The following is a 112,327-nucleotide window of genomic DNA, read 5'->3' as shown; positions in this document are numbered from 1 at the left end:
TGCCGCCGCAGCAGTCCGAGACCATGGTCGAGGCGCTGCGCGCGCGCAAGCTGCCGGTCGCCTACCTCACCCTGGAAGGCGAAGGCCATGGCTTCCGCAAGCCTGACAGCGTGGTGCGCACGCTGGAGGCGGAGCTTTACTTCTATTTGCGCGTCTTCGGCATTCCGGTCCCGGCCGGGCTGCCGGCGCTCGAGATCGAGAACCTGCCGGCGGCATGAACCTGAAGGACCTGGACAGCGGTGAAGCGGCGATCCTCGCGCTGCTGGCGCTTGGCGGCGAGCCGATGGGCCGCCAGCGCATCCTCGAACACCTGATGGCCGCCGGCCTGGCGCTGCCGCCCGAGCAATGGGCGGCCGAGCTGGCCCGCCTGCGCGACGCGGGGTTCATTGCGGACGCGGGCGAGCGCGGCGTGACGATTGCCCCGCAGGCGGTGTGGCCCGCACTCCGGCATGCGCTGGACGGGGAGCTGTTCGCCGCCCTGCGCGCCGCCTACGAACGCGTCACCCCGCTGCGCCGCGACTGGCAGGGCACGCCCGTCCTGCGCAGCTACCGCCAGGGCCTGGCCCTGCTGCGAATGGCGCTGCTGGCCGGCGAGAGCGGCACGGCGGTCACGCCGCTGCTGGCGGCCTGCCTGCGCTGCCACGAAGCGTCCTACCTGCATCCGCTGGTCGAAGTGTGCGCACGCCCGTTCGATCCGGCCCTCATCGAGCGCATCGATCCCGCGCTGCGCGACGGCGTGCTGGCCGTGCTGGTGCAGCATGCGCAGCGCGAACCGGGCATCGCGCCGGCGATCCGCAGCGCCGCCGAAGCCCACGCGGCCCAGGGCGACCCCTCGATCGCGCTGCGCACCGCGCTGGCCGAACACCTTGTCTTGTGCGGACGGCTCGACAGCGCGCAGGCGCTGTTGGTCGAAGTCGATGACGCGGCCGGCCTGTTCCTGCGCAGCGTCATTGCCCTGCTGCGCGACGATCCGGAGACGGGACTGCCGGGCGTCGAACAGGCCTTGAAACAGCTGCGCCGCGAAACCGGCAAGCGCAAGGCGATCTTCGAGGGCATCGGCGCCCACCTCTACCTGGCGGCCCTCCTGCGCAGCAACCAGCCCGCCCACCTGAAGCTGTCCGACGCCTGGCTCGACATCGCCACGCGCGCGGTACAGCGCCCGGAGACGGCGGTGGTCTTCCAGCTCAGCATGCTGCAGGAAATCCGGCGCGGTACCGTCGATGCCGAAGTGCTGGCATCGCGCAGCTGGGAGATGGCGCTCGAGCCTTTCACTTTCCGCGCGCTGATGCACCACTGGCTCGGCCTGCCGCAGCTGGCGGGCAAGCGCAAGGACATCGAAGAAATGCTGGCGCAGTCCGAGCGCGCCGGCTTCGATCTTCTCTCCGCGCAGCTGGCCGGGCTGCTGGGCCAGCTGGGCGGGTCCGGCAGCATCGGCCATGAACAGCGCGCGGGCGAACTGCGCCGTACCCGCCGCTTCACCGACATGACCCACTGGTTCGAGCGCGAGGAGCCATGGGAGCGCCAGCTCAACGCCCTCATCAACCTGCAGCCCGCGCTCAATGCCGAGACCGTGCGCGAGTCACGCCTGGTGTGGATGATCCGCTACGACGAGCACATGGGTGTGCAGGAACTGGAGCCGCGCGAACAGAAACGCGACGCGCAGGGCGGCTGGAGCCGCGGCCGCGCCCTCGGCCTGAAGCGCCTGGCCGAAGAAGCGCAGCAACTCGAATTCCTCACCGCGCAGGACGTGCAGGTGGTGTCGGCCATCGCCGGCCGCCGCTACTACGGCAGCACCAGCATCCGCTTCGAATTCGAGCTGGACAAGGCCCTGGGTGCCCTGGTCGGCCATCCGCTGCTGTTCTGGATGGATGCGCCGGGCACGCGCGTGGAACTGCTGCCGGGCGAGCCGGAACTGCTGGTGAAGGCGCGCGGCGCCAAGGTCCTGATTTCCCTGCACCCCACGCCGGGCGAGCAGGACGGCGACGTCATCGTCACGCGCGAGACCCCGACCCGGCTGCGCCTGGTGCGCATCTCGGAAGAGCACCGCCGCATCGCCGCCATCGTCGGCGAGGGCCTGGAAGTGCCGCTGGAAGCCGAGCGCCGCGTGCTGCGCGCGATCAGCGCCATCTCCTCGATCGTCACCGTGCAGTCGGACATCGGCGCCAGCCCGGGCGACATCGAGCAGGTGGCGGCCGACCCGCGCCTGCACCTGCACCTGCGCCCCTACCAGCAGGGCTTGCGCATGCAGATCCTGGTGCGCCCCTTGCCGGACGCCGGCGCCTACTATTCTCCCGGGGAAGGCGCGGAAAGCGTCATCGCCGACGTCAACGGCGTACGCCTCGAGGCCAGGCGCAACCTGAACGCCGAGCGCGACGCCGAGCGCGAACTGGTCGGCGCCTGCCACGCGCTCGAGCACGGAGAACTCGACCACGGCGAATGGCTCCTCGGCCAGCCCCTGCTGTGCCTGGAACTGGTGGACGAATTGCGCAACCTCGACCCGGCAAAATGCGTCGTGGCGTGGCCCGAAGGCGAAAATTTCCGCGTCGCGAAACGCGCGAACGCGAAATCGGTGCGCATCCAGATCCGCCGCGACCGCGACTGGTTCGCCGCCAGCGGCGATGTGGTGATCGACGAACAACGCGTCATGAGCCTGCAGTCCCTGCTGGAGCGCGTGCGCGAACAGAAGAGCCGCTTCGTGGCGCTGGGCGACAACGAATACCTGGCCCTGAGCGACGAGCTGCACCGCCGCCTGATGGAACTCGCCGACTACGGCACCCTGCACGGCGACGAGCTGCGCATGCATCCGCTGGCGAGTTTTTCCCTGGCCGAGCTGGCGCGCGAGGCCGGCGGCGTGGCAGCCGACGCTGCCTGGCGGGAGCATTTGCAGCGCATTGCAGATACCGAAGCGTTTACGCCACAACTGCCGTCCACCCTGCAGGCCGAGTTGCGCGACTACCAGCGCGAAGGTTTCGAGTGGCTGGGACGCCTGGCCCACTGGGGCGTCGGCGCCTGCCTGGCCGACGACATGGGCCTCGGAAAAACGCTGCAGGCGCTGGCCCTGCTGCTGGCGCGCGCGCCAAGCGGCCCGGCGCTGGTGGTGGCGCCGACCTCCGTCTGCCTGAACTGGATCGCCGAAGCGCAGCGCTTTGCGCCGACGCTGAATATGAAGCTGTTCGGGCCAGGCGACCGCGCCGCGACGGTGAACGACGCGGGGCCTTTCGACGTCGTGGTGGTCAGTTACGGCCTGCTGCAGCTGGAAGCGCCGCTCTTTGCCGAGCGCACGTGGCACAGCATCGTGCTGGACGAAGCGCAAGCCATCAAGAACATGCACACCAAGCGCTCGCAGGCCGTGATGGCGCTGCAGGGCGACTTCCGGATGGCCGCCACCGGCACCCCGCTCGAGAACCACCTGGGCGAATTGTGGAACCTGTTCAGGTTCATCAACCCCGGCCTGCTGGGCAGTGCCGAGCAGTTCCAGCTGCGCTTTGCCGGGCCAATTGAAAAAGCACAGGACAAACGGGCCGAAGCGGGTGCCAGGCACCGCCTGCGCCGCCTGACGCAGCCCTTCATCCTGCGCCGCACCAAGGCGCAAGTGCTCACCGAGCTGCCGCCGCGCACCGAGATCGTGATCCCGGTCGAGCTGACCCAGGACGAGAGCGCGCTGTACGAATCGCTGCGCCGCCAGGCGCTGGACAAGCTGGCCGCGCTGGAAGCGCCGGAGAGCCAGAAGTCGATCGAGATCCTGGCCGAGATGATGCGGCTGCGCCGCGCCGTCTGCAACCCCGAACTGGTGGCGCCGGGCGCCGGCCTGGTGAGCAGCAAGCTGGTCGCCTTTGCCCGCCTGGTCGACGGCCTGCTGGAGAACCGCCACAAGGTGCTGGTGTTCAGCCAGTTCGTCGACCATTTGACCCTGATCCGCAAATACCTGGACGGCAAGCACATCCCCTACCAGTACCTCGACGGCGCCACCCCCATGCAGGAACGCAAGCGCCGCGTGGATGCCTTCCAGGCCGGGGAGGGGGAGCTGTTCCTCATCAGCCTGAAGGCGGGCGGGGTCGGCATCAACCTGACCGCGGCCGACTACGTGATCCACATGGACCCGTGGTGGAACCCGGCGGTGGAAGACCAGGCCTCGGACCGCGCGCACCGCATGGGGCAGCAGCGGCCGGTGACGATCTACCGGCTGGTGGCGCGCGGTACCATCGAGGAAGGCATCGTCGAGCTGCACCACCGCAAGCGCGACCTGGCCGACAGCCTGCTGGAGGGGACCGAGACGGCGGCGCGCATGTCGCCGGGCGAGATGCTGGCCATGCTGAAGCAGGGCCTCAGCCTTGCGTAGGCCGTAAGCTCCGCCAACCGCGCATTCGACAATCGGTTGCGTTGCCACACTGCTCACACTGTTCGGACGCCTACTGGCGCAACGCGGCATTCCATGTGATCATGCCGCTTTTACGGAAGAGTAAAGCCATGGAACTGGACAAAGCGGCAACTGCCTCGCAAGCGCATGTCCTCGGCGTCAAATCCTGGCTGGCCTATGGCGGCGTGCTGGCCCTGGCCGTGGCGCTGTTCTTCGTCGCGCTGCCGCTGGCCTTCCTGTGGAACGATATCGCCGCCGCCGTCGTGCTGGTGCTGTCGGCGCTGCTGCTTGCCTACCGCTTCCTGATGGTGCGCAGCGTGCAGCTGTACTACGATGACGTGGGCGTGTGGGTGGTATCCGGCGTCCTGCCGTGGAAACGGGACGTGCGCGGCATACAATGGCGCGACATCGGCGAGGCCACCTACGTCAACGGTTTCGTCAGCTGGGCGACCCGTTCCACCACGGTATTCATCGGCCACCGTTTTACGCGCGGGAGCGGGATCGTCCTGCACCACATCGCCGGAGGACGCCGGGCCGTCGAGACCATCAACGCCACCCACCGGGACATGGTGCGCTCGGGCGCCATCGAATAAGCCTGCTGTGTCGGAATGTTTCAGCCGCCCGCAAGCGTCCTGAATGGTGCTACTCTTCTCGGGCTCCGCCCAGCGCTTGCCGCGCGGAGGAAGCCGACCTTTAATCCATAGGGTTCGAACAGGATGATGAAAACGAAAATCGCGCTAGCTGTCCTGCTGGCGAGTTTCGCGCTGGCGCCAGCCAGCGCCAAGACCACCAAGCCCGCCAAGGGCAAGGCGAAAGCCGCCAAGGTGGTCAAATCGAAGGCAAACGACAAACGCAAGCCGACGGCGCCGGTCAAGAAGGCCGCGGTTGCCACCGCCGCTGCCGCCACTGCCGTCGCCGCCGCACCAACGGCAAGCGCTTCCGCCAGGCGCCTGGACCGCCGCTTCGATTCCATGAGCATGCAGTACCTGACGGCCCTGTGGCGCATCGACCCGGAAGGCGGCATCTACGTCGGCAAGTTCGACCAGGCCGCAAATCTCACCATTCCCGACGCCGCCACCCGCGCGAAAAAGCTCGCCTTCGCCAACGAATGGCTGGACAAGTTGGGCAAGCTCGATACCAGGCAGCTGTCGTCGCGCCAGCGCACCGACCTGGCCCTGCTGGTGAACAAGCTGGAGAAGGACCGCTGGAACCTGACCACCTGGCGCGAGCATGAGTGGAACCCGGCGCTGTACAACGTCGCCCAGCCACTCGACCTGATCCTGAACACCGGCTACGCCTCCAAGCCGCAGCGCCTGCGCACCATCCTCAGGCGCCTGGCCGAGGTGCCCGCCTTCTACGAGGCGGCGCAGGCGTCGATCGCCAACCCCACCCGCGAGCATACCCAGCTCGCCATCGGGCAGGCGCCGGGCACCATCGCCGTGCTGGCCGACCTGGGCAAGGCGGCGCAGGAATCGACCCTGACCGTGCAGGAAAAGGCGATCTTCGCGCAGCGCATCGCCAACGCCGGCACCGCGGTGCTGGGCTATGTGGACTTCCTGACGGCGCTGGACAGGAACATGACGAATGGTACGGTCAAGCCACGGCCCTTCCGCGCCGGGAAGGACCTGTACGAGCAGAAGTTCGCGCTCGAGATCCAGTCCTCGAGCAGCGCCGAGCAGACCTTCCGCAAGGCCCTGGCCACGCGCGAAGAGCTGCTCGCCCGCATGGACACGATCTCGGACGAGCTGTGGCCGCGCTACATGGAAGGCAGGGCCAAGCCGCGCGACCGCTTCAAGAAGATCGGCATGATGATCGACAAGCTGTCCGAGCGCCACGTCTCGCGCGAGGACTTCCTGCCCGAGATCCGGCGCCAGATCCCGGCACTGCACAAGTTCGTCACCGAGCGCAACCTGCTCACGCTCGACGCCGACAAGCCGCTGGAGGTGCGCGAGACGCCGATGTACCAGCGCGGCGTGGCCGGCGCCAGCATCGATGCCCCGGGCCCCTACCGCCCGAAGGACAAGACCTATTACAACGTCACGCCGCTGGACAACCTCACACCGGAACAGGCCGAGAGCAGCCTGCGCGAGTACAACGAGTGGATCCTGCAGATCCTGAACATCCATGAGGCGATTCCCGGGCACTACGCCCAGCTGGTGTATGCGAACCGCTCGCCTTCCCTCATAAAATCCTTGTTCGGGAACGGCGCCATGGTCGAGGGCTGGGCCGTGTACGGCGAGCGCATGATGCTGGAGAACGGCTACGGCGACAACGCGCCCGAGATGTGGCTGATGTACTCCAAGTGGAACCTGCGCAGCGTCACCAACACGATCCTCGACTACGGCGTGCACGTGCTGGGCATGGGGCAGCCGGAAGCGATCGACCTGCTGGTGCGCCAGGCCTTCCAGACCCGCCAGGAAGCCGACGAAAAGTGGCGCCGGGTGACGCTCACCTCGGTGCAGCTGACCAGCTACTTCAGCGGCTACGAGCAGATCATGGCCCTGCGCGAGCGCCGCAAGCAGCAGCTGGGCGAACGCTTCGACCTGAAGGAATTCCACGACCAGTTCCTCAGCTACGGCAATGCGCCGGTGAAGATGATCTCGGAGCTGATGCAATAGCAATGTTTTGATTTTGCACAGGAATGCGCCTGTGCAAAAGCGCACAAGCAGCGTGCTCGCGCGCTAGCTTGTGCGCAATATCTCCAAGGCTAGAATGGATATGCAGCTCCCATAACCATTGGCACCAATGCGCCATCAGCCGGAGACATCCATGACTTCCCTTCCCGCACCGGCGTCCTGACGGACGCAGCCCGCCAGTCTTTCCTCTTGTTTCACGGGTTTCACCGAACTCCGCTTGCGGAACCGGCATGGTGTCGTCACGTCCATCCGAAGGCGGCAACGTAGCACTGACAACGAACAGAACGGAGACTTTCACATGGCATGCATTCTCGAACGGGCCGCGCTGGCCGCCTGCCTGGCGCTGGCCGTCGCGGCGCCGGCGTCCGCGCAACTCCAGGCCGGACCCGGCACCTGGAGCGCGAACCAGACCTGGGCCACCGACACCACCAATGGCGGCGCCCTCACCGGCTACTACTACTGGCCTTCCACCGCGCCGGCGTTGGGCGGCAAGCGCGCCCTCGTGCTGGTGCTGCACGGCTGCGCCCAGACCGCGGCGAACGACGTCATCTCGAGCACCAGCGACGCCGGCTACAACTGGAAGGCGGCAGCCGACCAGTACGGCGCCGTGATCCTGGCGCCGAATGCCACCGGCAACCTGTACGGGGCCCACTGCTGGGACTGGGCCGCCACCAACCGCAGCCGCAGCTACGGCCACAACGCGGTGCTGCTCGACCTGATCAACCGTTTTGTGAGCAACCCGCAGTATGCAATCGACCCGAAGCAGATCTATGTCGCCGGCCTGTCTTCGGGCGGCGCCAAGACCATGGTGCTGGGCTGCGTGGCGCCCGACATCTTCGCCGGCATCGGCATCAATGCCGGCCCGGCGCCGACCGTGTCGACCTCGCAGATCTCGATGGTCCCCTCGGGCACCACGTCTTCCAGCGTGGCCAGCAGCTGCACGTCATGGGCCGGCAGCAACGCCAGCCACTTCTCGACGCAGGTGGCGGGCGTCATCTGGGGCACCAACGACTACACCGTGGCGCAGGCCTACGGCCCCCTGAATGCCGCGGCCATGCGCCAGGTCTATGGCGGCACCTACACGAAGGCTGCGACGGTTGCGGTGCCGACCGGCGGCAACAACGTTCCCTACCTTGATGCCAACGGCAAGCTGCGCACTTCGGAGATCACGGTTACCGGCATGGGCCACGCCTGGCCGGCCGGCACCGGCGGCCAGAACAGCAACTACGTCGACGCCACCAAGGTGAACTACCCGGCGTTCGTGATGGATTTCTGGTTCAGGAACAACCTGCGGGTGGCGCGCGCCGCGCCGCCGTCGATGAGCTCCTGCAGCGCAAGCGTGTCGGGCTCCACGATCACCGTGAACGGCGCGGCGACCGACACCGCGGGGGCGATCGGCAGCTACCGCGTGGTGCTGGACGGCCCGAGCCCGGTGGACGACAGCGCGGCCGGCAGCGGCGCCAGCTTCAGCAAGGCGTATGCGGCGCGCGCCGACGGTTATTATTCGGGCACGGTCACGGCGACCAACAGCACGACCGGCCTGACCTCGACCGCCTGCACCATTTCGCAGTTCCTGGTCGGGACGGCGCCGGCCCTGCAGGCGCCAAGCGGTCTGGCGGTCGGTGCGCGCACCGCGAACAGCATTGCGCTGTCGTGGAACGCGTCGAACGGCGCCACCGGCTACAACCTGTACCGCAACGGCGCCAGGGTGAACGGCACGCCGCTCGCCAGCACGAACTACACCGATGGCGGCCTGGCGGCTGCGACCAGCTACACCTACCAGGTGTCGGCCGTGAATAACAGCGTGGAAAGCGCGAAGTCCACCGGCGTCACCGCCAGCACGACCTCGGGCTTCGTGTGCACGACGACCACGGCCAGCAACTACGCCCACGTGACGGCGGGGCGAGCGTACAACAGCGGCGGCTATGCGCTGGCCAACGGGTCGAACCAGAACATGGGGCTGAACAACACGTTCTACACCACGACACTGGCGCAGACCTCGGCGGGCTACTACATTATCGGCAACTGTCCATGAGCGGCCCGGCAGGATGAGCGGAACCGGGGCCCGGCCCCGGTTTTGTCATGGATCGGTGTCAGGCAACAGCTTGCTTGAGCGGAAATAAGCCGTCCCGGGGCGTGATTCGTAGCATGGGGTGTTCCCTTTTTTCACCATAAGGATGCCCTGAATGAAATCGACTTCGCCATTACTGCTGCTCGCTTCCCTGACCGCGTCATTGTCACTCGGCGGTTGCGCCACGACACCCAGCATCGGCGCTTCCGGCGCCAAGACGGTCGCCACCGGCTCGGCCGGCGGCGCCGCGTCGATCGGCGCCAACGAGCAGCTCGAACGTTGCGATAAAAGCCTGGGCACGCTGGCCATCGTCGAGGAAGCGAACCAGCCATGGCTGAACCAGTTCACCGCCGAGTACCGCATGCAGAGCACGGTGCCGCTGCTGCGCATGATCATCCAGCAGTCGAACTGCTTCGTCATCGTCGAGCGCGGCCAGGCCTTGCGCAGCATGCAGGGCGAGCGCGCGCTGATGGAATCGGGAGAACTGCGCAGGACCAGCAATGTCGGCAAGGGCATGATGGCCGCCGCCGACTACACCATGACGCCCTCGATCACCTTCAGCCAGAAGGGTACCGGCGGGCTCAACGGATTGGTGGGCGGCAGGGTCGGCGTGGTCGCCTCGCTGATCGGCGGCTCGATGAAGTCCAACGAGGCCTCGACCATGCTGCTGCTGGCCGATAACCGCTCGGGCGTGCAACTGGCGGCGGCCGAGGGCAGCGCGCAGAACTGGGACTTCGGCATCCTGGCCGGCTTTTTCCGCGGCGGCCTCGCAGGCGCACACGGCTTCAGCAACTCGCCACAGGGCAAGGTGCTGGCGGCATCCTTCATGGATTCGTACAACCAGATGGTAAAGGCGGTGCGTACCTACAAGGCGCAGTCGGTGGAGGGCGGACTGGGCAACAGCGGCGTGCTCAGGTCCAACTGAGCACGGTCTGCTTAGGCGTGCTCCTCGGGGGCACGCGTGACGCGCGCGAAAATCGGCGCGATGATCAAGCCCAGCTCGTAGAGCAGGCACATCGGGATGGCCAGTGCCAGCTGGCTGACCACGTCCGGCGGCGTGACGATGGCGGCGATCACGAAGGCGCCGACGATCACGTAGGAGCGGATCGCCTTGAGCTTTTCGAGGCTGACGATGCCCATGCGCACCAGGATTACGACCACCACCGGCACCTCGAAGGTGACGCCGAAGGCCAGGCACATCGACATGACGAAATCGAGGTAGTTCTCGATGTCCGGCGTGACGGCGATCGACGCCGGCGCGAACTCGCCGATGAACTGGAACACGCGCCCGAACACGAGAAAATAGCAGAACGCGACGCCGCCGACGAACAGCAGCGAGGACGACACCACCAGCGGCAGCACCAGCCGCTTCTCGTGCGCGTACAGGCCGGGCGCCACGAAGGCCCATAGCTGGTAGAACACCCAGGGCAGTGCCAGGATGAAAGCCAGCAGCAGCGTGACCTTCATCGGCACCAGGAAAGGCGAGATGACGCCGGTAGCAATCATCTTCGAGCCGGCCGGCAGCGAGGCGATCATCGGCGCAGCCAGCAGATCGTAGATCTGCGCGGGCCCGGGCCAGATGAACAGGGCCGCGCAGGCGATGGCGATCCCGATCGACGCCTTGACCAGGCGGTCACGCAGCTCGACGAGGTGGGAAATGAAGGTTTCTTCGCCTGCGGCTTCTTCGGTCATCTAGAAAAAGGTAGTCTTGGATTTGCTGGAGCCCGGCCGGAACTTGCGCACGCGCGCAGCGCCGGACAGCACATGGGTCTTGCCGCCGTTGCGGTGCTTGTACCAGGCCGGCACGCTTGATGTGCGCACCAGCTTCTTGCGGCGGAAGTCGCGCGCCTTGCGCTCGATATCGCTGGTGCTGACGAACGACGGGGACGACGCTGCCGGGGAAGAAGACGCCGCGTCGCGCCCGTCCCACAGCGCTTCGACTTCGTCGACGTGACTGGCCACGGACTGCTCGACCTCGTCCTTGAACGATTGCGCGCTCTCGTGCACTTCCTTGTGCAGGTTGCGCAGCTCGTCGAGCTCGATCTCGCGGCTGACCTCGGACTTGACGTCGTGCAGGTAGCGCTGGGCGCGGCCGTACAGCGTGCCCGCCATGCGCGCCACTTTCGGCAGCTTTTCGGGGCCGATCACAACCAGCGCGACAACGCCGATGACCGCGAGTTTGGTCAGTCCGAGATCGATCATGCCCGGATATTAATGACGGGTCTTTTCGCGGGTTTCCACGTCGATGGTCGACTTGTCGGCGACCTGCTGTGGCTGCTGCGGCTGGCCGGTCGACGCGGTAGCGTTCGGATTCGCCTTGTCATCCTCGCCCTTCACGCCGTCCTTGAAGCCCTTGACGGCCTTGCCGAGGTCGGAACCCATATTGCTGATCTTCTTGGTGCCGAACACCAGCATCACGACCACCAGGACAATGACCCAGTGCCAAATACTCATCGAACCCATGCTTTTCTCCTTGCAAGGCGCACGCGCCTGTAAATCGGGAAATCTTCTATTTCAGTATACGCCATGCGGGCTTGCTTGCTTTACTTATTGCCCGGCTTCCTGGCTATTCGCAGCCTGGCCCCGGCTCAGGTGCCCAGGCCGCGCCACGGGCGCTTGCCGCCATACATGTGCAGGTGCAGGTGGTACACCTCCTGCCCGCCATCCGGCCCGCTGTTGATCAAGGTCTTGAAGCCGCCGCTGCGTCCGCCGTTGCCGTCGTCCTTGACAGCAACACCGTGTTCCTCCGCAAGCTTCGGCGCCAGCGCCAGCATCTTGCCCAGCACGGCGGCATGCTCCATGCCGCAGTCCGAGAGCGTGTCCACGTGCTGCTTCGGGATCACCAGCAAATGCACCGGAGCGGCCGGATTGATGTCCTTGAACGCCAGCACGTCGTCGTCTTCATACACGACGCTGGCCGGGATTTGCTTGGCAACGATCTTGCAGAAAATGCAGTTGTCCATCTTGTCTCCAGATTTATTACAGCGTTTCCTGCAGTTTTACCTGGCCAGGAAACCCGTGCATCCTACCGGTCCCGCATGACAGCGGCATGACGACAGCGGCGCGGTGGATGTCCGATTATGACACCGGATGCCGGGAAGGCAAGTGCAAGTGGGTACTTACTGATCTATTATTGCCCGGTACGCGACGCTTTTTCGTCGATTCCCGACACGCCTTCGCGCCGTGCCAGCTCGTCGATCACCTGCTGCGGCGTCAAACCGAACTGCGACAGCAGCACCATCGTGTGGAACCACAGGTCGGCCGTCTCGTACAGTACCTTGGACGCGTCGCCGGAAACGCGTGCGTCCTTGGCGGCCATGACGGTTTCGGTGGCTTCCTCGCCGATCTTCTTGAGGATGGCGTCGTCGCCCTTGCTGAACAGCTTCGCGACGTAGGAGGTTGCGGGGTCGCCGCCGTGTTCCGGCTTGCGCGACTCGATCACGGCCGCGACGCGGGCCAGGATTTCGCTCATGAAGGTTTCTTCTTGGTGTAGATGGTGTCGGGGTCCTGCAGCACGGGGTCCACCGCCTGCCAGTCCTCGCCGTCGAATTGTTGGAAGAAGCAGGAATGGCGTCCGGTGTGGCAGGCGATCCCGCCGGCCTGCTCGATCTTCAGGAGCACCACGTCTTCGTCGCAGTCGAGGCGGATCTCGACTACCTTCTGCGTGTGGCCTGACTCCTCTCCCTTGTGCCAAAGCTTCTTGCGCGAACGGCTCCAGTAGACGGCTTCGCCCAGCTCCACCGTCTTCGCAAGCGCATCCCGGTTCATCCAGGCGAACATCAGGATGTCGCCGGTTGCGGCTTCCTGGGCGATCACCGGCACCAGGCCGTTCTCGTCCCAGCGGACCTTGTTGAGCCACTTGTTCGGCATAGTTTTTTCTCGTTCAATCCAGGCGCATCGGGATGCCACGATCAAGCATGAAGCGCTTGGCCTCGCCGACCGTATGCTGCCCGTAGTGGAAGATGCTGGCGGCCAGCACCGCATCGGCGTGGCCCTCCAGGATGCCGTCGGCCAGGTCCTGCAGCCCGCCGACGCCGCCCGAGGCGATCACGGAAATGCCGACCGCGTCGGACACGGCGCGGGTCAGGCCCAGGTCGAAGCCGGACTTGGTGCCGTCACGGTCCATGGAAGTGAGCAGCAACTCACCTGCGCCGAGCGACTCCATCTTGCGCGCCCAGTCGACCGCATCCAGCCCGGTCGGGTTGCGCCCGCCGTGGGTGAAGACTTCCCATTTGCCGGGTGCGACCTGCTTGGCGTCGATCGCCACCACGATGCACTGCGAACCGTGCTTCTGCGAGGCGTCGAACACCAGCTGCGGGTTGGTGACGGCCGAGGTGTTCATCGACACCTTGTCGGCGCCGGCATTGAGCAGGCGCCGCACGTCCTCGACCTTGCGCACACCGCCGCCGACGGCGAGCGGGATGAACACGGTCGAGGCCACCGCTTCGATGATCGGCAGGATCAGGTCGCGGCCGTCGCTCGAGGCGGTGATGTCGAGGAAGGTGATTTCGTCCGCGCCTTGTCCGTCATAGCGGCGCGCGATCTCGACCGGATCGCCGGCATCGCGCAGCTCGGTGAAGTTGACGCCCTTGACCACACGGCCGCCGGTAACGTCGAGGCAGGGGATGATGCGTTTTGCGAGCATAAAAATTCAGCGGTAGCCAAGACCTTCGTTAGCCTGGAAACCGTCGTTCCCGCGCAGGCGGGAACCCAATTCCTGTGTTCAGTGTGAACGCATGCAACGTGACGTGCATGCAAGATTGGATCCCCGCCTACGCGGGGATGACGGCTCGGAGGATGGTGGTCCTGAAAGCCTTACGCCTGCGCTCCTTCCGTCAGCTCATCGGCCCGCTCCTGGGCCGACGTCAGGTCGAGCGTGCCTTCGTAGATCGAACGCCCGCAGATCACGCCTTCGATGCCCTCGTCCTGCACCGCGCACAGCGCTTCGACGTCGGCCAGGTTGTGCACGCCGCCGGAAGCGATGATCGGGATTTTCACGGCTTGCGCCAGCTTGACGGTCGCTTCGATGTTCACGCCGCCCATCATGCCGTCGCGGCCGATGTCGGTGTAGACGATCGATTCGACGCCATACCCCTCGAACTTCTTGGCCAGGTCAATGACTTCGTGGCCGGACATCTTGCTCCAGCCGTCGGTGGCGACCTTGCCGTCCTTGGCATCCAGGCCGACGATGATCGAACCCGGGAAGGCGCCGCAGGCGTCGTGCAGGAAGCCCGGGTTCTTCACCGCGGCGGTGCCGACGATGATGTAGGTGATGCCGTCGTCGAGGTAGCGCTCGATGGTGTCGAGGTCGCGGATGCCGCCGCCCAGCTGGACCGGGATCTCGTCGATCCCGTTCTCTTCGGCGTACTCCTGCACGGTCTGCAGGATCGACTTGATCGCCGTCTCGTTCTTCGGCTTGCCTGCGAAGGCGCCGTTCAGGTCCACCAGGTGCAGGCGGCGTGCGCCTTTCTTCAGCCAGTGCAGCGCCATTTCGGCGGGGTCTTCGGAAAACACGGTGGCGAGGTCCATATCGCCCTGTTTCAGGCGGACGCAGTGACCGTCTTTGAGGTCGATGGCGGGGATCAGCAGCATGGTCGTTGTCGGTTGGTTGACGATGGAAGCGAACGAAGGTTCAAGGATTCCAGTGGATGAAATTGCGGTACAGGCGCAAGCCGGCGGCAGCGCTCTTCTCGGGGTGGAACTGGGTGGCGACGAGGTTGTCGCGCGCGACGGCACAGGTGTACATGCCGCCATAGTCTGCTTCGCCGATCGTGTCGGCTGCCTGCTCGGGCACGGCGTAGTAGCTGTGCACGAAATAAAAATAGCTGCCGTCCTCGACGCCTTCCCACAGCGGGTGGACGCGGGTCTGGCGCACCCGGTTCCAGCCCATCTGCGGGACCTTGAAGCGCGAGCCGTCCGCCTGGCGCTTGCCGTCGAGCTGGAAGCGCACCACCCTGCCCGGCAACAGGCCCAGGCCCGGCGTGCCCTCGTTTTCCTCGCTCTCGTCGAACAGCATCTGCTCGCCCACGCACACGCCCATCACCGGGCGGTTCTTCACGGCGCGCAGCAGCGCTTCCTCGGCACCGGATTCGCGCAGGCTGCGCATGCAGTCCCGCATCGCGCCCTGGCCCGGCAGCACGACGCGGTCGGCCGCATCGATGTCCTGCGGCTTGTTCGAGACCAGGATATCGGCTTCGGGCGCGGCCGCGCGCAGCGCCTGCGCCACCGAGCGCAGGTTACCGAGGCCGTCGACCACTACAATCTTGTTCGTCATGGTGGATCGCTCAGTTGCCCGATTAAAGGCTGCCCTTGGTCGAAGGAATGATGCCGGCGGCACGCTCGTCCAACGCCGTGGCCATGCGCAGCGCACGTCCAAAGGCCTTGAACACGGTCTCGCACTGGTGGTGTGCGTTCACGCCACGCAGGTTGTCGATGTGCAGGGTCACGCCGGCGTGGTTGACGAAGCCGCGGAAGAATTCGCCCGTCAGGTCCACGTCGAAGGTGCCGATCATGGCGCGCGTCCATGGGATATGCATTTCCAGGCCCGGACGGCCGGAAAAATCGATGACCACGCGCGACAGCGCTTCGTCCAGCGGCACGTAGGAATGGCCGTAGCGCACCATGCCCTTCTTGTCGCCCACGGCCTTGGCCACCGCCATGCCGAGGGTGATGCCGGTGTCCTCGACGGTGTGGTGGGCATCGATGTGCAGGTCGCCAACGGCGTCGACTTCGAGGTCGATCATGCCATGGCGCGCGATCTGGTCGAGCATGTGGTCGAGGAAAGGGACGCCGGTGTTCAGTTTCTGGCGACCGGTGCCGTCGAGGTTGATCGCGACGCGGATCTGCGTCTCGTTGGTGTTGCGCGTGATTTCGGCGGTGCGGGTCATTGCTAGGTGCTCGTCGTTGCGGGTCTTCCGAAGGAAGAGCTGCTTTTTATAGGGACGCTTTCAGGGCATTCAGGAATGCGGTGTTTTCTTCAGGGGTGCTGACCGTCACGCGGATGCAGTTGGCCAGCATCTTGTCCATTTTACCCAAATTCTTAATCAGCACCTTTCCGCTGCGAAGTTGCGCGCAGGTCTTGTCCGCATCCGGCACGCGCATCGAGATGAAATTCGCGGCCGATGGAAACACTTCGACTCCCGGCAGCGCCGCCAGTTCGGCGGCCAGGCGCGTGCGCTCGGCGTTCAGCAACTCGGCCTGGCGGTCGAGCACGTCGAGGTGGTCGAGCGCGAACTCGGCGGCCACCTGGGTCAGCACGTTGACATTGTAGGGCGGGCGCACCTTCTCGAACTGCTCCAGCAGCTTGGCATCGCCCGACAGGTAGCCGAGGCGGATGCCGGCCAGGCCGAGCTTGGACAGGGTGCGCATCACGACCAGGTTCGGGAATTCCGGCAGGCGCCCCATGAAGCTCTTCCTGGCGAACGGCTGGTAGGCTTCGTCCACCACCGCGATGCCGGTCTCGCCCAGCGCGCGGATGATCGCCGCCATGTCGTCGGCGTCGAACAGGTTGCCGGTCGGGTTGTTCGGATAGGCCAGGAACAGCAGCGCCGGCCGGTGTTCTTCAATTGCCGCCAGCATCGCGTCGAGGTCGAGCGAGAAGTCGCTTTTCACGGGCACGCCGACGAAGTCGGCGCCGGCGAACTGGGCCGAGCGCGAGAACATCACGAAGGCCGGGGTCGGCGCCATGATTACGGCGCGCCGCGCGTCCGGCCCCCGGTCCTGGCGGGCCACGGCGGTGGCCATGATCGAGATGAGCTCGTCCGAACCGTTGCCGAGCAGGACATCGTAGCCCGGCGGGACGCCGAGTCCGGCGCAGATCTTGGCCTTGAGCGTGGCATAGGTCGCCACCGGATAGCGGTTCAGCGCGGCGTCGGCCAGGCGCTGGCCGAGTTCCGTGCGCAGCGCGTCCGGCAATTCATACGGGTTTTCCATCGCGTCGAGCTTGATGTAGCCGCTCGCGTCCGGCACGTGGTAGCTGGCGATGTTGCGGACATCCTCGCGGATGGTGTTCTCGATCAGCTTGTCGATCGCAGTCATGCTCGATGTCATGCGGTTTCCTCTTTCAGGGGCGCACTCTTCGCGGCGCTTTTGCGTGTTTTCTTGATCTTGCCGGCGACCGGCACCTCGGGCGCGGCCAGGCGCTCCCGGATGATGTCGCAGTAGGCGGGATTCAGTTCGAAGCCGGTGAAGCGGCGCCCGGTCTGGCGCGCCGCGATGGCGGTGGTGCCGCTGCCCATGAAGGGGTCGAGCACGATGCCGCCCGCCGGGCACGAGGCTTTCACCATGCGCTCGATGATCTCGAGCGGCTTCTGGGTCGGATGGTCGGCGCGTTCCGGATGCTCGCGGTGCAGGCGCGACACGCTCCACACGTCCTTCGGGTTGTAGCCCACTTCGAGCCACTTGGCGCCAATGAAAATCGCGCGCGAGCGCGCCTTTTTCGTCTCGGCGTCGTAGGGAATGCGCACGGCGTCGAGGTCGAAATAATAATCCTTGCGCTTGACGAAAAAACCGATCGTGTCGTGCACCGAAGAGAAGCTGCGCACGCTGCCGCCCATCGAGGGCACGCGGCGGTCCCAGATGATCTCGTTCATCATCGTCATGCGTTTTTTCAGCATGACGAAGATCTCCGGCGCGAAGCGCCACGTGAGAAAGATGTACAGGCTGCCGTTGGGTTTCAGTTTGGGCAGCGCCGCGTCGATCCACTGCTCAGTCCAGGCAAGATAGGCCTCGACGCTCTGCTGGTCGGAGGCGTTGCCGTAGTCCTTGCCCAGGTTGTAGGGCGGGTCGGTCAGGATCAGGTCGATGGAAGCGTCCGGGATGCGCGCCATTCCCGGCAGCGCATCCTCGCAGAAGACCTGGTCGACCCAATCGGTCATGATTTGATGCGCAGTTCTGCGCTGCGGGCGTGCGCCTGCAAGCCTTCGCCGTAGGCCAGCTCGGCTGCGACCTTGCCGAGCGTTTGCGCGCCCGCTTCGCTCACGTGGATGACCGACGAACGCTTCTGAAAATCGTAGACGCCCAGCGGCGAGGAGAAGCGCGCCGTGCGCGAGGTCGGCAGCACGTGGTTCGGGCCGCAGCAGTAGTCGCCCAGCGACTCCGACGAGAAGCGGCCGAGGAACATCGCGCCCGCGTGACGGATCTGATCGGCCCATTTCAACGGGTCGTCGGCCGAGATCTCGAGGTGCTCGGCGGCGATGGCGTTGGCGATTGCGCACGCCTCTTCCATGTCGCGCACCTTTACCAACGCCCCACGGTCGCTCAGGGAGGTCGTGATCGTCTCATGGCGCGGCATGGTCGGCAGCAGCTTGTGGATGCTCGCCTCGACGCGCGCGATGTAGTCCGCGTCCGGGCACAGCAGGATCGCCTGCGCCAGCTCGTCGTGCTCGGCCTGCGAGAACAGGTCCATCGCCACCCAGTCCGGGTCGGTGGTGCCGTCGCACAGCACCAGGATCTCGGACGGGCCGGCGATCATGTCGATGCCGACCGTGCCGAACACGCGGCGCTTGGCGGCGGCCACGTAGGCATTACCGGGGCCGACGATCTTGTCCACGGCGGGAATCGTCCCGGTGCCGTAGGCCAGCGCGCCGACGGCCTGGGCGCCGCCGATGGTGATCACGCGGGTGACGCCGGCAATCGCGGCGGCGGCCAGCACCATCTGGTTTTTCACGCCGTCCGGGGTGGGCACGACCATCACGATTTCCTGCACGCCCGCCACCTGGGCCGGAATCGCATTCATCAAGACCGAGGACGGGTACGCCGCCTTGCCGCCAGGGACATAGATGCCGACCCGGTCCAGCGGCGTCACGCGCTGGCCCAGCACGGTGCCGTCAGGCTCGGTGAAGGTAAAACCGTTCAGCTCCCCCTTCTGGCGTTCGTGGAAGACACGGATGCGTTCGGCTGCGGTACGCAATGCCGCGCGTTGCGCTTCCGGCAACGAGGCCAGGGCCGCATCCAGTTCGGCCTGCTTGACGTCGAAGGCCGCCATCGAGGACGCGCCGCCGTGCGGGATGCGGTCGAATTTGTTCGTGTATTCGAGCACGGCAGCGTCACCGCGATGCTTCACGTCCGCCAGGATCTTCGCGACTGCCGATTCGATGGCGTCATCGGTCTCGGCCTCGAAGGCCAGCAGCGCGTCGAGGGTCTGCTTGAAATCGGGTGCGGTGGAATCGAGCTTGCGGATCTGTACTGCCATCGGGTTTACCTTCGTTCAGCCTTGTTGTGACGATGCCCGCTGGAAGGCATCGAGGATCGGTTGCAGGCGCTCGCGCTTGAGCTTGAGCGCAGCCTGGTTGACCACCAGGCGCGAGGAGATGTCCATGATCTTCTCGACTTCGACCAGGTTGTTGGCGCGCAGGGTGCCGCCGGTCGAGACGACGTCGACGATCGCGTCGGACAGGCCGACCAACGGCGCCAGCTCCATCGAGCCGTACAGCTTGATCAGGTCGACGTGCACGCCCTTGCTCGCGAAATGCTCGCGTGCGGTGTTGACGAACTTGGTCGCCACGCGCAGGCGCGCACCCTGGCGCACCGCGGTCTCGTAGTCGAATCCGGCGTTCACCGCCACCGACATGCGGCAGCAGGCGATGCGCAGGTCGATCGGCTGGTACAGGCCTTCGCCGCCATGCTCGAGCAGCACGTCCTTGCCGGCCACGCCGAAGTCGGCCGCGCCGTGCTGGACATAGGTCGGCACGTCGCTGGCACGCACGATCAGCACGCGCACGCCGGGGTCGTTGGTCGGCAGGATCAGCTTGCGCGAGGTTTCCGGATTTTCAAGGACGGTGATGCCTGCCGCTTCGAGCAGCGGCAGGGTGTCTTCGAAGATGCGGCCCTTGGAGAGGGCCAGGATCAGGCCCGGCTCGGGAGATTTGCTTGTAATGGTCATTCCTTGATGCGCACGATGTCGGCGCCGACGGCCGAGAGTTTGACTTCCATGCGGTCATAGCCGCGGTCGAGGTGGTAGATGCGGTCCACGATGGTGGTGCCCTGCGCCGCCATGCCCGCGATCACCAGAGAAGCCGAGGCGCGCAGGTCGGTCGCCATCACCGGCGCCCCCACCAGGCGGTCGACGCCCTTGATGAAGGCGGTGTTGCCCTCGGTGGAGATCTGGGCGCCGAGGCGGTTCATCTCCTGCACGTGCATGAAGCGGTTCTCGAAAATGGTCTCGGTGACGCGGCTGGGGCCGTCGGCCAGGATGTTCACGGCCATGAACTGGGCCTGCATGTCGGTCGGGAAGCCCGGGTATTCGGTGGTGCGGAACGAGACCGGGTGCGGGCGTTTGTCCATGCGGGCGCGGATGGTGTCGCTGCCGACGTCCAGCTGCAGGCCGATCTCGCGCAGCTTGTCGAGCGCCACGTCGAAGATGTCGGTGCGGGTGTTGCGCAGCATGATGTCGCCGCCGGTGGCCGCCACCGCGCACAGGAAGGTCGCCGCTTCGATGCGGTCCGAGATCACGGCGTGCTGCGCGCCGTGCAGGCTTTCCACGCCCTGGATCACCAGGCGGTCGGTGCCGATGCCCTCGATCTTCGCGCCCATCGCCACCAGCAGGTTGGCCAGGTCCGTCACTTCCGGCTCGCGCGCGGCGTTTTCCAGCACCGTTTCGCCGTCGGCCAGCGTGGCGGCCATCAGGAGGTTCTCGGTGCCGGTGACGGTGATCATGTCGGTGTGGATGCGCGCTCCCTTGAGCTTTCCTGCCGTTCTGGCATGGATGTAGCCGCCCTCGATCGTGATCTCGGCGCCCATCTGGCGCAGGCCCTTGATGTGCTGGTCCACGGGGCGCGAGCCGATCGCGCAGCCGCCCGGCAGCGAGACCTTGGCCTGGCCGAAGCGCGCCAGCAGCGGACCGAGCACCAGGATCGAGGCGCGCATGGTCTTCACCAACTCATACGGCGCTTCCAGCGAGGTGATGTTCGCGCCATTCAGGGTGACGCGCTCGTCGTCCTGGGTCACCTGCAGGCCGGTCTGGGCCAGCAGCTTGAGGATGGTGCGTACGTCGTGCAGGCGCGGCACGTTCGACAGTTCGAGGTCGCCCGCGGTGAGCAGGCCCGCGCACAGGATGGGCAGCGCGGCGTTCTTGGCGCCCGAGATGGAGATGTCGCCGTTCAGGCGCTTGCCACCGACGATCTGGAGCTTGTCCATGTTTAGCCTTGGTACTCTTCAGGGGTGAGGGTTTTCATCGACAGCGCATGGATCTCTTCGCGCATGCGATCGCCGAGCGCGGCGTACACCAGCTGGTGGCGCTGGATCGGGCGCTTGCCGGCAAAGGCCGGCGACACGATGACGGCCGTGAAATGCTGGCCGTCGCCTTCCACCTGGAGGTGGGTGCATTCGAGGCCGGCGCTGATGTAGCTGTGAATCAGTTCTGGTGTGGTCGCCACGGTAACTCCAAAGAATTCTAAATGTGCTCGGTTTCGATGAATGACGCGCTTAGTGGCGCAATTTATAGCCACGTTTGAGCAGGTTGATCGCAATGGCCGCCAGCACCACGAAGAACACCGACACGATGGCCAGGCTGGTCCAGGGCGAGACGTCGGACTTGCCGAAGAATCCATAGCGGAACCCGTCAATCATATAAAAGAACGGGTTGAAATGCGAGACTGCGAGCCAGAACGGCGGCAGTTTTTGGATGGAATAGAACACACCGGCCAGGAAGGTGGCGGGCATGATCAGGAAGTTCTGGAACGCGGCCAGCTGGTCGAACTTCTCGGCCCAGATGCCGGCGATGACGCCCATGGTGCCGAGGATGGCTGCGCCCAGGAAGGCGAACACCACGATCCACAGCGGCGCGACAAAGCTCAGGTGGGCGAACCACGCGGTAATCACGAACACGCCGAAGCCGACCACGACGCCGCGCAGCACGGCAGCGCCCACGTAGGCCGACAGGATCTCGGCGTGCGACAGCGGCGGCAGCAGGATGAACACCAGGTTGCCGGTGATCTTCGACTGGATCAGCGACGAGGACGAGTTGGCGAACGCATTCTGCAGCACGCTCATCATCACCAGGCCCGGGATCAGGAAGGCGGTGTAGCTGACGCCGTCGAGCATCTCGACGCGGCCGTCCAGTACGTGGCCGAAGATCAGCAAATACAGCATCGCCGTCACGACCGGGGCGGCGATGGTCTGGGTCGCCACCTTCCAGAAGCGCAGCGACTCCTTGTAAAACAGGGTGCGGAAGCCGACTGAAAACAGACTCATTGCGGGCCTCCCGGTTGCTTGTCGCCGACGATCTGGAGGAAGATGTCCTCCAGGTCGGCCTGCTCCAGTTGCATCTCGTCGATCACGGCGCCGTTCGCGCGCAGGCTGGCCAGGATCGGCTCGACTTCGTTGACATCGTTGACGCGCAAGGTGTAGCGGTTGCCGTTGGTGTGCTCGTCGTGCGAGACCAGGTGGCGCAGGCCGTTCGGCAAGTCGCCGCTTTTCAAGTGCACCACCAGTTGCGAGCCCGACACGCGGCGCAGCAGTGCCGACATGGTGTCGAGCGCCACCACTTCGCCCAGTTTCAGCATGGCCACGCGCTGGCACATGGCCTGCGCTTCTTCAAGGTAGTGGGTGGTCAGGACCACGGTGTGGCCTTCGCGGTTCAGGCGCGAGATGAACTTCCACAGGGTCTGGCGCAGTTCGACGTCGACGCCGGCGGTCGGTTCGTCCAGCACGATGACCGGCGGCTTGTGCACCAGCGCCTGGGCCACCAGCACGCGGCGCTTCATGCCGCCCGACAGGGCGCGCATGTTCACGTCGGCCTTGTTGGTGAGGTCCAGGTTGTGCATCACCTCGTCGATCCAGGCATCGTTGTTCTTGATGCCGAAGTAGCCCGACTGCAGGCGCAGCGTCTCGCGCACCGTGAAGAAGGGGTCGAACACGAGTTCCTGCGGCACCACTCCCAAACGCTTGCGCGCTTCGCGGAAGTCGGTCACGACGTCGTGGCCGTGGATCTTGACGCTGCCGACGTCCGGGCGGATCAAGCCTGCCACGGTGGAGATCAAGGTGGTCTTGCCGGCGCCGTTGGGGCCGAGGAGGCCGAAGAACTCGCCTTCCTCGATGGTCATCGAAACGCCCTTCAGGGCCTTGAAACCCTTGTAGCTTTTCTCGACGCTGTTAATCTGGATCGCTGTCATTCTTGTTGGGAGGGGCGGCGCGAACGCGCCTGGACCGTGCGGGGAAACGACCCATTATAGGGGAAATCGCAAATACAAGAGGCCGGCGGGGATTTTTGCTGCGGGAAGGTTTTGTAGGGGTGATCTGGTGCAGTGGACCAGATCACGCGTATACCGACCGCGCGTTCAGCCAGCAGAAGATCACCCGTGTCACCTATTCGAATGCGACTCGAACGCGCGGACGGCGAAGCCGTCCACCCTACGAGGAGCGATTACGACTGCGGCAGCAGCTGATCGACGCCGTACAGCGCCGCCAGCATTTGCAGGTTTTCCGGAACGTTGATGAAGGTGAGGCGCTGCCCGGCCTTCAGGGCGCGGCGCTGCCAGGCCAGCAGCACGGCCACGCCGGACGAATCGGCAGCGCTCACGCCGCCGAGGTCGAATATGGTTTCGCCGGCCGCGATCGCGGCGCAGCCCTGCTCCAGCGCGCCACGGGCGCTCTCGAAGGTCAGGGCATCGAGCGAGAGCATCGGATTGGCTTCGGCCATTACTTCGGCGCCTTCAGCGGCTTGCCGGCCAGCTGCTGGTTACGGTCGGCCAGGCGCTTGATCAGGCCATCGATGCCGTTCTTGTTGATTTCGCTGGCGAAGGTGCTCTTGTAGGTCTCGACCAGCCACGCGCCCAGCACGTTGATGTCGTAGATCTTCCAGCCCTGCGGGCCGTTGGCCAGGCGGTAGTTCAGGGTGATCGGCTCGCCGCGGGCGACGTTGACCTGCGAACGCACCTCGACGTCGCTGGCGCCGGCTTCGGCGCGGAACGGCTTGAACTCGACGGTCTCGTTCTTGATGGTCGACAGCGCGCCCGAGTAGGTGTAGACCAGCAGGGTCGTGAATTCCTTGGTCAGCGCCTGCTGCTGTTCCGGCGTGGCCTGGCGCCAGAAGCGGCCGGCTGCCTGCTGGGTCATCTTTTGGGTATCGACGTGCGGCAGGATCTTGGAGTTGACCAGGTCGATGATCTTGTTGCGGTTGCCGGCCTGGATGTCCTTGTCGGCCTTGACGGTGTTGATGACGTCGGCGCTGATGCGCTTGACCAGCACGTCCGGCGCTTCGGCGGCGATGGCGCTGGTTGCGATGGCGACGGTGGCGGTAGCGGCAGCGATCAGTTGGATGAATGGTTTCATGTGTCGGTTTCCTTGTTGTCGGGCGCCTGCCGTGCGATGCGCCGGCGGGCGATACCCGGTTAACTCGTCTTATTGCTTCTCGGATGACACCGGTTGTGTAACGGTTTGTGACGGCTGGTCGACCGCCTTGCCTGCCGGGTCGGCGCCCGGCTCGGCATTGCTCGTCGCTGCATCGGCAGCATCATCATCCTCGTCCGCATCATTCTGGCGCGGCACGTTGCCGTCGTAGACCTGGCTCAGGCGGCGCTGCATGTAGCCGTCGCGGATGAATTCATAGCGGTCCAGCGCGGCCTCTTCCAGCAGGTTGCCGGCATCGAGCAGGGTGGCGCGCTTGTCGACGACGCGCACCGCGGCGCCGATGTTGCGCCAGTTGGTCGGCTGCTTGTACTTCCAGATGTCGCCGCCGAAATCGGCCGGCAGCGCGGCGGTGTCACGCACCGTAGATGGGCCCAATACCGGCAACATCAAGAAGGGACCGCTCGGCACGCCCCAGACGCCCAGGGTCTGGCCGAAATCCTCGTTGTGTTTCGGGATGCCGGCTTCCGAGGCGATGTCGAGCAGGCCGAAGATGCCGAAGGTCGAGTTCACGGCCACGCGGGTGACGTCCCCCATGCCGGCCTCACCCTTGCCTTGCAGCAGATTGTTGACGGCGCTCCAGGCGTCGGACAGGTTGCCGAAGAAGTTATTCACACCGGTCTGCACGAAGCCCGGCGTCACGTTCTTGTAGGCGGTGGCGGTCGGCTTCAGGACGGTGCGGTCGACCGCATCGTTGAAGCGGAAGACGGCGCGGTTATAGCCTTCGAGCGGGTCCTGCGGATTCGTCGTGGCGCAACCGGTCAGCAGCAGGGCGACGGCGATTGCCGCAAGCCCATGGATGCGGCCGGTGGTATGGCGTGATGCGTGTTTCATTCACTACCTTCCTTTCCTTCAGCGGCCTTGCTATAGATGAATTGGTTGATCAGGTCTTCGAGCACCGTGGCCGACTGGGTACGGTTGATGCGGTCGCCGTCGGCCAGGTTCTGGGTGTCGCCACCCGGTTCGATGCCGATGTACTGCTCGCCGAGCAGGCCGGCGGTCAGGATCTTCAGCGAACTGTCTTTCGGAAACTGGTAGTTCTCGTTCAGGTCCAGGCGCACCTGCGCCTGGAAGGTCTGGTCGTCGAAGCTGATCGCGCCGACACGGCCGACGACGACGCCGGCGCTCTTCACCGGCGCCTGGGGCTTGAGTCCGCCGATATTGTCGAACTTGCCGGTGACGGTATAGGTCTTGGTGAACGACAGCGTGCTCATGTTCCCTGCCTGCAGGGCGAGGAACAACAGCGCTGCAGCGCCCAGCAGGACAAACAGGCCGACCCAGACATCGATGATTTTACGGTGCATAGTATTTCCCAGTATTCAGGCCGTCTGTGCGCGGCCAAACGAAACATTGATTGTGCTAATTACTAATGGATGACGTCATTCCTGCGTGAACATCAGGGCGGTCATGACGAAGTCCAGCCCCAGAACCAGCAGGGAGGCGATGACGACGGTGCGCGTGGTGGCGCGCGCGACGTCCGCCGGGGTCGGCTTGACGTGATAGCCCTGGAACAGGGCGGTAAAGGTCACGGCAACACCGAAGACGAAACTCTTGATGACGCTGCTGACGATGTCGCGCTGGACATCGACGCCGGCCTGCATCTGCGACCAGAACGCGCCTTCGTCGAGGCCGAGCAGCTTGACGCCGACCAGGTAGCTGCCCATGATCCCGACCGCCGAGAACACCGCCGCCAGGATCGGCATCGCGATGACGCCGCCCCAGAAGCGCGGCGCCAGCACGCGCTGCACCGGGTTCACTGCCATCATTTCCATTGCGGTCAGCTGCTCGCCGGCCTTCATCAGGCCGATCTCGGCCGTCAGCGAGGTGCCGGCACGGCCCGCAAACAGCAGCGCCGTCACGACCGGCCCGAGCTCGCGCACCAGCGACAGCGCAGTCAGGGGTCCGAGCTTTTCCTCGGCGCCGAACTGGATCAGGTTGACGTAGAACTGCAGGCCCAGCACCAGGCCCACGAACAGGCCAGAGACGATCGTGATCACCAACGAATAGTTGCCGATGAAGTGGATCTGCTCGGTGATCAGGGTTGGCCGGCGAAATGCGCCCGGGGAAAAACGCAACAGGTTGAAGAAGGCGCGGGTCGCAAAACCCAGGCTCTCGACGCCCTCGCGCGTGAAACGGCCCAATGCTGCGAGAAAGCCCATCATCGCTTGGCTCCCAGGCCCAGGTCGTCGGTCAGGGACTTGCCGGGGTAATGGAAGGGCACCGGGCCGTCCGGTTCGGCATTGACGAACTGCTTGACATACGGGTCCTGGGACACGCTCAGCTCGGCCGGCGTGCCTTCGGCAACGATCTTTCCAGCCGACATGAAATAAACGTAATCGGCGATGGCGAAGGTTTCCTTCACGTCGTGCGAAACCAGGATCGAGGTCGAACCGAGCGTATCGTTCAGATTACGGATCAGGTTGGCGGTCACGCCCATCGAGATCGGGTCCAGCCCGGCGAAGGGCTCGTCGTACATGATCAATTCGGGATCAAGGGCAATCGCGCGCGCGACCGCGACGCGGCGCGCCATGCCGCCGGAAATCTCGCCCGGCTTCAGGCGGTGGGCATTGCGCAGGCCGACGGCGTTGAGCTTCATGAGCACCAGGTCACGGATCAGCTCTTCCGGCAGGTCGGTATGCTCGCGCAGCGGAAACGCGACGTTGTCGAAGATCGACAGGTCGGTGAACAGGGCGCCGAACTGGAACAGCATGCCCATGCGGCGGCGCAGGCGGTACAGGCCCTTGGTATTGAGCTTGTGCACGGCCTCGCCGCCGACGCGGACCTCGCCGCGCTGCGGGCGGATCTGGCCACCGATGAGGCGCAAGACCGTGGTCTTGCCGCAGCCCGAACCGCCCATGACGGCCACAAGCTTGCCCCGCGGGAAGTCCATGCGGAGGTTCGACAGGATGGAACGCTCTCCGTACGCAAAGTGCAGATCGCGGATTTCGACTAGGTTCGACACAGCGTGTTTGGTATTTGGGTAATCCGTTATTGTAGTGCAGAAAGCTTAAGCCTCGCTTGAGGCGCCCCATTTTGGCCGCCCGCTTCGACGCACGCATACAACAAAACTAACCGAAAAGTCAGCTATTTACGCGTGTAAGCTATTGTTTTTTCAGAGATATGTATATCTTGCAATATTAACATTTATTGAATTTGATCAACAAATGCTCTTGAGCAATTCTCCGGCGGGGGGCAGTTGCACTGTGGCAAAGCACGCCGAATGATGCGCTGCAATAAGGTTTAGCGTAAGGACAATCGTCAGGAAATGGTGGTGCACGCACGCACATAGCTGGGGTGCGCATGCAGGAAATTGACCATTTGTTGGTTCGTCCCCACAACTTGCAGGTGACAAAAACAAAAGGCGGCCGGAGCCGCCTTGGTGCTTGCCGCCGAACGCAACAAGCGATGAGGAAAAGATCAGCAGACCTAGCGCGGGAGCACGGAACTGCCCATCAGGAATTCGTCCACCGCCCGCGCGCACTGACGGCCTTCGCGGATTGCCCACACGACCAGCGACTGGCCGCGGCGCATGTCGCCGGCTGTAAACACCTTCGGCTTCGAGGTCTGGTAGGAACGCTCGCCATCGGTCGTGGCGCGCGCATTGCCGCGCGCATCCTTCTGCACGCCAAAGGCGTCGAGCACGTTCTGCACCGGGGAGACGAATCCCATGGCCAGGAAGACCAGGTCGGCCTTCATTTCGAATTCCGAGTCCGGCACCTCGACCATCTTGCCGTCCTTCCATTCGACGCGGCAGGCGACCAGCTTCTCCACCTTGCCGCCCTTGCCTTCCAGGCGCTTGGTGGCCACCGCCCAGTCACGCTGGCAGCCTTCCTCGTGCGAGGACGAGGTGCGCAGGCGGGTCGGCCAGTACGGCCAGACCAGCGGCTTGTTTTCCTGTTCCGGCGGCTGCGGCAGCAGCTCGAACTGGGTGACGGACAGGGCGCCGTGGCGGTTCGACGTGCCGACGCAGTCCGAACCGGTGTCGCCGCCGCCGATGACCACCACGTGCTTGCCGGTGGCCTTGATCTGGTCCTTCAGCTTGTCGCCCGCATTGACCCGGTTCTGCTGCGGCAGGAAATCCATCGCGAAGTGCACGCCCTTCAGTTCACGCCCCGGTACCGGCAGGTCGCGCGGCTGCTCGGCGCCGCCGGCCAGGACCACTGCGTCGAATTCCTTTTCCAGGTCTTCCGGGAAGATGGTGTCGCGCGCCATGTTGCTCACGGTGGCCGGGAAATCCTTGCCGACCAGGACGCTGGTGCGGAAGGTCACGCCCTCCGCCTGCATCTGCTCGACCCTGCGGTCGATCAGGCCCTTTTCCATCTTGAAGTCGGGGATCCCGTAGCGCAGCAGGCCGCCGATGCGGTCGCTCTTCTCGAACACGGTCACATCATGGCCGACGCGCGCCAGTTGCTGGGCGGCGGCCAGGCCGGCCGGGCCGGAGCCGATCACGGCGACCTTCTTGCCGGTCTTGACGCTTGCCGGCTGCGGCACGATCCAGCCGTGCTCCCAGCCGGTATCAGCAATCTTGCGCTCGATCGACTTGATGCCGACCGGCTCGTCGTTGATGCCGAGCGTGCAGGCCGATTCGCACGGCGCCGGGCAGATGCGGCCGGTGAACTCGGGGAAGTTGTTGGTCGAATGGAGGTTGTCGACGGCCGCACGGTAATTGCCGTGGTAGACCAGGTCGTTCCAGTCCGGGATCATGTTGTTGACCGGGCAGCCCGTGTTGCAGAAAGGGATGCCGCAATCCATGCAGCGCGCGCCCTGCACCTTGGCCTGGCCATCGGTCAGGGTCAGCACGAATTCCTTGTAGTTCTTGACGCGATCGGCGGGTTCCAGGTGGCCCTCTTCCTGCCGTTCGAATTCCATGAAGCCGGTAATTTTGCCCACGTTGTTTTCCTTGTCAGTTGGCGGCGGCGGTTCGGCACTGCCGTCGTTCCCACACCACCGTCGTTCCTACTACCACCGTCATTCCCGCGCAGGCGGGAATCCAAGTTTGCTCGCGTATCGTCTGCTCACGCAGAACTTGGGTTCCCGCCTTCGCGGGAACGACGTTGTTTGAGTATCTCGATTAAGCAGCCATCTCGATCTTGTCGTTCGCCTCTTCCATGCTCGAGTTGTGCATCTCCTCGAGCGCCCGCTTGTAGTCGGTCGGGAAGACCTTGATGAACTTGGTGCGGCTGCTGGCCCAGTCATCCAACAAGTTGCGCGCCCGGGTCGAACCCGTGTGCTTGAAGTGGCGCTCGATCAGGCGGCGCAGGATGACCTCGTCCGATTCGCGCTCGCCGTTGCGGGTCTGGCTGTGCCAGCCGGCCTGGCCATCCTGACCCTGCTGCTTCGTCGTGAGCACCGGCTCCAGGTTCACCATCGCGGTATTGCACTTGCCTTCGAACTCGCCCTTCGGGTCGTACACGTAGGCGACGCCGCCCGACATGCCCGCCGCGAAGTTGCGGCCGGTCTCGCCCAGCACCACGACCGTACCGCCGGTCATGTATTCGCAACCGTGGTCGCCGCAGCCCTCGACCACCGCCACGGCGCCCGAGTTACGCACCGCGAAGCGTTCGCCGGCCACACCGTTGAAGAAAGCTTCACCGGAAATCGCGCCGTACAGCACCGTGTTGCCGACGATGATGTTGTCCACCGCCCAGCCGCGGAACTCGGTGTTCGGGCGCACGATGATGCGCCCGCCCGACAGGCCCTTGCCCACGTAGTCGTTGCCCTCGCCCACCAGGTCGATCGTGATGCCGGCCGCCAGGAAGGCCGCGGCCGACTGGCCGGCGGTGCCCTGCAGCTGGATGTGGATCGTGTCGTCCGGCAGGCCGGCGTGGCCATAGCGCTTGGCCACTTCGCCCGACAGCATGGTGCCCACGGTGCGGTTCAGGTTCTTCACCGGCGAGATGAACGACACGCGCTCGCCCTTCTCCAGCGCGGCCTTGGCCTGCGCGATCAGCTTGTGGTCCAGGGCGCGGTCCAGGCCATGGTCCTGGCCGTCGGTGTGGAACAGCGCGCGCGGCGCGTCGGTCTTCGGCTGGTAGAAGATCCGCGAGAAGTCCAGGCCCTGCGCCTTCCAGTGCTGGACCGCCTTGGCCTTGTCGAGCAGGTCGGTGCGGCCGATCAGTTCGTCGTAGCTGCGGATGCCCAGCTGCGCCATGATCTGGCGCGCTTCTTCGGCCACGAAGAAGAAGTAGTTCACCACGTGCTCTGGTTTACCCTGGAACTTGGCGCGCAGGACCGGATCCTGGGTCGCGACACCGACCGGGCAGGTATTCAGGTGGCACTTGCGCATCATGATGCAGCCTTCGACCACCAGCGGTGCGGTCGCAAAACCGATTTCGTCGGCGCCCAGCATCGCAGCGACGACCACGTCGCGGCCGGTGCGCATCTGGCCATCGGCCTGCACGCGGATGCGGCTGCGCAGGCCGTTGAGCACCAGCGTCTGCTGGGTTTCGGCCAGGCCCAGCTCCCACGGGGTGCCGGCGTGCTTGACCGAGGACAGCGGCGAGGCGCCCGTGCCGCCGTCGTGGCCGGCGACCACCACGTGGTCGGCCTTGGCTTTCGAGACGCCCGCGGCGACGGTGCCGATGCCGACTTCCGACACCAGCTTGACGGAGATCGAGGCGTTCGGGTTGACGTTCTTCAGGTCGTGGATCAGCTGCGCCAGGTCTTCGATCGAATAGATGTCGTGGTGCGGCGGCGGCGAGATCAGGCCCACGCCCGGCACCGACACGCGCAAGCTGGCGATGTACTCGGACACCTTGTGACCCGGCAGCTGGCCGCCTTCGCCGGGTTTTGCTCCTTGCGCCATCTTGATCTGGATCTGGTCGGCCGATGCGAGGTACTCGGCGGAGACGCCGAAGCGGCCCGACGCCACCTGCTTGATCTTCGAGCGCAGCGAGTCGCCCTCTTCCAGCGGAATGTCGGCCACCACCCGGTCCGAGCCCAGGATCGAGGCAAGCGTCTCGCCCTTGGCGATCTTGATGCCCTTGAATTCGCCCATGTAGCGGCGCGGGTCTTCGCCGCCTTCGCCGGTGTTCGATTTGCCGCCGATGCGGTTCATGGCAATGGCCAGCGTGGCATGCGCCTCGGTCGAGATCGAGCCGAGCGACATCGCGCCGGTGGCGAAGCGCTTGACGATCTCCTTGGCCGGCTCGACTTCTTCCAGCGGGATGGCTTTCGACGGATCGATCTTGAACTCGAACAGGCCGCGCAGGGTCAGGTGACGGCGGCTCTGGTCGTTGATGATCTGCGCGTACTCTTTATACGTGCTGTAGTTGTTGGCGCGGGTCGAGTGCTGCAGCTTGGCGATCGCGTCCGGGGTCCACAGGTGGTCTTCGCCGCGCACGCGGAAGGCGTACTCGCCGCCGGTGTCGAGCGCATTGGCCAGGACCGGGTCGTTGCCGAAGGCCAGCGCGTGCAGGCGCAGCGCCTCTTCCGCCACTTCGAACAGGCCGATGCCCTCCACGGTCGAGGAGGTGCCGCGGAAGTACTTGTCGACCAGCGACTTGTTCAGGCCCACGGCCTCGAAGATCTGCGCGCCGCAGTAGGACATGTAGGTGGAGATGCCCATCTTCGACATCACCTTCATCAGCCCTTTGCCGACCGCCTTGGTGTAGTTATAGATCGCCTTGTCGGCGTCCATCTCGTGCGGCAGGTTGTGCGCCAGATCCGCCAGGGTTTCGAGCGCCAGATACGGGTGCACGGCTTCGGCGCCGTAGCCGGCCAGCAGGGCGAAGTGGTGGGTCTCGCGGGCCGAGCCGGTTTCCACCACCAGGCCGGTCGAGGCGCGCAGGCCACGGCCGACCAGGTGCTGGTGAATGGTCGAGGTTGCGAGCAGCGCTGGGATCGCGACCTGGTCGGCGGACATGTTGCGGTCCGAGACGATCAGGATGTTGTGGCCCGATTTCACGGCGTCGACCGCTTCGGCGCACAGCGAGGCCAGGCTCGCTTCGATGCCTTCCTTGCCCCAGGCGACTGGATAGCAGATGTTCAGCTCGTACGACTTGAACTTGCCGCCGGTGTGCTGGCTGATGGCGCGCAGGCGCGCCATGTCGTCGAAGCCGAGGATCGGCTGCGACACTTCCAGGCGCATCGGCGGGTTGACGTTGTTCGTGTCCAGCAGGTTCGGCTTGGGACCGATGAAGGACACCAGCGACATCACCATGCTCTCGCGGATCGGGTCGATCGGCGGGTTGGTGACCTGCGCAAACAATTGTTTAAAGTAGTTATACAAAGGTTTGAGCTTGTTCGACATCACCGCCAGGGGCGAGTCGTTACCCATCGAGCCGGTGGCTTCCTCGGCCAGCACCGCCATCGGCGCCATCAGGAACTTCAGGTCTTCCTGGGTGTAGCCGAAGGCCTGCTGGCGGTCCAGCAGCGGGACCGGCGCTTTTTCACCCTGCGCACCCTGCGCGCGATGCTGGGCAAGCTGGCTTTCCGACAGCTTGATTTCGCCCAGCTTGATGCGCACCGACTTGATCCACGCTTTATAGGGCTTGGCGTTCGAATAGGTGTCCTTCAGCTCCTTGTCGTCGATGATGCGGCCCGCTTCCAGGTCGATCAGGAACATCTTGCCCGGCTGGAGGCGCCACTTCTTGACGATGCGCGACTCGGGAATTGGCAGCACGCCGGATTCGGACGCCATTACCACCAGGTCGTCCTCGGTGATCACGTAGCGCGCCGGACGCAGGCCGTTGCGGTCCAGGGTGCCGCCGATGTGGCGGCCGTCGGTAAAGGCCATCGCGGCCGGACCGTCCCACGGTTCCATCATCGCGGCGTGGTATTCGTAGAAGGCGCGGCGGTTGTCGTCCATCGACGTGTGGTTTTCCCAGGCTTCCGGGATCATCATCATCATCGCCTGGGCCACCGGGTAGCCGGCCATCACCAGGAGTTCGAGCGCGTTGTCGAAGCAGGCGGTGTCGGACTGGCCTTCGTAAATCAGGGGGAACAGCTTGCCCAGGTCTTCGCCCAGCACGGCCGACTTGAGCATGCCTTCGCGCGCACGGGTCCAGTTGAAGTTGCCCTTGACGGTGTTGATCTCGCCGTTGTGTGCAATCAGGCGGTAAGGGTGGGCCAGCGGCCACTCGGGGAAGGTGTTGGTGGAGAAGCGCTGGTGCACCAGGCTGAGCGCCGAGATGCAGCGCGGGTCCTGCAGGTCCTTGTAGTAGACGCCGACCTGGTCGGCCAGCAGCAGGCCTTTATAGACGATGGTGCGGGCCGACATCGAGGGCACGAAGAATTCCTTGCCGTGCAGGAGTTTCAAGGCCTGGATCGCGTGGCCCGACGACTTGCGGATGACGTACAGTTTGCGCTCGAGCGCGTCGGTGACCATGATGTCCGGGCCGCGGCCGATGAAGATCTGGCGAATGACCGGTTCCTTCGCTTTCACGAAGGGCGACATCGGCATGGTCTCGTCGACCGGCACGTTGCGCCAGCCGAGCACGACCTGGCCTTCGATGCGCACGGCGCGCTCGATCTCCTGCTCGCAGGCGATGCGCGAAGCGTGTTCCTTCGGCAGGAACACCATGCCGACGCCGTACTCTCCGGGCGGCGGCAGCTCGACGCCCTGCTTGGCCATCTCGTCGCGGAAGTACTGGTCGGGAATCTGGATCAGGATCCCGGCACCGTCGCCCATCAAGGGATCGGCGCCGACGGCGCCCCGGTGGTCGAGGTTCTTCAGGATTTGCAGGCCTTGCTCGATGATCGAGTGGCTTTTATTGCCCTTGATATGGGCGATGAAACCGACGCCGCAGGCATCGTGCTCATTGGCGGGATCGTACAAACCTTGGGCAATCATGAGGCATTCTCCACAACTTTTTCGGGGGTTGAAAACGAGAATAGTGCAATGCAGCAGAAGCCGCAACCACAATAATTAGGGTCAGAGTCAAATTGTTTGATAATTTTACGGACGCCTGATTAATTAGGGACAGAGTGATTCGAGGGCGTCAAAAGCCTGTGAACTCAGCGATAAACCATTGATTTTCATAGCTATACACTGCACCGCGACATGGTGCGCGGTGCAACCGGCAGGAATAATCAAGCGTGGAAAACGCGCTGACGCAGGCAATGGATAAAAAAACGGCACGAATAATCGTGCCGTTGATTGTCACCCCTGTGGAAGCGGTGGAATCGGCGCCCTGAAAGGGCGCCCGCGCTTGGCCGGCAGGATCTGCCGCTTCGTTTTACGCTCCAGCTCGGCCTTGAATGCATCCGAGCCCAGGGGCTGGTTCTTCAATACCGAGGCGGTGACGAAATCGACTTCGTCCTGGGAAATACCTTGCATGACCAGTTCGGTATAGGCCGCTTCGCGCTGGAACGGCGTATTGCCCAGCCCCCAATACAAGAGGTGGTCGGTGACGAGGTTGTCGCCCCGCACGCCGGCATGGTGGGCATAGCTCGACCAGGGATAATCCAGCGGGGTTGCCGCCAAGCCGGCCCGTACCGGATTGAGCTCGATATAGCGGCTGCAGGCCAGGAAGTAGCGCTCGGTATCGACGAGCGAGGTCCGGAACCGCCCTTCGAACAGGCCGCCGCTGCGTTCGTATTTGTGATTGAACCAGGGGACGTAGAAGCGGCCCACCTTCTGCATCATCAGCGCCAGTCCGGTGGCGTCGGAAGGCGTCGCCAGCACGTGCAGGTGGTTGGGCATGAGCACATAGGCGTGAATTGCCACCTCGTAGAAGCGCGCCGCTTCCTTCAGCCAGGCCAGGAAACGCTGGTAGTCGACTTCTCCATGAAAAATCGGCTGGCGGTTGTTGCCGCGCTGGATGATGTGGTGCGGCTGGTTCGGGATGATGAGTCGGGGAAGGCGTGCCATGGCGTGCTCAAAGGTGAGGCACGCATTCTAACCGAGAAAATTTACTGTGTCCCTAATTAATATCAAGAGACGAAGAAAATGGCTCGACCCTGTCCCCAATTAACATGCACGGGGTCATCCAGGCCTACCTGCCCTGAGTAATTGACCAATAATTCGACACTGACCCCAGTTATTAAGATCCTGCGGTGACGGGTACAGGGGGAGAACACTCAGGCCAGGGTGAAGCCGGCGGACAAGCTGTAACCCTCGCCGTAGGCGCTGCGCAGCGGCAGGTCCTGGCCGAGGCCCGAGCGGGCTTTCTTGCGCAGGCGGTAGACCAGCATGTCGACCCGACGGCTCGCATCCGGATCTTCGCCGCCCATGCCGGCCACGATCACGTGGCGCGGGACCGGGCGGGTATTGATGGTCAGGAGGTGCAGGAAGTTGCACTCCTTCTCGGTAAGATCGATTACCTTGCCCGCCAGTTCGAGCTGGCGCGCGCTCACGCGCAAGGTCCACTTGCTCGGCGCCGGCGCCGGGTCGGCCGGCCGCACGCGGCGGTCCAGGGCTTCGATATGCGCCGCCAGTTCGGGGAACTTGATCGGCTTGGTGAGATAGTGGTCCGCCCCCAGGCGCAGGCCGAGGATGCGGTGATCGAAAGCGACCCGGCCCGTCAGCACCAGCAGGCCGATTTCCGGGTACAGCTGGCGCATGCGCGGAATGACATTGAAACCGTCCTCGTCCGGCAAGCCAAGATCGAGCACGACGACCGCGGCCGGGGTGCGCGTCAGCGCGGCCCACATCTCGCTTGCGGTCTTGGCGATCGTGACCTCGTGGTCGAGCTCCCTGAGGAATTCGGCCATGTCGTCTGCGTATTCGCCATTGTCTTCAACAATCAGTATCTGCGTCATGGGTGAGCCATGTTAATGATCGTTCCGATTATCACTGCTGACACCCGATGAGGCAAGTCGTTGTTGTCCGCCGCCATCCAGTGCCGGCAGCCATAGCCGGAATTCGGCGCCGCCGTCTTGTGCGCCCAGGCGCAGCATGCCGCCGTGAACGTCGACGATCGAGCGCGCCATGTAAAGACCGAGGCCGCTGCCCGGCAGGCCCTCGGCATTGCGGCCCCGGTAGCCCTTGTCGAAGATGCGCTCCGCATCCTCCGGCGGCACCCCGCCGCCCGCGTCGCGCACCGTGAACTCCACGCCGCTGCCGCTGCGGCGCGCGCCCAGCGCGACCCTGGTGCCGCTCGGCGAGAACAGCAACGCGTTATCCACCAGTACCTTCAGCGCCAGCCGCAAGCCCTCCGGCTCGCCGCGCAGCGTCTGCGGCAGCTCGGTCGCCTCGACCGTGGCTTCGCGCCCCGCGTCGCGCACCTGCTTCGCGCCCGCATCGAGCAGCTCGGCCGGGGCGATCGTGTTCGGCTGGCGCGCCTTGCCGATGGCGGCCATGCGGTCCGGCGACAGGTATTCGTCGAGCATGGCGATGAGCCGGTCCACCGCGACCGCGATCTTGCGGTAGCGCTGGCGGGTCGGTTCGTCGGCGCCGTGCGAGGCGGCCGTCGATTCGAGCCGCTGGATCGCGCCGTCGATGGTTGCCAGCGGCGTGCGGAATTCGTGATTGAGCATGCTGGCAAAGCGGCGCTGGTCGGCCAGGAGGGCGCGCTGCGGCGTTAGGTCGCGCAGCAGTCCCACCAGCGAGGCCGACCCGTCGGCATTGCGCACCACGGTCGAGATCACCTGCAGGGCGATCGGGTGGCCGTCGGCATTGTGCACATCGACCTCGCATACGCTGCGCGCGCCCGGCGTGCCGGCGGCGCTGTCGGCGCAAGCCGCAGCCAGGACCATGCCGAGCGGTGCGAGCTCGGCGTGCGTTGCGTCCGTGCCGGAGCCCGCGATCGCCTGCTGCAATGCGCCGGCCGGTTGTCCGAGCAGCGCCGAGAACGCGGGACTGACGTAACGCAGCGTGCGCGCGGGCAGGTCGATGCTGAAGGCCGTGTCGCCGGCAAGTTCGGCGATGGTCCGGAACTGGTGTCCGATGCCATGCATGTCGGCGCCGATGCCTTGCGGGCCGTCCGGTGCGGAGGTGGAAGCAGCCGTGCTACGGGTCATCAGACACTCTCTGTTATCGTTGGGACAATGAACGTTGTCAGGCAGTATATCGTTGCTTCCGCTGGTTTGTATAGCCGAGTGTTCCATCAGCCGCCCGGGCGATGCCCCATGCATGACGCCTGGCGGACATTTAATGCGCCACACGGGGCGGAGTTGGTGGATAATTCGCGTCTATGAACGATACTACCTCCCTCCCCCAACTCCCGGACCGGCTGTCGATCGACCCGAGCAGCCCTTTTCATAACCGCGACGTCTTCCAGCGCGAGATCGGCATTCGCTTCAACGACAAGGACCGCCACGACGTGGAAGAGTATTGCATCAGCGAAGGCTGGATCAAGGTCGCTGCCGGCCGTACGCTTGACCGCAAGGGCAAGCCGATGCTGATCAAGCTGAAAGGCAAGGTCGAGGCGTTTTACAAGTAAGCCCGCGCTGCGCTCACGCATCCGAAACGCAGGAAGGCTGCCGGTTCACGCCGGCAGCCTTTTTTCATGCGGGTTATGGGGCACAACGTGGTACCCGCACCGGCAGTCCGCTAGCCTGGGCTTGCGGGATCGTCGCGCCGCGCTGTTTCGGCACGTTCGCCCGGGGTGAGGATGACCGCTTCTTCCTCGTCCACCAGCAGCAGCCGCGGTGGCTGCGGCAGGTCCAGACGCGCGGCCAGCTCCTCTTCGGCCTCGTTCAGTTCACGACACACGAGGATCAGGCGCCGCCGCACCTCTGGCGTCAGCGTCTCGAAGCGCGGCATGCGGCGGCGCCGCGTCAACAGCTTGTCCAGGATTCCCATCCTCACCACCCCGCACGGTGGAACGGCAGCAGCACGAAGGCCAGCGCCTGGAGCAGCAACGACAGCAGGATCAGCCGCAAGGCCCAGGTACGGCGGCGCGCACTCATCGCATTGCCCTTCAAATACTGTTCATATGCGACCGCGTAGCTGGCAGCGAGGACGGCACGGACATGCTGCTCTTCCTCCGCTTCGGTGCGACCCTCGACATCGTCGAGCAGGTCGACGAGGCGGGGCGGCTCATGGTAGACGAACAGCCATTCCGCCATCAGCACCTGCCAGGCCGAGGCAAACAGCGCGATCGCTGCCGCCGCGCCGAGCAGGAAGATCAGCAGTGTAGGCATCTGGCGCCAGCGGTTCGGATCGACCTCGATCGATAGGCTGCTGAACGCGAACACCGCGAAGGAAATGGCGGCAACCGGGGTGCTGAGGCTGCCGCGTATCCCTTCGCGGCGGGAACGCTCGTTGAGGAACAGGGCCTGGATATGCTCCAGATGCAGTTGCGTGATGCGGCGCATGCCGGCCCCTACCCCTCAAGGAATCCGTCGCACGTGGCGGAAGCGCATGTAGCGCTTCAGGAGATCATTGATCAGCTGCTCGCGCGTGTAGCCGGTCACGTCGTGCGCCTGGTCGCCTTCGGAGCTGGTGGCCATGGCGCGGTAGTGCCGGCTTCCCGGTTCCGGCCCCTCCTTCTCGGCCCAGGCAAAGCTGGGTGAGCGGAAACTGCGCGCGCGGATCGTGTAGCGGAACACGCCGCGGTCGCCGTGCGGCACGTCCAGGTCGAGCCGGTCCGCCGTGGTCGTCAATGCCGGTTCGAAGCCGCTCTCGCGCATCTGCGCCGCGACCGCGTCGAGTGCGGGGCGCGCGGTACCCTCGAGGAAGGCTGCAATCTGCTGCCTGTCGTAGAAGTTGGTGATGCTGGCCAGGCGCTGCTGCCAGCTCAGGCCGGTGGCGCCCGATGGCGTGTCGGCGGCGATGGACAGGTCCATGGACGAGTCCTGCTTTTCCGTCTGCAGGGCGCGTAGCAGGCCGTAGCAGATGAACAGCATGATCACCGCGAACGGCAGCGCGCTGGCGAGCGCGGCGGTCTGGAGCGCCTGCAGGCCCCCGGCCAGCAGCAGCACGGCGGCCACGACGCCGGCGCAGACCGCCCAGAAGATGCGCTGCCAGATCGGCGGATGCGGCGCGGCGCCGGACGTGATCATGTCGATCACCAGCGCGCCGGAATCGGCCGAGGTCACGAAGAAGGTAATGACCAGCAGCGTCGCGATCCCGGATGCGATCACCGAGAAAGGCAGTTGCGCCAGCACTTCGAACAGCGCCACCGGCAGATTGTCGGCAACCGTCTGCACGATCGGTGCCGTACCGCTCAGGTCGAGCGCAATCGCCGTATTGCCGAACACGGTCATCCACAGGAAGGTAAACAGCACCGGCACCAGCAGCACCCCGGTAATGAACTCGCGGATCGTGCGCCCGCGCGAAATGCGCGCAATGAACATGCCCACGAACGGCGACCAGGAAATCCACCAGCCCCAGTAGAACAGGGTCCAGTCGCCGAGCCAGGCATTCGGTTCGTAGGCATACATCCGGAAGGTGCGCTGCACCACCGCGCCCAGGTAGGTGCCGATGTTCTGGACGAAGGCCTGCAGCAGGAACACCGTCGATCCTGCCGCCAGCATGAAGATGAGCAGTGCGATCGCCAGGATGATGTTGAGCTCGGACAGGCGCTTCACGCCCTTGTCGAGCCCCATGAAGACCGACAGCGTCGCCATGCCGGTGATGACCGCGATCAGCATGATCTGGACCGTCGGGCTGACCGGCAGGCCGAACAGGTAGGAGAAGCCGGCATTCACCTGCAGCACGCCGAAGCCCAGCGAGGTCGCGACGCCGAACATCGTGCCCAGCACCGCGAAGATATCGATGGCATGGCCGATCGGACCATGAATGCGCTTGCCGATCAGCGGAAACAGGCTCGAGCGCAGCGTGAGCGGCAGGCCGCGCCGGAAGGCGAAATAGGCCAGCGCCAGCCCGATGACGATGTAGATCGCCCACGCATGCACGCCCCAGTGGAAGAAGGTCAGCACCATGGCTTCGCGCGCCGAGTCGATCGTACTGCCCTCGCCCACCGGCGGCCGCGCGTAATGCTGGACCGGCTCGGCCACGCCGAAGAACAGCAGGCCGATGCCCATCCCGGCACTGAACAGCATGGCGAACCAGGAAATGTAGCTGTATTCGGGCTCGCTCTCGTCGGGGCCGAGCTTGACGTCGCCATAACGGCTCATCATCAGGAACAGCACGAAGATCAGGAAGAGCGCGACGGAGAGGATATAGAACCAGCCGAAATCGCGCACGATGCCGGCCTGGAGCATATCGAAGAGGTTGCCGGCACGCTGCGGGAACACGGCGCCGAACAGGGCAAAGGCGAGGATCAGTCCGGCCGAGACGAAGAACACGGGGGGATTGACCTGCATCCTCGGGCGCGGGCCGGGGCTGGCGGCTTCCTTCAGTACAGGATCAGTCATCGTTCAGCGTTCCTCCACGATTCCGGCAAACCAGGATGAGTGAGGCGGCTGCGCTGTCCATTCCTGCGTTTCCGGGCCAAGTCTAGCATGCGGGAACGCGGCGTCCGGTTGCGGAACACGATTGGATGGGGTGTCATCGAAAGGCCGCCCCTGCGGGCGGAACAGGAGGGATACAGGGAGGCGCGCCGGCGATCCGATGCGGCCTCCCGTGCATCGGATCGCCGGCGCTTGCATCAGGCCGCGCCGTCGTCCAGCGGCGCGAAGATCGCCTGCAGGTCTTCCTGCGTCAGCGCCATCTTCTGCGATTCGCCTTCGGACAGGATCGACTGCGCCAGTTCCGACTTCTTCTGCTGCAGCAGCTGGATCTTTTCTTCCAGCGTGCCCTTGGCGATCAGCTTATAGACGAACACCGGCTTGTCCTGCCCGATGCGCCAGGCGCGGTCGGTGGCCTGGTTCTCGGCCGCCGGGTTCCACCACGGGTCGTAGTGGATCACGGTGTCGGCCGCGGTGAGGTTCAGGCCGACGCCGCCGGCCTTCAGGCTGATCAGGAAGATCGGCACCGCGCCCTGCTGGAAGGCAGCCACCTGTGCCGAGCGGTCGCGCGTCTCGCCGGTGAGCATCGCATAGTGGATGCCGCGTGCGGCGAGTTCTTCCTCGATCAGGAACAGCATGCTGGTGAACTGCGAGAACACCAGGATCTTGCGCCCTTCCTGCAACAGGTCTTCGACCATCTGCATCAGGTCCATCAGCTTGGCCGACACCGCCGCCGAGTTCTTCTTGCCCGGCATCGCCTTGACCAGGCGCGGATCGCAGCAGACCTGGCGCAGCTTGAGCAGCGCTTCCAGGATGACGATCTGGCTGCGCGCCACGCCCTTGCGGTCGATCTCTTCGCGCACCTTCTTGTCCATCGCCAGGCGCACGGTTTCGTACAGGTCGCGCTGCGGGCCGGCCAGTTCGATGCGGCGCACCATCTCGGTCTTCTCCGGCAGTTCCTTGGCCACGTGGTCCTTGGTCCGGCGCAGCAGGAAAGGCTTGATGCGGCGGCTGAGCAAGGCGCGGCGCACCGAGTCGTCCTGGCGTTCGATCGGGTGGCGGAACTGGTTGTTGAAGGTTTTTTCGTCGCCCAGCAGGCCCGGCAGCAGGAAGTGGAACTGCGACCACAATTCGCCCAGGTGGTTCTCGAGCGGCGTGCCGGACAGGCACAGGCGGTGGTTCGCACTGAGCGAGCCGGCCGTCTGCGCCGCCTTGGAGCGGGTGTTCTTGATGTAGTGCGATTCGTCCAGGATCACCAGGTGATAGTGGTGCTCGCGCAGCCTTTCCTCATCGCGCGGCAGCAGCGCATAGGTGGTCAGCACCACGTCGGCCTCGTCGATCTGGTCGAACAGGTCCATGCGCTCCTTGCCCTGCAGGAGCAGCACCTTCAGGCTCGGCGCGAAGCGCGCGGCTTCGTCGAACCAGTTGGTCATCAGGCTGGTCGGCGCGATCACGAGGGCCGGGCTGGTCAGGCGCCCGGCTTCCTTCTCGATGAGGATGTGCGCGATCGTCTGCACGGTCTTGCCGAGGCCCATGTCGTCGGCCAGGATGCCGCCCAGGTCGTACTCGCGCAGGAACTGCATCCACGACAGGCCGTCGAGCTGGTAGTCACGCAGTGTTGCTTGAAGTCCTGCTGGCGGCACGGCTTTCTTGACCGAGCCGAACTGGCTCAGCTTGCGGCCGGTCTCGCGCAGGCGCTCGCCGCCGGTCCAGCGCAACTCGACGCCGCGTGCAAGTTCTTCCAGGCGCGCCGCATCGAGCGTGGACAGGCGCAGGCGCCCCTTGATCTTGTCGTTGAAGTACAGCTCGCCCAGGGTGGCGAGGATCGGCTTCAGGCGCCCCCACGGCAGCGCCACGCGCACGCCGTCCGGCAGCGTGGCCAGCATCTGGTCGGCTTCGGCGTGCGCCGCCAGCACGGCCGGGTCGAAGTCGGCGGGCGCGCTGCGGATCAGCTGCACCAGCACCGGCAGCAGCGGCACGCGCTTGCGCGCGACCACGATGCCCAGTTCGAGTTCGAACCAGGCGTTGCCCGCCTCGATCGGCTCGTCGATGTCGGCGTACCAGTCTTCGACCGCCACCGTGTCGTAGCGGTACTTGGCCGATTTCTGCAGGTGCCAGCCGGCGTCGGACAAGGCATCGAGGTCGCCTTCTGCAAAGCGCAGCCAGTGCGCCTGGCTGTCCAGCACCAGGGCGCCGGCCATGGCGTTGAACGGGGCGGTGGCCGGCTTGCGGAAGCCGATCTCGTTCAGTTTATTGAGCGCCGCCGCTTCGGCCTTCGGGTCGCGTTCGATGATCTCGGTGACGTCGCCAATCTGGCGCACCACGCGCTGGGCCGGGTCGAACGAGACGCGCTGGCCGTCGTAGTCGTAGGCCAGCACCGCGAAGTCGTGCCAGCGCGGGGCGCCGCCGTCGGCCAGCTGCACCGAATCGAGCAGCAGGTGCGGGATCGGCTTGACATCGTTCCGCAGGCGCTGGGTGAGCGGCTGCGGCAGCGGCATCAATTGCTGCAGGCCGTGCGCGAGCAGCAGCTGCGAGACGCGCTTCTTGTCGGTGCCGGAGAGCGCCGGGGCCTGCGCCACCAGCGCCTGCAGTTCGGCCAGCGAGATGTCGATGCCGCCGCGATTGAGTTCCAGCGGGCCGATCGACAGGTTGTCGATGTACCACGGCGGGTCGGTCGGCAGCATGTAGTCGATCAGGTCGGCCCCGCTGTGGGTGGCGCCCTTGGCCGGCTCCACCGACCATCCGAGCTTGGCGACGCGGCCTTCGTCGCGCCAGGCCAGGCTGGCCAGGCGCGTGGGCCCCGCCTGCAGCGGGTAGACCAGGCCATTGGCCATGTCGGACCACGAGTTCGCCCACAGCAGCTTGCCCTGTTCGAGCAGCATCTGCAGCAGGATGGCGCCGACCTTGCCTTTCGGTTCGGTGGCGCTGGTGCCCTGGGCCGAGCCGCTGCGCATCGCGATGAAGAAGCGCACCAGGTCGACGTCGTCGCCTTCGAGGTAGGCGGGCGGCGCCGACAGCAGCGAGAACACTTCGCTCACCGGGCTCGCCGCGGCGACGTCGCCGTTCGGGCGCAGGCGCGCCTTGCACAGACAGATGGCGACGTGGCGGCCACCGCTGGTCGGCGCCATCACGTAGACGAACTTGTACTGCACGGCCTTCGGATCGGCGACCTCGTCGGTCAGCTTGGGCTGCGGATGCGCTGCCGCTTCGACCCGTTGCAGCCAGCTCACCACCGGCGCGGGCAGGGCGGGAGCGCGTGCGGGAGCGCGGGCGACTGCGGGTACAACTGCGGGTGCGTCGCTGGCGTTCTCGCGATGATCATCGACTGTGTGCATGGGTCTCGTGTGTCTGTATTAAAAACGACAATAACGAACATTATCCTTCATACGGACGCTTCCGTTTTGTTCGGAATCGCACGTAGCGGACAAAACTTGTCCGCTGCATCTGCGTGCACTCCGTTCGTGCAGGCGTTCTTCGCGCGAAGCCGACTGTTCTCGCATGTTCAAGTGGCGCTGTCAAGACTGGCGTATCCGTCCCGTTTGCGTATCATTGTCCGCTTGACCTTTTAGATACATGTGTGTCTCACAGCACGCACCACACCGGACCACATCGCGCCCCATGCTGCCATCCATCGAACAACGCCTCGCCCTCGAACTCTCCGCCAAGCCGGCCCAGGTAAGCGCCGCCGTCGCCCTGCTCGATGAAGGCGCCACCGTCCCGTTCATCGCGCGCTACCGCAAGGAAGCCACAGGCGGGCTCGACGACATTCAACTGCGCCTGCTGGAAGAGCGCCTGCGCTACCTGCGCGAACTGGAAGAGCGCCGCGCCGCGATCGTCGCCTCGGTCACGGAGCAGAACAAGATGACGCCCGAACTGCTCGACGCGATCATGCACGCCGAGGACAAGACCCGCCTGGAAGACCTGTACCTGCCCTACAAGCAGAAGCGCCGCACCAAGGCGCAGATCGCGATCGAAGCGGGCCTGGCGCCGCTGGCCGATGCGCTGCTGGGCGACCCGACCCTGCAGCCCGACGCGGCGGCAGCCGGCTACCTGCGCGAAGCCTTCACCAATGCGGACGGCGGCGCCAACCCGGGCGTGCCGGACGCGAAGGCCGCGCTGGACGGCGCGCGCCAGATCCTGATGGAGCGTTTTGCGGAAGACGCGACCCTGCTGCAGTCGCTGCGCGAGTACGTGCAGGAGCATGGCGTGGTGGAGTCGAAAGTCGTCGCCGGCAAGGAAGAAGAAGGAGAGAAGTTCGCCGACTACTTCGACTACTCCGAAACCTTGGCCACCGTGCCTTCGCACCGCGCGCTGGCCCTCATGCGCGGCCGCCGCGAGGGCGTGCTGGACGTGACCCTGCGCCTCGATTCGGAAGCCGAAAAACCGAAGTGGGACGCGCCGCACAATCCGTGCGAGAGCCGCATCTGCGCCCACTTCGGCATCAAGTCGCTCGGCCGCCCGGCCGACAAGTGGCTGCTCGACACCGCACGCTGGACCTGGCGCGTCAAGAGCTTCATGTACATCGAGACCGAGCTGATGGGCGCGCTGCGCGAGAAGGCCGAACTCGATGCCATCAACGTCTTCGCGCGCAACCTGAAGTCGCTGCTGCTGGCGGCGCCGGCCGGCCCGCGCGCGACCATGGGCCTGGACCCGGGCCTGCGCACCGGCGTCAAAGTGGCGGTGGTCGACGCCACCGGCAAGGTGGTCGATACCGCCACCGTGTACCCGCACCAGCCGCGCAACGACTGGGACGGCGCCCTGCACGTGCTGGGCCAGCTGGCGGCGAAGCACAACGTGTCCCTGGTCTCGATCGGCAACGGCACCGCCTCGCGCGAAACCGACAAATTGGCCCAGGACCTGATCAAGCAGAATCCGGAGCTCAAGCTGCAGAAGATCGTCGTCTCGGAAGCCGGCGCCTCGGTGTATTCGGCCTCGGAATTCGCCTCGCGCGAGCTGCCGGAACTCGACGTGTCGCTGCGCGGCGCGGTGTCGATCGCGCGCCGCCTGCAGGACCCGCTGGCCGAACTCGTCAAAATCGATCCGAAGTCGATCGGCGTCGGCCAGTACCAGCACGACGTGTCGCAGACCCAGCTCGCGCGCTCGCTCGACGCGGTGGTGGAGGACTGCGTGAACGCGGTGGGCGTCGACGTTAACACGGCCTCGGCGCCGCTGCTGGCGCGGGTGTCGGGTTTGTCCTCCAGCGTGGCGCAGAGCATCGTCACCTACCGCGACATGAAGGGCGCGTTCACCTCGCGCGCGGCGCTCAAAGCCGTACCGCGCCTGGGCGACAAGACCTTCGAGCAGGCGGCCGGTTTTCTGCGTGTGATGAACGGCGAGAACCCGCTGGACGCGTCGGCCGTGCACCCGGAATCCTACCCGGTCGTCCAGAAGATCCTGGCGGACATCAAGCGCGACATGAAGGCGGTGATCGGCGACAGCTCCCTGATCAAGTCGCTCGACCCGAAGAAGTACGCCGACGACAAATTCGGCGTACCGACCGTGACCGACATCCTGAAGGAACTGGAAAAGCCGGGCCGCGACCCGCGTCCGGAATTCACCACCGCCACCTTCAAGGAAGGCGTGGAAGCCATCTCGGACCTGCGCCCGGACATGATCCTGGAGGGCGTGGTGACCAACGTCGCGGCCTTCGGGGCATTCGTGGACGTCGGCGTGCACCAGGATGGGCTGGTGCACATCTCGGCGCTGTCGAACACGTTCGTGAAGGACCCGCACACCGTGGTCAAGGCCGGGCAGGTGGTAAAAGTAAAAGTGCTGGAAGTGGACGTCAAGCGCAAGCGCATCGCCCTGACCATGCGCCTGTCGGACAGCGCGCCGCAACCGGGTGCGCAGCCGCAGCAACGCGGCGACCGCGACGACCGCAAGCGCGTGGCCCAGCACCAGCAGCGCCAGGAGCGCTCGGGTTCAGCCAGCGGCGCGGCGACCGGCGGCGCGATGGCGGCGGCCTTCGCCAAACTGCGCAAGTAACAGGCAAGGCGGCGACGCGGTGGCGGACGGGAGGGCGTGTCGGAACTTCTTACACGTCTTCCCGGCAGGCCTCGACCCAAGCGCGTAACTTGTTGTTTTGATTGAGCGCATACAGGCTGGCACAAGTATTGCTAACTGGAAAATCGTCCATTCATCACAACAGGGGTGCCAGATGAAATTCGCCAAGCCGTTGAAGGTCCTGCTCGCCGTTTCCGCATTCGCCCTGCAGGGCGCCGCCCTTGCCGCCCCGATCCTCGACCAGCACAGTCCGAATCCCAGCCGGGGCGGTGGCTTTTGCCACCTGAACGGCTGCGCACAAAGCTTCCAGCAAAACGCCGGAACGATCGCCGGCGCCGGAATCTACATCCATCCGGATTACCATGCGCCTGCCGGCGACGTCACGCTCAGCATCTATGACGCCCTGACCAACGGCAATCTCATCGCATCGGGCATGGTCACTGCGGTGGCCAGCGAGTCGGGATGGATCGATGCATTCTGGTCCCCTGTCACGATCGCTGCCGGCAGCCAGTATTATCTGCAGCTAAGCTCCACCTCACGAGACCTGGTTGCGGCCTATAGCGACGGGGACTACGTCAACGGCATCGCATGGTTCCAGACGGACCCGTATCCAACCTACGACCTGGCGTTCCGGACCTATGCCGGCGCCGTCGTACCCGAGCCCGCCCCGCTCGCCCTGCTGGGCCTGGGCATCCTCGGCGTCGCCGCCAGCCGTCGCGCTGGCAGGAGGCCGCTTACCCGTTGTGCTTGATGAGCAGGCCGACCAGGTAGAGCGCCAGGCAGCCGAAACCGACCAGGAGCATGCGTGCCTGCGGCATGGCCGGAAGGCCGGTCTTCTTGATGTGCAGGGCGTCGCGCACCAGCAGTGCCGCGTAGATCAGCGCCGCGATGCCGGAGATGACGTCGCCGATGCTGCCGCGCGTGGCGCCGCCGACGAGGTTGATCAGGCCGGGCACCCCGAGCAGGGCGGCGATGACGAGGTTGGCGGTGGGCGAAGGAACGCGGCCGGTTGGCTTTTGCATGGCGTGGTCTGCATGAAAAATGGAATTCGCGCGATCATATCAGCCCCGGCCTGATCCGGCATCCCGCGCCAGACCGGCACATTCGATCAGCGCCCCCGCTCAAGCATCATTGGGCAGGGGGATCACGCCGATCTTTGCCAGGAAGCACAGCACGAACAGTCCCAGGCAAACCTGGCCAAGCATGACGATGCCGCGCGAGGCGAGGACGGCGCGCTTGCCCTGGTAAGCCCGCACGGCGCAGTACAGCATGAACAGGCCCATGCTTAGCTTGGCCACGTTGAACAGCCTCTCTGCCAGCGTCGAACCCGCCAGGCCCAGCGTCAGGCCGTACACGGCCGGGATCCCGAACAGGGCGGCCAAGGCCCACATCATGGGAGAAGACATGGTGGCAAAGCCCTGGTAAGTCTTCGCTTCTGAACGCGTCACGTCTACACTCCACGGGATTGATAAGCGAACAATGATATAGACATCCTGCGTAAGAAAAACTGATCAATTCTCACATTGGATAAAAATCGTTAACTTAACCCTTTCGCCGGCCGCCGTTGGATACCATGCCCGCCCCGCCGAATTCTTATAAAATGGCGGCATCTCACCCATTCTCACCGAAGGCAAACACATGAGCGACGTACAAACCTGGATCAAAGACACCGTGACCAACACCCCGGTGGTGCTGTTCATGAAGGGAACCGCCCAGTTCCCGCAATGCGGCTTCTCGGGCCGCGCCATCCAGATCCTGAAAGCCTGCGGCGTCGATAACATCGCCACCGTCAACGTGCTGGAAGATGCGGAAGTGCGCCAGGGCATCAAGGACTACTCGAACTGGCCGACCATCCCGCAGCTCTACGTGCGCGGCGAATTCATCGGCGGCACCGACATCATGAACGAGATGTACGATTCGGGCGAACTGCAGGCCCTGCTGAAGAACGGCTGATCGCATGAGCGGTCGCCCGCGTCGCATCATCGTCGCCATCACCGGCGCGACCGGCGCGGTCTATGGCGTGCAGCTGCTGCGGCGGCTGCACGCGACTCCCGGCGTCGAAAGCCACCTGGTCATTTCCGACGCCGCCTCCCTCACCCTGCACCAGGAACTCGGCCTGCAGCGGCGTGACGCCGAAGCCCTGGCCCACGTCGTCCACCGCAACCGCGACATCGGCGCCTCGATCGCCAGCGGTTCGTTCCAGACCGACGGCATGGTGATCGCTCCCTGTTCCATGAAAACGCTGGCGGCCGTGGCCCATGGCCTGTCGGACAATCTCGTCACGCGCGCTGCCGACGTGATGCTGAAGGAACGCCGGCGCCTGGTGCTGATGGTGCGCGAGACGCCCTTCAACCTGGCGCACCTGCGCAACATGACGGCCGTGACGGAAATGGGCGGCATCGTGTTCCCGCCCCTGCCGAGCTTTTACCACCGCCCGGCGACGATCGAAGAGATGGTCGAACACACGGTCGACCGGGCGATCGACCTGCTTGGGCTCGACAATGCCCATGCCCCGCGCTGGGGCGGCATGAAAGGTACATCGGACGCCTGACCGGCAGGCGCCGGGGGCAGTCAGCGCTTGTCGGCGTCGAATCCCGAATCGTCGGCCTTCTTCGCGTCGCGCGCTTCCTCGAGCATCCGCCGCCGGGCATTGCGTTGTCGCAGTAACTCGGCATGGCGCGCCGCCGTCATCGGCGGTGCGGTCATCAGTTCCTTGAGCTGGGCGGTGTTGGCGTAGTTGTTTCGCATACGGCAGCTGCTCCTTGACGTGACCGATAGCGGCGGATCCGTCCGCCACTGGACAGATTATGTACCAGGTCCGTCCGTTTGTGCGGTCCTGCAGCCACGAAATGCAGTTGCGAAACTATTTTTGCTCGGGCTTCTGGTGGTTCATGCGCACCAGCATGCGGATGAACTCGCGCGCGAGCTGGCGATGGTGTTCGTCGAGGCGCTGCAAATCTGCGATCAGCTTGACGTCGGCGGACTCGAAACGTGCGGCATTGCCATTGCCCTCGCTGCCATCGGCGGCATGTTCGGTGCCGCCAAAACGGAGCCAGTCGGCCGGTACGCCCAGCCACTGGGCAATCATGCGCAGTTTTTCCTGGGTCGGGATGGCTTCGCCCACCAGCCACTTGCGTGCGGCGTGGACAGTGATCGGGCGGCCTTCGAAACGGATGTTGAATTCCCTGGCAAGGCGGGTCGGGCTATCCGGGGAGTAGTGGGCGTTCTTCAGCGCCTGCTGCAGGCGCTCACTGAAGCTCTCCCGTTCATTGGTTGAATTCATTGTGATACTTACAATTGCGTATGCGGACAGCGGCTTCCTACTGATGAGAAGCCTCGCGGATAATCATACCCTTAAAAATTCACAAAGATGTGATTATTTAATAGAATTGACGCGATAAAAAATAGCAAAACCCTTCTTTTACCTCGCCAAAGCAAGAAAAAAGATATCCTACAGGAAATTTTGTCCGCTTGTCGCACAATTCACGGTAAATTATCCTGGCTGGGTAAAGCAGGAATGACCGCAATTGTTACAAAATCTGGAACCGAATGATGCCGTCGGCACCTAGCGTCCGCAGCAGCAGCCCGTTATGCCAGAGTTGATGGAGGTGGGCCAGCGCCTCGCCCAGTGCAAAGCTGAGCTGGTGGGCATCGAGCTGGCGGCGGAACATCACCGGCACGATGTCCACGGCCGATTTCGGCTCGCGGCAGGCGCTCAAGACCTCGGCCAGCCGCGCGGCATGGTGATCATGCAGTTGCTGGATGCGGGTATGCAAGCCTCGGAAGGGTTTTCCATGCGAAGGCAGGACCAGGGTGTCTTCCGGCAAATCTGTGAACTTCTTGAGCGAGTCCAGATACAACTGGAGCGGATTGCCTTCCGGCTCGACCGCGAAGACCGATACGTTCGTCGAAATGCGCGGCAACACCATGTCGCCGGAAATCAGGATATTCAGTTCTTCCGAATACAGGGAAGCGTGTTCCGGCGAATGGCCGAAGCCGGTAATGACGCGCCAATGCGCCGCGCCGATCCGGACCCGGTCGCCGTCCTGCAGGCGGGTATACGCTTCGGGCACCGCCGGCACCAGGGAAGGATAGTAATTCTTGCGGCTGCGCATCTGCTCGAGCATTGCCGCATCCACCAGCCCGTGGCGCTCGAAGTGCGGGATGGCCGACGGCCCGTCCACGCCGGGTAGCGCGGCGGCCATCATGCGGGCGAACGCGAATTCGCCGGCAGTGGTCCAGAACGGCGCGTGCGCTGTGCCGACAACACGCTTGCCCAGCCATCCGGACAGACCGACGTGGTCGGGATGGCAGTGCGTGGCAAACACGCGCAGCAGCGGCGCGCCCTGCAGCCCCTCCGTGAGCACCGTTTCCCATGCCGCCCGGGTGGCGTCGGTGCCGGCACCCGAGTCGACCACGCTCCAGCCCCCTTGCCCGTCCTGCTCGTCCTGCAACAGCCACAGGTTGATGTGGTCGAGCGCGAACGGCAGCGGCATGCGGATCCAGGCCAGCCCCGGCGCTACCGCTTGCAGCGTGCCGGGTGCGGGGATCGTGTCGCCAAAGGGATAGGCCAGCTGGGCTTCGAGCGGGTTCATGGAAAAAATCTTTCGTGATCGTGGAAGGCGGGCGCGCTACAATGCGTTTAACGTTAACGTAAACGGAAATTCGCCGACATACGATTGTAAGCGATTCCGTGTCTTGCCTCCCCGAGCACCCATGGCCCCGACCTACACCATCGCCGAACTGGCCCGCGAATTCGACATCACCGCCCGCGCCATCCGTTTCTATGAGGACCAGGGACTACTGAGTCCCAAGCGCGAAGGCGTCGGTGGGCGCAACCGTGTCTACACCCCGCGCGACCGTACCCGCCTGAAACTCACCCTGCGCGGCAAGCGCCTCGGCCTGACGCTGTCGGAAATCAAGAGCATTGTCGACATGTACGAGTCGCCACGCGACACGGTCGCCCAGATCAACCGCTTCCTCGGGGTGCTGGCCCACCAGCGCGTGACGCTGGAACAGCAGCGCGCCGACATCGAGATGGCGCTGGAGGAAATCTCCGCCCACGAAGAAGAGTGCCGCCGCCTGCTGGCCGACAGCGCCGACAGCACCGGCAACGCCCAAAGCAAGGACGCTGCCTGAATGTCCGCCGGGCTGGCATGCCCGGCATTTTTTTCCGCTTCTAGTTGACGTTTACGTTAACGTAAGAGGCGAGTATCATGCACCCTTGGGGCGGTTGACAACACCCCCAGGGCAAGGCGCAGCGTCGAAGGCAGTACGCTTGTACGACAAGACGATGCGACGCCGCCATGGGGGTGTTGTTGGACGCTTTATTCTGCTCAACCACCGTTCACGTGAGGACGACAATGCTGCATCTCCCAGGCCTGACCTTTGACCATGGCGAAGACATCGCCGCACTGCGCGAAGCCGTACAACAGTTTGCGGCAAGCGAAATCGCACCGCGCGCCGCGGAGATCGACCGCAGCGACCAGTTCCCGATGGACCTGTGGAAGAAAATGGGCGAGCTCGGCCTGCTGGGCATCACCGTGGGCGAGGAATACGGCGGCGCCAACATGGGCTACCTGGCGCACATCGTCGCCATGGAAGAAATCTCGCGCGCCTCGGCCTCGGTCGGCCTGTCCTACGGCGCCCACTCGAACCTGTGCGTCAACCAGATCAAGAGAAATGGCAACGAAGAGCAGAAACAGAAATACCTGCCGAAGCTGATCTCGGGCGAGCACGTGGGCGCCCTGGCGATGTCCGAGCCGAATGCCGGTTCCGACGTCGTCAGCATGAAGCTGCGCGCCGACCTGAAGGGCGGCCCGAATGGTGATCGTTATGTCCTGAACGGCACCAAGATGTGGATCACCAACGGTCCGGACGCCGACACCCTGGTGGTGTACGCCAAGACCGACATCGAGGCCGGGCCGCGCGGCATGACCGCCTTCCTGATCGAAAAAGGTTTTAAAGGGTTCTCGATCGCGCAGAAGCTCGACAAGCTGGGCATGCGCGGCTCGCACACCGGCGAACTGGTGTTCCAGGACTGCGAAGTGCCGGTCGAGAACGTGCTGGGCGGCGTCGGCAAGGGCGTCAACGTCTTGATGTCGGGCCTGGACTTCGAGCGCACCGTGCTGTCGGGCGGACCGCTGGGCATCATGTCGGCTTGCATGGATTCGGTGGTGCCATATATCCATGAACGTAAACAGTTCGGCCAGGCGATCGGCGAGTTCCAGCTCATGCAGGGCAAGATCGCCGACATGTACTCGACCATGATGGCTTGCCGCGCCTACGTCTACGCCGTGGGCCAGGCCTGCGACCGCGCCACCACCCCGGAAGCCGTGCGCGCCCTGCGCAAGGACGCCGCCGGCGCCATCCTGTACAGCGCCGAGAAGGCGACCTGGATGGCCGGCGAGGCGATCCAGACCCTGGGCGGCAATGGCTACATCAACGAATATCCGGTCGGCCGCCTGTGGCGCGACGCCAAGCTGTACGAGATCGGCGCCGGCACCAGCGAAATCCGCCGCATGCTGATCGGACGTGAATTGTTTGGCGAAACGATGTAAGACGGCTGTATTGGAATAGCGTTAGCTTTCTTCTTTAGTCAGCTTTGAAACCGTCATTCCCAGCACTGCCGGAAATGACTTCCCGCGCAGGCGGGAATCCAAGTTGGTAGCATACCGATAGTGCACGCAAAATTGGGTTCCCGCCTGCGCGGGAACGACGTGCTAGAGGCAGTGCCTACGTTTTATGCTTGTGCAGCGCAACGGTTGCCATAGAATGAGCACCTCCTCGATCCACGCGCGAGACGAACGATGACCCAGCAAGCGTTCCCCAAACTGCTGTCTTCCCAGATCGCATTCGACATCGCGCGCACCATCCTGGACGGCTTCGACAAGCATTACCGCCTGTTCCGCCAGTCCAGCCAGGACGCCCGGCGCCATTTCGAGACCGCCGACTGGGCCACTGCCCAACAGGCCGCGCGCGCGCGCATCGATTACTACGACCGGCGCGTGCAGGAATGTGTCCACGTCCTGCAGGACGCATACGATCCCGGGGAACTCACCGACCGCGTCTGGCGCGAGATCAAGCTGCACTACATCGGCCTGCTGTCGGGCCACAAACAGCCGGAACTGGCCGAGACCTTTTTCAACTCGGTCAGCTGCATCATCCTGCACCGCAGCTACTACCACAACGACTACATCTTCGTGCGTCCGGTGATCTCCACCGAGTACATCGAGACCGAGGAGCTGCTGCCGACCTACCGCGTCTACTACCCGGCGGCCGACGGCCTGCGTTTTGCGCTAAAACGCGTGGTGACCAATTTCCAGCTCGCCGTGCCGTTCGCCGACCTCGACCGCGACATCGCCCGCGTCGAGGCGCGCATGCGCGAGGCATTCGGCCTCGACCGGCCGGAGCCGAACCTGCAGCTGCAGGTCCTGTCGAACCTGTTCTTCCGCAACAAGGGCGCGTACATCGTCGGCCGCGTCATCAACGGGCCGCGCGACTATCCGTTCGTGATCCCGGTGCTGCACGACCGCGACGGGCAGCTGGTGCTCGACACGGTGCTCACCGAGGTGTACCACATCACCCTGCTGTTCAGTTTTACGCGCGCCTACTTTTTGGTGGACATGGAAGTGCCGTCGGCCTACGTCAGTTTTCTGCGCAGCCTGATGCCGCGCAAGCCGCGCAGCGAGATCTACACGGTGCTGGGGCTGCAAAAGCAGGGCAAGACGCTGTTCTACCGCGATTTTCTGCAACACCTGAAGCACAGCTCCGACTGCTTCCAGATCGCCCCCGGCATCCGCGGGCTGGTGATGCTGGTGTTCGAACTGCCGTCCTTCCCCTACGTGTTCAAGGTCATCAAGGATTTCTATCCTCCGCCGAAGGAGACCACGCGCGCCCAGGTCAAGGAAAAATACCTGTTAGTCAAACACCACGACCGCGTCGGGCGCATGGCCGACACGCTCGAGTATTCCGACGTCGCCTTTCCGCTTGCGCGCTTTTCCGAGGAGCTGCTGGCCGAACTGCGGCAGCACGCGCCCTCGCTGGTCGAGATCGAGGGCGAGCGCATCATCGTGCGCCACCTCTACATCGAACGGCGCATGGTGCCGCTGAATCTCTATCTCGCCGACGCCCAGCAGCAGGGCAAGGAAGCCTTGATCGAGCACGGCGTGATCGAATACGGCAATGCCATCAAGGACCTGGTCGCCGCGAATATCTTCCCGGGCGACATGCTGTACAAGAACTTCGGCGTGACCCGCCATGGGCGCGTCGTGTTTTATGATTACGACGAGATCGAGTATCTGACCGACTGCAATTTCCGCGACATCCCGCAGGCGCGCAATGAAGAAGACGAAATGTCGTCGGAGCCGTGGTACCCGATCGGCAAGCACGACGTGTTTCCGGAACAGTTCGGCCGCTTCCTTCTTGGAAATCCGACGATCCGGCACTACTTTATGCAACACCACGCGGAGCTGTTGACCCGCGCATACTGGCAATCCCACAAGGACCGCATCCTGGAAGGCGTCGTCGACGACGTGTTCCCGTACCCCCAGCAGATTCGTTTCTGCAAACAAGACAATCCCACCACGGCGCAACAGACACCTGCTCGTTTACCCGATGCTGCGCCACCCATTTTGGAGAACTTACACAATGAATGATCCAGTCGTTATCGTTGGCGCCGCCCGTACCCCGATGGGCGCCTTCCAGGGCGATTTTTCGTCGAAGTCGGCGAGCGACCTCGGCGCGGTGGCGATCAAGGCCGCGGTGGAGCGCGCCGGCGTCGATGCCAACAGCGTCGAGCACGTCTACTTCGGCAACTGCCTGATGGCCGGCCAGGGCCAGGCCCCGGCGCGCCAGGCGCTGATCAAGGCCGGCCTGCCGCTGTCGACCGGCGCCGTGACCCTCTCCAAGATGTGCGGCTCGGCGATGCAGGCCGCGATCTTCGCCCACGACCAGCTGGTGGCCGACAGCGCCGACATCGTCGTTGCGGGCGGCATGGAATCGATGACCAACGCCCCGTACCTGATCCCGAAGGCGCGCGGCGGCTACCGCATCGGCCACGCGCCGATGTTCGACCACATGATGCTCGACGGCCTGGAAGACGCCTACTCGCGCAACGAGAAGACCGGCGAAGGCCGTTCGATGGGCACCTTCGCCGAAGAGTGCGTGGCCACCTACCAGTTCACCCGCGAAGAGCAGGACAACTTCGCGATCGAATCGGTCAAGCGTGCGCAAGCGGCCAACAACGAAGGCTGGTTCGACTGGGAAGTCGCACCGGTCGCAGTCAGCACCCGTACCGGCGAACTGCTGGTCGAGAAGGACGAAGGCCCGATGAAGGCCAAGGTCGACAAGATCCCGTCCCTCAAACCCGCCTTCAAGAAGGAAGGCACCGTCACCGCCGCCTCGTCCTCGTCGATCAACGACGGCGCCGCCGCGCTGGTCATGATGCGCGAATCGAAAGCGAAAGAGCTGGGCCTGGCCCCGATCGCCCGCGTGCTCGGCCACGCTACCCACGCGCAGGAACCGAACCTGTTCACCACCGCCCCGATCGGCGCCATGCAGAAGCTGTTCAAGAAGACCGGCTGGACGCCTTCGGATGTCGACCTGTTCGAGATCAACGAAGCCTTTGCCGCGGTGCCGATGGCCGCCATGCGCGACCTCGACATCCCGCACAACAAGGTCAACATCCACGGCGGCGCCTGCGCGCTGGGCCACCCGATCGGCGCCTCGGGCGCGCGCATCATCGTCACCCTGCTGGGCGCGCTCAAGCGCACCGGCGGCAAGCGCGGCGTGGCCTCGCTGTGCATCGGCGGCGGCGAAGCCACAGCGATGGCGATCGAGCTGATTTGATGACAAACCGTGGTTAATGAAGGTTTATCAGCGCGATTAACCACAATTTGGAAAGAATCGTAGGGTGGTCGGGTTCCCCGACCGCGCGTTCAAGCGGCCGATGCGTAACCGGTACGCCAGTTATAGTTGAACGCGCGGTCGGCAAAGCCGACCACCCTACAAGGAGATTGATATGCCAACAGCACTGATCATCGGCGCCTCGCGCGGCATCGGCCACGAGATGGTGCGCCAGTACCGCGACGACGGCTGGCGCGTGATTGCCACCGCCCGCAAGCAGGAAGACTGCGGCGCGCTGGCGCAACTGGGCGCCGAAGCGCACCAGCTGGATGTCACCAGCGCCGACTCCATCGCCGCGCTGGGCTGGCGGCTCGACGACGACAAGATCGATACCGCCTGGCTGGTGGCCGGGTTGTATGGCCCGAGCGGTTCGGGTTTCCCGACCGGCCCCGAATTCGACGCCGTCATGCACACCAATGTGCTGGCGGCAATGCGCCTGATCCCGGTGGTGGCCCCGCTGGTGGCGAACACGCGCGGCAAGCTGGCGGTGCTGTCCTCCAGGATGGGCTCGATCGGCGCGCGCACGTCCACCGAAGGCACGCTGTACCGCGCCAGCAAGGCGGCACTGAACTCGGTGCTGAAGGATGCCGCCATCACCTACGGCGCGCAGGGTGTCACCTGCGTGTCCTTCCACCCGGGCTGGGTCCAGACCGACATGGGCGGCAGCGCCGCGTCCCTCACGGTCGAGCAAAGCGTGCGCGACCTGCGCACCACGCTGGCGACACTGGACGCCTCCAGCAACGGCGCCTTCCTGAACCACGACGGCACGCCGATCCCCTGGTAAGCCCGACAAGACGACAACGACGACAAGAGACACGATGATACTGAGCGAAGAACACCAGATGATCCGCGACGCCCTGCGCAGCTATGCGCAGGAGCGCCTGGCCCCCAACGCCGGCCGCTGGGACCGCGAACACTATTTTCCGAAAGACGAACTGAAGGAACTGGCGCAATTGGGCGCCTTCGGCGTGGCGGTGCCGGAACAGTATGGCGGCGCGGGCCTCGACTACGTCTCGCTGGCGCTGGTGCTGGAAGAAATCGCGGCCGGCGACGGCGGCACCTCGACCATCATCTCGGTCAACAACTGCCCGGTCTGCTCGATCGCCATGATGTATGCGAACGAGGAGCAGAAAACACGCTTCCTGCGCCCGCTGGCGCAGGGCGAGATGCTGGGCGCGTTTGCCCTCACCGAACCGCATACCGGCAGCGATGCCGCCGCGCTGCGCACCACGGCCGTGAAGGACGGCGACCACTACGTCATCAACGGCACCAAGCAGTTCATTACCAGCGGCAAGTACGGCGACGTGGCCATCGTCATGGCCGTCACCGACAAGGCGGCCGGCAAGAAGGGCATCAGCGCGTTCTGGGTGCCGACCGACACGCCGGGCTACATCGTCGCCGGCCTCGAGGAAAAAATGGGCCAGCACTCGTCCGACACCGCCCAGATCGTGTTCGACAACTGCCGCATTCCGGCTGCGAACCTGATCGGCGAGGAAGGCATGGGCTACAAGATCGCCCTGTCGGGCCTGGAAGGCGGCCGCATCGGCATCGCCTCGCAGTCGGTCGGCATGGCGCGTGCCGCCTACGAGGCGGCGCTGGCCTATGCGAAGGACCGCGAAAGCTTCGGCAAGCCGATCTTCGAGCACCAGTCGGTGCAGTTCCGCCTGGCCGAGATGGCGATGCAGATCGAGGCCGCGCGCCAGCTGATCCTGCATGCGGCGTCGATGAAGGATGCGGGACTGCCCTGCCTGAAGGAAGCGGCGATGGCCAAGCTGTTCGCTTCCGAGATGGCCGAACGCGTGGTCTCGAGCGCCATGCAGGTGTTCGGCGGCTACGGCTACGTGGCCGACTTCCCGGTCGAGCGCATCTACCGCGACGTACGCGTGTGCCAGATCTACGAAGGCACCAGCGACATCCAGAAGATCCTGATCGCGCGCGCGCTTTGACCCATCCCGCCGCCATCCGTCCGGCTACGCCGGACGACCTGCCCGCGCTGTTCGCCTACTTGGGCGAGCAGCTGGCGGAGAACGGGCGCGACGGCGTGCTGTTCCAGCCGATGGCGTCCACTACCGACGGCGTGCCGGCGGCGCTGCAGGAACGCTTCACGGCCGGCATGGCGATAGCGGTCGGCCAGCCCGGTTGGCGCCAGGTGTGGATCGCACTGGATGAAGACGGCGCAGTCGCCGGCCACATCGACCTGCGCGGTCGCCCTGAACCGGCTTCCCTCCACCGCACCCTGCTCGGCATGGGCGTGCGCCACGACCTACGCCGCGCCGGCCTGGGCACGCGCCTGGTGCAGGAAGCGCTGGCCTGGGCGCGCGCTGCGGGCTTTGCCTGGGTCGACCTCGAAGTACTGGCGCAGAACCACAAGGCGCGCGCGCTCTACGCGCGCACGGGTTTTCACGTTACCGGCGAAGTGCCGGACCTGTACCGCATCGAAGGACGGTCGATCGGCGCGGTCACGATGAGCATGCGCCTGGACTGATGGCCGCCTGAACCGACGAACGAAACGTTGGGCCGCACCAACAGGTTCGCCGCGTTTCACCCGCTTGGAACGGAAGCGCTCGTTTCAGCGGCTGCTGCCAGGGCGGCAAAGAGCAGCGATTCGATCATGGTCTTCATGTGACGGCGGGTTCGAGCAGGGTCACGGTCTGGGCCGCCGTATCGAGCCGGGCAGTCAGGCCGACCGGCAGCGTGAACTGGTTGCGGATGTGGCCGATCGAATAGCCCGTCACCGCGGGGATGACGAGGGGCTTAAGGTGCTCGTCGAAAGTCTGGTCCAGGGTCAGCGAGCGCCGCCCCTCCTTGGCAACGCAGTCCTCGCAGATGCCGACCATCACGCCGGCCGCATTGGCAAAGCCGACAGCCAGATCGAGCTGGGTCATCATGCGGTCGAGACGGTACGGCGCCTCGTCCACCTCTTCCAGAAACAACAGGCCGCCGCGGAAGTCGGCCGCGTACGGCGTGCCCGCCAGGGCCGCCACGATCGACAGGTTGCCGCCCAGGAGCGGACCGCTGGCCACGCCCGCGGTCAGGGTACGGATGCCGTAGTGCGGCTCGGTGTGCGCCCGCAGCGCGTTTTCCTGCGCCATCGGGATCGTGTAGGAAGCCTGCGGCTCGCCCAGCACGGCCATCATGTGCGTGCGCGAGTAATCCGAGAGCGTGGACGAGGCGACCGGACCGTGGAAAGTCACCAGGCCGGTCTTGTTATAGATTGCCAGGTGCAACGCGGTGATGTCCGAGTAGCCGAGCAGGATCTTCGGGTTGCGGCGAATGAGGCCGTAGTCGAGCCTGGACAACAGCGAGATGCAGCCGGAACCGCCGCGCACCGGCCAGATCATCTTCACGTCGGGATCGGCGAACATCGCATGCAGGTCGGCCAGGCGCTGCTGGGCCGAGCCGGCGTAGTTGCCGTACACGGCGCGCAGATAGCGGCCCTCCTTCACCCGCAAACCCAGGGCCTCGATGTTGCGCACGGACTTCTCGATCAGCTGTTCGCTGACGTAGCCGCCGGGGGCGACCAGGCCGACCAGGTCGCCGGGGCGCAGGCGCGGGGGTTTGAGCAACCGTTTTGCGGAATGGGTGCGGCGCGGTGCTGCCGAGACGAGGCCGGGGGCGGACATGGCGGCGGCGGCAAGGGCGCCGAAGCCGCGCCGGGTGAGTGTTATACGCGGCATATCATCATGTCGTTCCCGCGAAGGCGGGAATGACGGTTCGTAGTGAGATGACGATGGTAACGAATCGTCTGTTCAATCAATCAAAGAAAAACGGCCCGCGCCGTGGAGGCATGGCACCTCCCTCGGCAGCGGGCCGTCACGGACGATCAACTCAGAAGAACTTGTAGGTCGCCATCAGGGTGAACGAGCGGCCACGCGGGTCGGCCACACGCGGTTCCCAGGTGCTGCCCGCGCCGGTGTTGCTGTCGTAGGTGACGGCGAACGGCGGATCTTCATCCAGCAGGTTCTTGATGCCTGCGGTCAGCGACACGTTCTTGAAGCCGGTGTAGGTGGTCGTCAGGTGGAAGATCGAGTACGCGTCCACTTTCGGATTCCAGTTGGCCGGCTTGACCAGACCGTTTGCCACGCCCGGCAGCACCTGGTCGTTGTAGCCCGAACGGTAGATGTTCTGCAGCATGGTGCTCCAGTTGCCGTACTTGTAGGTCGCGTAGGCGCTGTGCTTCCACTTCAGGCCCAGGTCGCCGGTGAAGACGAAGCGGCCCACTTCGCTCGGGCCGAACTCGGCGTTGGTGGTGGCGCGCGACTTCTTCTCCAGCAGGCGCGAACCGTCGATGCCCACGCTCCACTGCGAACCGGTGCTGAACTTGCCGTTCACACGGGCACCGACTTCGAGGCCGCGGGTGATGCGCTCGCCGGCGTTGACCCAGCGCTGGTCGATCACGACGATCTCGCCGGCCTGGTTGCGGATGAACTGGTCCTGGAACAGGTTGTAGTTCGCCACCATGGTCGAGATCGGGAACGAATCGATCGTGTTTTCCCTGCGAATTTCCCACAGGTCGGCATTGGCCGAGAACCAGTTGGTCGGCTCGAACACGACGCCGACGGTGCCCTGCTTCGCCGTTTCCGGGCCCAGGTTCGACTTGCCGCCGGTGACGTAGTCCGGATTGATCGCTTCGCAGCCCGGACGGTTGGCGTCGACCAGGCCGCTCGGGCACCTGGCCGGGTCGACCAGGTCCTTGCCGGCGTATGGCGATTCGGTCAGTCCGTTGAACAGCTGGTTGAACGACGGGGCGCGGAAGCCTTCGTTGTACGAGCCGCGGAACAGCACCTGCGGGATCGGCTGGTAGCGGAACGAGATCTTCGGGTTGGTGGTGCTGCCGATGCCGCTGTAGTGGTCGCGGCGCACGGCCAGCGTCACTTCCAGCTCCTGGGTCACCGGCACCAGCAGTTCGGCGTACACGGCCTTGATGTCGCGGTGCACGCTGTCCAGCGCGTTGGCATCGTCGAACGGCGCGTTCAGGATCGCCGGACGGGCGCTGGCCGCGCGCTTGTCGCCGTTGAACTTGTATTCCTCGCGGCGCAGGTCGGTACCGACCGCCGCCATCACCGAGCCGGCCGGCAGCTTGAAGATCTCGCCCGACACCGCCGCGTCGACCTGGGTCAGGATGGTCTTGCCGCCATACAGGACCACACCCGCGGCCGAGGTGCTCTGGATCAGGGCGACCGCTTCCGGCGACTGGGTCTGGCCCGGCAGCAGGAATGGATTGATCTTGCCCGTGCCCAGCGCGTCGGCCAGGGCGCGGGTGTAGTTGAATCCGGTGCCCAGGGTCGACTCCGACTCGCTGAAGGCGCGCGACACGCCGACGCGGTAGTCGAAGCGGCGGCCGAACAGGCTCAGGGGACCGTCGGCGCCCACCAGCAGGCGCGCGGCCTTGGTCTCGGTCACGATCTCGCGGTTGCCGCACTCCATGCAGCGCCAGCGGTAGGCGATCGGCAGTCCGTAGTTCGCCGAGATACTCGGGAACACCTTGACCAGCGCGTTGTAGACGTTGTTGTACTCGGCGCCGGTGCTCGGGTAGAACGAGCTGGCGTTGAAGGTCGATGTGCCCGGCGAAATCTGGTTCGGCGAGAAGCGCTTGGCCACTTCGACCTGCGAGCCGACGCCTTCGACGAAGAACTGGTGCTCGCCGGACTGGAAGGTGGCGCGCGCCAGCGCGTTGCTGTTCTTGACCGGCTGCTGCAGCACGGCCGCGCGGCCGGTGTCCCAGGCGCAGCCGAAGGCCGCGCCCGCGCTGTTCCACAGCTTCTCGTCGTACGGGCCCATGCCGTCGATGCTGTTGCAGCCGGCGCCGCCCGGCAGGTCGAGCAGGCTGATGCCGTTGTAGGCCGTGGTGCCGCCGCCCGGCAGGGTCGGGCCGGTGCCGGTGCGCGACAGCAGGGTCGGCGCGATGGTGGTGGCGAACACGTTGGCGAACGGCGAACCGCGGGTATCGACCGACACGCCGCGGTCCGGCTGGAAGGTGTTGACGAAGTCGCGCTGGTCGCCGCGCAGGGCCTTGTTCTGGCTGTGCGCCACGGTGGCCAGCACGTTCCAGCCATTGGTGTCGAGGTCGCCCCAGCCGCCGGTGAGCGAGACGCGGCCGATTTCGCCGCCGCTTTCCTGGGCGACGTCGGTGAAGGCCTGGGCTTCCAGGCCGTTGTAGTTCTTGCGCAGGATGAAGTTGATCACGCCGCCGATCGCGTCGGTGCCGTAGATCGCGGAAGCGCCGTCCTTCAGCACTTCGACGCGCTCGACTGCCGCCATCGGGATCGAGTTCAGGTCGACCGCCGACCCCTTCATGCCGTGGGTCGCCACGCGGCGGCCGTTGAGCAGCACCAGGGTCGAATCCGAGCCCTGGCCGCGCAGGTTGGCCGAGGAAGCGCCGTTGTTGCCGCGCTGGGCGCCGGAGGTCACGTCCGCATTCGATGCCAGGTTGTCCGAGCCGTTGCCGTTGACGTTCAGCGTCGCGATCAGCTGCTCGGCGGTGACGATGCCCTGGTCTTCGAGCTGCTTGCGCGAGATGATCTCGACCGGCAGCGCGCCTTCCTTGGCGATGCGCTTGATGCTACTGCCGGTGATTTCGACACGCTGCATCGTGCCGGACACCGGCACGTCCTGTGCAACTGCCGGGCTGACCGCTCCCATCAGGGCGATCAAATGGGCGAGCTTCTTTAACTTCACGCGTTTCTCCTAACGTTTTCCCTTGGCGGTCATGGGTGTCCCGACCGGCTTATATATATGCGTAATGTCTTGGCATTACGTTATGGTTTTCGATTTCAGGGTACGCCCAGATATTTGGCGCCATCCAATGAAATATGCGGCGGCCAGTATAACTAACGGGAATGTTTAGTTAGGGAAATCTCACCAAAACTAGCGCGACACTCTGCCGGAACGTGCCCTTTGCGCAACATCCACGTCCAGATAACGCCAGGTGGTGAATTCAACGGGATGACGTTTGTAGTTTTTCAGCCACGGATGACGCAAGTCGCCCGACAGGACATGGGTCAGCGGCACCCATGGGTTGTAGGCATGGATCAGCTGGTTCATCTCGAAATACAGCTTCTGGCGTGCCGGTCCGTCGGACAGCAACCGCGCCTGCTCGTAGCGGGCGTTGTATGCCGGCAGGTTGAAGCGCGCATAATTGGCGCGGCCCGCGTTCGGCCCGTACAGCAGCTGGTAAAAATTGTCGCCGTCGGGGAAGTCGGCGATCCAGTTACTTTCGAACATCTGCACCGTGCCCAGGCGCGAGGCCTTGATGATCTCGGTTTTCTTGTCCGACTTGAACACCACGCGCAGGCCGATCGCGTTCAGGCACTTGCGCCACAATTCGTCGCGCAGGCGCCCGCTGACGGTCGCTTCGCTGTGCATGGTGAGCGTCAGGGGCCGGTTGTCCGGTGTACGGCGAAAGCCGTCCGGGTCGCGCCGGGTGTAGCCGTAGCGGTCGAGCAGCGCATTGGCAAGCGGGGGGGCATGGGGCACCGGGCTGCGGTAGCCGGGGTCGTAACCGAGCACGTTGGGCGGCAACGGCGACTCGGCCTTGATCGCGAAGCCTTTTTTCAGCAGCGCGATGTCCTCGGCATTGTTGTACGACAGCGCGATCGCGCGGCGCAGCGCCACCTTGTCCTTGCCATAGCCCCCCACCACCGGGTCGTCCATGTTCATCCACATGTAATAGGTCTGCAGCACCGGGAAGCGCGACAGCACGATGCCGCGCGCGGCCAACTCGGGTTTCAACTGGCCGTCGACCACCACCATGTCGGTCATCGATTCGGGGATCTGCTCGAGGTAGTCGTATTCGGCGTTCAGGAAGCCCAGCATGCGGCCCTGGAATTCCTCGGCGATGCGCACCTCGACACGGTCCACGCGCGGCAGGCGTTTTCCTTCGAGCGCCGCGGCGATGGCTCGGTCCTCCAGGCTGTAGTTCGCTGCGTCGCCGGGCGCGGCATGGAACACGGCCGTCGAATAGGGATTGGCGAGCAAGGTGATGCGGTCGCTGCGCTTCCACTCCTTGACCATGAACGGGCCGGTACCGACCGGATGGTTGCCGGCCTGGCCCGGATAGGCCTCGATCACTTCGCGCGCCACCACGCCGGTGGCAGGCGTGGCCAGGTAGAACAGGAAGTTGTTGTCCGGGGCCTTCAGGCGGATGCGCAGGGTGTAGCGGTCCGGCGCCTGCAGGCCGGCCACGGGCGTGTCGACGTCGTAGCCCTGCCTGAGCACCTCGTCGCCCGCGATCTTCCCCTCGAACATGTAGGCCCATGGCGACCTGAGGGCCGGGTCGTACAGGCGCTTGATGCTGTAGACGACATCCTGCGCCGTCATCTCGCGTTTCGCGCCCTTGAAAGCCGGGTCGGGCGTGAAATGGATGCCGGGGCGGAGGCGGAAGGTGTAGGTCAGGCCGTCCGGACTGACTTCGGGCATGGCGGTGGCGATGTTCGGGCGCAGCCTGGCCGGGCGCGCCAGGTAGTCGTAGCGCAGCAGCGGGTCGAACAGGTTTTCCAGCAGCGACAGGGTGGCATTGTCCGAGGCCGCGGCCGGGTCCAGGCCGGTTTCGCTGGTGGACAGGAACATGCGCAGCACTTTTTCCTGCGCGCCCGCGCTGCCCGCGCACAGCAGGAGGAACAGGAGGGCGGCGGCGGTCAGGCGAAGTTTCATGGGCGGCAGGGCGATGGAAGCTGCGAGGAAAGCGTTGCGTATCATATGCGCGGCTGTCGGCGCAGGCAATGCATACAGGCTGCTCATAACTTTTTCACATGGCGCGGGTGCATTCTTTCATCTGCGCAGCTTGCTCTCGGCCTATACTCTCCGCTGCACAATCTGCTGTACCTCGGCGGCGACAATCTCATGGCTCTCAATTACATCTGGACCGGTTTTTTCCTCGTAGGCTTCCTGGCGGCGCTGGCCCAGTGGCTGTTCCTCGGCGACACCGAGATCTTCAAGCGCATCATCGACGGCACCTTCTCCTCGGCCAAGATGGCGGTGATGGACATCGCCCTGCCGCTGGCCGGCGTCATGACGCTGTGGCTCGGCATCATGAACGTGGGCGAAAAGGCCGGCGCCATCAACCTGTTCGCCCGCATCATCGGTCCCTTCTTCTCGCGCATCTTCCCGGAAGTGCCGCGTGAGCACCCGGCCAATGGCCACATGGTGATGAACTTCTCCGCCAACATGCTCGGGCTGGACAATGCCGCCACGCCGTTCGGCCTGAAGGCGATGGAGAGCCTGCAGACGCTCAACCCGCGCAAGGACGAAGCGAGCAACGCGCAGATCATGTTCCTGGTGATCCAGACTTCGGGCCTGACCATCATCCCGCTGGCGATCATGGCCCAGCGCGCGATCCTGGGAGCGGCCAACCCGGCCGACATCTTCATCCCGACCCTGATCGCCACCTACTGCTCGACCATGACCGGCATCATCGCCGTCAGCCTGCGCCAGCGCATCAACCTGCTCGACCCGGTGATCTTCGGCTGGATTGGCGGCATCACGGCGCTCATCGCGGCCATGGTCTGGACCATCACCACCTTCCTCGACAAGGCCCAGATCCAGCTGTTCTCGGTCGTGACCGCCAACCTGATCCTGTTCTCGATCATCGCCGCCTTCATGAGCGCGGCCCTGCTCAAGAAAGTCAACGTCTTCGAGGCCTTCATCGAAGGCGCCAAGGGCGGCATCGAGACCTCGCTGAAGATCATCCCTTATCTCGTCGGCATGCTGGTGGCGATCAGCGTGGTGCGCAACTCGGGCATCCTGGGCATGATCGTCAGCGGTTTCGCCTGGTTCTTCAATGCGCTCGGCCTGCCCACCGACTTCGTCGGCGCGCTGCCGACGGCGCTCATGAAACCGCTGTCGGGCAGCGGCTCGCGCGCCATGATGATCGACGCCATGACCACCTACGGCGTCGACTCCTTCGTGGGGCGCCTGTCCGGCATCCTGCAGGGCGCCGCCGACACCACCTTCTATATCGTGGCGCTGTACTTCGGTTCGGTCGGCATCCGCAAGACCCGCTATGCGATCGGCTACGGCCTGCTGGCCGACCTGGCCGGCGTCATCGGCGCCATCTTCGTCGCCTACCTGTTCTTCGGTTAATCAAGCAAGGAAACCGCCATGCTGCGTCGCCTCACCCTCGCCACCCTCCTCGCCGCCGCCGTCGGTCTCGCCCACGCCCAGCTGCCGGCCCCGGTGGCCCAGGTGCTGGCGCAGCAGGGCTTGCCGGAAGACAGCCTCGCCGTGCTGGTGCTCAAGGGCGAGGCGACCGTGCTCGCGCACCAGGCCGACCGGCCGATGCAGCCGGCATCGACCATGAAGCTGGTGACCACGCTGGCCAGCCTGGAGCGCCTCGGCCCGGCCTTCCGCGGCCGTACCGAACTGCGCACGACGGGCACCATCGACAAGGATGTCCTGCGCGGGAACCTGATTTTGAAAGGCGGCGCCGATGCCGACCTGTCCGGCGAAGACCTGGAGAACATGCTGCGCGCCCTGCACTACCAGGGCATCCGCCGCATCGAGGGCGACCTGGTGCTGGACCGCAGCCTGTGGCAGCCGGCCCGCCTCGATGTCGGCGTTCCTCCCTTCGACGAATCGCCCGAGGCCTATTACAACGTCATTCCCGACGCGCTGCTGGTCAACAAGAACATGCTGCAGGTCGACATGCGTTCCACGAGCAAGCAGCTCAGCTTGCGGATGCAGCCGGAGCTGGACCGGGTGAGCATCGGTTCCAACATGACGCTGGTCGATGCCGATTGTTCAAAATGGGAAGACGGCTGGAAGCTGCCGCAAGCGGTGCGCCAGAAGGACGGCCGCATCCGGGTGGTCCTGCAGGGCACCTTCCCGAAGGAGTGCGCGCGCACCTACAGCATCAACGTGCTGGACCGCGACGACTACCTCGAGCGCCTGTTCCGCCAGAAGTGGAAGGAACTGGGCGGCACATTCAGCGGCAAGGCCGTGGAAGGGGTGGCGCCGCCCGATTCCCGCCTGCTGGCCGAACACACCTCGCGCACCCTGCCCGAACTGGTGCGCGATACCAACAAGCCGTCCGACAACGCGCTGGCGCGCACGCTGTTCCTGAGCCTGGGCAGCCTGCTGCCGGATCCGGCGGCGGGCAGCTATGCCATCGCGCCGAATGGCGAAACGACCTTCGTGCGCGCCGATGCCGCCGTGCGCGACTGGATGCGCAGCCACCGCATCGACGACACCGGCTTCGTGATCGAAAACGGTTCCGGCCTGTCGCGCCTGGAGCGCGTCACGCCGCAGCAGATGGCCCATTTGCTGCAGGCCGGCCTGCGCAGCAACTGGTCGCCCGAATTCCTGGCCAGCATGCCGATCGCTGCCGTCGACGGCACCCTGCGCCGCCGCCTGCACGGCACCCCGGCCGCAGGCCGCGCGCGCCTGAAGACCGGCACCCTGCGCAACGTGGTGGCGCTGGCCGGCTACGTGCCGGATGCGGACGGCGTGCAGAACGTGTTCGTCGCCATGGTCAACAGCGAGCAGGCCGGGAACGGGCGTGGACGCGCGGTGCTGGAGGCGCTGGTGGACTGGGTGGCGCGCTCGGGAGCACCGGCGCAAGCGGCGCCGGCCCCTTAGCCCCCTACGTGCTGGGAAACGCTCCGAAGGGATTACCGGCTGCGGGGCGCACTGCTACGTAGCGTTGGGCCGTTCGCGGCCTGTCCCGGCGGCCGGCGATGGGCTGATCGGGCTCATGACGGCGGCAGGACGGCACAGGCGCTATGCTTGCCGAGTAGACTTTGATCAAATGCATGATTAGAGTACCAATTCATCTGCCGAATGGAGCGCTCCCATGCACGCTTCCTTGTCCATGCGCTGGCTGCGCTGCGTAGTCGCGGCCGCCTGTGTCGTCCTGGCGCCGCAGCTGTATGCGCAATCGGTCGCCTTGACGTTCGATGACGGCCCGAACCTGGGGGCGACACCGCGCCTGTCGCCGCAGGAGCGCAACGCGGCGATGCTGGCGGCGTTGGCGAAGCACAGGATCAAGGCCGCCCTGTTCGTCACCGCCGGGTATGGCGCCGACCGCCCTGAGGGATGGCGACTGGCGCGTGCGTGGGGCCAGGCTGGACACGTGATCGGCAACCACACGATGACACACCCGGACCTGGACAGCGAGCAGGTCAGCCTGGCGCAATACCAGCGGGAAGTGCTGTATTGCGACCGCCTGATTGCCACGCTGCCGGGTTACCGGAAATGGTTCCGTTTCACGTATCTGCGCGAAGGGAACACGCAGGAGAAGCGCGACGGCATGCGGATTTTTCTGCGGCAGCTCGGCTACCGTAACGCCTACGTCACGCTCGACACCAGCGATTGGCGGCTGAACGACAAGCTGGTGGAAGTGCTGGAGAAGAATCCACAGGCCGGCGATGCCGAGCTTGAACCGATCCGCCAGGCCTATCTCGGGCACATCCGCCAACGCGCATTGGCCTACCGCGCGCTGGCGCAGCGCCTGCAAGGCAGGGACATCCCGCAGGTGCTGCTGCTCCACCATAACCTGATCAATGCGCTGTGGCTGGACGACTTGATCCGCCAGTTCAAGCAGATGGGATGGTCGATCACGACGCCGGCGGATGCGTATGCCGATCCGGTCTATCAATTGATGCCCGACCGGGCGGCACCGGGCCAGAGTCTGTTGCTGTCGATGGGGCGCAGCCTGGGGTTGTCCACGGCGGATCTCGGAATCCGCTTGATGGATGATGGGGATGCTGAGATCGAGGCGTTGAAGGCGCAGGGGTTGTAGCGTCAGCGCTGCTTCGCGCGACGCCGTGGTTCGACATGCCCACTTCGGTCGTGGCCATCGCCGTAGGTCGCCACCGCCCATGGCGGAGCACGGTCGTGGGGCCAACGCAAACTTCCGCACCTGGCCTGGTATTACCTGATCGCTGCCAGGCCGAACGTCCCGAGCGCGATAAAGGCAACCGACCAGACGACGATGCCGATGGCCAGCAGCGCCAGCGAAAACACCCTGGGCAGGCCGATGGCGCCGGCCAGGCCGGCGGCGAACACGGGACCGATGAGCAGTGGACCGAGCAGGCCGATCGCCCATGGCCCTTTGGCGGCGAGCCACCGGGACACGCGGCCTTCCTGCATCGTTTCGCTCTTTCTCCAAAACATCAGGCGGCGGATGCCGTTTCCCAGAAACATGGCAGCGACCGCGCCGGTGAATGCCCCGGTCGTGACTGCGAGAGTCAGCAATACCGGATGCAGCTTCAGGTGAAAACCGAGTGGGATTGCCGCCCACAATTCAATGATCGCCAACGCGAACACGCCCAGCACTCCCTCTCCCATCGTCGTCCTCCCTGCCGTCCGTTAATAATGAAATCTTGTTACAGGAAGGAGAGTAAGGGCAGCACGCGCGTAATGGTTTTATATTGCGACAATACACGGGATTGGCGGAACGAAACATCGGAAAAGGCATGCGAAAGCCGACGCCCGATCGCGAGACTGCCCGATACCGGCGCGGTCCGGTCAGTGCCTGCGTCGCCGGTACAGCCCGGCCAGCACCATCAATCCGGCCGCAGCCATGGCGCCGGTCGCCGGTTCGGGCACGGGCGGGGGCAGTTGCCGGAAACTGAGAGTGGTCCGGTCGGTCCAGTAGTAGGTATAGGTGGTTTCCGAGTAGTCGTTGTACGAGTAATCCGTGGCCTCGTCGCCCGACAGGATCGTACCGCCCCAGCCGGAATAGTATCCATCGGTGCCGAACCAGCCTCCCCCGAAGGAAAGTTCCTGCCGGTCCAGGGCATAGGTGAAACCGAAGCTGCAACGCGCGTAGGGGGTCGGTGCGCGCATACAGGCCAGATACTGCGTCGGGCCGACCACGAAGGAATCCAGCTCGTCCGTCTCGAGGATGCCGTCGCCGTCGTCGTCGCTTCCGCTGAACGCTCCGGAGATCTCCGCATCCGGCAGGAACGCTTCGGTAGTGGTCGTTCCGAACACCTCGTGCGTGTACGTGTAAGTCGAGAAGAAGCCGGTATAGGTGAAGGCCCAGGCAACCGGCTCGGCATGGGCTGTCCATGCGCTGCCGGCGAGGAGGGAAGCAAGCAGCCAGGAAGCCGAATTCGTGCGCATCGCCGTTCTCCCGTGAGAGCTACCGATGCCAGAGTAGCATTACGCACCGGCGCGGGCAGGCGCGCACGCGGCCCTTGTCGCCCCGATGCGACTCAACAGCCGTTTGTAACAGGGGTAAAGGGGCTCAGAGCACGCGGCGGTACGTGGCGCGTACCCGCTCGCGGTCGCCGCAATCGAAGTGCCACCATTCGGTATTGATGCCGAAGAAGCCGGCTGCCAGCATGCCTTCGCGCAGCAGGCGGCGGTTGGCCACTTGCCGGTCGCTCAGCTTGCCGGCGACGAGAAAACCTTCTTCCAGCGCCGGATGCGACAGGTCGGTCATGTCGTCGAAGCCGGTACCCATGTCCAGCTCCCTGCCCGTCTCGTCGAGCAGGGTGATGTCGAGCGCCATGCCGTACGAGTGGATCGATCCGCGCGCCGGGTCGGCCAGGTACATCTGCAGGCCGGTGCCGGCCAGGGCATCCCACAGCTGCTGCTGCACGCGCTGCGGCCGCAGGGCGTCGAGCACCAGCGCGGTATGGCCGGGGCGGCGTTCCTTCAGCCAGGCGACGAAGCGTTCCAGCGCTGCGGCGGCGTCGCGGTGCAGCCAGGCGCAGTCGTAGGGCGAGTACAGGTCGCGACCGACGAAGTTGCTGCTGCTTGCGTAGCGCAGGTCGATCGCGATCCCGTCGATGCTGGTCAGATGGCGGAATTCGGGGCTGCCGGCGATGTCTTCGCTGGCTACGACGTGGTTCATCAACTACCTTTTTCGAGACAGGCGCGCGCGGTCGCGCCGATACAGTTGGCCAGCTCGCGCGCCCCGTGCGACAACGGGGAATGGCTGGCGCTCAGCAGATACAGGTGCACCGGCATGGCCGGCGACCACTGGCGGCACTGTACCCTGGCCGGGTCGGCCGAGGCCGCGGTGAACGGGTCGAGCACGGCGATGCCGGCGCCGGCTTCCACCAGCGAGCGGGCGATCTGGTAGGTCTGCACCACGGTACGATAGACCGGCTGCACGCCCTGCGCCTCGCAGGCCGCGACCACGATCTCGCCGAGCGGGTCGCCGTCGTTCAGGCCGATCAGTTCGCCGGTGAGGCCGTCGGCCGTGAACGGCCGGGCGCATTCTTCCTCGCTCCAGGTTCCGGCGGGCGCCATCACGGTCAGCATGCCGTGTGCGATCGGCTCGGCCACGATGCCGGGGTGGCGCGGGTCCTGCAGCGACAGCGCCAGGTCGGCTTCGCCCAGGCGCAGCGCGTTGACGATCTCGCTGGTGTGGTGGGTCGCCAGTTCGCAGCGTGCCTGCGGGAAGTCGCCGCGCCAGGCCGTCATCGCCTGCGGCAGCACGCTGATGGCGATGGTCGGCGTCGACACCAGGCGCACGGTTTCCACCGCACGGCCCTTCAGGCTGGCGGCCAGGCGCCGGATGCCCTGCAGGTCGCGGTTCAGCTTTTCGGTCTCGGCGAACAGGCGGTGCGCTTCCGGCTTCGGATACAGCTTGCCGCGCACGCGCTCGAACAGCGGCATGCCCAGCTGGAGCTCGGCGTGCTGCAGCACTTTGGTCACCGCCGGCTGGGAAATATGGAGAACCTGGGCGGCACCGCTGATGGTACCGACTTGCATGATGGCGTGGAAGACTTCGATATGACGCAGGCGCATCGCTTTATCCTTCAGAAGAGACTCCGCGCGCAAGGCGCGAATTTTCGGAAGGATACAGGGAAAACCCGGCTGCGGCGACCGTCACGGCGTGTTCACAACAGCCGGGTTCGCCGGTGCGGCCGGCGCGGCCGGTGCCGGCGCGGGCACCGGCGTGGGGACGGGCGGCGTGACCGGGGTCGGTACCGGGGCCGGCACGGCCGGGCTCGGGGTCGGCTGGGGTGCGGCCGGTGCGGGCGCGGTCTCGGGCACGACCGGCGCCGGCGCGGTGACCGGCGGCAGCGGCGGGACCGGGGACGTCACCGCCGGCGGTGGCACGACCACAGGCAGCGGCGCATTGGCCGGCGTGGTCAGCACTTCGAGCAGGGTCGCGGTTTCCGCGTCCGGGTTGCCGGAAATGTCGGCCGGGCGGTACTTCATCTGGAAGGCGGACAGCACGGTGCGGGTCTGGTTGTCCAGCACGCCCGTCTGGGCGATGCCGAAGCCGTGGGTAGCCAGCTTGCGCTGGAACCAGGCGACGTCCGGCAGCATCGCCTCGAAAGCCGGACGGACCGCGGCCACGCGGTTCGCGTCCGGCCACAGCACCAGGCCAGCCTGCGCCAGCTGGCGCCACGGGAACAGCGGCCCCGGGTCCTGCTTGCGCAGCGGAGCGATGTCACTGTGGCCGAGCACGTTCTCGGGCGCGATGCCGTGGCGCTGCACGATGTCCTTCACCAGCGGAATCAGGGCGTCGATCTGGCTCTGCGGGAACGGCGCGAAGACGCGGCCCTGCGGGGTGTCCTTCCAGCCGGCGTTGACGATCTCGATGCCGATCGAGCTGTTGTTCAGCTGCGTGAAATTCTTCCAGCTCGAGATGCCTGCGTGGTAGGCGGCGCGGCTCTCGTCCACCAGGCGGTAGGTGATCGGCTGGGGATCGTCGGTAAGCAAGTAGTGAGCGCTCACCTGCTGCTCGGTCAGGATCTTGATCGAGGTCGGCTTGTCGGCCACCGTGTAGTGCAGCACCAGGAAGCGCGCACGGCTCGACTGGCCCTTGGCGGTATAGGTCGTGTCGATCTGCGGGCCTTTCGGGCTGGTGGCGCAACCGGCCAGCAGGGCGAGGATGACGGGAACGATCAGGGCTTTCATCGGGTGGGTCCTGTATTGATGCGTGAATGCGTGGTTATGCCGTGTGATGGGTAGCGCGTGCTGCGTCCTGGTGCGGCAAGCGTGCCGGATCGGCTGCCAGCCGCGCCGCGGCGTAGTGGGCGCGCATGCCGGTCTGGCTGAGCGTGGTGCCTGGCGGAAGCGCCGCACGCATGGTTTCGACAATGGCCGGGTGCAGCTCGGCGGCGCGGCCGGCCAGCGCCACCGGACGCGGGCCGAAGCGGCTCGTCAAGGCCTGGGCCAGGCGCGCCAGTTCGCGCCCCGCTTCGCGCAGGATAGCAGCGGCGGCGGGATCGCGCTCCGCGGTCGCGGCCACCGCGATCGCCAGCTTGCCGACCTCGCCACGCTCGCGGCCGTAGATGAACTGGCGCGAGAACGACCAGTCGGCGCCGCCCACGTGCTGGAACACGGCGTGCGCCATCGGCGAGCTTTCCCAGGCGCCGGGACGCTCGTCCTCGAGGCGCCAGATATGGCGCAGCGCCTCGCGCGCGATCCAGAAGCCGCCGCCGCCGTCATCCAGCACCACGCCGCGCCCGCCGGCGCGGTGGAATCCCCCCTGGGCGTCGATGAAGGCGCCGATCGAACCGGTGCCGGCATACACGAGGTAGCCTTCGCCCGGGGCGAAGCTGGCAAGGTAGGCGATTTCGATGTCGCTGCTGAAGCTGACCGCGCCAGGCGCCAGCCCGAGCAGCTCGCCCAGCCAGCGCTGCAGTTGCTCGCCGTCGCCGCCGAAACCGGTCAGGCCGGCGCGCACGCGGGTCGGGCGGCCGTGGGCCAGCACGGCGCGCGCGATGGCGCCAAAGGTCGCCTGCACGACCTCGCGCCCTTCGCTGCTGCCCATCTGCAGGGCCGACAGCCCGGGGACCGCGCCTTCGGCAACGATGCGGCCGCCGGCCGCCGCGAGGGCCCAGCGGGTCTGGGTGCCGCCGGCGTCGATGCCGAGTCCCAGGTCGTGGCCGGGATCGGGACCGGCGTTATGTTGTTGCTGCTGTTCGGGATGGACCATAGCCCGCGAGTGTACGTTGTCGTTCCGCCAGCACGCGAATGCATGTTGGCGGTGTTTGCATGAGCAAAGCTTATGAGCCTTGCATGCGCATTACGGTTTTCGCCAGGCCTGCACGCGCGCGCCTTCGTTGCCGAGGCGGTCGACCGCGCTCACGTAGACCAGGTTGGCGGCGCCGGATGTGGCGTCGTCCGGTATCGTCCAGTCTACACGCGAAGCGGGCACGACTGCAAAACGCCACTCGCTGCCGTGCCGTGCCCAGACGGCGTACAGTGCCGTCGCCTTGCCTGCCTTGAGCTTGAGCGTGACCCCGTCCTTGTGGCGCGCGCCGCTGACCAGGGGCGTACCCGGTCGCTCGCTCGGCAGCCAGGTGGTGGCCGGCACCAGCGCCGGGCCGGGGTAGGTGGTGGCACGCAGTTGGTCGCTGATGCCCTTGCGGTTCTGCGTCAGGGCAACCATGCTGAAGTGGACGTGGCCGGTGGCGAGCGGGCGCTGGCGCGTCAGGGCGATCTGGTCCAGCACCTCCTGCGGCTCGAAGGTCTTGGTCGGCGCCGCCGCGCCGATGCGGCTGGTGAACAGGCCCGGCCACATGTGGCGGCCCTGCGGGTTCTGCGAGATCCAGTAGTCCAGCAGCACCGGATAGGACTGCGCCGGCTGCGCGATCGACCAGTACAGCTGCGGCGTGAAGTAGTCGAGCCAGCCTTTCTGCAGCCACAGCTCGGCGTCCGCGTACAGTTTGTCGTACTGCGAGAAGCCGACGATGCCCGGCGGGCGGCGGTCCGGACGGCCCAGGCCGAACGGGCTGATGCCGAAGCGCACCCAGCTCTTCTCGCGGTGGATGCCCTTGTACATGGCCTCGATCAGGCGGTTGACGTTGTCGCGGCGCCAGGAGGCCCGGTCGAGCTTGCCGCCGCCGGCCAGGTAGCGTTCCCAGGCCGGGGTGTCGGGGAAATCGAGTTCCTTGCTGGCCGGCTTGCCATTGCCATCCAGCGCCTGGGCGTTGCCGGCGACTTCCGGCGCCTCGATCGGGTACGGGTAGAAGTAGTCGTCGATGTGCACGCCGTCGATGTCGTAGCGGCGCACCACGTCCAGGATCACGTCCATGGTCTGCTTCGAGGCCGCTTCCTCGCCCGGGTCCATCCACATGAACTTGCCGTAGCGTTTCACGGCGGAAGGGATGGTGTTGGTGATGTGGTTCGGCGCGGCCGGGGAACGGGCGTTGTCGTGGCGCGCGCGGTAGGGATTGAACCAGGCGTGCAGCTCGAGCCCGCGCGCATGCGCCTCGGTCACCCAGAACTTGAGCGGGTCGTACCACGGGCTTGGCGGCTTGCCCTGGGCGCCGGTCAGGTATTCGGTCCAGGGCTCGATCTTCGAGGGGTAGATCGCATCGGCGGACGGACGCACCTGCAGCACGATGGCGTTCAGGTTCAGGGCCCTGGCGCGCTCCAGGATGGCGATGGCCTCCGCCTGCTGCTGCGCAGCGGGCAATCCCGGCTTGCTCGGCCAGTCGATGTTGGCGACGGTCGAGACCCAGGCGGCGCGGAACTCGCGCGGCGCCGGCGGCGGAATGTCAGCGCCCGGCGCGCTGACCGGCGCGCCGCCGGGGGCAGTCGGCTGGGTAGTACAGGCGGTGAGCAAGCCGCCCAGCGTCAGCGCGCCGGTCATGCCGGCCATTCCCGCAAACGTGAACGCGCGTTTTTTCAAGTTGGGCTTCAAATCCGCTCCTTCATTCTTTCTTCAAACTTTGACGAACCACCGCTTGCGCCACATGCCATACGCGATGGCGAACATGCAGGCGTTGAAGAGGATGGCGTATAACAGCGAGGTGTTGGCGCTGCCCAGCGGCAGCGCCTTGAGGGGCGCATACAGCGTGCGGCCGAGCGAAAGCTGGCTGCCGTCGGGCTGGCCCAGCTTGATGTAGCCGAGCATCTTGGCCACGAATCCGGAAAAGGCGAAGATGAACAGCGCGTTCATCCCGTAGATGAGGAAAGGCTTGGACCAGACGGCCGCGCGCGCGCGCACGATGGCGTAGGGATTGGCATCGAGCAGCCAGTAAACACAGCCGAAGGCCAGCAGCGCCCAGCCTGTCATCCACAGGCAGTAGGACACCGTCCACAGGCTTTTATTGATCGGCATGAGTACGGCATCGAGGCTGGAGCCGAGCGCCAGGAACACCAGGCCGGCAAACAGCATCCACGTCACCTGCTCGGTGCGCGGCAGGCTCGAGGCCAGCACGCGGCCGGCCAGCACACCCAGCAGCTGGCTGCACAGGGCCGGGATGGTGCTGATCAAGCCTTCCGGGTCCCAGGTCTTCGATTGGGCCCACATGTGGCCGTCGAGGACCATGCGGTCGATGTAGGCGCCGAAATCCTTGCCTGGCTCCAGCACCCCGGCGCCGATGCCGGGCACCGGCACCCACAGCATCAGGACGCTGTACAGCGCCAGCAAGGCGGCCACCACGGCGAGCTGCGCGCGCCAGCCGAGGTAGACGACCAGGGGCGCGGCCAGCAGCGTGCACAGCGCGATGCGCTGCAGCACGCCCGGAATGCGCACGGTCTCAAAATCAACATGCGGAATGAGGTTGAGCAGGAAGCCGATCAGGAAGATCAGGGCGGCGCGCCTGGCCAGTTTTAATAGCAAACGCGGCTTGTCGGCGCCGGCCGCGGCCAGGCGGCCGAGCGAGAGCGTCATGGCCACGCCGCCGATGAACAGGAAGAAGGGGAAGATGCAGTCGGTGAAGGTCCAGCCGTGCCACTTGGCGTGGGCCAGCTGCGGATGCAGGTTGCCCCAGTCGCCGGGGTTATTCACGAGCACCATCGCGGCAATCGTCAAACCACGGAAGGCGTCGAGCGACGTCAGGCGCACCGGTGCATCGCGCATTGCTGCTTGGTCTCCATCTTATCGTTTTATCGTTGTTGAACTCGTAGGGTGATCGGCTATGCCGACCGCGTCCGCCGGAAAAAGAATGGACGGTGCCTCTGTTCATGCCATGTTTGCACGCGCGGCCGGCGAAGCCGACCACCCTACGGATCGCGATCGTTATTTTTTGCCGAACTCGGGGTCGATCTTGACCAGCGCCGCCATGATGAACGCCGGGATCGTGGACAGGCAGGCCCAGATGAAGAAGTTCTTGTAGCCCAGGTATTCCTGCAAATCCCCGCTCCACATGCCCGGCACCATCATGCCGAGGGCCATGAAGCCGGTGCAGATCGCGTAATGGGCGGTCTTGTGCTCGCCCTCGCAGACCATGATCATGTACAGCATCATCGCGGTGAAGCCGAAGCCGTAGCCGAACTGCTCGACCGCCAGCGCGGAGCATATCAGGGCGAAGCTGGTCGGCTGGGTCTGCGACAGGTAGACGAACACCAGGTCCGGCAAGTGGATCGCGAACACCATCACCCACAGGCAGCGCTTCAAACCCAGACGCGAGATCAGGTAGCCGCCGGCCAGGCCGCCCATGGTGAGAAAAGCGATGCCGATGGTCCCGTAGGCGATGCCGTACTGCTCGGTGGTGAGCCCCAGGCCGCCCGCGGCGATCGGGTCCTTGAGGAAGGGCGCCACCAGTTTCAGCAGCTGCGCTTCGCCCAGGCGGAAGGTGAGAATGAACCCGAGGATCAGCCAGATGTCGCGCTTGCGGAAGAACAGCGCGAAGGTGGTGAAGAAGTCGCGCAGCGGGTTGCTGGTCCTTGGAATTTTATGGTCGCTGTCCGGCCTGGGCAGGATCACCTGGTGCCACAGGAAGGCGGCGAAGAACAGGGCGGCCAGCACGAAGAACACCACCGACCATGCCTGCTTGACGTCGCCCAGCTGGGTCGCCAGGTAGCCGGCCAGCACCACCAGCGGGCCCTGCACCGACAGCGTCGCCAGGCGGTAGAAGGTGGAGCGCACGCCGACGAAGGCCGCCTGCTGCTGCTGGCGCAGGCCGAGCATGTAGAAGCCGTCGGCCGAAATGTCATGCGTGGCCGAGCTGAAGGCCATCAGCCACATCACGGCCAGGCTGGCGACGAAAAAGTTCGGCAGTTGCAGCGACAGGCCCACCGCCACCAGCGAAGCGGCCACGCCCAGCTGCAACAGCACGGTCCAGCGGCGCTTGGTGCCGAACATGTCGACGATCGGCGACCATAGGGGCTTGATCACCCAGGGCAGGTACAACAGGCTGGTGTAGAAGGCGATGTCGGAGTTCGACACGCCCATGTCCTTGTACATGATGACGGACAGGCTCATCACCACCACATACGGGATGGCCTGCGAGAAGTACAGGGACGGCACCCATAACCATGGACGGGACTGCGACGGGCTGGCGGTTGACGAACGTTTGTCGAGCGAAGTCTGCATAGGTCTTTCGTGGTCGGGCAAGTACGGCGCATCCGATACCGGTGCGCCCCGGGCAGGCGCTAGCGGCGCATTACGCGATGGCGTCGCGCACGCTGCCGTGCGCCGCCTCCAGGAGGGCTTGTGCCTGCTCGACACTGGTTTGTTTGATCAAGGCCACGATCGCGGTCTTGACGTGGTAGCCGCACTGTTCCAGCACCGCCTGCGCAGCTGCCTCGTCGGCGCCGGTGGCGAAAGTGGTCAGGCGGATGGCGCGTCGCACCAGCTTGGCATTGGTAGCCTTCAAGTCTACCATCAGGTTGCCGTAAACCTTGTTCAAACGCACCATCAAGGCGCTGGAAAAGGTGTTCAGCGCGATCTTCTGCGAGGTGCCGGCCTTCAGGCGGGTCGAGCCCGAGATGATCTCCGGCCCGGTGTCGAGCGTGATGCCGACTTCCGCTTCCAGCGCCACCGGGGCGTCGGCGTTGTTGGCCAAGCCGATCGTCAGCGCGCCCGCCGCGCGCGCGGCGCGCAGGGCGCCCAGCACATACGGAGTAAAACCCGATGCGGCGATCAGCAGCACGACGTCGTCGGCACCCACGTCCACGCTCTTCAGGTCGGCCGCGCCCTGCTCGAGGTCGTCCTCGGCGCCTTCGACCGCGACGAACATGGCCTCGTGGCCACCGGCCAGCAGCGCCACCGCACGGCCATGCGGCCACGAGAAAGTCGGGTACAGCTCGACGCTGTCGAGCACACCGAGGCGGCCAGAGGTGCCGGCGCCGACATAGATCAGGCGCCCGCCCGCTTCCATGCGCGGCAGCGCGGCGCCGACGGCGGCGGCGATACGCGGCGCGGCGGCGCGCACCGCATTCACGGCATTGAGCTGGTCGTCGACCAAGACATTGACCAGTTCCGTGGTCGGGTACTGGTCGAGTGTTGCGTGGTCCTGGGCCGGGGTTTCGGTTTTCAGCATCGCCGTGTCTTCTTGGTGCGGAGTTTTCGATAAAACCAGTGTAATACCAATTGGCGGGGACATCCCATGAAAGCTGCACCCGTCATCATGCCGAAAAGTTATGCTGCGTGAGAGAATCAAGGGTTTGTCAGAGGCCCGGCCGCCGGAGTTCCGCCACGAAGTCGTAGTGGTCGCTCAGGCAGTAGGAGTGCGTCAGCTCCACCGGTTCACCCGATTCGAGGTAGCCGACACGGGTGATGAACAGGACCGCGCGCCCTTCCGGCACGGCCAGGCGCGCCGCCAGTTCGGCGGGGGCGTTCAGCGCGCGCAGGTGCTGCAATGCGCGCACCGGCATGTGCCCGCTCCTGGCCAGGTGGGCGTACAGCGATCCGCCGACGCTCTCGGGACGCGGCAGCACGGCGGCGGGAATCACGCTCACTTCATAGGCCATCACCACGCCGTCGGCCAGGCGCAGGCGTTCGAGGCGCGCCACGCGCGTGTTCGGCGACAGGCCGAGCGACAGCTGCTCGTCGGCGTCGGCCAGCAGCACGTCGCGGCGCAACCAGTGGCTGCCGGGCGTGTAGCCGCGCTGCTGCAACTGCTCGGAAAAGCTCGACAGGTCCGACAGCGGCTGCTCGATGCGCGGCGCAATGTAATTGCCGGAACCGCGGCGGCGCACCACCAGGCCCTGGTCCACCAGCTGGTCGATCGCCTTGCGCGCGGTGACGCGCGAGACATCGAGCTGCTCGGACAGCGTGCGTTCGGAAGGCAAGGCCTGGTCGGCCTGGTAGCGGCCCTCACGCACGTCCTGTGCGAGCTTGCGCGCCAGCTGCATGTACAGTGGCGAGTTGTCGTTGAGGTCGACCTGGAAGGCAGGACTCGGGTTGGTCATCGGCAATAGGGGGAATGTGATACAGGAAGTGTAATGGCGGCCTTGGTCCCGGCCGCAGTGCCGCCCATGAAAAAGCGTTGTGGTCGCATTCGCTTCGTTTATAAGCATACCACTTGATACCAATATAAAAGAGTTATGCCACCGCCACGGCTATTCATTTGGCAAGGCTTCCTGTCACTCCGTATCCTCATCCGCTATTGTTAAACGAGCGCCACGGCGGCGGGAAAGGACGAGATGAACGAGCGCAGGCGATCCTTGCTGGGCATGGCCCTGCTGGGGGCGGTCGAGCCCCTGTTCGCGATGCCGTCGTCTCCCGCCACGGCCCTTCCCGCGCGCCAGGCCCTCGATGCCGAACTGGCCGCCATCGTGAACGACCCGGCGATGCAGCTGACCAGCCTGTCGGTACTGGCGATCCGCGGCGGGCAAGCGGTGTACGAACAGGCGTTCGGGCGCCGCTATATCGGCAGCGACAACAGCGGCGGCGCCGGGGCGCTGCCCGATCGTCCGGCCACCCCGGACACCCTGTTCCGCATCGCGTCGATCTCCAAGATGATGACCACGCTGGGCCTGATGCGCCTGGTGGAAGCGGGACGGGTCGCGCTCGATACCGATGTCTCGGACTACCTCGGCTTTAGCTTGCGTAACCCGCATTTTGCCGACCAGCCCATCACGCTGCGCACGCTGCTCACGCACACGTCGTCGCTGCGCGACGAGGGCGGCTATTCCTGGCCGCTGGCGACCGCCCTGAAGGACGTGCTGGTGCCCGGTGCGCCGCTGTACGGCGAAGGCGGGATGTGGTCGCGCCGCGCCGGCCCGGGCGCCTACTTCACCTACTGTAACCTCGGCTGGGGCGTGATCGGCACCGTGATGGAACGGGTGACGGGCGAGCGCTTCGACCTGCTCATGCAGCGCCTGCTGCTGCAGCCGCTCGGCCTGGAAGGCGGCTACCACCCGTCGGCCCTGCCGCCCGCGGCGCTCGGCAAGCTGGCGACGCTGTACCGCAAGCGCACGGTCGACACCGAGGTCTGGAACGCCGCCGGGCCGTGGATACCCCAGGTGGACGACTACAGCGCCCGGCCGCCCGCGTCTCCCGCCGGCATCGCAACCTATGTGCCCGGCACCAACGCCACGCCGTTCAGCCCCACCGGCGGCCTGCGTATCTCGGCGCGCGCCCTGGGGGTCGTGATGCGCATGCTGATGAACGGCGGAATGCACGGCTCGACGCGCATCGTCCAGCGCGCCACGCTGGAACGCATGTTCGCGCGCCAGTGGACGCATGACGGCAAGGGCGGCAACGGCGATTCGCTGGGCGGCTTCTTCAACGCCTGGGGCCTGGGCAACGCCCAGTTCCCGGACCGTCCCGGCATGGCGCTGGTCGAGGGCGGCGGCTTCGAGGCGGTGGGCCACCTGGGCGACGCCTACGGCCTGCGCTCGGTGTTCGCCGCCGACCTGGCGCGCGGCAACGGCATGATCGTGCTGGCCGGCGGCACGTCGAGCGACCCGGCCCTGGACAAGGGGCGTCATTCGGCACTGGCGCGCTACGAGGAACGCATCCTCACGGCGCTGTACCGGCATGCGCTTGCCGGCCCAAGCGCCGGCCAGGCGGCGACATGATGCCAAAGGATGCATGCACCCCGGTTATGGCGCTCGGTGCGACTTTCATTGGCCGTTCGCGGAAACCGCCCCTAAGCTCCCACCCTGTAACCAACAAGAAGAGTGCAGTATGCAGCAAAGAATGGAGCAAGTGATCGTCATCGGCGGCGGCGTCGTCGGGCTGACCTCGGCCTGGTGGCTGGCCGAAGCCGGCTACAACGTCACCGTCCTCGAACGTGCCCCCGATGTCGGCAGCGGCTCCAGCTACGGCAACGGCGGCCAGCTCAGCTACCGCTACGTTTCGCCCCTGGCCGACGAGGGCGTGCCGCTGAAGGCGCTCCAATGGATGTTCCAGGACACCGGACCGCTGCACTTCCGTCCCGAAGCCGACTTGCGCCAGTACCGCTGGCTGGCCAGTTTCCTCGCGCACTGCCGCGCCGACGTCAACCGCAAGACCACGGCCAAGCTGCTGGAACTAGGAGAATTGTCGCGCCAGGGCATGAAGCGGCTCGAAGTCACGATCCCGCTCGCAGAATTCGACTGGCGCGACGCCGGCAAGCTGGTGGTGTACCGCTCGCGCGACGTATTCGAAAAAGCGGCCGGCAAACCCGGCGCCGGCGAGATCTGGTCGCCCGCGCAGTGCGCCGCGCGCGAACCCGCCCTAGCGGCGGCCGAGCCGGTGCTGGCCGGCGGCATCTACAACAGCGGCGAAGCGGTGGCCGACTGCTACGCCTTCTGCCAGGCGCTGGCGGCGCGCCTGCGCGCCCATCCGCGCTTCCAGGGGTTCGTCCACGGCGAAGCACGGCGCCTGCTGGCCGACCACGGCCGCATTACCGGCATCGAGACCGATACGGGAACCATCGCCGCCGACAGCTACGTGCTGGCGGCCGGCATCAAGAGCCGCACGCTGTCCGACACCGTGGGGGTCACGCTGCCGCTGTATCCGCTCAAGGGCTACAGCCTGACGGCGCCGATCCGCCCTGACGACGTGGCGCCGGACATCAGCGTCACCGATTTCGAGCGCAAGGTGCTGTACGCGCGCATCGGCAACAAGCTGCGCGTGGCGGCCATGGTGGACATGGTCGGCGAAGACCTGCGCCACGATCCAAAACGGGTGGAAGGATTGACGCGCCAGGTGAAGGAAACCATGCCGCGCGCCGCCGACTACGCCAACCTGTCGGTCTGGGCCGGCCTGCGCCCCGCCACCCCGAGCAGCGCGCCGATCATCGGCGGCACCCGCTACGCCAACCTGTGGCTGAACGTCGGCCACGGCCCGCTCGGCTTTACGTTCGCCTGTGGCAGCGCCATGTTACTGACAAGCATGATGCGAGGCGAGGCGCCGCCGTTCGCGCCCGATGGGCTGACACTGAACGCCTGACACCCGGCCCGGCGCACCGATAGTCCCCTCCCTTCCGGGAATGGCGGATAATGGCGGCCATGCCCAAAACGACCACTCCCGAGGCCTGCCCCTGCGGCGGGCCGTCGCTGGCCGCCTGCTGCGGCCCGTATATCGCCGGGGAAACCCTGCCGCCCACGGCCGAGGCACTGATGCGCTCGCGCTACACCGCGTATACCCAGAAGAACGAACCGTATCTGCTGGCAACCTGGCACGCCAGTACCCGCCCGGGCGCGCCGATCATCGATGAGAAAGAACCGATCCGCTGGCTGGGACTTGAGGTAAAATCTACTTTACGTTTACGTCAACGTAAAGTAGATTTGCCGGACGATCCAGACAGCGACACCGTCGAATTCGTCGCCCGCTTCAAGCTGGGCGGACGGGCGCACCGGCTGCATGAAGTGAGCCGCTTCCTGCGCGAGCCCGACTCCGAGACCGGGGCGCCGCGCTGGTATTACCTGGACGGCAGTTTTCCGACATAAGACAGCGAACAACAGCGAACAAGAGACAGAGGACGGCATATGCCCCAGATCGAGAGCAAACTCAACCCGCGCAGTGACGACTTCAAGGCCAATGCCGCGGCCATGCAGGCCATCGTCGAGGACCTGCGTGCGAAAGTCGCGCAAATGGCCCAGGGCGGCGGCGAAGCTGCCTCAAGCAAGCACGTCGCGCGCGGCAAACTGCTGCCGCGCGACCGCGTGCAGATGCTGCTCGACCCGGGCACGCCCTTCCTCGAATTCTCCCAGCTGGCCGCCTACGAGATGTACGACGGTGCGGCACCCTCGGCCGGCATCATCACCGGCATCGGCAGGGTGAGCGGCCAGGAATGCGTGATCGTCTGCAACAACGCCACCGTCAAGGGCGGCACCTACTACCCGATGACGGTCAAAAAGCACCTGCGCGCCCAGGAGATCGCCGAGCAGAACCACCTGCCCTGCATTTATCTGGTGGACTCGGGCGGCGCCAACCTGCCGAACCAGGACGACGTGTTCCCGGACCGCGACCACTTCGGCCGCATTTTCTACAACCAGGCGAACTTATCAAGCAAGGGCATCCCGCAGATCGCGGTGGTGATGGGTTCGTGCACGGCGGGCGGCGCCTACGTGCCGGCCATGAGCGACGAATCGATCATCGTCAAGGAACAGGGCACCATCTTCCTGGGCGGCCCGCCGCTGGTAAAAGCCGCAACCGGCGAAGTCGTCACGGCCGAAGACCTGGGCGGCGGCGACGTGCACACCCGCCTGTCCGGCGTGGCCGACCACCTGGCCCAGAACGACCTGCATGCGCTGTCGCTGGCGCGCACCATCGTGTCGAACCTGAACCGCGTCAAGCCGGTGCAAGGCGCCCTGCGCGAGAGCGTGGAGCCGAAATATGCGCCGCAAGAGCTGTACGGCGTGATTCCGGTCGACACCCGCAAGCCCTTCGATGTGCGCGAAGTGATCGCGCGCGTGGTCGACTCCAGCTGCTTCGACGAGTTCAAGGCGAGATATGGCACGACCCTGGTCTGCGGCTTTGCCCACATCTACGGCATGAAGGTCGGCATCATCGCCAACAACGGCATCCTGTTCTCGGAGTCGGCTTTAAAAGGCGCGCACTTCATCGAACTGTGCTGCCAGAGGAAAATCCCGCTGGTGTTCCTGCAGAACATCACCGGCTTCATGGTCGGTCGCAAGTACGAAAACGAAGGCATCGCCCGCAACGGCGCCAAGATGGTGACTGCCGTCGCCACCGCCTCGGTGCCGAAGTTCACCGTCATCATCGGCGGCTCCTTCGGCGCCGGCAACTACGGCATGTGCGGCCGCGCCTTCTCGCCGCGCTTCCTGTGGATGTGGCCGAACGCGCGCATTTCCGTCATGGGCGGCGACCAGGCCGCATCCGTCCTGGCCACCGTGAAACGCGACGGCATCGAAGCCAAGGGCGGCCAGTGGTCGCAAGAGGAGGAAGCGGCCTTCAAGCAGCCGATCAAGGAGCAGTACGAGCACCAGGGCCACCCCTATTACGCCTCGGCGCGCCTGTGGGACGACGGCGTCATCGACCCGGCCGACACCCGCATGGTGCTGGGCCTGGGACTGTCGGCCGCGCTCAACGCGCCGATCGAGGACACGAAGTTCGGCGTGTTCCGGATGTAAATGCGGGATGTAAAGGGAAATGACAATGGAATATCAAACTCTCACCGTCTCGATCGACGACAAGGTGGCCGCCGTCACCCTGAACCGCCCGGACCTGCGCAACGCCTTCAACGAACACGCCATCGCCGAGCTGGCATTGGCCTTCGATGAGCTCGGACGCAACGAGCAGGTGCGCGCTATCGTGCTGGCCGCCAACGGCCCGGCCTTCTGCGCCGGCGCCGACCTGAACTGGATGAAGAAGATGGCCGGCTACTCGCACAGCGAGAACCAGCAGGATGCCGCGCGCCTGGCCGACATGCTGCGCACCATCTACCTGTGCCCCAAGCCCACGGTGGCCAAGGTGCAGGGCGACTGCTACGCGGGCGGCATGGGCCTGGTCGCCGCCTGCGACATCGTGGTGGCGAGCGAGGTGGCGCACTTCTGCCTGTCGGAAGTCAAACTGGGCCTGATCCCGGCCACGATTTCTCCGTATGTGATCAAGGCCATGGGCGAGCAGGCCGCGCGCCGCTACTTCCTGACGGCCGAGCGTTTCGACGCCGCCGAGGCACGCCGCATCGGTTTCGCACACGAAGTGGTCCCTGCCGACGCGCTGGACACCACCGTAGCCGGCATCGTGAAGGCCCTGGTGACGAACAGCCCGAACGCCGTGGCCGAGGCGAAAAAGCTGGTGCGCGAAGTCGTGGACCAGCCGGTCAGCGATGCGCTGCTGCTCGACACCGCCAACCGTATCGCCAACATCCGCGCCTCGCTGGAGGGCCGCGAAGGCGTCGCCTCCTTCCTCGAGAAGCGCAAGCCGACCTGGCTCAATTAGGTTTTTTAGTTTTTAAGTATTGGAATCATCGTGAAGCCGCAAACCTCTTCCGACTGGATCGCACGCAGCCTGCGCAGCGTGTGGCACCCGTGCACCCAGATGCAGCACCACGAAGAGGTACCCCTGATCGCCGTCAGCCATGGCAAGGGGCCGTGGCTCTACGACCACGAAGGCCGGCGCTACCTGGACGGCATCAGTTCCTGGTGGGTCAACCTGTTCGGCCACGCCAACCCGCGCATCAACGCGGCGCTGAAGGACCAGCTGGACAAGCTGGAACACGCGATGCTGGCCGGCTTTACCCACGAACCGGTGGTCGAGCTGTCGGAAAAGCTGGCCGCCCTCACCGCCCACAACCTCGGCCACGCGTTCTACGCGTCCGACGGCGCCTCGGCGGTCGAGATCGCAATGAAGATGAGCTTCCATGCGTGGCGCAATGCCGGCTACTCCTCCAAGCAGGAATTCGTCTGCCTGCAGGGCAGCTACCACGGCGAAACCATCGGCGCCCTGTCCGTCACCGACGTGCCGCTGTTCAAAGATGCTTATGGCCCGCTGCTGCGCGCCTCGCACGTGGTGCCGGCGCCCGACACGCGCAGCGCAAGCGAAGGCGAATCGGCGCAGGACGTGGCCAAGCGCGCCATCGGCGATGTGCGCGCGCTGTTCGAGGCGCGCGGCGACAAGATTGCCGCCATCATCGTCGAGCCGCTGGTGCAGTGCGCGACCGGCATGGCGATGTACGACCCGCTCTATCTGGAACTGCTGCGCGAGCTGTGCGACCAGCACCACGTGCACCTGATCGCCGACGAGATCGCGGTCGGATGCGGGCGCACCGGCACCTTCTTCGCCTGCGAGCAGGCGGCGATCTGGCCCGACTTCCTGTGCCTGTCGAAGGGCATCAGCGGCGGCTACCTGCCGCTGTCCCTGGTGCTCACCAGCGACGCCATCTACCAGGCCTTCTACAGCGAAGACATCACGCGCGGCTTCCTGCATTCGCATTCGTACACCGGCAATCCGCTGGCCTGCCGCGCGGCCCTGGCCACGCTGCAGATCTTCGAGGACGACAATGTACTGGAGCGCAACCGCGAACTGGCGACCAAGCTCACCATCGCGCTGGCGCCGCTGGCCGAGCACGAGCGCGCCCACCACTTCCGCCAGCGCGGCATGATCTTCGCCTTCGACGCGCTGGAGCCCGACCCGGCGCGCGCCTCGAGCTTCGCGCGCCGCTTCTTCACCACCGCAGTGGAAAACGAACTGCTGCTGCGCCCGATCGGCCGCACCGTGTACCTGATGCCGCCCTACGTGCTGGACGACGAGGACGTGGCCGGCCTGGCCGCGCGCACGCAGAAGGTGTTCGAGTCGGTGATGGCGGGTTGAGCACCATGAAAGCCGTTCCCGACCTGATCGCCGGTGTCGACCGCAAGCTCGACGCCCTGGCCGGCCAAAGCCTGATGCGCCGCTTGCGCGTGGCCGACAGCCCCTGCGCGCCGCGCCAGGTCGTCGACGGCCGCGCGATGCTGGCCTTCTGCAGCAACGACTACCTCGGCCTGGCGGCGCACCCCGACGTGATCGAGGCATTGCGCGAAGGCGCCGGACGCTACGGCGCCGGCAGTGGCGCGTCCCACCTCGTCAGTGGCCACAGCCGCGCCCATGCCCTGCTGGAAGGGCGCCTCGGTGAATGGATGGCGCCGCACCTGGAACAGGCACGCGCGCTCTACCTGTGCACCGGCTACATGGCGAATCTCGCCATCCTGACCGCCCTGGGCGCGGACAGCGACGCGATGATCTTCTCGGAAGCGCTGAACCACGCCTCGCTGATCGACGGCGCCCGGCTGGCCAAAGCCGGCGTCACGGTCTATCCGCACGGCGATGTCGATGCGCTGGCGGCGCAACTGGCCGCGAGCAGCGCCGGCACGAGAATCGTCGTCACCGACAGCGTCTTCAGCATGGACGGCAACCTGGCGCCGCTGCCCGCATTGCTGGCCCTGTGCGAGCGCCACGGCGCCTGGCTGGTGGTGGACGACGCCCACGGCTTCGGCGTGCTCGGTGCACGCGGCCGCGGCGCGCTCGAGCATTTCGACCTGCGCTCGCCGAACCTGGTCTACATGGGTACCCTGGGCAAGGCCGCCGGCGTGGGCGGGGCCTTCATCGCGGCCCACGCCAGCGTGATCGAACTGCTGGTGCAGCGCGCCCGCCCCTACATCTACACCACGGCCGCGCCGCCGGCGCTGGCGCATGCGCTGCAGGCCAGCCTTGATATCATCGGCGGCGAAGAAGGCACACGGCGCCGCGCCCACCTGGCCGCGCTGGTGGCGCACCTGCGCGATGCGCTGCGCCTGCAACGCTGGCAACTGCTGCCGTCGCACACCGCGATCCAGCCGGTGATCGTCGGCAGCAACGACGAAGCCCTGCGTGCGGCCGCCGGCCTGCACGAGCAGGGCCTGTGGGTGCCGGCAATCCGACCGCCGACCGTGGCGCCGGGCACGGCGCGCCTGCGCATGACCTTGTGCGCCGCGCACAGCCACGACGACGTGGCGCTGCTGGCGCGCGCGCTGAACGAACTGGAAAGGGCCACTGCATGAAGAACCTCAATGAACCTGATGAGCCGCTGGCGCTGACGCCGGTCGTCACGACGCCGGGAAGCGCCGGCGCCCTGGTTGCCGAGGCGGAGACTGCCGAGCCGCAACCGGAAGCCCTGACGCTCGATGCCGTCCCCTCGCGCTTCTGCTGCTTCGTGACCGGCACCGACACCGAGATCGGCAAGACGCTCATCTCCGCCGCGATCCTGCACAAGCTGGCGCAGAGCGGGCGCCGCGCCTGCGGCATGAAGCCGGTGGCGGCCGGCGCCGAGCTGCGCGACGGCGAATTGCACAACGACGACGCCGACATGCTGCGCGCTGCGGGCAACGTGCACCTGCCAATCAGCATCACCACGCCCTTCATGCTGAAGGAACCGGCCGCGCCGCACATCGCCGCCGCGCTGGAAAGCGTGACCATCGAGCCGGTGCCGATCCTGGCCGCCTATACCGAAATCCACGCGGCCTCGGACGCCGTCGTGGTCGAAGGCGTGGGGGGCTTTCGCGTGCCCTTCAACGACGACTTCGACAGCGCCGACCTGGCCACCCAGCTCAACCTGCCGGTGATCCTGGTGGTGGGGCTGCGCCTGGGCTGCATCAGCCACGCCTTGCTCACCGTGGAGGCCATCGTGTCGCGCGGCCTGGTGCTGGCCGGCTGGGTCGCCAATACCGTCGACCCGGACATGCGCTTCGCGCTTGAAAACATCGACGCGCTGGAGCAACGCATTCCGGCGCCGCTGCTGGGCCACGTGCCCCGCCTGGAGAACCCGACGGCGCAAGCCGCCGCAGAATATATCGACCTCGCGGGACTGCCGGGCTGGCATTCCCCGCGCGTCCAGACCTAAGGAAAACCAAGATGTCCCAAACCAATACCGCTGCCCTGAACACGATCTCGCTGCATCGCCCCGTCGCCATCAAGCAGGCCGAGAACGCGACCTGGCCACTGGCCGACGTGCTGGCCCTGTTCGAGCTGCCGTTCAACGAACTGATGCACCGCGCGCAGGAAGCGCACCGCGCCAGCTTCCCGGACGGCGACGTCGAGCTGGCCACCCTGCTGTCGATCAAGACCGGCGGCTGCGAAGAGGACTGCGGCTACTGCCCGCAGGCCGCGCGCTACGACACCGGCGTCGAAGCCAAGAAGATCCTCGACCTCGACACCGTGCTCGATGCGGCGCGCCAGGCCAAGGCCAGCGGCGCCACCCGCTTCTGCATGGGCGCCGCCTGGCGCAGCCCGAAGGAGCGCGACATGGAAAAGGTCGAGACCATGGTGCGCGAGGTAAAGGCGCTCGGCATGGAAACCTGCGCCACCCTCGGCATGCTGGAAGAAGGCCAGGCCGAGCAATTGAAAAAAGCGGGCCTGGACTACTACAACCACAACATCGACACCGCTCCGGATTTCTATAACAACGTGATCTCGACGCGCGAGTACCAGGACCGCCTGGACACGCTGGGCCGCGTGCGCAGCGCCGGCCTGAAGGTCTGCTGCGGCGGCATCGTGGGCATGGGCGAGACGCGCGAACAGCGCGCCGGCCTGATCGCCCAGCTGGCCAACCTGAACCCGTATCCGGAATCGGTCCCCGTGAACCACCTGGTGCAGGTCGAAGGCACGCCGCTGCACGGCGTGGAAAAACTCGACCCGATCGAGTTCGTGCGCACCATCGCCGTGGCACGCATTACGATGCCGCAGGCGCGCGTGCGCCTGTCGGCCGGCCGCCGCGAGCTCGGCGAAGCGGTGCAGGCGATGTGCTTCATGGCCGGTGCGAATTCCATCTTCTACGGCGACAAGCTGCTCACCACCGGCAACCCGGAAGCGGACGACGACCGCGTGCTGCTCGAGAAACTGGGCCTGAAGACGCGCGCCGCGACGCTGGACTCGGCGCCGAAGGCGGCCTGCGGCTGCTGATTCGCGCGTAAAACACCGCGGCCGGGGAGACACGGCCGCGACCAACCAATTCGAACAACCAGAAGCGAAAGACAAACGCATGTTCACCAAAATCCTCATCGCCAACCGTGGCGAAATCGCCTGCCGTGTCGCCGCCACCGCGCGCCGCATGGGTATCCGCACCGTCGCCGTGTATTCGGAAGCCGACGCAGGGTCGAAACACGTGGCGGTCTGCGATGAGGCAGTGTTGATCGGCCCGGCCGCCGCCAAGGACAGTTACCTGCGAGGCCAGAAGATCATCGAGGTGGCGAAAGCGACCGGCGCGCAGGCGATCCACCCCGGCTACGGCTTCCTGTCCGAGAACGCGGAATTCGCTGAAGCCGTGCAGGCCGCCGGCCTGGTGTTCATCGGCCCGCCGGGTTCCTCGATGCGGGCGATGGGCTCGAAGTCGGCCGCCAAGCAGCTGATGGAAGGCGCCCGCGTTCCCCTGGTTCCGGGCTACCACGGCGACAGGCAGGAGCCGGCTTTTCTTCGCGAGCAGGCCGACCGGATCGGCTATCCGGTGCTGTTGAAAGCCAGCGCGGGCGGCGGCGGCAAGGGCATGCGCGTGGTCGAGCGCTCGGAGGACTTCGAGGCCGCGCTGGCATCCTGCAAGCGCGAGGCGATCAGTTCCTTCGGGGACGACAAGGTGCTGGTCGAGAAATACCTGATCCGCCCGCGCCACATCGAAATCCAGGTGTTTGCCGACACCCACGGCAACTGCGTCTACCTGCACGAGCGCGACTGCTCGGTGCAGCGCCGCCACCAGAAGGTGCTGGAAGAAGCGCCGGCGCCGGGCATGACCCAGGACCGCCGCGCCGCCATGGGCGAAGCGGCGGTGAACGCGGCGCGCGCGGTCGGCTACGTGGGCGCCGGCACGGTGGAATTCATCGCCAACCAGGACGGTTCGTTCTACTTCATGGAGATGAACACCCGCCTGCAGGTGGAGCACCCGGTGACCGAAATGATCACCGGTACCGACCTGGTCGAATGGCAGCTGCGCGTCGCCAGCGGCCAGCCGCTGCCCAAGAAACAGCATGAACTGGCGATCCATGGCCATGCCATCGAGGCGCGCATCTACGCCGAGAACCCGGAAAAAGGTTTCTTGCCTTCGATCGGCACGCTGCGCCACATGGATACGCCGGCAGCCGTCGAGTTCGAGCTGGGCGGGATGGGTGCGGATTCGGGCACCAACCCGGCCGCCGTGCGCGTGGACTCGGGCGTGCGCGAAGGCGACGCCATTTCTCCGTTCTACGACCCGATGATCGCCAAGCTGATCGTTTGGGGCGCGGACCGTACCCAGGCGCTGGCCCGCCTGTCGCAGGCGCTCGCCGAATTCCAGATCGTCGGCCTGGCGACCAACATCGCCTTCCTGAAGCGCCTGGTCGAAGGCGAGGCCTTCTCGACCGCGGATCTGGACACCGGCCTGATCGACCGCCACGGCGAAGCGCTGTTCCCTGCGCCGTCGGCTGCGCCGCTCGGTGCGCTGGCCCTGGCCGCGCTGGCGCTCAGCAGCGGCGAAACCCACGCCACCCCCGCCAACCCGGCCGATCCGTGGACGCAGGCGCGCGGCTGGCGCATGAACAGCGCCTACCGCCGCGTGCTGTCCTTTGGCGACGAATTCAGCGGCGAAGCGGGCTACCAGGTCGGCCTGACCTATGGCCAGCATGGCTGGGAGATCGACGCCAACGGCGAGCGCCAGTCCCTGGAGCTGGTGCGCCACGAAGGCGCCGAGCTGACCATCCGCCTGGGCGGGACCTCGCTGCATGGCAAGGTGCGCCGCGATGGCGCTTTGTTCCACGTGTTCACCGGCGGTCGTCATATCACCCTGGCGTACAATGACCCGATGGCGCATGCAGGCGAGCTTGAAGCCGCCGGCGGACGCCTGACGGCCCCGATGCCGGGCAAGGTGGTGGCGGTGCTGGCGGCGTCCGGCCAGGAAGTCAAGAAGGGCGAACCGCTGGTCATCATGGAAGCAATGAAGATGGAACACACGATTTCCGCGCCGAGCGACGGCCTGGTGGAAGAAGTGCTGTACCAGGTCGGCGACCAGGTGGCGGATGGGGCGCCGCTGCTGGCTTTCAAGGCGGCATAACAAAACCAAAAAAGAATACAGAGGGGAGAGCTATGCGCATACTCCTGTTCCGCGGAGACGGCGTGATCGAGCCATGGGCGCGCGAATTCGCCGCCATCATGCCGCAGGTGGAGACCGTTGCATGGAAAGAAGGCAGCGCGCTGCCGCCATGCGACTACGCGGTGGTGTGGAGCCCGACACCGGCCTTGCTGGACCAGCTGGCGCACGTGCGGGCGATCTTCCTGATGGGCGCCGGCGTCGATGCCCTGCTCAAGCTGGGCGACGCGCTGCCGCCGGTGCCGATCGTGCGCCTGGGCGACGCCGGCATGGGCGTGCAGATGGCGGAATACGTGGCGCATGCCGTGCTGCGCTACTTCCGCCGCTTCGACGACTATGAGCAGCAGGCGCGCCACGGCGTCTGGGACCCGCTGCCGCTGACACCGAGGGAAGAATTCACGGTCGGCATCATGGGCCTCGGTCGATTGGGCCTGCCGGTGGTCGAGGCGATGCGCCTGTTCGGCTTTCCTGTACGCGGCTGGAGCCGCACGCCGAAGGACATTCCAGGCGTCGAATCCTTCCACGGCGTAGATGGCTTGGATGCATTCCTGCGCGGCACCCGCGTGCTGGTGTGCATGCTGCCGCTCACGCCCGAGACGGCCAACCTGCTCGACCGCCACAACATGGGCAAGCTGCGGCCGGGCGCCTACCTGATCAACGTCTCGCGCGGCGCCATCGTGGCCGAGCCCGACCTGATGAGCCTGATCCGTTCCGGCCACATCGCCGGCGCCACCCTCGACGTGTTCCGCCACGAGCCGCTGCCGGCGCCGCACCCGTTCTGGAACGAGCCGCGCATCAGCATCACCCCGCATGTTTCGGCGCTGACCGTGCGCCACGACGCCGTGCGCCAGATTCTGGAGAAGATCGCGAAGCTGGAGAGCGGCCAACCCGTCGACGACGTCGTCGACCGCGATTTAGGATATTGAAAAAATGAACCAGCAACCCGCCTTGCCGCAGAAGGTCAAGATTGTCGAAGTGGGGCCGCGCGACGGCCTGCAGAACGAAAAGGAGGCGCTGTCCGCCGAGGTGAAAATCGAATTGGTGAACCGCCTGGCGCGCGCCGGCTTCGCCAACGTCGAGGCGGCCTCCTTCGTGTCGCCCAAGTGGGTGCCGCAGATGGCCACCAGCAGCGAAGTGATGGCCGGCATCGAGCGCCTGCCAGGCACGATCTATTCGGCGTTGACGCCGAACATGCAGGGTTTCGAGGCGGCGCTGGCCGGGAAAGCCGATGAAGTCGTGATTTTCGGCTCGGCCTCGGAAGCGTTCTCGCAGAAGAACATCAACTGCTCGATCGCCGAGTCGATCGCGCGCTTCGAACCGGTGGCGAAAGCTGCCAAGGCCAACGGCCTGCGCCTGCGCGGCTCGATCAGCACCGCCTTCGGCTGCCCCTACCAGGGCCAGGTGCCGTTAGAGGCCGTGGCCGACATGGTGCGGCGCATGCGCGACCTCGGCTGTGACGAAATCGACATTGCCGACACCATCGGCGTGGCGACCCCGCGCCAGACCCAGGCGGTGATGCTGCGCGCGGCGCAGGAATTCCCGCTGCAGCAGCTGTCGGGCCACTTCCACGACACCTACGGACAGGCGCTGGCGAACATCTACGCGGCGCTGGAAGTCGGCGTGGCGATCTTCCACTCGTCGGTGTCGGGACTGGGCGGCTGCCCGTATGCAAAAGGCGCCACCGGCAACGTCGCGACCGAGGACGTGCTGTACATGCTCGATGGGCTCGGCATCGAAACCGGCATCGACCTGGACCAGGTAGTCGATGCCGGGCAATTCATTTCGCAGCAGCTGGGCCGTAAAGGCGCGAGCCGCGCCGGCAATGCGATTGCCGCGAAGCGGGCGGGTTGAGCCATGGGGTGGCCGGCATGCCGGCCACCCACAAAAACCCTGCTGAAACGAGAAAAGCCGACAGTGTTCACTGTCGGCTTTTCTCTTGATACTGGTCGGAGTACAAGGATTCGAACCTTGGACCCCCTGGTCCCAAACCAGGTGCGCTACCGGGCTGCGCTACACTCCGAAGACAAAGATCATAGCGTGTTAGTAGGATCAGGTCAAGGTTTAAGGGAAAAATAAGCGCATCGCCGTATGCTCCTTTGCATTATTTCAATCATGATCAGGCGGACAAGCTTGTGAACCTGGCAGCTTACGACAGCAGAGTTGACATCATGAGGCTAGGGAACAGGCGTTTCCTGGTCGGCGTCGGCGTGTCGGTCGGCGTGCACCTGCTGCTGTTGCTCGCTTACCGTCACACGGGGCCATCGATGCCGGCCTTCCAGCCTGAAGCGCCCTCCTCGATTGCCGTCACCATCCGTCCACCGGCGCCGCCGCCAGCGCCGCCCAAGGTGGAGGAAGCAGCGCGCCCGCCCGCCGAACCTGCAGCGCCCCGTCCTGCACGCCGGCGCGCTTCCCCGCGGGTGATCGCCGTCCCGGCCACGCAGGAAAGCCCCGGGGAGCCATTCGTGGTCGAGCAAGCTACTGAACCGGCTGAACCGGCCGAGTCGGCCGGACCGGCGCCGGATGGCGACAGCGATGCGCCGAAGTTCGATCTCGGTGCCGCCAGGCAGACCGCGCGGCAACTGGCCGGGCAAACCAAGCTCGGCCGCGAAGGCACGGCGGTGGCGCAATTTCCCGACCCGCCACTGGAAACGGAAACGAAGGCCGCGCGCGCCATCGGTAAAGCGAAACGCCGGAACTGCAAGGATGGCCTGCCGGGCGGCCTGCTGGCGCCGCTTTTTCTTGCCATGGACAAGAAGGACAGCGGCTGCAAGTGGTGAGATGTCTTTCGCAGGTATGGACGGCGCCCGAGCCCGGCCGATGCGCTGCGCCCCGAGCAGGGGCGTGGATAAGTGAGAATGCACGCATATTTTCCGACCAGAAGGTGGCATCATCTGAAGCTCAACGACTAGAGCTCATCCGAAAGGGAAAGTATGAAATATGTGGTCCACGCCCTGCTGGGTCTTTCGCTGGTCTCGATCAATCCTGCATTTGCGGCCGCCACGGCGCCCCCGTCGCAGGCGGCGGCACTTGGTTCCGCCCATGTGAAAGCCGTGCACGATCTGCTTGGCGCCATGCAGGTCGAGAAACTACTGCGCGGCGTCGCCGCGCGCAGTCGTTACCAGAGCGAAGGGCAGCGGCAGGCCGTGTTCGCCAAGCTCGAAAACATCCCGCCCACCGAGGTTTACCGGCGCCTGGCGGCACCCATGGCGAACGTCATTTCCGCGGATACCGCGACCGAGATGACCCGCTTCTACCACACGCCCTACGGCAGGAAGGTCATCCACAACAAGTACAACAGCGGCGCGCAGATCATGATGCCGGGCGCGCAGCCGGTTGTCCCGCCGGAAGAAAAGAAGGAACGCAAGCGCGCCGCCTATGTCCAGGCGAGCAAGGAACTCGCGGACGCGCAACCGGTACTCGAGCGCGAAGCGTTCAAGCTCCTCCAACAGATCAACAAGGAAAAGCGATGAACGCCGCCATGCGCGCGAACGGCTAACCAAGAAGCCGCAAGGAAGGCGCTGTCCCGAGACTGCCTACTCGCCCTTGATCTGCAGCGCCCGCTCGTACAGCGCGTTCTTCTTGCGCCCCGTGATCTGCGCCGCCAGGTTGGCCGCCTGTTTCACCGAGCATTCGGTGAGCAGGATCTGCAGGATGCGTTCGGCTTGCGCATCCTGCGCATCGGTTTCCGGAACCGCCCCTTCGACCAGCACCACGAACTCGCCGCGCTCGCGGTGCTGGTCGGCTTTCACCCAGGCCAGCGCCTCGCCCAGCGGGCAGCGGTGGACTTCCTCGAACAGCTTGCTCAGCTCGCGCGCGAACACCACCTGGCGCGTCGGCTCGAAGACCGCCATCAAGCCTTCGACGCAATCGACGATGCGGTGCGGCGCCTCGTAGATCACGAGGGTCGAGGTTTCGCGCACCAGCTCGGCCAGGGCGCTTTCCCGCTGCTTCGATTTTGCCGGCAGAAAGCCGATGAAGTGAAACCGGTCGTTCACGAAGCCGCTGGCCGACAGGGCCGTGATCACGGCGGACGGTCCCGGCAGCGGCACCACGTTCAGCCCGGCCTCACGCACGGCGTCGACGATACGCGCCCCCGGGTCGGAGACGGCCGGCGTACCGGCATCGGACACCAGCGCCACGCGCTGCCCGCTCCGCAGGCGTTCGACGATCTTGTCCGCCACTTCGCGTTCGTTGTGCTGGTGCGCGGAAATGGTCTGCTTGCTCAATCCGAAGCGCTGCAGCAGCGCGCCGGTCTTGCGCGTATCCTCGCAGGCGACGACATCGCTCAGGGCCAGCAGGTGCAGCGCGCGCAGCGTAATGTCGGTGACATTGCCGATCGGTGTAGCCACGACATACAGCGTTGCGGTAGGATAGGACTGCTGGGCCGCCTCGCCCATGACGGGAAGCCGGGCGATGTCGATGGTCTGCTGTTCTGTCATAAGGGATTCCGATGCTGAAGAAAAATCTCAAGGCGCTGCTTGCAAGCGCAGCGCTTGGCCTGTTAGCGGGATGCACGAGCACCCCCTTGCCGCCCGATACCGGTTGCGGCGTACCGGGCGGATTGTGCGCGCCCATCGGGCCGAGTGCAAGCCCGCCGCCTGCCGCCCCCAGCTACACGCCACCGCCGCCCGTGGAACGCGCCATCACCAACCCGGTCGAATTGCCGCCTTCCAGCGACGGCCGCCCGCGTGCCGCCGATGTCGGCGGATCGGGCGCGCGCATCGCCCTGCTGTTGCCGCTCGAGTCCGGCACCTTGGCACAACCGGCCGAGGCGGTGCGGGCCGGCTTCATGGCCGCCTGGGAACGCGACCGCGCCGGCATCAGCGTCAGCGTGATCGCCACCGGCGACACCGCGCAGGCCGCGCTCGACGCCTACGGCCGCGCGGCCGCGCAGAGCGACATCGTGGTCGGCCCGCTGGCCCGCCCCGCCGTGGCCGCCCTCGTCACCAGCGGCGCCGTCACCAAACCCACCATCGCCCTGAACCACCCGCAAGTCAACGGACCGCTGCCGCGCCAGATGCTGGTGGTCGGCCTGTCGCTCGAGGACGAAGCGCGCCAGGTCGCCGACTGGGCCGCGGCCGAGCAGCCGGGCGGACGCGCCCTGGTGCTCACCGGCACCACCACCTGGCAGCAGCGCCTGACCGGCGCCTTCACGGCCCGCTGGTCGCAGCTGGGCATGAACAACTACGTGGTCGAATTGCCCAGCAGTGACGGCTACGTGGACGCCAATGCACTGGCCGACCTGCGCGCGCGCATCCAGGCCGACCCGCCGCAGCTCGTGTTCGCGGCGCTCGACGCGGTCCAGTTGCGCCAGGTGCGCAGCGCCATCGGCACCTCGCTGCCGACCTACGGCACGGCCTCGGTCAACCCTGGCCGTGATCCGAACGTGTCGGCGCCGGAACTGGCGGGCGTGCGCATCCTCGACCTGCCCTGGACCGTGCAGCCCGAGCACCCGCTGGTGGCGAGCTACCCGCGCTGGGACGCCGGCAACGGCGGCTTCGACATGCAGCGCCTGTACGCCCTGGGCATCGACGCCTTCCGCATCGCGCGCGAACTGGCGCTGCGTCCGGGCAGCGCCTTCGAGCTCGACGGCGTGACCGGCCGCCTGTCGGTGGACATGGGCGCCGGCGGCGGCGCCGCATTCCGCCGCATCGAGACCGGTACGATCTACCGCGAGGGCGGCATGTTCGAAACGGCAGCCTTCGGACGCTGACATGTGGCCGCCGCGCCTGTCACCGCGGCAGGCCCAGGGCCGCAGCTGGGAACAGACTGCCCTGCTCCACCTGCGGCGCCAGGGCTTGACGCTGGTCGAGGAGAACTTCCGCTGCAAGGGCGGTGAAATCGACCTGATCATGCGCGACGGCGAGTCCCTGGTCTTCGTCGAAGTGCGCCAGCGGGCCGAACGCACGCACGGCGGCGCGGCCGCCAGCATCACCCCTGCCAAGATCCGCCGCCTGACCCGCGCGGCGCAGTTTTATTTGTTGCGTTTTCCCGTCACCCCGCCCTGCCGCATCGATGTCGTCGCCATCGACGGCGACCATCTCGAATGGCTGCAGAATGTGGTCCAATGAGTGTGGTCCAATGCGCATTGAAATGTAAGCAATTTTTACCGCGGTTGCCCGCCCCCTGTTGCCACTGCACTATAATCCCCGGCTATGAATACTCAACGCATCCTCGCTCACTTCCAGGAGAGCGCCGATCTCAAGATGAAGTCGGCCGCAAGCCTGGCCCAACCCATTTCGCAGGCGGTCGAACTGATGTTTGGCGCCCTGTCCAACGGCAACAAGATCCTGGCGTGCGGTAACGGCGGTTCCGCCGCCGACTGCCAGCATTTCGCTGCCGAGCTCGTCGGGCGCTTCGAGCGCGAGCGCTTTCCGCTGCCGGCGATCGCCTTGACCACCGATACCTCGATCCTGACGGCGGTCGGCAACGACTACAGCTTCAAGGAGATCTTCTCGAAGCAGGTGCAGGCGTTCGGCCAGGCGGGCGACATCCTGCTGGCGATCTCGACCTCGGGCAACTCGGCCAACGTGCTGGCCGCGGTGGAAGCGGCGCTGGAACGCGAGATGCGCATCGTGGCCTTCACCGGCAAGGATGGCGGCGCGCTGGCCAAGCTGCTGACCGACGCCGATGTCCATATCAACGTGCCACACGCACGCACGGCGCGCATCCAGGAAGTCCACCTGTGCGCGATTCACTGCATCTGCGACGGCATCGACGTCGCACTGTTCGGAGGAGATGAAGAATGACCAACATGCGCCCGCTGGCCGGCCTGCTGTCCAAAATCGTACTGGGAACCGCGCTGGCTGCTTCGCTGTCGGGCTGCGTGGCCCTCGCTGTCGGTGGCGCCGCCACTGCGGCCCTGTCGGCCAATGACCGCCGCACCCTCGGCATGCAGACCGAAGACAAGGCGATCAACGTCAAGGCCGAACTCAAGATGCGCGAGCTCACCGGCGAGAACGGCCACGTCAACGTCACCAGCTACAACCGCAAGGTGCTCTTGACCGGCGAAGTGCGCGACGAAGCGATGAAGCAGGCGGCCGAACGCGAAGTGCGCGCGATCGCCAACGTGGTCTCGGTGATCAACGAGCTGGAGATTGCCGGCCCGTCGAGCTTCACCTCGCGCTCGAACGATGCCCTGATCACCACCAAGGTCAAGGCCAGCCTGGTCGACAAGAAAACCGTGTCGGCCACCGCATTCAAGGTCACCACCGAACGTGGCGTGGTCTACCTGATGGGCCTCGTGACCCAGCGTGAAGGCAACATCGCGGCCGATGTGGCCAAGGGCGTGCCAGGCGTGAACCGCGTCGTCAAGATCTTCGAGTATATCCAGGACGAAGATCCGCGTGCGAGCCAGTCGGCGCCAAGGCAGGCTTCGTAATACTCAACGGCAGGACTGCGGTCCTGCCGTTTTTTCATCCGCTTCCATCATGACCGCTACCACTGATTCCAAATTCGCCCGATCCTGGTTCAAGCCCGCCGCCATCGGCGCGGTGGTGCTGGCGCTGGCCGGCATCGGCTACGCCTCGTTCAACAGCAGCACGCCCGCGCCGGACGTCACGTTCATCAGCATCGCCGGCGACAAGATCTCTACCCAATCCCTGCGCGGCAAGGTCGTGATGGTCAACTTCTGGGCGACCTCCTGCGTCACCTGCGTCAAGGAGATGCCGCAGATGGTCGAGACCTACAACAAGTACAAGGCGCAGGGACTGGAATTCGTCGCGGTGGCGATGCAGTACGACCCGCCCAACTACGTGCTGAATTTTACGGAGACGCGCCAGCTGCCGTTCACGGTGGCGATCGACTCGGCCGGCGACATCGCCAAGCAGTTCGGCGACGTCAGCCTGACCCCGACCACCTTCCTGATCGACAAGAACGGCAGGATCATCAAGCGCTACGTGGGCGAGCCGGAATTCCCGGCCCTGCACAAGCTCATCGAAAAAGAGCTGGCGTCCTGACGCCGACTGCTCATACCTCGCCTCAAGCCTTTGCTCAGGCCTTCGGATAAAGGATCATCTGGGTGCAGCGGAACAAGGCGATGGTCTTGCCGCTGTCCTTGTCGGTGACGGTCGCATCCCACACCTGCGTGGTGCGGCCCAGGTGCGCGGCGGTCGCCACGACCGCGATCGTGCCCTGGCGCGCGGTGCCGAGGTGGTTCGATTTCAGTTCGATGGTGGTAAAACTGTGCGCGCCTTCCGGCAGGTGGGCGATGCAGGCGTAGCCGGCCGCGGTGTCGGCCAGCGTCACCACGCTGCCGGCATGCAGGTAGCCGTTCGGGGCGAGCAGGTGCGGCTGCACGGGCAGCTCGGCGCAAACGCGGCCTTCGCTGACCTCCGTGATCCGGATGCCGAGGTGGCCGGGCAGGAACGATTGGCCGAATGCGTTGAAGGTTTCCGGGGTGTGGTTCGGGTTCATGGTGCTTGTCTTTAAGGCAAAGGCGGGATCGTACACCGTGCGCGCTGATCGTGCAGGCTGGGTGAGTGGACGCGCGGCCAACTTGGGTTCCCGCCTGCGCGGGAACGACGAATTGGAGTACGAGTCCGGAATTGCCTTCGTAGCCTGCTACCTGAAGGCCGTCGTCCGGCGCAGGCCGGGACCCAAGTTTCACGAACAGCCTTAACGCCTGCGCTTGCTGCCCCCCGCAGAGCCACCGCGCTGCCTTGCCGCCGTATTCTGCTGCTGCAGGATCGCGTCGACACGTTCCGACGCCTCGCGCGCCAGCTGCTGCGCCTCGCCGATGCTCGGGAAGTACTCCGGCTCGCGGTACCCCAGCCACGCATAGGCCGAGTACATGCGGCAGGTATCCTCGACCTCCTGCAGGTTCATGTAGAACAGCTCCTGCGGATGCGGCGTCAGCTTGCACACCTTTTTCTTGGCCAGCGACAGCGCCCAATGTTCCCAGGCGCTCTGCAGCACCGGCACCCGGTTCGAGATCGGCACCAGCGACAGCATGAATTTTTCCGCCACGCTCAAGGGCAAGGTGTCGAGCCATTCGGCGCGCTCGTTCTGCTCCTCGGTGATGCGCGGATAAAAAAAGCCGTCCGGCACGTCGATGTTGTGCACGAAGCGGCGCAGCAGTTTTACCAGGGATGTCTCGCCCGTCACCGACGAGATGCGGTGCAGCTGCTCGAGCGAGGGCGCGACCGCGAAGCCGGTGGCCGCTACCGGCGGGATCTTCTCCTTCATCAGCGCGCGCATGACCTGGTGCGTGTCGTCGTCGTAGCCGGCGACAAAGCCTTCCTCGTGCACGCCGTAGCGCCCTGCCCGGCCGGCGATCTGCTTGGCCAGCGCCGCCGGGATCTCTTCTTCCTCGACCCCGTTGTATTTCACCGTGGTGGTCATGACGATGCGCGCGATCGGCATGTTCAGGCCCATCGCCAGCGCGTCGGTGCCGACCACGATGTCGGCCTGGCCTTCGCGGAAGCGCTCGGCCTGGGCGCGCCGCACCTCCGGCGACAGGTTGCCGTAAACGGTGGCGACCGACAGCCCCTTCTCGGTGATCATGTCGCGCCACATCAGGACGTCGCGCCGCGAGAACGCGATCACCGCGTCGCCACGCCGCAGGTTGCCGAGCTTGCGCACCGGCGATGGTTCCATCGCCAGCGGCGCCATGCGTTTGAGCACGTGGACCTCCAACGGCACTTCCAGCCGTTCGGCCAGGGCTTCGATCGCGCGCCGCGCTTCCGGCGCGCCGACCAGGAACACCGTCGACGCCGGCGCACCGCACACGGCGGCGGTCCAGGCGGCGCCGCGGTCGCGGTCGGCCAGCATCTGGATCTCGTCGATGACGGCGACCTCCACCGGCGTTTTCGTGTCCAGCATCTCGACCGTGCTGGCGACGTGGGTCGCGCCCTCGGCGATGCGGCGTTCTTCTCCCGTGATCAGGCTGACCTTGATCTCCTTGCCGTGCGGGCGCGCGCTTTGCAAGCGCTCGTAGTTCTCCAGCGCCAGCAGGCGCAGCGGCGCCAGGTAGACGCCGCTCTCGGCCTTGGCCAGCGCTTCCATCGCGCGGTGGGTCTTGCCGGAGTTGGTGGGCCCGAGCAGGGCAATGAACTTGCGCTGCATCCTGCTGGCCACCTCGAACGATTCCGGATACTCGGCCAGGTTGATGCTTTCCTTGGTGCGCGCGGCGTGGCGCTCTTCCTGCTCGCGCTCGACCGCGTGGGTCAGGCGCTGCGAGATGCGGTGAAAGACGTATTCGGCCGGCTCCGAGGTTTCCAGCTCGTCGAGCACATGCAGGAACAGCATCGGGTCCCAGCCGAAGTTGTCGGCTTCCTCGGCAATGTCGCGCACGAACGCCTCGGCCTCGGTCTGCAGCTCTTCGATGGCGTCGGGCGTGGCGCGCTCCTCGAGCAGGTCGCGCCGGGCCAGCATGTCCATCTTGCGCCATTTGCTCGGCTTGGCCAGCACGCCGCGCGAGGGAACGAGGCGGTAGGGCACGCGCAGGCCCTCGTAGCGCACTTCTCCGGAAAAGCGCAGGAACACGCGGCCTTCCATCTTGACCAGTTCGATGCCGCGCTCGGCGAAGTCGAGTTCGCGCTCCAGGAAGGCGTCGTCGTGTTCGGTGTCGTCGGAAGGGGGGGGGGAATGGTTCATGGTCGCTTGCGTGATGTCTAGTTGCTATCAACTATATCGCAGCAAGCGTATGCGCACGGCGCCGGTTCTCCTGCGCAAGCCATGCGCGCCTGGATCAGGCGCTGCTGCCGGTGTCCAGCGCAAACCCCTCAGCGAGCCATCCAGTAATTCCACCGATCATCAGCTTGACCGGTCGCCCCAGCCTGGCAAGCCGCTCAGCGCCACGGTGCGCGCCGTTACAGTGGGGCCCGGTGCAGTACACCACGAACAGCGTCTCCATCGGGTAGTCACGCAGTTTGATCTCGACGATTTTCCCATGCGGCAGGTTGAGCGCACCGGGCACGTGACCCTGCGCGTACAGCCCGGGACTGCGGGTGTCGAGCAGGACGAAATCCTGCTCGCCGCCGGCAATGGCGCCATGTACGTCGGCGCAATCGGTCTCGTATTCGAAGGCCGTACCGAAATGGGCCATGGCCTTGTCGCTGGGCGCCGCAGGGATTGAGGAAACCGCTGAACGCATCATGTCTCTCCTTGTGTTGAACGAGTCCCTAGTCTGGCAGCGGCATGGAGGGAAGGGCAGGTGGCCGTACGACAGAAACTGGTAACATCGCGCCATGCCCCACCACGTCGCCATCCTCGCCTACGACGGCCTGTGCACCTTCGAATTCGGCTGCGCGATCGAGCTGTTCGCCCTCGAACGACCGGAGCTGGATGTGCCCTGGTATTCCTATGCCGTCTGCGCTGCCGAACCGGGCCCATTGCGCGCCGCGGGCGGCTTGAAGGTGGAAGCACCGCATGGACTGGGAGCGATCGACGCCGCCGACACCATCGTCATCCCCGGCTGGCGCGACCCTGCGGAACCGCCGTCGCCCGACCTGGTCGATGCCCTGCAGCGGGCATACCGGCGCGGTGCGCGCCTGTGCGCGATCTGCTCGGGCAGTTTCGTGCTCGCGCATGCAGGCCTGTTGAACGGCAGGCAAGCGACCACGCACTGGCGCTACCTGGACCGGCTGGCGCACGCCTTCCCCTTCGTGCAGGTGGAGCAGGGCGTGCTGTATGTCCAGGACGAAAGCATCATTACCTCGGCCGGCTCGGCTGCCGGCCTGGACATGCTGCTGCACCTGGTACGCAGCGATTTCGGTGCAGAAGTCGCCAGCCGGGTGGCCCAGCGGCTCGTCATCCCGGCACACCGCGACGGCGACCAGGCGCAGCTGGTAGCGCGACCGCTGCCTGCGGAAGAAGGCAACGCCATTGCGCGTTTGATGGACTGGGTGCGCGAGAACCTGCGCGCGGACCACACGGTGGAATCGATGGCGGCGCAGGCCCGGATGGGCACACGCACCTTCCAGCGCCGCTTCAAGGACAGGACAGGTCTTGCACCACTGGCCTGGCTGGTGCGCGAACGCGTGCAGCTTACGGCGCGCATCCTGGAGACACGGCCGGGGTTGGCCACCGAGGCCGTTGCCGACCTGGCCGGCCTCGGGTCGCCGGAATCGCTACGGCGCCATTTCCGCAATCACGGTCTACCGCCCCCGGGCCGCTACCGCAAAATGGAAAGGGCCAGCGCCGCCGCGTGAGCGGCTGGCCGGCCCTGCCTGTCGTTCGTCAGGAAAAATCAGGCGGCGACGCCGGCTTCGTGCGCCTGCTGGTCGGCGTGGTACGAGGAGCGCACCATCGCGCCCACGGCCGCGTGCACGAAGCCCATCTCGTAAGCCTTCTCTTCGAACATTTTAAAGGTGTCCGGGTGCACGTAGCGGCGCACCGGCAGGTGCGAGTTCGACGGCGCCAGGTACTGGCCGATGGTCAGCATGTCGATGTCGTGCTCGCGCATGTCGCGCATGACTTCCAGGATCTCCTCGTCGGTCTCGCCCAGGCCCACCATCAGGCCCGACTTGGTGACCGCGTTCGGGTACATCTTCTTGAAGTCGCGCAGCAGCACCAGCGAGTGCTGGTAGTCGGCACCCGGGCGCGCTTCCTTGTACAGGCGCGGCACGGTTTCCAGGTTGTGGTTCATCACGTCCGGCAGGCCATCGGCAAAGATGTTCAGGGCCTTTTCCAGGCGGCCGCGGAAGTCCGGCACCAGCACTTCGATCTTGGTGTTCGGCGACAGGGCGCGGGTCCTGGTGATGCACTCGACGAAGTGGCCGGCGCCGCCGTCACGCAGGTCGTCGCGGTCCACCGAGGTGATCACGACGTAGGACAGGCGCAGGTCGGCGATGGTCTTGGCCAGGTTGGCCGGCTCGTTCACGTCGAGCGGGTCCGGACGGCCGTGACCGACGTCGCAGAACGGGCAACGGCGGGTGCATTTGTCGCCCATGATCATGAAGGTCGCGGTGCCCTTGCCGAAGCATTCGCCGATGTTCGGGCAGCTTGCTTCCTCGCACACCGTCACCAGCTTATTGGCGCGCAGGATGTCCTTGATCTCGTAGAAGCGCGACGAGGCGGTGGCAGCTTTTACACGAATCCAGTCCGGCTTTTTCAGGCGCTCGGTGTCGGCAATGGGGACGATCTTGATCGGGATGCGCGAAGTCTTGCTGGCGCCCTTCTGCTTTTCGGTGGCGTCGTACGTTGCGTTCGAAGCAGGGGCGGTGACGTTGGTATCGGTAGTCATTGGCTCGTGCCCTGGCGGGCTTCCATTTTCAGAGAGTTTGTTCGGTTTCCGGTGCGGCCGGTGCTGGCGCAGCCGCGTCAAGCGTCGTCAGTTGGCGCACGAGTTCCTGCGCCAGCGCCTGCTGGACATCCGCCAGCGGGACTTCCACGCCCATCGTGCGCATGTCGACCGTGGCCAGCCCCGAGTAACCGCAAGGGTTGATCCACGTGAACGGGGCCAGGTCCATCGCCACGTTCAGCGAGACCCCGTGGTAGGTGCAGCCGTTGCCGCGCACCTTGAGGCCGAGGGCGGCGATCTTGGCACCCTTGCGCGGACCGTCCGCCATGTAGATCCCGGGCGCCCCGGCCACGCGTTCGCCCGCAAGATTATACGCCGCCAGTACCTCGATGACCGCCTGTTCGATTTTGGCAACGAACTGGCGGGCATACAGCTTGCCGCCCGGCTTGTTGCGGCGCAGGTCCATCAGCAGGTAGATCACGACCTGGCCGGGACCGTGGTAGGTCACTTCGCCGCCGCGGTCGGTCTGGATCACGGGAATGTCATGCGGGGCTAGCACATGGGCGCGGTCGGCGCCCAGGCCCAGCGTGAACACCGGCGGGTGCTCGACGATCCACAGCTCGTCCTGCGTCTCGGGCGTGCGCGCGTCGGTGAAGGCGCGCATCGCGGCGAAGGTGGGTTCGTAGTCGGCGCGGCCGAGCTCGCGGATGAGCGGCGCGGCGGGACGGTTCGGGAGCATGGGTATAGGGTGGAGTGATGGACAGCACAGGCATTATAAGCCAGCGCGATCGGTCGCGCCCGCCGGCTGCCCCACTTCGCTTGCGACCTTTACAGGACCATCTTGACCATGTGGTGGGAAGACAACGCGCGGTAGACGTTATCGAGCATTTCACGGCTGGTGACGCGCACGGTGACGGTCAGGCCGGTGTAATTGCCCTTGGCCGAAGGACGGGTTTCCACCTTGCCGGCGTGAAAGGTCGGGTCGAATTCGGTCACCACCGCGATGATTGTCGGCGCGAAATCGGCGTGCGTCGCCCCCATCACCTTGATCGGGAAGTCGCTCGGGTATTCGATGAGGGATTCTTTCGGGTCCATGGCTTGTATCCTGTGCAAAGCAGCATTGTAGCCAATCCAATGTGGCGGCGCACTGCCGGAAAAAAAGAGTCGACCATTAGCGTTCCACGTGGTGCACGCCTCGCTCGTCGGTATGCGCGCGTTCCGTCTTGAAGGCCGCCGCGGGCGTCACGGCGCGTGGCGACGGCGGGGCGATGGCTTGTGGCGGCGGAGCAACCGGCCGCGGGGGCGGCGCCATGAGCGGCGCCGCCTGCATGGCCGGCTGGGGCATCGCCACCACCGGTTGCGGACGTTCGCGGCGGCCCTCGAAACGATCGCCGCGGTCGCCACGCTGCCAGCGGTCGGCGCGTTCGCTGCCGTCACCGTCCCGGTCGCGTCCTGCGCGCTGCCACGGCTGCATGGGCGCCGGCGGCGCGGTCGTGATGGCGCCCGGCTGGAACGGCACCTGGGCTGCCGGCTGCGCCGGCGCGACCTGCAGCGTCGGCTGCGGCATCGTCACCACCGGTTGCGGGCGTTCACGGCGGCCCTCGAAACGATCGCCACGGTCGCCGCGGTCGCCACGCTGCCAGCGGTCGGCACGCTCTCCGTCCCGGTCACGTTCCGCCCGCTGCCACGGCTGCACCTGCGACGGCGGCGCGGTCGTGATGACGCCCGGCTGGAACGGCACCTGGCCCGGCGTCGCCGGATGGGTCGTCAGGACCGGCGGACGCTGGCCGCGGTCGCCCCGGTCCCGGCCGCGGCGGTCGTTGTCGACCAGGTTCGGGATGCCATCGCCGTCGCGGTCGCGGTCGAAACGGTTCGGAATGCTGTCGCCATCGCGGTCGCGGCGCCCGACGCGCTCGCGCCAGCCCTGCGGCGGCGGCGGTGCGGCGCCCGGCGTGGCCGGCACGGCCAGCGACGGCGTACCGGCGCGCGGCACGTTCGGCACCACCACCGTCCCGCGCTGGCCGAAGTGGGCGTGCGGGACCACGGTCAGGCCTTCGCGGCGGTAGTCCGGCCTGCCGTCGCGGTCACGGTCGCGGCGGCCGTCGTGGCGACGGTCGCGCTGGTCCTTGTTGCGCCAGCCCCAGGCGTTCAGGCGGCGCAGGCGTTCGTCCGACAGCCGGTAGTGCGGCACGAAATGGTCGTGCGGGCCGAGCGGATACCATCCGGTCGCGGGCCGCGCGCCGTGCAGGTTGAACGAGACATTCCAGCCGCTGCCGCCGACCCAACCCACCAGCGCCGGCGCCCAGACCGGGCGGCGGCCGTGGTGCTCGATGCGGCCGGGCGCCCAGGCCCAGCGGTTCCGGTGGTGCACCCAGCGGCCGTAGTGGAAGGGCGCATAGCCCCACGGCGCATTGTCGACCCAGGTCCAGCCCCACGGGGCGATCCAGGTCCAGCGGCCGTCGCGGTAGGGCACCCAGCTCGATGCCACCGAGGGAATCCACAGTGGGCCGTACTCGACGTCGTCCTGCCAGGTGCCGTGGCGGTCCAGTTCCTCGTAGCCGGTCATCTCGGTGCCGACGTAGCGCGCCGAGCGCGACCCGTCGAGCAGGCGGTCGCGCTCGAGGGCCCAGTCGTCGAAGGCATCGCGTTGCGCCTGCAGCGTGCGCACGTCCTCGTCGCGCAGCTCGGCGCTGCGGCCGGCGCGGATCGTCAGGCTGGCGCCGCCGCCATCGACCTGCGCTTCGCCCTCGAACACGCTCACCACGCTGGTATCGCGCACGCGCTCGGCGTCCACTCGCAGCCGGCCCGGCCTCGTCATGCGCACGCGGCCCTGCGGCGTGGCCAGTTCGAATTCGGGCAGCACGTCTTCGCTCAGGATGCGGATGCTGGCGCTGCCGTAGTGCAGGCGCAGGCGCAGGCTGTCGTCGTCGAGTTCGGCCACTTCGAGCGAGCTGTCGCCGTCGACACGGATGGCAGTCGATCCGACGCGCAGCTCGGTGCGCCCGTTCGCTTCGGTGGTGATGAGGTTGCGCGTGGTGACCGGCCAGTTGACCAAGGCATCCTGGACGGTGTCGCCCACGTCCCCGCTGATGCTGACCTTGCCCTGGGCGAGCGCAACGCGGCCGACCCTGCCCGGCGGTTCCGTGTCCAGGGACGTGTCCTGCGCCGGCGCGACAGTGGATAGCGCCGCGAGCGCGAGCATCACGGCAGTCTTGGCGAATCGCTTGTTCATGGTGGCTCCGGCGTGGACGAAATGTGTGGACGCAATGTGGACGAAGAGCGGCTACCTGATTACAACGCACGAAGGCATGCAAAGACTACGCAACTTACAGAAAGTTGCAACTGCTGTGTAACGGACATAGGAACCAGCCAGCAGCGCCAGCGGCGGCGATCTCAGGCGCGGCGGCCCGGCTCGACCAGGAACAGCAGGGCGCCCATGACGACGAGCACGGCGCCGAACAGGCGGTTCTGGATCCTGACGGCGCGCGCATTGCGGAAGAAGCGCTGCATCGAGGAGGCCAGCGCGGCATAGCCATGCATGACGATCGAGTCGATCGTCACCATGGTCACGCCGAGGATGGCCAGCTGCGGCAGCAGCGGCGCGTCCTTCGCGATGAACTGCGGCAGCACCGCGACCATGAAGATGATGCCCTTCGGGTTGGTGGCGTTGGTGAGGAAGCCGGTCATCACGCGCTTGCCGAAGCTCGGGTGGGCGGGCAGGCCGGCGGTACTCACGGCGCCGGCTTCGGCTGCCACCTCCACCCTGGCGCGCCATTGGGCGATGCCGAGGTAGATCAGGTACAGCGCGCCGATGACCTTGACCACGGTGAAGGCCAGCGAGGAAGCCAGCAGCAGCGAACCGACGCCCGCGCCAGCGATGACCAGCACCAGGATCAGGCCGAACTGCAGCCCGAGCACGGTCGCGCTGGCTTTCTTCAGGCCATAGGCCAGGCCGTGCGACATGGACAGTACGGCGCCGGAACCGGGCGAAATGGCGATCAGCGAACCGGCAATGACGAAGGCGATCCAGGTAGCGAAGCTCATGCTGCTGCGGGGAGAATAGGGTGGAAGCGAGGGAAGGGGGAATCGGGCCGGCGCGCGCGTCCGGAGCAACCGGAGCGCGGCGCAAGGCCGGGGTACTGCTTACTTCTTCTTCGGGTTGACGACGGCCTTCAGGGTCGCACCGGCAGCGAAGCGCGGGGTCTTCGATGCTGCGATCTTGATGACTTCGCCGGTTGCCGGGTTGCGGCCCTTGCGTGCGGCGCGCTTGGTCACCGAGAAGGTGCCGAAACCGGTGATACCGACGGTGTCACCCTTTTTCAGGCGCTCGGTGATGATGTCGAGGATCGTGTTCACGGCGGTGTTGGCGGCGGCGCCGGACATATCGGTGCGCTTCGCGAATTCCGCGATCAGTTCGCCTTTTTTCATTAAATCCCTCCGGGGTTAAAAGAGCGGGAAGATTAGCACAAATATTGCTATGTGTAATCACGGCCCCCGGAGGCGAATCGCAGCGTAAACCTCAGGCCAGGCTGCCCTCGGTGGCCGGCGCCGCCAGGCGGTTGCGCAGGGCGGCGTTGATCAGGGTCTGGTAACCGGTGCCGCAGCGCTCGGACAGGCTGCGGAATTCGTCCAGCACTTCGTCGTCCAGGTAGATCGTGATGCGGGTCTTGCGTTTCGGCGGCCGTGCGCGGCGCGCGGGTGCCGCAACCTGTGCTGCTGGCAGGATCGATTCGGTATTCATGGCATCTCCTTCGGTGGCGAGGCTGCAGTACCGCAGCCAACAGCGTGCACTATACGTACGTGCCGGAGCGCAGATGCGCCAAAAGCGACGAGATGCAGATTTGCGCGACTGGAATGCAAAAAGCCGCGCTGAACCGTGTGACCGGCTTCCCGCGCTCAGGTAAGATGATGCAAACATGACATGATTGGAGTATGCATAATGGCTGCAGGCAGTTTGCTGGCATTACTGGACGATATTGCGAGCGTCCTCGACGACGTGGCGGTGATGAGCAAGGTGGCGGCCAAGAAGACCGCCGGCGTGCTCGGTGACGACCTGGCGCTCAATGCCCAGCAGGTCACCGGCGTGAAAGCCGAACGCGAACTGCCGGTGGTCTGGGCGGTAGCGAAAGGCTCGTTCAAGAACAAGACGATCCTGGTGCCGGCGGCGCTGGCGATCTCGGCCTTCGTTCCCTGGCTGATCACCCCGCTCCTGGTGATCGGCGGCGCCTTCCTCTGCTACGAAGGCTTCGAGAAGCTGGCGCACAAGTACCTGCACAGCAAGGAAGAAGTCGAGCAGCACAAGGCCGAGCTCACCCAGGCCCTGGTCGACCCGGCCGTGGACCTGCTTGCAGTGGAAAAGGACAAGATCAAGGGCGCCATCCGCACCGACTTCATCCTGTCGGCGGAAATCATCGTGATCGCCCTGGGCACCGTGGAAAACGCGCCGTTCAGCCAGCAGGTCATGGTGCTGGTCACCATCGCGCTGGCCATGACGGTCGGGGTTTATGGCCTGGTGGCCGCCATCGTCAAGATGGACGATGCCGGGCTGTCGCTGAGCCAGAAAGCAAGCGGCCTGGCGCGCGCCACCGGCAGGCTGCTGCTGGCCACCGCGCCGAGGTTGATGAAATTCCTGTCGATCGTCGGCACCGCCGCCATGTTCATGGTCGGCGGCGGCATCATCGCCCATGCCTGGGCGCCGCTGCACCACTTCTCGGAAAGCGCAGCAGGCATGACGGCGGGCGTGCCGGGCGTGGGCGGCGTGCTGGCGGCAATCACCCCGACGCTCGTGGACGCGATCGCCGGCGTGATCGTCGGCGCCATCGTGCTGGCGGTCGTGACCGTCGTGCAGCGTATGCGCGGCAAGAAGGCGACGCATTAATTAATCCGTAGGGTGGACGGCTTGGCCGTCCGCGCGTTCAATCGCCGCCAGATCAGCCGGCGCGGCAATCCAATCGCTCACGATCACGGCGCGGCCGGCATAGCCGGCCACCCTACGCCGCGCGCCGCAGGCGCACGGCAGCCAGGCTATCCCGCACC

Annotated in this window: 105 protein-coding genes, 1 tRNA gene and 1 pseudogene (2 of these 107 running past the window's edge); 42 read left to right on the top strand and 65 right to left on the bottom strand. The window is 65.7% G+C overall.

Features of this window, described 5'->3' with window-relative positions; translation table 11 throughout:
- The 6 genes from ACFFJK_RS10925 to ACFFJK_RS10900 all read left to right on the top strand — a co-directional run.
- On the top strand, nucleotides 1–218 hold the 3' portion of the coding sequence (locus ACFFJK_RS10925) for a S9 family peptidase (protein WP_379679156.1). The gene continues 1,699 nt to the left of window position 1, outside the view; 218 of the gene's 1,917 nt are visible here — the last part of the coding sequence; its start codon lies beyond the left edge, outside the window; the stop codon is at nucleotides 216–218.
- Nucleotides 215–4,339: a DEAD/DEAH box helicase gene (locus ACFFJK_RS10920; protein ID WP_379679155.1), complete on the top strand. Its 4,125-nt coding sequence runs from the start codon at nucleotides 215–217 to the stop codon at nucleotides 4,337–4,339. Before ACFFJK_RS10925 ends, ACFFJK_RS10920 begins: the two co-directional genes overlap by 4 nt.
- A 128-nt stretch (nucleotides 4,340–4,467) precedes the next feature.
- Nucleotides 4,468–4,950, top strand: a complete 483-nt coding sequence (locus ACFFJK_RS10915; RefSeq protein WP_379679154.1) for a hypothetical protein — start codon at nucleotides 4,468–4,470, stop codon at nucleotides 4,948–4,950.
- Nucleotides 4,951–5,073: 123 nt separating this feature from the next.
- On the top strand, nucleotides 5,074–6,975 hold the full coding sequence (locus tag ACFFJK_RS10910) for a DUF885 domain-containing protein (protein ID WP_379679153.1): 1,902 nt from the start codon (nucleotides 5,074–5,076) through the stop codon (nucleotides 6,973–6,975).
- Nucleotides 6,976–7,291: 316 nt separating this feature from the next.
- A complete protein-coding gene (locus ACFFJK_RS10905; RefSeq protein ID WP_379679152.1) occupies nucleotides 7,292–9,028 on the top strand; it encodes an extracellular catalytic domain type 1 short-chain-length polyhydroxyalkanoate depolymerase in 1,737 nt (578 codons plus the stop codon).
- A gap of 151 nt (nucleotides 9,029–9,179) precedes the next feature.
- Nucleotides 9,180–9,989 carry a CsgG/HfaB family protein gene (locus tag ACFFJK_RS10900; protein ID WP_379679151.1) on the top strand — a complete coding sequence of 270 codons (810 nt, stop codon included), beginning with the start codon at nucleotides 9,180–9,182 and terminating at the stop codon, nucleotides 9,987–9,989.
- An 11-nt stretch (nucleotides 9,990–10,000) separates the two neighbouring features.
- On the opposite strand, the gene tatC is transcribed toward ACFFJK_RS10900, so the two are convergent.
- The 29 genes from tatC to ACFFJK_RS10755 form a co-directional block, all read right to left on the bottom strand.
- Complete coding sequence (gene tatC / locus ACFFJK_RS10895) at nucleotides 10,001–10,756, bottom strand: twin-arginine translocase subunit TatC (protein WP_379679150.1); 756 nt, start codon at nucleotides 10,754–10,756, stop codon at nucleotides 10,001–10,003.
- Nucleotides 10,757–11,266, bottom strand: coding sequence for a Sec-independent protein translocase protein TatB (tatB, locus tag ACFFJK_RS10890; protein WP_379679149.1), 510 nt, complete (start codon nucleotides 11,264–11,266; stop codon nucleotides 10,757–10,759). It abuts the gene before it with no gap.
- 9 nt (nucleotides 11,267–11,275) lie between these two features.
- The gene (gene tatA / locus ACFFJK_RS10885) at nucleotides 11,276–11,527 is read right to left on the bottom strand and encodes a Sec-independent protein translocase subunit TatA (RefSeq protein WP_379679148.1); all 252 of its coding nucleotides are present in this window, start codon (nucleotides 11,525–11,527) and stop codon (nucleotides 11,276–11,278) included.
- A gap of 125 nt (nucleotides 11,528–11,652) precedes the next feature.
- Complete coding sequence (locus ACFFJK_RS10880) at nucleotides 11,653–12,027, bottom strand: histidine triad nucleotide-binding protein (protein ID WP_379679147.1); 375 nt, start codon at nucleotides 12,025–12,027, stop codon at nucleotides 11,653–11,655.
- Between the two features lie 167 nt (nucleotides 12,028–12,194).
- A complete protein-coding gene (locus ACFFJK_RS10875; protein WP_379679146.1) occupies nucleotides 12,195–12,536 on the bottom strand; it encodes a phosphoribosyl-ATP diphosphatase in 342 nt (113 codons plus the stop codon).
- Nucleotides 12,533–12,934, bottom strand: a complete 402-nt coding sequence (gene hisI / locus ACFFJK_RS10870) for a phosphoribosyl-AMP cyclohydrolase (RefSeq protein ID WP_379679145.1) — start codon at nucleotides 12,932–12,934, stop codon at nucleotides 12,533–12,535. Before hisI ends, ACFFJK_RS10875 begins: the two co-directional genes overlap by 4 nt.
- Before the next feature lie 13 nt (nucleotides 12,935–12,947).
- Entirely contained in the window at nucleotides 12,948–13,709 is a 762-nt protein-coding gene (hisF, locus tag ACFFJK_RS10865; RefSeq protein WP_379679144.1) for an imidazole glycerol phosphate synthase subunit HisF, read from the bottom strand.
- Between the two features lie 170 nt (nucleotides 13,710–13,879).
- The gene (hisA, locus tag ACFFJK_RS10860) at nucleotides 13,880–14,656 is read right to left on the bottom strand and encodes a 1-(5-phosphoribosyl)-5-[(5-phosphoribosylamino)methylideneamino]imidazole-4-carboxamide isomerase (RefSeq protein ID WP_379679143.1); all 777 of its coding nucleotides are present in this window, start codon (nucleotides 14,654–14,656) and stop codon (nucleotides 13,880–13,882) included.
- Between the two features lie 40 nt (nucleotides 14,657–14,696).
- Nucleotides 14,697–15,338: an imidazole glycerol phosphate synthase subunit HisH gene (gene hisH / locus ACFFJK_RS10855; protein ID WP_379679142.1), complete on the bottom strand. Its 642-nt coding sequence runs from the start codon at nucleotides 15,336–15,338 to the stop codon at nucleotides 14,697–14,699.
- Nucleotides 15,339–15,360: 22 nt separating this feature from the next.
- Nucleotides 15,361–15,951, bottom strand: coding sequence for an imidazoleglycerol-phosphate dehydratase HisB (hisB, locus tag ACFFJK_RS10850; RefSeq protein ID WP_379679141.1), 591 nt, complete (start codon nucleotides 15,949–15,951; stop codon nucleotides 15,361–15,363).
- A 46-nt stretch (nucleotides 15,952–15,997) separates the two neighbouring features.
- On the bottom strand, nucleotides 15,998–17,101 hold the full coding sequence (gene hisC / locus ACFFJK_RS10845; protein WP_379679184.1) for a histidinol-phosphate transaminase: 1,104 nt from the start codon (nucleotides 17,099–17,101) through the stop codon (nucleotides 15,998–16,000).
- 8 nt (nucleotides 17,102–17,109) lie between these two features.
- On the bottom strand, nucleotides 17,110–17,940 hold the full coding sequence (locus tag ACFFJK_RS10840) for a DNA-methyltransferase (protein WP_379679140.1): 831 nt from the start codon (nucleotides 17,938–17,940) through the stop codon (nucleotides 17,110–17,112).
- Nucleotides 17,937–19,256 (bottom strand): histidinol dehydrogenase, encoded by a 1,320-nt coding sequence (hisD, locus tag ACFFJK_RS10835; RefSeq protein WP_379679139.1) that lies wholly within the window; start codon nucleotides 19,254–19,256, stop codon nucleotides 17,937–17,939. The genes ACFFJK_RS10840 and hisD overlap by 4 nt, the downstream gene beginning before the upstream one ends.
- Nucleotides 19,257–19,271: 15 nt before the next feature.
- The gene (gene hisG, locus ACFFJK_RS10830; RefSeq protein WP_379679138.1) at nucleotides 19,272–19,946 is read right to left on the bottom strand and encodes an ATP phosphoribosyltransferase; all 675 of its coding nucleotides are present in this window, start codon (nucleotides 19,944–19,946) and stop codon (nucleotides 19,272–19,274) included.
- A complete protein-coding gene (gene murA, locus ACFFJK_RS10825) occupies nucleotides 19,943–21,199 on the bottom strand; it encodes a UDP-N-acetylglucosamine 1-carboxyvinyltransferase (RefSeq protein ID WP_379679137.1) in 1,257 nt (418 codons plus the stop codon). The genes hisG and murA overlap by 4 nt, the downstream gene beginning before the upstream one ends.
- A 2-nt stretch (nucleotides 21,200–21,201) precedes the next feature.
- Complete coding sequence (locus ACFFJK_RS10820; RefSeq protein ID WP_313030012.1) at nucleotides 21,202–21,438, bottom strand: BolA family protein; 237 nt, start codon at nucleotides 21,436–21,438, stop codon at nucleotides 21,202–21,204.
- A 49-nt stretch (nucleotides 21,439–21,487) separates the two neighbouring features.
- Nucleotides 21,488–22,255: an ABC transporter permease gene (locus ACFFJK_RS10815; protein ID WP_379679136.1), complete on the bottom strand. Its 768-nt coding sequence runs from the start codon at nucleotides 22,253–22,255 to the stop codon at nucleotides 21,488–21,490.
- Nucleotides 22,252–23,175, bottom strand: a complete 924-nt coding sequence (locus ACFFJK_RS10810) for an ABC transporter ATP-binding protein (RefSeq protein WP_379679135.1) — start codon at nucleotides 23,173–23,175, stop codon at nucleotides 22,252–22,254. Before ACFFJK_RS10810 ends, ACFFJK_RS10815 begins: the two co-directional genes overlap by 4 nt.
- A 251-nt stretch (nucleotides 23,176–23,426) precedes the next feature.
- Nucleotides 23,427–23,702, bottom strand: coding sequence for an STAS domain-containing protein (locus ACFFJK_RS10805; protein WP_379679134.1), 276 nt, complete (start codon nucleotides 23,700–23,702; stop codon nucleotides 23,427–23,429).
- On the bottom strand, nucleotides 23,702–24,334 hold the full coding sequence (locus ACFFJK_RS10800) for an MlaC/ttg2D family ABC transporter substrate-binding protein (protein ID WP_379679133.1): 633 nt from the start codon (nucleotides 24,332–24,334) through the stop codon (nucleotides 23,702–23,704). The genes ACFFJK_RS10805 and ACFFJK_RS10800 overlap by 1 nt, the downstream gene beginning before the upstream one ends.
- A gap of 69 nt (nucleotides 24,335–24,403) precedes the next feature.
- Complete coding sequence (locus ACFFJK_RS10795; protein ID WP_379679132.1) at nucleotides 24,404–25,243, bottom strand: MlaA family lipoprotein; 840 nt, start codon at nucleotides 25,241–25,243, stop codon at nucleotides 24,404–24,406.
- On the bottom strand, nucleotides 25,240–25,713 hold the full coding sequence (mlaD, locus tag ACFFJK_RS10790; RefSeq protein ID WP_379679131.1) for an outer membrane lipid asymmetry maintenance protein MlaD: 474 nt from the start codon (nucleotides 25,711–25,713) through the stop codon (nucleotides 25,240–25,242). Before mlaD ends, ACFFJK_RS10795 begins: the two co-directional genes overlap by 4 nt.
- Nucleotides 25,714–25,788: 75 nt before the next feature.
- The gene (gene mlaE, locus ACFFJK_RS10785) at nucleotides 25,789–26,571 is read right to left on the bottom strand and encodes a lipid asymmetry maintenance ABC transporter permease subunit MlaE (protein ID WP_379679130.1); all 783 of its coding nucleotides are present in this window, start codon (nucleotides 26,569–26,571) and stop codon (nucleotides 25,789–25,791) included.
- Nucleotides 26,568–27,371, bottom strand: coding sequence for an ABC transporter ATP-binding protein (locus tag ACFFJK_RS10780; protein WP_379679129.1), 804 nt, complete (start codon nucleotides 27,369–27,371; stop codon nucleotides 26,568–26,570). Before ACFFJK_RS10780 ends, mlaE begins: the two co-directional genes overlap by 4 nt.
- A 464-nt stretch (nucleotides 27,372–27,835) precedes the next feature.
- Nucleotides 27,836–29,299, bottom strand: coding sequence for a glutamate synthase subunit beta (locus ACFFJK_RS10775; protein WP_379679128.1), 1,464 nt, complete (start codon nucleotides 29,297–29,299; stop codon nucleotides 27,836–27,838).
- Nucleotides 29,300–29,480: 181 nt separating this feature from the next.
- The gene (locus ACFFJK_RS10770) at nucleotides 29,481–34,202 is read right to left on the bottom strand and encodes a glutamate synthase-related protein (protein WP_379679127.1); all 4,722 of its coding nucleotides are present in this window, start codon (nucleotides 34,200–34,202) and stop codon (nucleotides 29,481–29,483) included.
- A gap of 309 nt (nucleotides 34,203–34,511) precedes the next feature.
- The gene (locus ACFFJK_RS10765; RefSeq protein WP_379679126.1) at nucleotides 34,512–35,222 is read right to left on the bottom strand and encodes a transposase; all 711 of its coding nucleotides are present in this window, start codon (nucleotides 35,220–35,222) and stop codon (nucleotides 34,512–34,514) included.
- A 209-nt stretch (nucleotides 35,223–35,431) separates the two neighbouring features.
- Nucleotides 35,432–36,112, bottom strand: a complete 681-nt coding sequence (locus ACFFJK_RS10760) for a response regulator transcription factor (RefSeq protein ID WP_379679125.1) — start codon at nucleotides 36,110–36,112, stop codon at nucleotides 35,432–35,434.
- Between the two features lie 12 nt (nucleotides 36,113–36,124).
- Nucleotides 36,125–37,312 carry a PAS domain-containing sensor histidine kinase gene (locus ACFFJK_RS10755; RefSeq protein WP_379679124.1) on the bottom strand — a complete coding sequence of 396 codons (1,188 nt, stop codon included), beginning with the start codon at nucleotides 37,310–37,312 and terminating at the stop codon, nucleotides 36,125–36,127.
- 173 nt (nucleotides 37,313–37,485) lie between these two features.
- Between ACFFJK_RS10755 and ACFFJK_RS10750 the strand changes: the two genes are divergently transcribed.
- On the top strand, nucleotides 37,486–37,734 hold the full coding sequence (locus tag ACFFJK_RS10750; RefSeq protein WP_277484634.1) for a DUF3297 family protein: 249 nt from the start codon (nucleotides 37,486–37,488) through the stop codon (nucleotides 37,732–37,734).
- A gap of 110 nt (nucleotides 37,735–37,844) precedes the next feature.
- On the opposite strand, the gene ACFFJK_RS10745 is transcribed toward ACFFJK_RS10750, so the two are convergent.
- The 4 genes from ACFFJK_RS10745 to ACFFJK_RS10730 all read right to left on the bottom strand — a co-directional run bounded on the left by ACFFJK_RS10745 (nucleotide 37,845) and on the right by ACFFJK_RS10730 (nucleotide 43,983).
- Entirely contained in the window at nucleotides 37,845–38,096 is a 252-nt protein-coding gene (locus tag ACFFJK_RS10745; protein ID WP_379679123.1) for a hypothetical protein, read from the bottom strand.
- Nucleotides 38,097–38,098: 2 nt separating this feature from the next.
- Nucleotides 38,099–38,611, bottom strand: coding sequence for a hypothetical protein (locus ACFFJK_RS10740; RefSeq protein WP_379679122.1), 513 nt, complete (start codon nucleotides 38,609–38,611; stop codon nucleotides 38,099–38,101).
- Between the two features lie 15 nt (nucleotides 38,612–38,626).
- The gene (locus ACFFJK_RS10735; protein ID WP_379679121.1) at nucleotides 38,627–40,615 is read right to left on the bottom strand and encodes a BCCT family transporter; all 1,989 of its coding nucleotides are present in this window, start codon (nucleotides 40,613–40,615) and stop codon (nucleotides 38,627–38,629) included.
- Between the two features lie 233 nt (nucleotides 40,616–40,848).
- The gene (locus ACFFJK_RS10730) at nucleotides 40,849–43,983 is read right to left on the bottom strand and encodes a DEAD/DEAH box helicase (RefSeq protein WP_379679120.1); all 3,135 of its coding nucleotides are present in this window, start codon (nucleotides 43,981–43,983) and stop codon (nucleotides 40,849–40,851) included.
- Nucleotides 43,984–44,266: 283 nt separating this feature from the next.
- Here ACFFJK_RS10730 and ACFFJK_RS10725 point away from each other — a divergent pair, with 283 nt between their 5' ends.
- Nucleotides 44,267–46,633, top strand: coding sequence for a Tex family protein (locus ACFFJK_RS10725; protein WP_379679119.1), 2,367 nt, complete (start codon nucleotides 44,267–44,269; stop codon nucleotides 46,631–46,633).
- A gap of 172 nt (nucleotides 46,634–46,805) precedes the next feature.
- Complete coding sequence (locus tag ACFFJK_RS10720; protein ID WP_379679118.1) at nucleotides 46,806–47,402, top strand: PEP-CTERM sorting domain-containing protein; 597 nt, start codon at nucleotides 46,806–46,808, stop codon at nucleotides 47,400–47,402.
- Here the strand turns inward: ACFFJK_RS10720 and ACFFJK_RS10715 are convergent.
- Entirely contained in the window at nucleotides 47,386–47,673 is a 288-nt protein-coding gene (locus tag ACFFJK_RS10715; protein ID WP_379679117.1) for a hypothetical protein, read from the bottom strand. The genes ACFFJK_RS10720 and ACFFJK_RS10715 overlap by 17 nt on opposite strands.
- Nucleotides 47,674–47,772: 99 nt before the next feature.
- On the bottom strand, nucleotides 47,773–48,099 hold the full coding sequence (locus ACFFJK_RS10710) for a hypothetical protein (RefSeq protein ID WP_379679116.1): 327 nt from the start codon (nucleotides 48,097–48,099) through the stop codon (nucleotides 47,773–47,775).
- Between the two features lie 190 nt (nucleotides 48,100–48,289).
- Here ACFFJK_RS10710 and grxD point away from each other — a divergent pair, with 190 nt between their 5' ends.
- Both grxD and ACFFJK_RS10700 read left to right on the top strand, forming a co-directional pair.
- Entirely contained in the window at nucleotides 48,290–48,604 is a 315-nt protein-coding gene (gene grxD, locus ACFFJK_RS10705) for a Grx4 family monothiol glutaredoxin (RefSeq protein WP_379679115.1), read from the top strand.
- A gap of 4 nt (nucleotides 48,605–48,608) precedes the next feature.
- Nucleotides 48,609–49,202: a UbiX family flavin prenyltransferase gene (locus tag ACFFJK_RS10700; protein WP_379679114.1), complete on the top strand. Its 594-nt coding sequence runs from the start codon at nucleotides 48,609–48,611 to the stop codon at nucleotides 49,200–49,202.
- 20 nt (nucleotides 49,203–49,222) lie between these two features.
- Here ACFFJK_RS10700 and ACFFJK_RS10695 read toward each other — a convergent pair whose 3' ends face one another.
- The 3 genes from ACFFJK_RS10695 to ACFFJK_RS10685 form a co-directional block, all read right to left on the bottom strand.
- Nucleotides 49,223–49,399, bottom strand: coding sequence for a hypothetical protein (locus ACFFJK_RS10695; protein WP_379679113.1), 177 nt, complete (start codon nucleotides 49,397–49,399; stop codon nucleotides 49,223–49,225).
- A gap of 115 nt (nucleotides 49,400–49,514) precedes the next feature.
- Entirely contained in the window at nucleotides 49,515–49,934 is a 420-nt protein-coding gene (locus tag ACFFJK_RS10690) for a hypothetical protein (RefSeq protein ID WP_379679112.1), read from the bottom strand.
- 247 nt (nucleotides 49,935–50,181) lie between these two features.
- Nucleotides 50,182–51,246, bottom strand: coding sequence for an MBL fold metallo-hydrolase (locus tag ACFFJK_RS10685; protein ID WP_379679111.1), 1,065 nt, complete (start codon nucleotides 51,244–51,246; stop codon nucleotides 50,182–50,184).
- Nucleotides 51,247–51,367: 121 nt separating this feature from the next.
- On the opposite strand from ACFFJK_RS10685, the gene ACFFJK_RS10680 reads away from it, so the two are divergent.
- From ACFFJK_RS10680 to ACFFJK_RS10650, 7 genes are all read left to right on the top strand, one after another.
- A complete protein-coding gene (locus ACFFJK_RS10680) occupies nucleotides 51,368–51,790 on the top strand; it encodes a MerR family transcriptional regulator (protein ID WP_379679110.1) in 423 nt (140 codons plus the stop codon).
- Between the two features lie 224 nt (nucleotides 51,791–52,014).
- Nucleotides 52,015–53,211, top strand: coding sequence for an isovaleryl-CoA dehydrogenase (locus tag ACFFJK_RS10675; protein WP_379679109.1), 1,197 nt, complete (start codon nucleotides 52,015–52,017; stop codon nucleotides 53,209–53,211).
- 249 nt (nucleotides 53,212–53,460) lie between these two features.
- Nucleotides 53,461–55,308, top strand: coding sequence for a bifunctional isocitrate dehydrogenase kinase/phosphatase (aceK, locus tag ACFFJK_RS10670; protein ID WP_379679108.1), 1,848 nt, complete (start codon nucleotides 53,461–53,463; stop codon nucleotides 55,306–55,308).
- A complete protein-coding gene (locus ACFFJK_RS10665; RefSeq protein ID WP_379679107.1) occupies nucleotides 55,301–56,500 on the top strand; it encodes an acetyl-CoA C-acyltransferase in 1,200 nt (399 codons plus the stop codon). The genes aceK and ACFFJK_RS10665 overlap by 8 nt, the downstream gene beginning before the upstream one ends.
- 172 nt (nucleotides 56,501–56,672) lie before the next feature.
- Nucleotides 56,673–57,341 carry an SDR family oxidoreductase gene (locus ACFFJK_RS10660; protein ID WP_379679106.1) on the top strand — a complete coding sequence of 223 codons (669 nt, stop codon included), beginning with the start codon at nucleotides 56,673–56,675 and terminating at the stop codon, nucleotides 57,339–57,341.
- 34 nt (nucleotides 57,342–57,375) lie between these two features.
- Nucleotides 57,376–58,503, top strand: coding sequence for an acyl-CoA dehydrogenase family protein (locus ACFFJK_RS10655; protein ID WP_379679105.1), 1,128 nt, complete (start codon nucleotides 57,376–57,378; stop codon nucleotides 58,501–58,503).
- Nucleotides 58,500–59,042, top strand: coding sequence for a GNAT family N-acetyltransferase (locus tag ACFFJK_RS10650; RefSeq protein ID WP_379679104.1), 543 nt, complete (start codon nucleotides 58,500–58,502; stop codon nucleotides 59,040–59,042). The genes ACFFJK_RS10655 and ACFFJK_RS10650 overlap by 4 nt, the downstream gene beginning before the upstream one ends.
- 133 nt (nucleotides 59,043–59,175) lie before the next feature.
- On the opposite strand, the gene ACFFJK_RS10645 is transcribed toward ACFFJK_RS10650, so the two are convergent.
- The 3 genes from ACFFJK_RS10645 to ACFFJK_RS10635 form a co-directional block, all read right to left on the bottom strand.
- Complete coding sequence (locus ACFFJK_RS10645) at nucleotides 59,176–60,234, bottom strand: S66 peptidase family protein (RefSeq protein ID WP_379679103.1); 1,059 nt, start codon at nucleotides 60,232–60,234, stop codon at nucleotides 59,176–59,178.
- Nucleotides 60,235–60,385: 151 nt separating this feature from the next.
- On the bottom strand, nucleotides 60,386–63,235 hold the full coding sequence (locus tag ACFFJK_RS10640) for a TonB-dependent receptor domain-containing protein (protein ID WP_379679102.1): 2,850 nt from the start codon (nucleotides 63,233–63,235) through the stop codon (nucleotides 60,386–60,388).
- A 189-nt stretch (nucleotides 63,236–63,424) separates the two neighbouring features.
- A complete protein-coding gene (locus tag ACFFJK_RS10635; RefSeq protein WP_379679101.1) occupies nucleotides 63,425–65,209 on the bottom strand; it encodes an ABC transporter substrate-binding protein in 1,785 nt (594 codons plus the stop codon).
- Between the two features lie 189 nt (nucleotides 65,210–65,398).
- Between ACFFJK_RS10635 and ACFFJK_RS10630 the strand changes: the two genes are divergently transcribed.
- From ACFFJK_RS10630 to ACFFJK_RS10620, 3 genes are all read left to right on the top strand, one after another.
- Nucleotides 65,399–66,637 (top strand): spore maturation protein, encoded by a 1,239-nt coding sequence (locus ACFFJK_RS10630; RefSeq protein WP_379679100.1) that lies wholly within the window; start codon nucleotides 65,399–65,401, stop codon nucleotides 66,635–66,637.
- An 18-nt stretch (nucleotides 66,638–66,655) separates the two neighbouring features.
- A complete protein-coding gene (gene dacB, locus ACFFJK_RS10625; protein ID WP_379679099.1) occupies nucleotides 66,656–68,131 on the top strand; it encodes a D-alanyl-D-alanine carboxypeptidase/D-alanyl-D-alanine endopeptidase in 1,476 nt (491 codons plus the stop codon).
- Between the two features lie 214 nt (nucleotides 68,132–68,345).
- Entirely contained in the window at nucleotides 68,346–69,293 is a 948-nt protein-coding gene (locus tag ACFFJK_RS10620) for a polysaccharide deacetylase family protein (protein ID WP_379679098.1), read from the top strand.
- 131 nt (nucleotides 69,294–69,424) lie between these two features.
- On the opposite strand, the gene ACFFJK_RS10615 is transcribed toward ACFFJK_RS10620, so the two are convergent.
- From ACFFJK_RS10615 to ACFFJK_RS10565, 11 genes and pseudogenes are all read right to left on the bottom strand, one after another.
- Nucleotides 69,425–69,829, bottom strand: a complete 405-nt coding sequence (locus ACFFJK_RS10615; protein ID WP_379679097.1) for a hypothetical protein — start codon at nucleotides 69,827–69,829, stop codon at nucleotides 69,425–69,427.
- 192 nt (nucleotides 69,830–70,021) lie between these two features.
- Nucleotides 70,022–70,621 (bottom strand): PEP-CTERM sorting domain-containing protein, encoded by a 600-nt coding sequence (locus ACFFJK_RS10610; protein ID WP_379679096.1) that lies wholly within the window; start codon nucleotides 70,619–70,621, stop codon nucleotides 70,022–70,024.
- Between the two features lie 124 nt (nucleotides 70,622–70,745).
- On the bottom strand, nucleotides 70,746–71,357 hold the full coding sequence (locus tag ACFFJK_RS10605; RefSeq protein WP_379679095.1) for a M15 family metallopeptidase: 612 nt from the start codon (nucleotides 71,355–71,357) through the stop codon (nucleotides 70,746–70,748).
- Entirely contained in the window at nucleotides 71,357–72,259 is a 903-nt protein-coding gene (locus ACFFJK_RS10600) for a LysR family transcriptional regulator (RefSeq protein ID WP_379679094.1), read from the bottom strand. The genes ACFFJK_RS10605 and ACFFJK_RS10600 overlap by 1 nt, the downstream gene beginning before the upstream one ends.
- 348 nt (nucleotides 72,260–72,607) lie before the next feature.
- A pseudogene (locus ACFFJK_RS10595) lies at nucleotides 72,608–73,381 on the bottom strand (N-acetylmuramoyl-L-alanine amidase); the annotation flags it as partial.
- A gap of 34 nt (nucleotides 73,382–73,415) precedes the next feature.
- Nucleotides 73,416–74,405: an N-acetylglucosamine kinase gene (locus ACFFJK_RS10590; protein ID WP_379679093.1), complete on the bottom strand. Its 990-nt coding sequence runs from the start codon at nucleotides 74,403–74,405 to the stop codon at nucleotides 73,416–73,418.
- A 90-nt stretch (nucleotides 74,406–74,495) separates the two neighbouring features.
- Nucleotides 74,496–76,076, bottom strand: a complete 1,581-nt coding sequence (locus ACFFJK_RS10585) for a glycoside hydrolase family 10-like protein (RefSeq protein WP_379679183.1) — start codon at nucleotides 76,074–76,076, stop codon at nucleotides 74,496–74,498.
- Nucleotides 76,077–76,139: 63 nt separating this feature from the next.
- A complete protein-coding gene (locus ACFFJK_RS10580) occupies nucleotides 76,140–77,282 on the bottom strand; it encodes an acyltransferase family protein (protein WP_379679092.1) in 1,143 nt (380 codons plus the stop codon).
- A gap of 159 nt (nucleotides 77,283–77,441) precedes the next feature.
- Nucleotides 77,442–78,737: an MFS transporter gene (locus ACFFJK_RS10575; protein WP_379679091.1), complete on the bottom strand. Its 1,296-nt coding sequence runs from the start codon at nucleotides 78,735–78,737 to the stop codon at nucleotides 77,442–77,444.
- A 70-nt stretch (nucleotides 78,738–78,807) separates the two neighbouring features.
- Complete coding sequence (gene murQ, locus ACFFJK_RS10570; RefSeq protein ID WP_379679090.1) at nucleotides 78,808–79,749, bottom strand: N-acetylmuramic acid 6-phosphate etherase; 942 nt, start codon at nucleotides 79,747–79,749, stop codon at nucleotides 78,808–78,810.
- Nucleotides 79,750–79,813: 64 nt separating this feature from the next.
- Nucleotides 79,814–80,557 carry a GntR family transcriptional regulator gene (locus tag ACFFJK_RS10565; protein WP_379679089.1) on the bottom strand — a complete coding sequence of 248 codons (744 nt, stop codon included), beginning with the start codon at nucleotides 80,555–80,557 and terminating at the stop codon, nucleotides 79,814–79,816.
- 234 nt (nucleotides 80,558–80,791) lie between these two features.
- Here ACFFJK_RS10565 and ACFFJK_RS10560 point away from each other — a divergent pair, with 234 nt between their 5' ends.
- From ACFFJK_RS10560 to ACFFJK_RS10505, 12 genes are all read left to right on the top strand, one after another.
- The gene (locus ACFFJK_RS10560) at nucleotides 80,792–82,171 is read left to right on the top strand and encodes a serine hydrolase domain-containing protein (protein ID WP_379679088.1); all 1,380 of its coding nucleotides are present in this window, start codon (nucleotides 80,792–80,794) and stop codon (nucleotides 82,169–82,171) included.
- Nucleotides 82,131–83,528: a D-amino acid dehydrogenase gene (locus ACFFJK_RS10555; RefSeq protein WP_379679087.1), complete on the top strand. Its 1,398-nt coding sequence runs from the start codon at nucleotides 82,131–82,133 to the stop codon at nucleotides 83,526–83,528. Before ACFFJK_RS10560 ends, ACFFJK_RS10555 begins: the two co-directional genes overlap by 41 nt.
- A 59-nt stretch (nucleotides 83,529–83,587) precedes the next feature.
- Entirely contained in the window at nucleotides 83,588–84,028 is a 441-nt protein-coding gene (locus tag ACFFJK_RS10550) for a YchJ family protein (RefSeq protein WP_379679086.1), read from the top strand.
- Between the two features lie 39 nt (nucleotides 84,029–84,067).
- Complete coding sequence (locus ACFFJK_RS10545; protein ID WP_379679085.1) at nucleotides 84,068–85,675, top strand: carboxyl transferase domain-containing protein; 1,608 nt, start codon at nucleotides 84,068–84,070, stop codon at nucleotides 85,673–85,675.
- Nucleotides 85,676–85,700: 25 nt separating this feature from the next.
- Nucleotides 85,701–86,486 (top strand): enoyl-CoA hydratase/isomerase family protein, encoded by a 786-nt coding sequence (locus ACFFJK_RS10540; protein ID WP_379679084.1) that lies wholly within the window; start codon nucleotides 85,701–85,703, stop codon nucleotides 86,484–86,486.
- A 30-nt stretch (nucleotides 86,487–86,516) separates the two neighbouring features.
- The gene (bioA, locus tag ACFFJK_RS10535) at nucleotides 86,517–87,857 is read left to right on the top strand and encodes an adenosylmethionine--8-amino-7-oxononanoate transaminase (protein WP_379679083.1); all 1,341 of its coding nucleotides are present in this window, start codon (nucleotides 86,517–86,519) and stop codon (nucleotides 87,855–87,857) included.
- 5 nt (nucleotides 87,858–87,862) lie between these two features.
- The gene (bioF, locus tag ACFFJK_RS10530; protein ID WP_379679082.1) at nucleotides 87,863–89,062 is read left to right on the top strand and encodes an 8-amino-7-oxononanoate synthase; all 1,200 of its coding nucleotides are present in this window, start codon (nucleotides 87,863–87,865) and stop codon (nucleotides 89,060–89,062) included.
- Nucleotides 89,059–89,901 carry a dethiobiotin synthase gene (gene bioD / locus ACFFJK_RS10525; protein WP_379679081.1) on the top strand — a complete coding sequence of 281 codons (843 nt, stop codon included), beginning with the start codon at nucleotides 89,059–89,061 and terminating at the stop codon, nucleotides 89,899–89,901. Before bioF ends, bioD begins: the two co-directional genes overlap by 4 nt.
- A gap of 11 nt (nucleotides 89,902–89,912) precedes the next feature.
- Entirely contained in the window at nucleotides 89,913–90,959 is a 1,047-nt protein-coding gene (gene bioB / locus ACFFJK_RS10520) for a biotin synthase BioB (RefSeq protein WP_379679080.1), read from the top strand.
- A gap of 79 nt (nucleotides 90,960–91,038) precedes the next feature.
- Complete coding sequence (locus ACFFJK_RS10515) at nucleotides 91,039–93,072, top strand: acetyl/propionyl/methylcrotonyl-CoA carboxylase subunit alpha (RefSeq protein WP_379679079.1); 2,034 nt, start codon at nucleotides 91,039–91,041, stop codon at nucleotides 93,070–93,072.
- A gap of 32 nt (nucleotides 93,073–93,104) precedes the next feature.
- Nucleotides 93,105–94,034 (top strand): 2-hydroxyacid dehydrogenase, encoded by a 930-nt coding sequence (locus ACFFJK_RS10510; RefSeq protein ID WP_379679078.1) that lies wholly within the window; start codon nucleotides 93,105–93,107, stop codon nucleotides 94,032–94,034.
- A gap of 4 nt (nucleotides 94,035–94,038) precedes the next feature.
- Entirely contained in the window at nucleotides 94,039–94,959 is a 921-nt protein-coding gene (locus ACFFJK_RS10505) for a hydroxymethylglutaryl-CoA lyase (protein WP_379679077.1), read from the top strand.
- Between the two features lie 92 nt (nucleotides 94,960–95,051).
- Here ACFFJK_RS10505 and ACFFJK_RS10500 read toward each other — a convergent pair.
- Nucleotides 95,052–95,128: transfer RNA gene (locus ACFFJK_RS10500), tRNA-Pro, on the bottom strand.
- Between the two features lie 148 nt (nucleotides 95,129–95,276).
- Here ACFFJK_RS10500 and ACFFJK_RS10495 point away from each other — a divergent pair.
- The gene (locus ACFFJK_RS10495; protein WP_379679076.1) at nucleotides 95,277–95,885 is read left to right on the top strand and encodes a hypothetical protein; all 609 of its coding nucleotides are present in this window, start codon (nucleotides 95,277–95,279) and stop codon (nucleotides 95,883–95,885) included.
- Between the two features lie 153 nt (nucleotides 95,886–96,038).
- Nucleotides 96,039–96,578, top strand: coding sequence for a hypothetical protein (locus tag ACFFJK_RS10490; protein ID WP_379679075.1), 540 nt, complete (start codon nucleotides 96,039–96,041; stop codon nucleotides 96,576–96,578).
- A gap of 63 nt (nucleotides 96,579–96,641) precedes the next feature.
- Here the strand turns inward: ACFFJK_RS10490 and rsmI are convergent, their stop codons facing one another.
- Entirely contained in the window at nucleotides 96,642–97,547 is a 906-nt protein-coding gene (gene rsmI / locus ACFFJK_RS10485) for a 16S rRNA (cytidine(1402)-2'-O)-methyltransferase (protein WP_379679074.1), read from the bottom strand.
- 11 nt (nucleotides 97,548–97,558) lie between these two features.
- On the opposite strand from rsmI, the gene ACFFJK_RS10480 reads away from it, so the two are divergent.
- From ACFFJK_RS10480 to ACFFJK_RS10460, 5 genes are all read left to right on the top strand, one after another.
- Nucleotides 97,559–98,821, top strand: coding sequence for a penicillin-binding protein activator (locus ACFFJK_RS10480; protein ID WP_379679073.1), 1,263 nt, complete (start codon nucleotides 97,559–97,561; stop codon nucleotides 98,819–98,821).
- 1 nt (nucleotide 98,822) lies between these two features.
- Nucleotides 98,823–99,179, top strand: coding sequence for a YraN family protein (locus ACFFJK_RS10475; RefSeq protein WP_379679072.1), 357 nt, complete (start codon nucleotides 98,823–98,825; stop codon nucleotides 99,177–99,179).
- A gap of 84 nt (nucleotides 99,180–99,263) precedes the next feature.
- On the top strand, nucleotides 99,264–99,857 hold the full coding sequence (locus ACFFJK_RS10470) for a phosphoheptose isomerase (protein ID WP_379679071.1): 594 nt from the start codon (nucleotides 99,264–99,266) through the stop codon (nucleotides 99,855–99,857).
- Nucleotides 99,854–100,489, top strand: coding sequence for a BON domain-containing protein (locus ACFFJK_RS10465; RefSeq protein WP_379679070.1), 636 nt, complete (start codon nucleotides 99,854–99,856; stop codon nucleotides 100,487–100,489). Before ACFFJK_RS10470 ends, ACFFJK_RS10465 begins: the two co-directional genes overlap by 4 nt.
- A 49-nt stretch (nucleotides 100,490–100,538) precedes the next feature.
- Nucleotides 100,539–101,066 carry a TlpA disulfide reductase family protein gene (locus ACFFJK_RS10460; RefSeq protein ID WP_379679069.1) on the top strand — a complete coding sequence of 176 codons (528 nt, stop codon included), beginning with the start codon at nucleotides 100,539–100,541 and terminating at the stop codon, nucleotides 101,064–101,066.
- 34 nt (nucleotides 101,067–101,100) lie between these two features.
- On the opposite strand, the gene ACFFJK_RS10455 is transcribed toward ACFFJK_RS10460, so the two are convergent.
- The 3 genes from ACFFJK_RS10455 to ACFFJK_RS10445 form a co-directional block, all read right to left on the bottom strand.
- The gene (locus ACFFJK_RS10455; RefSeq protein WP_379679068.1) at nucleotides 101,101–101,523 is read right to left on the bottom strand and encodes a PaaI family thioesterase; all 423 of its coding nucleotides are present in this window, start codon (nucleotides 101,521–101,523) and stop codon (nucleotides 101,101–101,103) included.
- Between the two features lie 201 nt (nucleotides 101,524–101,724).
- Nucleotides 101,725–103,704 carry a helicase-related protein gene (locus ACFFJK_RS10450; RefSeq protein ID WP_379679067.1) on the bottom strand — a complete coding sequence of 660 codons (1,980 nt, stop codon included), beginning with the start codon at nucleotides 103,702–103,704 and terminating at the stop codon, nucleotides 101,725–101,727.
- Between the two features lie 94 nt (nucleotides 103,705–103,798).
- A complete protein-coding gene (locus ACFFJK_RS10445) occupies nucleotides 103,799–104,206 on the bottom strand; it encodes a rhodanese-like domain-containing protein (RefSeq protein WP_379679066.1) in 408 nt (135 codons plus the stop codon).
- Nucleotides 104,207–104,297: 91 nt separating this feature from the next.
- Between ACFFJK_RS10445 and ftrA the strand changes: the two genes are divergently transcribed.
- A complete protein-coding gene (gene ftrA / locus ACFFJK_RS10440; RefSeq protein WP_379679065.1) occupies nucleotides 104,298–105,260 on the top strand; it encodes a transcriptional regulator FtrA in 963 nt (320 codons plus the stop codon).
- 38 nt (nucleotides 105,261–105,298) lie between these two features.
- On the opposite strand, the gene lipA is transcribed toward ftrA, so the two are convergent.
- The 7 genes from lipA to ACFFJK_RS10405 form a co-directional block, all read right to left on the bottom strand.
- Nucleotides 105,299–106,294 (bottom strand): lipoyl synthase, encoded by a 996-nt coding sequence (gene lipA / locus ACFFJK_RS10435; RefSeq protein WP_379679064.1) that lies wholly within the window; start codon nucleotides 106,292–106,294, stop codon nucleotides 105,299–105,301.
- A gap of 28 nt (nucleotides 106,295–106,322) precedes the next feature.
- On the bottom strand, nucleotides 106,323–107,030 hold the full coding sequence (lipB, locus tag ACFFJK_RS10430) for a lipoyl(octanoyl) transferase LipB (RefSeq protein WP_379679063.1): 708 nt from the start codon (nucleotides 107,028–107,030) through the stop codon (nucleotides 106,323–106,325).
- A gap of 89 nt (nucleotides 107,031–107,119) precedes the next feature.
- The gene (locus ACFFJK_RS10425; protein WP_379679062.1) at nucleotides 107,120–107,386 is read right to left on the bottom strand and encodes a DUF493 family protein; all 267 of its coding nucleotides are present in this window, start codon (nucleotides 107,384–107,386) and stop codon (nucleotides 107,120–107,122) included.
- A 76-nt stretch (nucleotides 107,387–107,462) separates the two neighbouring features.
- A complete protein-coding gene (locus ACFFJK_RS10420) occupies nucleotides 107,463–109,523 on the bottom strand; it encodes a DUF6600 domain-containing protein (protein ID WP_379679061.1) in 2,061 nt (686 codons plus the stop codon).
- Nucleotides 109,524–109,684: 161 nt separating this feature from the next.
- The gene (locus tag ACFFJK_RS10415) at nucleotides 109,685–110,335 is read right to left on the bottom strand and encodes a LysE family transporter (RefSeq protein ID WP_379679060.1); all 651 of its coding nucleotides are present in this window, start codon (nucleotides 110,333–110,335) and stop codon (nucleotides 109,685–109,687) included.
- 99 nt (nucleotides 110,336–110,434) lie between these two features.
- Nucleotides 110,435–110,719 (bottom strand): HU family DNA-binding protein, encoded by a 285-nt coding sequence (locus tag ACFFJK_RS10410; protein WP_379679059.1) that lies wholly within the window; start codon nucleotides 110,717–110,719, stop codon nucleotides 110,435–110,437.
- Nucleotides 110,720–110,810: 91 nt separating this feature from the next.
- Nucleotides 110,811–111,032 carry a BrnA antitoxin family protein gene (locus ACFFJK_RS10405; protein ID WP_379679058.1) on the bottom strand — a complete coding sequence of 74 codons (222 nt, stop codon included), beginning with the start codon at nucleotides 111,030–111,032 and terminating at the stop codon, nucleotides 110,811–110,813.
- A 198-nt stretch (nucleotides 111,033–111,230) separates the two neighbouring features.
- Here ACFFJK_RS10405 and ACFFJK_RS10400 point away from each other — a divergent pair, with 198 nt between their 5' ends.
- A complete protein-coding gene (locus ACFFJK_RS10400) occupies nucleotides 111,231–112,169 on the top strand; it encodes a DUF808 domain-containing protein (protein ID WP_379679057.1) in 939 nt (312 codons plus the stop codon).
- Between the two features lie 112 nt (nucleotides 112,170–112,281).
- Here the strand turns inward: ACFFJK_RS10400 and ACFFJK_RS10395 are convergent, their stop codons facing one another.
- A protein-coding gene (locus ACFFJK_RS10395; protein WP_379679056.1) for a hypothetical protein crosses the window boundary here: on the bottom strand, nucleotides 112,282–112,327 show its 3' portion. It continues 455 nt past the right edge of the window; 46 of the gene's 501 nt are visible here — the last part of the coding sequence; the start codon falls outside the window, past its right edge; it ends in the stop codon at nucleotides 112,282–112,284.

This window comes from Massilia consociata, from assembly GCF_042432755.1.
Taxonomy (GTDB): Bacteria; Pseudomonadota; Gammaproteobacteria; order Burkholderiales; family Burkholderiaceae_D; genus Telluria; species Telluria consociata.
The sequence above is the reverse complement of the archived record's forward strand: the minus strand, read 5'-3'. Positions and strand labels throughout refer to the sequence as shown.

Excerpts from the sequence above, each read along its gene's own strand:
- ACFFJK_RS10460 (WP_379679069.1), top strand. The coding sequence starts at position 100,539 with ATGACCGCTACCACTGATTCCAAATTCGCCCGATCCTGGTTCAAGCCC.
- ACFFJK_RS10420 (WP_379679061.1), bottom strand. The coding sequence starts at position 109,523 with ATGAACAAGCGATTCGCCAAGACTGCCGTGATGCTCGCGCTCGCGGCG.
- tatA (WP_379679148.1), bottom strand. The coding sequence starts at position 11,527 with ATGGGTTCGATGAGTATTTGGCACTGGGTCATTGTCCTGGTGGTCGTG.
- ACFFJK_RS10555 (WP_379679087.1), top strand. The coding sequence starts at position 82,131 with ATGCGCTTGCCGGCCCAAGCGCCGGCCAGGCGGCGACATGATGCCAAA.
- ACFFJK_RS10795 (WP_379679132.1), bottom strand. The coding sequence starts at position 25,243 with ATGAAACACGCATCACGCCATACCACCGGCCGCATCCATGGGCTTGCG.
- hisD (WP_379679139.1), bottom strand. The coding sequence starts at position 19,256 with ATGGCAGTACAGATCCGCAAGCTCGATTCCACCGCACCCGATTTCAAG.
- ACFFJK_RS10730 (WP_379679120.1), bottom strand. The coding sequence starts at position 43,983 with ATGCACACAGTCGATGATCATCGCGAGAACGCCAGCGACGCACCCGCA.
- ACFFJK_RS10480 (WP_379679073.1), top strand. The coding sequence starts at position 97,559 with ATGCTGAAGAAAAATCTCAAGGCGCTGCTTGCAAGCGCAGCGCTTGGC.
- ACFFJK_RS10445 (WP_379679066.1), bottom strand. The coding sequence starts at position 104,206 with ATGATGCGTTCAGCGGTTTCCTCAATCCCTGCGGCGCCCAGCGACAAG.
- ftrA (WP_379679065.1), top strand. The coding sequence starts at position 104,298 with ATGCCCCACCACGTCGCCATCCTCGCCTACGACGGCCTGTGCACCTTC.
- ACFFJK_RS10920 (WP_379679155.1), top strand. The coding sequence starts at position 215 with ATGAACCTGAAGGACCTGGACAGCGGTGAAGCGGCGATCCTCGCGCTG.
- ACFFJK_RS10645 (WP_379679103.1), bottom strand. The coding sequence starts at position 60,234 with ATGCCGCGTATAACACTCACCCGGCGCGGCTTCGGCGCCCTTGCCGCC.
- ACFFJK_RS10725 (WP_379679119.1), top strand. The coding sequence starts at position 44,267 with ATGCTGCCATCCATCGAACAACGCCTCGCCCTCGAACTCTCCGCCAAG.
- bioF (WP_379679082.1), top strand. The coding sequence starts at position 87,863 with ATGAAAGCCGTTCCCGACCTGATCGCCGGTGTCGACCGCAAGCTCGAC.
- hisC (WP_379679184.1), bottom strand. The coding sequence starts at position 17,101 with ATGACTGCGATCGACAAGCTGATCGAGAACACCATCCGCGAGGATGTC.
- tatB (WP_379679149.1), bottom strand. The coding sequence starts at position 11,266 with ATGATCGATCTCGGACTGACCAAACTCGCGGTCATCGGCGTTGTCGCG.
- ACFFJK_RS10415 (WP_379679060.1), bottom strand. The coding sequence starts at position 110,335 with ATGAGCTTCGCTACCTGGATCGCCTTCGTCATTGCCGGTTCGCTGATC.
- ACFFJK_RS10755 (WP_379679124.1), bottom strand. The coding sequence starts at position 37,312 with ATGACCCGTAGCACGGCTGCTTCCACCTCCGCACCGGACGGCCCGCAA.
- ACFFJK_RS10695 (WP_379679113.1), bottom strand. The coding sequence starts at position 49,399 with ATGCGAAACAACTACGCCAACACCGCCCAGCTCAAGGAACTGATGACC.
- bioD (WP_379679081.1), top strand. The coding sequence starts at position 89,059 with ATGAAGAACCTCAATGAACCTGATGAGCCGCTGGCGCTGACGCCGGTC.
- ACFFJK_RS10450 (WP_379679067.1), bottom strand. The coding sequence starts at position 103,704 with ATGAACCATTCCCCCCCCCCTTCCGACGACACCGAACACGACGACGCC.
- hisG (WP_379679138.1), bottom strand. The coding sequence starts at position 19,946 with ATGACCATTACAAGCAAATCTCCCGAGCCGGGCCTGATCCTGGCCCTC.
- ACFFJK_RS10880 (WP_379679147.1), bottom strand. The coding sequence starts at position 12,027 with ATGGACAACTGCATTTTCTGCAAGATCGTTGCCAAGCAAATCCCGGCC.
- ACFFJK_RS10540 (WP_379679084.1), top strand. The coding sequence starts at position 85,701 with ATGGAATATCAAACTCTCACCGTCTCGATCGACGACAAGGTGGCCGCC.
- ACFFJK_RS10635 (WP_379679101.1), bottom strand. The coding sequence starts at position 65,209 with ATGAAACTTCGCCTGACCGCCGCCGCCCTCCTGTTCCTCCTGCTGTGC.
- ACFFJK_RS10550 (WP_379679086.1), top strand. The coding sequence starts at position 83,588 with ATGCCCAAAACGACCACTCCCGAGGCCTGCCCCTGCGGCGGGCCGTCG.
- ACFFJK_RS10740 (WP_379679122.1), bottom strand. The coding sequence starts at position 38,611 with ATGCGCCGCATCACGCAACTGCATCTGGAGCATATCCAGGCCCTGTTC.
- ACFFJK_RS10815 (WP_379679136.1), bottom strand. The coding sequence starts at position 22,255 with ATGAGTCTGTTTTCAGTCGGCTTCCGCACCCTGTTTTACAAGGAGTCG.
- ACFFJK_RS10760 (WP_379679125.1), bottom strand. The coding sequence starts at position 36,112 with ATGACGCAGATACTGATTGTTGAAGACAATGGCGAATACGCAGACGAC.
- hisA (WP_379679143.1), bottom strand. The coding sequence starts at position 14,656 with ATGCTGCTGATCCCCGCCATCGACCTCAAAGACGGTCACTGCGTCCGC.
- hisH (WP_379679142.1), bottom strand. The coding sequence starts at position 15,338 with ATGACGAACAAGATTGTAGTGGTCGACGGCCTCGGTAACCTGCGCTCG.
- hisI (WP_379679145.1), bottom strand. The coding sequence starts at position 12,934 with ATGCCGAACAAGTGGCTCAACAAGGTCCGCTGGGACGAGAACGGCCTG.
- dacB (WP_379679099.1), top strand. The coding sequence starts at position 66,656 with ATGCTGCGTCGCCTCACCCTCGCCACCCTCCTCGCCGCCGCCGTCGGT.
- hisF (WP_379679144.1), bottom strand. The coding sequence starts at position 13,709 with ATGCTCGCAAAACGCATCATCCCCTGCCTCGACGTTACCGGCGGCCGT.
- ACFFJK_RS10800 (WP_379679133.1), bottom strand. The coding sequence starts at position 24,334 with ATGAAACCATTCATCCAACTGATCGCTGCCGCTACCGCCACCGTCGCC.
- rsmI (WP_379679074.1), bottom strand. The coding sequence starts at position 97,547 with ATGACAGAACAGCAGACCATCGACATCGCCCGGCTTCCCGTCATGGGC.
- bioB (WP_379679080.1), top strand. The coding sequence starts at position 89,913 with ATGTCCCAAACCAATACCGCTGCCCTGAACACGATCTCGCTGCATCGC.
- ACFFJK_RS10605 (WP_379679095.1), bottom strand. The coding sequence starts at position 71,357 with ATGAACCACGTCGTAGCCAGCGAAGACATCGCCGGCAGCCCCGAATTC.
- ACFFJK_RS10660 (WP_379679106.1), top strand. The coding sequence starts at position 56,673 with ATGCCAACAGCACTGATCATCGGCGCCTCGCGCGGCATCGGCCACGAG.
- ACFFJK_RS10495 (WP_379679076.1), top strand. The coding sequence starts at position 95,277 with ATGAGGCTAGGGAACAGGCGTTTCCTGGTCGGCGTCGGCGTGTCGGTC.
- lipB (WP_379679063.1), bottom strand. The coding sequence starts at position 107,030 with ATGCTCCCGAACCGTCCCGCCGCGCCGCTCATCCGCGAGCTCGGCCGC.
- ACFFJK_RS10580 (WP_379679092.1), bottom strand. The coding sequence starts at position 77,282 with ATGCGCGATGCACCGGTGCGCCTGACGTCGCTCGACGCCTTCCGTGGT.
- ACFFJK_RS10680 (WP_379679110.1), top strand. The coding sequence starts at position 51,368 with ATGGCCCCGACCTACACCATCGCCGAACTGGCCCGCGAATTCGACATC.
- ACFFJK_RS10905 (WP_379679152.1), top strand. The coding sequence starts at position 7,292 with ATGGCATGCATTCTCGAACGGGCCGCGCTGGCCGCCTGCCTGGCGCTG.
- ACFFJK_RS10620 (WP_379679098.1), top strand. The coding sequence starts at position 68,346 with ATGCACGCTTCCTTGTCCATGCGCTGGCTGCGCTGCGTAGTCGCGGCC.
- ACFFJK_RS10545 (WP_379679085.1), top strand. The coding sequence starts at position 84,068 with ATGCCCCAGATCGAGAGCAAACTCAACCCGCGCAGTGACGACTTCAAG.
- ACFFJK_RS10505 (WP_379679077.1), top strand. The coding sequence starts at position 94,039 with ATGAACCAGCAACCCGCCTTGCCGCAGAAGGTCAAGATTGTCGAAGTG.
- ACFFJK_RS10490 (WP_379679075.1), top strand. The coding sequence starts at position 96,039 with ATGAAATATGTGGTCCACGCCCTGCTGGGTCTTTCGCTGGTCTCGATC.
- ACFFJK_RS10665 (WP_379679107.1), top strand. The coding sequence starts at position 55,301 with ATGAATGATCCAGTCGTTATCGTTGGCGCCGCCCGTACCCCGATGGGC.
- mlaD (WP_379679131.1), bottom strand. The coding sequence starts at position 25,713 with ATGCACCGTAAAATCATCGATGTCTGGGTCGGCCTGTTTGTCCTGCTG.
- ACFFJK_RS10585 (WP_379679183.1), bottom strand. The coding sequence starts at position 76,076 with ATGGCCGGCATGACCGGCGCGCTGACGCTGGGCGGCTTGCTCACCGCC.
- ACFFJK_RS10900 (WP_379679151.1), top strand. The coding sequence starts at position 9,180 with ATGAAATCGACTTCGCCATTACTGCTGCTCGCTTCCCTGACCGCGTCA.
- ACFFJK_RS10765 (WP_379679126.1), bottom strand. The coding sequence starts at position 35,222 with ATGGCACGCCTTCCCCGACTCATCATCCCGAACCAGCCGCACCACATC.
- ACFFJK_RS10745 (WP_379679123.1), bottom strand. The coding sequence starts at position 38,096 with ATGGGAATCCTGGACAAGCTGTTGACGCGGCGCCGCCGCATGCCGCGC.
- ACFFJK_RS10690 (WP_379679112.1), bottom strand. The coding sequence starts at position 49,934 with ATGAATTCAACCAATGAACGGGAGAGCTTCAGTGAGCGCCTGCAGCAG.
- ACFFJK_RS10720 (WP_379679118.1), top strand. The coding sequence starts at position 46,806 with ATGAAATTCGCCAAGCCGTTGAAGGTCCTGCTCGCCGTTTCCGCATTC.
- ACFFJK_RS10455 (WP_379679068.1), bottom strand. The coding sequence starts at position 101,523 with ATGAACCCGAACCACACCCCGGAAACCTTCAACGCATTCGGCCAATCG.
- grxD (WP_379679115.1), top strand. The coding sequence starts at position 48,290 with ATGAGCGACGTACAAACCTGGATCAAAGACACCGTGACCAACACCCCG.
- ACFFJK_RS10575 (WP_379679091.1), bottom strand. The coding sequence starts at position 78,737 with ATGCAGACTTCGCTCGACAAACGTTCGTCAACCGCCAGCCCGTCGCAG.
- ACFFJK_RS10675 (WP_379679109.1), top strand. The coding sequence starts at position 52,015 with ATGCTGCATCTCCCAGGCCTGACCTTTGACCATGGCGAAGACATCGCC.
- ACFFJK_RS10590 (WP_379679093.1), bottom strand. The coding sequence starts at position 74,405 with ATGGTCCATCCCGAACAGCAGCAACAACATAACGCCGGTCCCGATCCC.
- ACFFJK_RS10475 (WP_379679072.1), top strand. The coding sequence starts at position 98,823 with ATGTGGCCGCCGCGCCTGTCACCGCGGCAGGCCCAGGGCCGCAGCTGG.
- mlaE (WP_379679130.1), bottom strand. The coding sequence starts at position 26,571 with ATGATGGGCTTTCTCGCAGCATTGGGCCGTTTCACGCGCGAGGGCGTC.
- murA (WP_379679137.1), bottom strand. The coding sequence starts at position 21,199 with ATGGACAAGCTCCAGATCGTCGGTGGCAAGCGCCTGAACGGCGACATC.
- ACFFJK_RS10610 (WP_379679096.1), bottom strand. The coding sequence starts at position 70,621 with ATGCGCACGAATTCGGCTTCCTGGCTGCTTGCTTCCCTCCTCGCCGGC.
- ACFFJK_RS10465 (WP_379679070.1), top strand. The coding sequence starts at position 99,854 with ATGACCAACATGCGCCCGCTGGCCGGCCTGCTGTCCAAAATCGTACTG.
- ACFFJK_RS10875 (WP_379679146.1), bottom strand. The coding sequence starts at position 12,536 with ATGAGCGAAATCCTGGCCCGCGTCGCGGCCGTGATCGAGTCGCGCAAG.
- ACFFJK_RS10770 (WP_379679127.1), bottom strand. The coding sequence starts at position 34,202 with ATGATTGCCCAAGGTTTGTACGATCCCGCCAATGAGCACGATGCCTGC.
- ACFFJK_RS10565 (WP_379679089.1), bottom strand. The coding sequence starts at position 80,557 with ATGACCAACCCGAGTCCTGCCTTCCAGGTCGACCTCAACGACAACTCG.
- ACFFJK_RS10405 (WP_379679058.1), bottom strand. The coding sequence starts at position 111,032 with ATGAATACCGAATCGATCCTGCCAGCAGCACAGGTTGCGGCACCCGCG.
- lipA (WP_379679064.1), bottom strand. The coding sequence starts at position 106,294 with ATGACTACCGATACCAACGTCACCGCCCCTGCTTCGAACGCAACGTAC.
- ACFFJK_RS10655 (WP_379679105.1), top strand. The coding sequence starts at position 57,376 with ATGATACTGAGCGAAGAACACCAGATGATCCGCGACGCCCTGCGCAGC.
- aceK (WP_379679108.1), top strand. The coding sequence starts at position 53,461 with ATGACCCAGCAAGCGTTCCCCAAACTGCTGTCTTCCCAGATCGCATTC.
- ACFFJK_RS10840 (WP_379679140.1), bottom strand. The coding sequence starts at position 17,940 with ATGACCGATTGGGTCGACCAGGTCTTCTGCGAGGATGCGCTGCCGGGA.
- ACFFJK_RS10700 (WP_379679114.1), top strand. The coding sequence starts at position 48,609 with ATGAGCGGTCGCCCGCGTCGCATCATCGTCGCCATCACCGGCGCGACC.
- ACFFJK_RS10915 (WP_379679154.1), top strand. The coding sequence starts at position 4,468 with ATGGAACTGGACAAAGCGGCAACTGCCTCGCAAGCGCATGTCCTCGGC.
- ACFFJK_RS10400 (WP_379679057.1), top strand. The coding sequence starts at position 111,231 with ATGGCTGCAGGCAGTTTGCTGGCATTACTGGACGATATTGCGAGCGTC.
- ACFFJK_RS10750 (WP_277484634.1), top strand. The coding sequence starts at position 37,486 with ATGAACGATACTACCTCCCTCCCCCAACTCCCGGACCGGCTGTCGATC.
- hisB (WP_379679141.1), bottom strand. The coding sequence starts at position 15,951 with ATGACCCGCACCGCCGAAATCACGCGCAACACCAACGAGACGCAGATC.
- ACFFJK_RS10805 (WP_379679134.1), bottom strand. The coding sequence starts at position 23,702 with ATGGCCGAAGCCAATCCGATGCTCTCGCTCGATGCCCTGACCTTCGAG.
- ACFFJK_RS10715 (WP_379679117.1), bottom strand. The coding sequence starts at position 47,673 with ATGCAAAAGCCAACCGGCCGCGTTCCTTCGCCCACCGCCAACCTCGTC.
- ACFFJK_RS10410 (WP_379679059.1), bottom strand. The coding sequence starts at position 110,719 with ATGAAAAAAGGCGAACTGATCGCGGAATTCGCGAAGCGCACCGATATG.
- ACFFJK_RS10470 (WP_379679071.1), top strand. The coding sequence starts at position 99,264 with ATGAATACTCAACGCATCCTCGCTCACTTCCAGGAGAGCGCCGATCTC.
- ACFFJK_RS10510 (WP_379679078.1), top strand. The coding sequence starts at position 93,105 with ATGCGCATACTCCTGTTCCGCGGAGACGGCGTGATCGAGCCATGGGCG.
- ACFFJK_RS10425 (WP_379679062.1), bottom strand. The coding sequence starts at position 107,386 with ATGGACCCGAAAGAATCCCTCATCGAATACCCGAGCGACTTCCCGATC.
- ACFFJK_RS10560 (WP_379679088.1), top strand. The coding sequence starts at position 80,792 with ATGAACGAGCGCAGGCGATCCTTGCTGGGCATGGCCCTGCTGGGGGCG.
- ACFFJK_RS10630 (WP_379679100.1), top strand. The coding sequence starts at position 65,399 with ATGGCTCTCAATTACATCTGGACCGGTTTTTTCCTCGTAGGCTTCCTG.
- ACFFJK_RS10735 (WP_379679121.1), bottom strand. The coding sequence starts at position 40,615 with ATGACTGATCCTGTACTGAAGGAAGCCGCCAGCCCCGGCCCGCGCCCG.
- tatC (WP_379679150.1), bottom strand. The coding sequence starts at position 10,756 with ATGACCGAAGAAGCCGCAGGCGAAGAAACCTTCATTTCCCACCTCGTC.
- ACFFJK_RS10685 (WP_379679111.1), bottom strand. The coding sequence starts at position 51,246 with ATGAACCCGCTCGAAGCCCAGCTGGCCTATCCCTTTGGCGACACGATC.
- ACFFJK_RS10600 (WP_379679094.1), bottom strand. The coding sequence starts at position 72,259 with ATGCGCCTGCGTCATATCGAAGTCTTCCACGCCATCATGCAAGTCGGT.
- ACFFJK_RS10910 (WP_379679153.1), top strand. The coding sequence starts at position 5,074 with ATGATGAAAACGAAAATCGCGCTAGCTGTCCTGCTGGCGAGTTTCGCG.
- murQ (WP_379679090.1), bottom strand. The coding sequence starts at position 79,749 with ATGTCCCCGCCAATTGGTATTACACTGGTTTTATCGAAAACTCCGCAC.
- ACFFJK_RS10515 (WP_379679079.1), top strand. The coding sequence starts at position 91,039 with ATGTTCACCAAAATCCTCATCGCCAACCGTGGCGAAATCGCCTGCCGT.
- ACFFJK_RS10810 (WP_379679135.1), bottom strand. The coding sequence starts at position 23,175 with ATGACAGCGATCCAGATTAACAGCGTCGAGAAAAGCTACAAGGGTTTC.